We start from the raw sequence: 113848 nt of genomic DNA, 5'->3' as shown, positions 1-113848 counted from the left end.
GCCGTTGAACTGGATTGCGAATATAGTTGGTGGTTACATCTTTGGGATTGGCATGGTACTGGCTGGAGGTTGCGCTTCTGGTGTGACTTACCGAGTAGGAGAAGGTATGACAACTGCTTGGTTGGCTGCTCTTGCTTTTGGTCTGACAGCCCAGGCGACCAGCGGTGGAGTACTCTCTGGCTGGATGAAATGGTTGAACAAGTACAACATCACAGTTGCATCCAATAGCTCAGTGTATGTGTCGAAGACAGGACCAACTTTGGCAACGATCTTCAACGTAAATCCATGGATAATCACCTTGATCTTTGTCGTATTGCTCTTGTGGTACGCATTTGGCACGAAAACGAGTCAGCGTGAAACGAAGATCAACTGGATTGTCGCGGCTGTATTGATAGCCATACTGCAACCGATAGCTTGGTGGGCAAGTGCGGCGAGCGGTAGAAACTACGGACTGGGCATCACAGGTGGCTGGACCAATATTCTCTCTGTGTACACAGGCAACAAGCCATTGAACTGGATTGGTGCAGAGGTGCTCGGTATAATCTTAGGTGCGATGTTTATAGCAATTGTTGGCAAAGAATTCAAGCTTCGCATGCCCAAGAAACCATCCACATACCTTCAAGTTTTAGTTGGCGGTGTCTTGATGGGCTTTGGGGCTGCGACTGCTGGTGGGTGCAACATTGGACATTTCTTGACCGGTGTGCCAACTTTGGCTATCTCTTCAATAGTAACCTCAATCTTTTTCTTGCTTGGCAACTGGACTATGGCATGGTTGCTCTTTGGTAGGGAGAGATGATGAATGAAGATAACAATACAGGTTATGGTACCACCCTACACCTACGAAGATCTTGACACCGCAATGAAGATAGCTGAGGCGGCAGTTGAGAGAGGTCATGAGGTAAATCTTTTTCTCTTCGCTGATTCAGTTCTTTGCGTGAACAAGAATGTGAAACCCATAAGAATTGATAGAAATATTCCGCAGAAGCTCAAGCAGATGATCGAGCAGGGAAAACTGAGAGTTGACATATGTGGTATCTGTATGGATTACAGAGGGATCACCACAGATATGATCATCGAAGGTTCAAAACCCAGCGGATTACCAGAACTGGCAGCTTTGTTCGCCAGCAGTGATAGGTTCATAAACCTAATGGCTTGAGGTGGTGGTTGTGAAAAAATTACTCTTTGTAGCTTATCAATCACCAGTTGGGAGTATATGGGTGAATGAAGTTTTTAGAACTGCTTTTGGCATGTACGGTGAAGATTTAGAACCAGCAGTACTCTTGCTCGATGAAGCATGTGTTGCACTGTCCAAGAACACCAAACCAGAGATGTTGGGCTTGCTCCCACTTTCAATATGCCACAGATACATAAAGAACTACGGAACAGAGGTCTATGTCGTAAAAGAAGATTTGGAGAATTTCAAGGTAAGAGAGTTGGATGAAAACTTTTCGGCAACGATTATCGACAAGGGAAGTCTTCCAGAGTTTTTCCATCAATTCGATCACGTTGTTTTCATGTGAGAGGGTGGTAAGATGGCGCTTATCTTAATCAAATATGGTCCAAACAATCCTGCCGAACGGATCAAACTGTACGCAGCCACAGATGAAGACGATGTTGTACTGATACAGAATGGTGTATACTGGGCTTTGGAAGATTTCAAAAGTCATACAAAAGCCAGTGTGTTTGCAATAAAGGACGACTTTTTGTCACGTGGTTACAGTGAGTCTGATTCTAAGGTTCCTCTGATTGACTATGGAAGATTCGTGGAGTTAGTGGAAAAACATCCTAAGTCCATTGGCTGAAGTCGAATGATCATTTTCCAAACGCGGGTCATTCGACCCGCGTTTTTGATGAGGTGATCTGGTTGAGTGGTGGAAGTAAGATGGTCGAACTCTTGAAGGTTTTGGCAAATCAAAGAAGGCTGGAGATACTCATGTTGCTCACTGAAGAATGCATGACTACTAAAGAGGTGGCTGAAAAACTGAAAATAGATCTTTCCACTGCCTTCAGGTATTTAAATCAAATGGTGAAATATGGCTTACTGAAGGTAGTTCGAAGCAAAGAGGGTGATCGTTATGATATTGCTTCAGAGCACGTTTTCCACATCCTTCAAGAAATATCTATGCATGTCCTTGGATCTGTGAAATCCTACGATGGCTCAATGGTTTACTATGTTATAGACGCTAAGGAAGTCCCAAAGCCACAACTGATCTTGGATATGCGTGGAGAGATATGCCCCATTCCAGAACTTCAAACAAGGAAAAAGCTGCAAGAAATGAATTCAAACGATATTCTGATGGTGATTGTGGATTACCCTATTTCAAAAGAGAGAATCTTGAGCTACTGCCAAAGATCTGGTTACAAAGCCTGGGTATTAGTACAAGGCGTAGAGACAACGATATGCATACAGAAACCTTAGAGATATGTGGCAATCTTTGACGTTTGTGGAAAAAACTTCTTTCTCATGAACCTTCCTTTTCTTCCAACCTTTCAGGATTCGTCACACTGAATGAGTCAACAATCACGGAAATGTCGCTATACTATTCTTGGCTTAGTTATAATGCATTCGAAGCTCCTTGAGAATCTCTTGAAGATGGCATATAAAGACTTTGTGCATTGCAGAGCCCAAATGATTGGGTTTTGGTCTGCCCAATAAGTTTTGGTACAGTTTCTGTGTTGAAAGGGTGATCAAGAAATGAAGGTGATGATTGTTCAGCCCATTCACGAAAATGGTGTGAAGGTTCTCAAAGAGGCAGGTTTTGAGGTAGTTTATGCATCAAGTTCAGATCCTCAGATCGTTGCACAAGAGATCAAAGAGATCGATGGTGTGATAGTTCGCACCTCCCCTTTCACAGCCCATATAATACAAAATGCTCCCAAACTCAGAGTGATCGCAAGACATGGTGTTGGCGTAGACAACGTTGATCTGGAAGAAGCTTCAAAGCGCGGTATATACGTTGTGAACACTCCAAATGCAAATGCCCTTTCTGTTGCTGAAGGTACTATCATGTTCATACTTGCACTCGCCAAGAGACTCAAGGATATGGATCGTGCTACCAGAGAAGGTAATTTCAAGATCAGAGATGAATTCTCCACTATTGATATCGATGGGAAGGTGTTGGGAGTAGTTGGCTTGGGCAGTATAGGCTCCTTGGTTGCAAAGAAGTGTCAAGCGGCATTTTCGATGAGGATTATTGCATATGATCCTTATGTGAGTAAGCAAAAGGCTCAAGATCTGAGTGTCGAGTTGGTCTCGCTCGAAGAGTTGCTTGAAAGATCTGATTTTGTATCGATACACGTGCCACTTACAAGCCAAACCAGGAATTTGATAGGTGAGGCACAGTTGCGAATGATGAAACAGACGGCTTTTATCATAAACATGTCCCGAGGTCCTGTGTGGGACGAAATGGCTGTCTTGAAGGCGTTGAACCAAGGGTGGATCAAAGGTGCAGCAACCGATGTTTTTGTGGATGAACCTCCTCCTTCAGATCATCCATTCTTCAACTGTGAAAAGATTCTTTTGACTCCACACAACTCAGCACTCACTCAAGAGTGTGTGATTCGAATGGCTGAAGGCGCAGCTCAAGGAGTAATAGAGGTACTGACTGGCAGAGAACCTCAATTTCCAGTCAACATAGAGTTGTTGAAAAAATATGGCAAGATTTGATCAAATGAAAAAAGTTTAGGGGGTGAGGTCGTGAGAAAGAACAAAACAAAGCAACTGCTGAAGGAAGGCAAACATGCAGTAGGTATCATGGTGAGTGAGATAAGAACTCCCAGTATTGCACAGATCTTTGCCACGGCTGGTTTTGATTTTTTCGTCATAGATACTGAACATTCTTCCTTTTCGCTTGAAACGGTACAAGACATGGTATGGGCGGCCAGGGCGGGTGATATAACACCTATCGTGCGTGTACCAACAAGGTATGGCCATCACAATCTCTCAAGACCTCTTGATTGCGGTGCAGAAGGGTTACTGATACCACAAGTTCAAACCAAGGAGGAAGTTGAGCAGATAATTAAAGCAACCAAGTTCTACCCCCTTGGTGAGCGAGGTATTGCAATTAGAAGAACTCACACGGGTTTTGCCGACATGAAGCCCGATGAATTTGTAAAGTGGATGAATGATGAGACGTTGATAATCTTACAGATAGAGAGCAAAGAAGCAGTAGACAACCTTGAAGAGTTGATAATGCCTGGTGTTGATGCATGTTTAATAGGACCAAACGATCTATCCCAAAGTCTTGGAATACCAGGTAAAACCAAGGACCCGTTGGTCCAACAGCACATAGAAAGATTTGTGGAAAAGTGTCTGAGGTTGAACATACCCTCTGGGATTCACTTGCGGGATGTCCAATCGATAGAGCCTTGGATAAGAAAAGGCATGCAGCTGTTGGTATGTTCAACTGACATAGGCTTGCTGGTTGAAGGTGGAAGAAAGATAGTACAAGATATAAAAACAATCTGTGAAGGGAGGTAAAAGATGTATCCTTGGCACGACTGTTTTCACATGGGTTTGATTCACTTCATGGCTTATCCAGATGCGAAGAGCGAAGAGGAAATACTTTCCACGGTGAAAAAGGTTCTCACAGATGAGTTTTTCCAAGCCATTGAGATTAGTGCACTTGTTGAACGACCAATACTTGAGAAGATTGGAAAGATGTGCGAGATCTCGAAGGTGGAACTTCTACTCGCCGCACAACCTTTGGTCCTGACGAAAAAACTGAATCTTAATTCAGTTGATGAATCAGAAAGAAAACAGGCTGTTGAAGAGATCAAAACTGTCATCGACAACGCTTATTCTGTGGGGGCAAAAGCCGTCGCCTTCTTGAGCGGCAGAATGCCGCAGGAAAATGAACTTGAGGTTGCAAAGGCACAGCTTGTCAAGTCTTTGAGGGAATTGTGCAGTTATTCTCAAGAACATGGTGAAAGAGAAGGCAGAATAGTTGCAGTGAACTTGGAGGTCTTCGACTGGTCTGTCGACAAAAAGGCACTTGTTGGTCCAGCATCTGTGGCATTTGAAATCGCTTCAAATGTGAGGACCTTTCATCAAAACTTTGGCTTGACTGTTGATCTTTCTCACCAGCCTTTGCTTTTTGAAGATTCTTTTTATACAGTTCAGCTGCTTGCACCCTTCATAACACATGTTCACATAGGAAATGCCGTGCTCAAGAAGGATCATCCAGCTCACGGTGATCTGCACCCGAGGTTTGGTATCTCCGATGGGGCTAATGATGTGAACGAAGTATTCTACTTTCTCAAATCACTGAAAAAGGTTGGCTACTTCGATAAGAAGGTTGCAACAGAGAGGCCTGTGATCTCTTTCGAAGTCAAGCCTATGGTTGGTGAAGATCCCGACCTTGTAGTAGCGAATGCGAAAAGAACATTCCTGAGTGCATATGCGAGGTTGATACAATAGTTCCACAGATTGAAGGAGGAGGTAGATCGATGAAAAAGCCCAAGGTTTTTGTGACGAGGCTCATACCAGAGGATGGTTTAAAACTTTTGAAAGAATACTGTGAAGTAGAAGTGAGTGACTATGACGGGGTCATACCGCGTGAACTATTACTCAAGAAGGTGAAAGGTGTCGATGGTATCTTATCACTTCTCACAGACATTATCGACAAAGAGATCATGGATTCTGCAGGACCACAACTGAAAGTGATCTCCAACTACGCTGTTGGTTACAACAACATAGATGTTGAAGAGGCAACCAGAAGAGGCATCATGGTGACCAATACACCAGGTGTTTTGACAGAGACAACGGCAGATCTTGCCTGGGCTTTGATGATGGCTATCGCAAGAAGAATAGTTGAAGGTGATAGATTCGTGAGAGATGGAAAGTTTCGTGGTTGGGAACCAATGCTCCTCTTAGGCACAGATCTGTATGGAGCCACTCTTGGTATAGTTGGTTTTGGAAGAATAGGTCAAGCGATGGCTCGTCGTGCCTTAGGGTTCAACATGAGAGTTCTTTATTACAGCAGAAAGAGAGTTTCAGAAGAACTTGAAAGAGAGCTTAATGCAACCTTTGTAGATCTTGAAACGTTGCTCAAAGAATCAGATTTTGTAACGCTTCATGTACCACTCACAAGAGAGACACACCATCTGATAGGAGAAAAAGAATTGAAGATGATGAAAAAAGAATCGTACCTTATAAACACTGCGCGCGGTCCTGTGGTGGATGAAAAAGCCCTTGTAAAAGCGCTCAAAGAGAACTGGATCAGAGGAGCTGCACTCGATGTTTTTGAAAATGAGCCACAGGTTGAGCCAGAGCTTCTCGAATTGGACAACGTTGTATTAGCACCGCATCTTGGTTCAGCTTCTTATGCTACAAGAACGAGAATGTCTGTCATGGTGGTAGAGAATTTGCTGAAGGCTTTAAAAGAAGAGATTCCACCCAACTTGGTGAACACAGAAGTGTTGAAAAAGAAAGGGTGAGAACAGTCTCACCCTTTTTTCGCACATCACACAGTTGGTGTACTCACATCTGAATGATGTAAATTCTGTGAATGAGCGCATTGCTGTATTTGTATTCGTGTATCTTCTGTATTTTTCTGCCTTTTGGTAATGAAAGATCGATTTGCACATCCTTTTCCTCAAGGTTGACGACGTGGATCTTTAAAAGATCTCCTTCTTCGTAAGATGTAACTACGACGAAGCCGTCAGAATCGATTTTCCAGTCTTGGTATCTTTGAACTATCTCTATCAGTTCTTTGGCATCGAATGGATGCGTGAAGTTATAGCAGTAGTTCAAGTAGTTGAAGAACAGAAAACCGTTTTTCTTGAGTCGTTCTCTGTATTCCAAATTGTTGAAATACAAAGAGAAGTTTAGCAACGATAGGTCTTGTTCTAATGCCAGAAGTTGGTCTGGTTTTTGCTGTGATGAGACAAGATTATACAGTTCTCTCCAGATGACCTTTTGTCCTTCGATTGGGGTGTAACCAAGAAAGATCTTATCTTTCTCGAAATTAGCGATTTTCTCTATCTCTCCTCTTTCAAATATAGGCGGCACAATTAAAAGATCTATTTCATCAAAATCGTCATACACGACTTTGTAGTCGATCTTAGAGCGAACCAGCTCATGCTGCGCCGCAAAAAAAGGCAGAGCAGTCTTTTCCCAGTAAAAGGTTAGTGAATCATATGGATGAAAGATGCCTATTCTCGTTGCACGTTTTCCATATATCTTATGAACAACGCCGTCCTTACCTTTGAACCAGTTGTGATAGTCCTTGATTTGAAGACGAATATCTTCAAATTGATCGTCTGTCAAGAGTGTCCATTTGCCATTGTGAAAGTATTCGGTGCCTTTGAGCACATAGACCGAGTCGTTTGAATAAGCCTCAGCCATCGCCTGAAGGTATATTCTTGTGGAATAGGCAGGATCATCCCCGATGCCGAACATATAAGGTACACTCGTCACAGGTTTGCCTTTACAATACGCATGAGCTATTCTGTAAGTCATCGTGTTGAAGATCTGTATTCCTTGAAATTTCCTTGGTATCTGGTGGTTCTCGATCATGACGAGATCTTGTACTCTGAAGGCTTCTCTTAGATCGATGCCTGCCATGATAGATAGTTTGCTTATTCCAGCTTCAAAAGAGTTTGAAGATATTAGGATATCAGGATTGAGTCTCTTAGCTATTTGAGAAAGTTCTGCCACTGTGTCCCATATGATCTTCCTTCTCCAGGTCAGATAGAGCTTTGATTCCAAAGACTCGCTCAGAAATTTTGGAATTTCGTTCACTTCAAAACCTTGTTCTTGTGCATATTCCTTGAAAAGTTTTTGGCATCTATCACAGTAACACGGACGAAAACCGAACCAAGAGCCAAAGATGTTGTCGAAGAATACACCATCAGCTTTAGCGTTGACTATTCCTGCAACTATCTCTTTGAGATGTTCTTTCCAGTCTTCGTCGGTCGGACAGACAAGGTATCTACCTGAATAGTAGTTGATCTTTTCACCGTATGGGTCTAGGGCATACCAGCGCTTGGTTCTATAAGTTCCCGAAAAAACGTTGTTTGAGAACTGAACATACCCAAAGACTTTAACCCCTTCTTGATGATATTCCTCAACAGTTTTCTTGAAATACTCATAATCTTCCTTTTCTATCTCTGGAGGAAAGCCCCAATTGTAAGTACAGTACGCCCAATTGTAGCCCATCTCACCCAGCCTAAATGCTCCTTTTCTCAAGCCTCCTTCCATGTGTACTTGTTCGTCTATTGGTGTACCAGGGAACTTAACTTTGTTGATTCTTATAGTCCCTGGGCCTGCCCACATGTAAACAGGGTAGTGATTCCATTTTTCTACCATGATCACACCTCCAAGTTTTATTGAGCGTAGATTTCTCTTATAACGAATGCGGCGAAAGAACTCCAAGCTTGGTTTAATCCACCTCTGTGATAAGCAGGTGAGTAGTATTCAACCAAGTTCACCCAACCCTTTTCAAGAGAGTATTCCCACCATTTGAGCAAACCGTAAGCTGGGTCAAGCCCGCTCTTGAACCTTGCAAGCGCATAAGCAGAACTCATATAAGGCCAGCAACTTCCATTGTGGTATCTGTATGAAAATGCACTTTTGCCAAATAGGTGAGAACGTTTTTTGAACAGAGGCCAGACATTCATCACACCCCAGTCACCGTATGGTTGCTGCATGTTGTTTCTTGATTCCAAGAGTTCTTCCATCTTTGAGAGCATCGACAAGGCTTTGTCTTTTTCTGCGATTTCATAAAGTATTGCCACGACTGTATCTAAACTTAGATGATCTTCAGTGTAACTGCCAACGAAATCATAAAAATACCCCTTCTCAGGATTGAAAAGTCTTTCATTGAATGATTTTTTCATCACCTGATACTCTTCCAAAAGATCCTTTCTATCTACCTTGGCAAGCTGAAACAATCTGTGCGCCTCTCTAAACGCTGCTATCTGCAGAGCCAAGTCGTAGGTTACTAAACCATTTCTGAAGACATTGTCTTGCCAATCTTTCGGATCAAAAGGTTTAAGCGGCAAACCATTCTCGCTTTTTTGGTAATTTCGAATCTGTTGAACTATCAGATCTACTTTTTCCAAGATAGTCTCCTTGCCAACAACCTCAAAAAGTACCGTGTTATCACCGGTCAGATCTATGTATTTGCTGATCAACAGCACGAAGAGTGGTCCTGAGTCATGGTGGTCTGACCACCAGTCGTTTTCATATCTGACGAACTGCTTAATCTGATGATTCTGCTGGATAAACTGCCTCAGCAAAGATCTTTCATCACTATCTAAGAACATTACGGCACTTGGACAGCCGTCCTTATGCACACCTTGTGAAAGGGCTATTATCTGATCTCTAACCATCTTTGGCTCTACCTTCAGAAGGGTTAATGACGTCCAGAAACCATCTCTGAAATATGTTCTTCTTGGGAAACTGTAGTTATTCCCTGCCGAGAGACATTGTGCTGTCTTAAAATCCTTCCAAGAAGAAAGAGCCGTATGTATTGAGAACAAATAGAGCGATCTTTCCAGATCGTTCAGGTTGCTGGGGCAGTTCTGGAGCAGTCTTTCTACATAGAGACGATTTTCGACTTCCTCCGAAAGATCATCTCTTTCCTGCTTAGAACGGAAAGCAATTTCGATACTCTGTGATCCTTCATCTTCAATCACAATCTCAAAAGATCTGTTCTGTGAAGGCTTTAACTGAACCAATCTACCTTTCAGAATTTTGATACGCAAAACATCTGAGAAAACTATTGAGTTCTGGGTACACGAAATCTGCAAAGGCTGTTGAATTTCCACACAGTCAGCAAATGGTACTTTGAACAACCTTACTAAGGGCACTTTGAAGTTGAGCACAACTCTCTTTAGACCATCTATTTTCCAGAGAATCGATCTTATCTTATCGGCTGTGAAGAACTGCCAAGAAAGATCTTTGCTCTTGAATTTGCAACCATTTTGCCAAAGACAGCAGAATTCCGGTTGATCTAAATTTGTTTTGGTGAATTCTATCAGTAAGCCTTCCTTCGAAGAAAAAAGTTTCTCAGGTTTTCCATACTTCAGCACAAGCGTATGCTCAACATTGGAAAGAAGAAAATCTTCCACCGCTGTGTCATAAAAGACAGTGTTGAGATCTATTTTGTAATTCAAAGCGACTCACCTCATTTGATAGCTCCAGTTGTTATACCCTTGACAAAGTATTTCTGCAGCGACAAGAACACTATCAGCACTGGCAACATCGAGATCGTTGTCATAGCCAAGAGTGGTCCCCACTGGACTATATGCTCACCAGCATACATTCCAAGAGCCAGTTGGATTGTGTACAGCTTTGGAGAACCAACAACGATGAGAGGCCACAGAAAGTCGTTCCATCGCCACGTGAACGAGAGAACAGAAATAGCCGCCAGCAGTGGTGTTGAGAGTGGTAAAACAATCCTGAAGAAGATCTTCCACTCACCAGCGCCATCTATTCTCGCGCTCTCGAGCAATTCGTCTGGAATCGCAGAATGAATGTATCGCTGTGCAAGAAATATGCCAGTTGGTGTTGCTGCAGGAGGAATGATCAATCCCCAAAGTGTGTTGATCATGCCAATCTTAGATAAAACCAGATAGACAGGAACCATTATGACCTGAAGTGGAATCATGAGCATAGAGAGCGTGAAATTTGAGACAAAGTTCCTGTAGCGAAATTGGTACTTCGCCAATGCGTAACCACCCATTAGGCTTATCAATACAGTCAAAGCGGTTGCAGAAATCGATATTAGAAAAGAGTTTCTGATGAACAAAGAGATAGGAGTCTTTGAAAATACTAATTGATAATTGATCGAAGTGAGTTTAGTTATCAGTCTTGGAGGCCATGCAAAGAGGTCTGTTTCTTCTTTAAAACTCGAGAAGACTGTCCAGAGGATCGGTAAGACATAAAAAAACGCAAACAGATAGGCAAAGAGATTCACAATCACTATCAGTAATCTTCTTTTTCTTTTCATTTCTCTTCCTCCAAGATCCTGAACTGTAGTAAAGACAAACTTATCAAGATGAAAAACAATATTACGGACATAGCCGAAGCCATCCCAAGCCTTCTTTCCATAAATGCAGCGTGATATATTCTCTGAGCAATCATCGTTGTCGCAGTTCCAGGACCACCAGCGGTGAAAACGTATATTATCTCGAAATTCCTCATAGTCATGATTGTTGACAGTACCACAACGAGCACCGAGGTCGGCTTGAGCAATGGAAAGATGATCTTCCAAAATCTCACCCAACGATTGGCACCGTCCAAAGCTGCGGCTTCGTAAACCTCGTTCGGAATAGTAGTCAGTGCAGCGTTGAACATCACCATGAAATATCCAGCAACATTCCAAATAGTCACCATTGTGACACTGATGAACGCCAGCTTTTTGTCTATCAGCCAGGGCACAGGGTTTTGCCCAAATTTCATCAACAGTGTATTTATCAATCCAGCATCATAATCGAGAAACCATTTCCAAGATATCCCAATGATGGAAGGTGATAAGAGCCATGGCCAGTAGAAGAGAGCACGTAGGAATGGTTTGCCATAAAAGAAGTCTGATGTCGTCATGACCGAAAGTCCAAGCGAGCACAGAAAGACCAAGGGAACTACCGTAACAGTGTAAATAAGTGTTCTGAGCAGTGCGCGGACAAAATCACTCGATGGTTGCAGTAAATTTTTGAAATTCGCTACACCGATGAATCTGCCAGAGAAGGTCAGCATATCTGAATCTGTGAAAGAAAAGTAAAAACTGCTCAATGCCGGTGTGACTATGAATATGCAGAAGATCAACAGATTTGGTAAAAGAAATAACCACGCCATTAATTGTTTTTTCAAAAGCATTCCCCCAGTTTTGGCAAACCGGGAGGAAGACCTCCCGGCAGACTCTCATTTACTCTTGGCTGCTTCTTCTCTGAGAAACTTTGCGAGTTCTCTGAATGCCTGAGCTGGTGTCTTTTCTTTTGCTACAGCAGATTTTATGGCATCAGTTATGACTGAACGATTCTTTTGTACTATCGCAGCGGTGTCGGGATCGTACCAATCAGCAACTAAACTTCCCCTGCCAGATTCGTTAAGATCTTTCATCACAATGGCATAGATTTCGTTTATCACAGGATCTGTTATTACAACTTTATCAGCTAAGTCTTTCCTGTCTGGTATAAGGAAAAGTTTTCCTGCAAATTCAGCCAAGTTTTCTTGGTTTGTCAAAAAGAGTGCAAGCTTTGCGCCTTTCTCTGTGAATGGTACGATGTACTTTCCACCAGTCATGACCGCTCGCTGACGTTTGTAGGGCCACATGATTGCGCCCCAATCAAATTTGAGCTGTTCTCTGAACTGTGCGAGCATCCAAATTCCAGAGACATACATCGCTGCCATACCATTTTGGAAATACTTAGCTGGGGCATCGCCGGTAAGCCAGACAGCTTTCGGCATGAGGTCTTCGTCGTGCAGTTTGACGAAAAATTCGAGTGCTTCGATTGATTCAGTTGAATCGATCGTTATTTCCTTACCGTTTGGATCCCAAATTCCTCCACCGAAGACGTACAGCAAGTTTGAGAATCTGTACGGACTGAAATCATAAACAAGGGCATACCTTGCGGCACCGCTCTGCTTGATCTTCTTCATAGCAGCGTACCACTCATCGATAGTCCACGGTTTGTCTTTTGGTGGTTCGATACCTGCTTTCTTGAATATCTCTTTGTTGTAGAAGATTGCGTGTGCATCGGATGTGTAAGGGATTCCAACAACCTTCCCCAATTTCTCGTAAATCTTCTTGAACGCAGGTTTGTAGAAAGAGACGTTGTCCAGCCATTCCTCGAATTTCATGCCTGTGTACTTTTCAATCAGTGGTTTTAGATCGACGGCATACTCGACCCATGGGAGAATATCGGTTTCTCTTGCAACGTCTGGTGGTGAGCCAGCCTTAGCCATAGCCGCGAGCTTGGGTTTGTACTCCAAATAGTAGGGAAGGTTAAGTACAACGACCTTTTCACCCTCGGTTTTCTCAAATTTTGCAATCTGTGACTGCATGATGTCGAAGTCTGGTCCGTCTGTGAACCACATGAGAACGACATCAGCCATGACAAATACCGTTGCCAAAACCAGTAACGCAACAAGAACCTTCTTCATGAAACCACCTCCTCGCAGGGATTTAGATGTTCATTATCCTCTTCTGAACCAAGAAGACTCCACCTAAGGCAACGTCAAACTCTTCAATTGTGCCGTTCCTTAGCTGCAGATTTTCGTAAAACTCAGCTGGTAGCATCCTTTGAAGCTCTGGAAGAATAAAGTGTGAGAGTTCTTTGAAACATCTTTGACCGATTCTTCCTTTGATTATCACCATCTGTGGATCAAACATGAGTATTGCATTACTCATTGCGGCAGACAGATGCAACAAAGCCCGCTTGATTTTTGTGCTGCGTGGTTTTTCTTCGTGCAGGCTACGTAAGATCTCATTAAACACTCCTACATCTGAGGTTTTCAAGTATTTGCTCAGTGCGTGTCCAGATAATTTCCTAGCTAAATGACCAAACTGTGGTTCTTCAGAGAGATCGTCTTTTGTGAGATCAACGTCTGTTACATTCCAACCAAATTCTCCTGCTTTGCCAAAGTGTCCTTGAAAAGGTTGATCATCGATTATCAGGGCTGAACCAAGACCACTGTCTATGAAGATAAAAAGAATATCAGTGAACCCCTTAGCCGCACCAACTGTGTGTTCAGCCAATGCAGCCAATTTTACCCTGTTAGCCACACAAACTGGTATATTGAGATCTTTCTCAAGTGTCGTTTTCAGGTCGAAATTCTTCATTTCAAAGGCAGGAGCTGCTCTCACTAAGTCTGTGCTTGGATCGACCATTCCAGAAATACCAACACCAACACCGAGTATCTTCTGTCTGGGAACGGACGATTTTGCTATCAGATCTTGAATCTTTTCACAACACCAGGTGGCTATTTCAAGTGGTTTTCGTATCAACGGAGTCTTTTCTCTGAAAGACAACATTACTTTGCCAGTGAGATCGGTGACGATGGCTTCCAAGTAGTTCTCTTCGAGTTCTACACCGACACAGTACCATCTGTCTGGAATAAATTGCAGTTTGATTCTTGGTCTACCAAACTTTGATTTGGAAATACCCATCTGTTGAACTAGTCCTTTTTTTATCAACTGTGAAACAGTCTGACTGACAACTGGTTTGCTCAGACCTAAGCTTTTGGATATTTCAAGTCTTGATATTTCTTTTGAATCACGGATGATCTTCAAGACCCTTGACTCAAGATTTGATAACATATGTCCCCCCCGATTTAGTTATCAAAGGCTAACTAATATTATGTTTTTACGGTATCTTTTGTCAAATGTTAACGATAGTTACAATGATTTGCGAACTAATTCTTGGCTTTTCACATCAGGTTTTTTTCAGTGATAACAGTCAAAAAAGACCATGAACCATAGTTATTGGTCAAAAACAGGCATTTTCTTCCTCTTGGGTTTATGTGTAATACTTTAAGGGATCAAGATGAAAGGAGGCGTTTTCATGATAGATTTCTCACTGATTAAAAAGCTTTACGAACCCAAGCCCGTAGGTGAACTGAAGTCGAAGCAAGTTGTTAAGCGTCATCCGGCAAATCCCATACTGACTTACAAGAATCTTGGTTATTCATCTGTGCTGGTTTTCAATCCAGGTGTATGTGAGTTCAACGGTGAGTACCTGATGGTCTTCCGCAACGATTACGGTTCTTTCGAAGAACAGAGATTGGAAGGTACAAACCTCGGGATGGCACGGAGTAAAGATGGTGTCCATTGGACGGTAGAAGCTTCACCACTGAACTTTGAGATCGGTCTAAACGATTTCATAAGAATGTACGATCCGAGACTGACCGTGATAGATGGAACCATCTACATGTCCTTTGCAGTTGACACATGGCATGGAATCAGGGCTGGTATAGCAACTACAAAAGATTTCAAGAATTTTGAGATACTTTCACTATCCACGCCTGACAACAGAAATCTTGTGCTTTTTCCTGAAAAAATAAACGGTTTTTATGTGCGCCTTGAGAGACCTTTTCCAGTATATGGAAGGCTTGGTTTGGAGAGATTCGATATCTGGATAAGTTCTTCGCCTGATCTTAAGCATTGGGGAGATAGCAAACTGCTTTTGGCTGTCGAAGATGTTCCCTTTGCCAATTTAAAGATAGGACCTGGTGTACCACCAATCAAGACTGATGCGGGTTGGTTGGTCATCTTTCATGCTGTTGATATCGATCCGTCCAGGGGGAAGAATGGATGGGAGGAAAAGTGGACAAAGCGTTACACCGCGGGGGTCATGCTGCTGGACTTAGAAGATCCTTCACGAGTCATAGGAATCTGCCAAGACCCGATCTTGGTACCTGAAGTAGAGTATGAAGTGAAAGGCGGTTTTAGAAATAACGTTGTCTTTCCAACCGGAGCAGTTGTGAAAGAAGATGAGTTGTTCATTTACTATGGTGCTGCCGATACCGTCATCTGTCTCGCGACAGCGAAGATTGAGGAATTAATAAAGCTTTGCAGATGAACGATCTTTTTTGGAATAAGCGCTCATTAGATCACTAAGTATTCAGGGCGAAAACAAAGTTGAAAGCCTGTGTTTCGTTAAAGGCATTGATTCATGGCTCGTCCGGTGTACTGAACATATCGCAGAGCTCATAAAACACCTTTGCACAAAAGTCGGCGTAACTTGGCAGACTCTTGTCTGATCAACGTGCCATAACATCTGTTCTTTGCACAGATGATTAACTCGTTCAAGTGGGTTTCTGCAAGAAACCTTTTGAGAACGCACAGCTAAGAACAAAGGGAAACTTACAGCACTGTGAACGAAAACTGCGTCAACGGTATTCAGGAAGATGTTAGACACGGTAACGTGCAAAGCTCATTACTCGCCGCTTTCTATTCCTGAAGTGCTTCAAGATTAAATTGCTTCTTGTCCAGATCAACGTCGAATCTGAAGTTGCCCGTTTTAGTTCCATAAATCTCGATGGAATACTTTGCTGCCTCAGAGATGATTTCTTTTAATCGTGCCTTTCCACCTGTGAGCCTGAATGTCTGCATGAAGATTTTCTTACCTTCTTCATCGATCAAGGATAGATCATCACTCACAAAGATCATGTTGTCTAAAAGTCCACAGGTATAGGCGTAGATCTTTCTTTCCTCTGAACTTAGCTCTGTTTGAAGATTTCTCAGCAGCAGACAATCTGGATCGTTCAACCAAAGCTTTTTGTGCATGAAGTATCTTGTTATAGCGTTTCTCAGTGCCCATTTTGCCGCTGGTCCTCCTGTGTCTGGCAAGTCGTTGCCCCAGTAAGGCGCAGTGTCTGGTCCAATTCTCATTCCATCAACATAGCCAGCTGCAGGTAAGAGTGGCGAGCCGCAACCAAGTATGAAACTGTCCCTTACAGCCTTTCTGATGATTTGCATACCCTCTCTGAAGGCTTGTACTGGTGTGACTGGTTTTTCTCGCATACCAGGTAATGCGCCCGCGAAAAGAAAGTCAATTTTGAAATACCTGTAGCCCATTCTGTAAAGTGTTGAAAAAGTTTCAAAAAGCCATTGTTTGACCTCGTTATTTGACAAGTCAAGGGCATAGATTGATTTATTCCAGTTCTTGTAAGCCATCTTTGGACAAGAGTTCTCTTTTACCACCCAGTCTTTGTGAGAATTGAACAACTTACTTTGTTCAGAGAGGCTAAACGGTGCAGTCCAGACACCTGGTTTAAAGCCGTGATCTTTTATTCTTTGAGCCATTTCTTCGAGTGAAGGAAAACCACTTTTCGATTCGAGCCAATCTCCAATGTCCTGTTCATAGCCATCGTCTATCTGGAAAACATCAAATGGATAATACTGTGCGAGTGAAAGGTTTTTCAGCAGTTCCTGCCAAGAAAGATTTAGAAAGTACTGATACCAACTGCACCATCCAATTGGATTGTGTTTACGAATCTGAACGTTGTTTTCCTGCGAAATCAACGTTGCATATTCTTCCAGCGCTTGAAAGATATCCTTTCTCTCGAAGACAGCCAGAGGTTCAAGTGGTACGTAATCGGTGAAAGTCAGATCAGAGAAATCAAGTGCCGCTGAAACTGTACCGTCTTTGATCGTGAAAAATGGATGAGCGATCTTTGAAGTCAGAAAGCCGTATAGCCTTTCCTGAGTGGCAACGAAGTAGTCACTGACCAGAATGTTTTCTTTTATTAATTCTGGATGCAACGATGCACTGTATTGCCATTCTGGGTTCAAAGGTGGTACTTTGTACGAAGAGTTATCTACAACTGCGCATGGACCCCAAGATTGCCAATTGTTGACTAAAACGATGCCAGGTGAAGTTGCCTTGTAAATCTCGAGGATTCTCGGTCTTCCTTTGACGAAACCGTTTATCATCCAACCAAAGCTTGTTTTCCTGATCTCTAATCTGAGTGTGAAATCTTTTTGATCCTGAACAAAGGTACCCTCCTTAAGTTTTCCCGATAAGAGTTCCAAGCTCATCTCTCCCTCAGATAGATAGTTTTCCCTCAGCTTTGAAGTAGATACAGATCTTCGATATCTTTCTCTTTAACCTATCTTCAATATAGCATCTTTGTTGTTTGATCGTGCAGCTGAAATTGTCTGTGCATATGATGGTTTTTCTTTTTTTCAGCCGTGCTATCGACAGTTAATTGAATTTGAAAAATGCTTATGAATTAACCAAAGACAGTTCTGACGATTTATTTTTCTGAATTGCTCTTTATGTAGTCTACGATCTGGTCTAAATACCCAAAAGCTACAGCTACATAGGTGTCTGCTGCACCGTAGTAGATGACAATTCTCTTGGTTTGCTCTTCATAAAGGGTTGCACACGGGAAGACCACGTTCGGTACAAAGCCGCACACCTCGTAATTCTCTTCGGGTGTGAGCAAGTAATACTTGCATCGGTATAAAACCTTGCTTGGATCTTCTAAATCAAGTATTGCCCCACCAAAGCTGTAAACATAGCCGTTGCATGTCAAAGTTACCCCATGGTAGATCAAGAGCCATCCTTCATCTGTCTCAATTGGTACTGGACCTGCACCGATTTTCAAGTTTTCCCACCAATTGTGGTTACTCCTTGCCATTACAAATCTGTGGTTTCCCCAATGCACAAGGTCAAAACTTTCACTCAAGAAGATGTCTCCAAACGGAGTATGACCATTGTCACTGGGTCTGTTCAGCATCACGTATTTACCCTTTATCTTCCTTGGAAAAAGCACACCGTTTCTGTTGAATGGAACAAAAGCATTTGGAAGCCTCACAAAAGTCTTGAAGTCTTTTGTAAAACCGATACCAATCGTAGGACCATGATCATCTGTGCAAAAGGTTATGTAATATGCGTCATCTATTCTCACAAGCCTTGGATCATAGGCATAGTTGACTGGGAAAGGCTTGCTGTCTAAATCTATCCATTTGATTTCTTCTTCCTCTATTTTCCAGTTGATGCCATCTTCACTCCAACCAAGGTGCAGAAATGGTTTTGTGTTCTTGTGATCAACTCTGAAGATTCCAACAAAACCATTCTCAAAAACAGCAACAGCTGAATTGAAAACACGAGCTCCTTTCTTTATTGGGTTTCTCTTGATTATTGGGTTGTTCTCATACCTCCAGATTACGCTTTCACAATCTTTTGGCTTTTCTTGCCAAGGTAAGCTAATCATCTAACTCCCCCTTTTTGCCCAAGATTATACGTCTATTTTCAAAAGTGATATGTCATATGTCTACTATATCCCTCAGTCACGGAAAAACAGCATGCTGACATCCCTTTCAGAGAGGACCTTCTTTCGGACGAGAGTATTGATATTCGTAAGGCGGAACAAGACTCTGCAGTTGCCATCCCTTTCAGAGAGGACCTTCTTTCGGACTGATTTACCATGAAGAACTTCAAGAATTTGTTGAGATATAGTTGCCATCCCTTTCAGAGAGGACCTTCTTTCGGACGAAGAAGGGGGAGGAGCTAAGTTCCACCTCCCCCTGTTGCCATCCCTTTCAGAGAGGACCTTCTTTCGGACAGAAGAAGCATTGGAGACTGGAAAGACAATAGAAACAGCAGTTGCCATCCCTTTCAGAGAGGACCTTCTTTCGGACTATGCAACTTTCTCGCTTTTGGTTACTCAAGTATGCGTTGCCATCCCTTTCAGAGAGGACCTTCTTTCGGACTTCATCGACAGATTCATCTTTATAACGGCAACCAACTCATGTTGCCATCCCTTTCAGAGAGGACCTTCTTTCGGACCACCTTCCGGCGGCCGTCAAGGGGGCAAGGGGTCGTAAGAGTTGCCATCCCTTTCAGAGAGGACCTTCTTTCGGACTGAAGAAACACATATAGCGGGGAGCAATCCCCGCTTTAACTGTTGCCATCCCTTTCAGAGAGGACCTTCTTTCGGACTCAAGGTGGTGGGGAGGTCCTGGTGAAGGACCCACCACCAGTTGCCATCCCTTTCAGAGAGGACCTTCTTTCGGACGTGAAAGATCTCTTCCTGCTAGCGTATGGTCCGAGAGCTTATGAGGTTGCCATCCCTTTCAGAGAGGACCTTCTTTCGGACTGGCGGGAGGAGGGGAGGTAATTATAAAAGACCCCCCTCCCGTTGCCATCCCTTTCAGAGAGGACCTTCTTTCGGACGGCCCAAGGTGAGGTCATAATCAAAGACCCACCAAAACCCGCGTTGCCATCCCTTTCAGAGAGGACCTTCTTTCGGACTTATAACAGATGCGGAAGTGTTAGTTTCCTTCGTACAAGAAGTTGCCATCCCTTTCAGAGAGGACCTTCTTTCGGACCATTCAATATGAGATCGTGCACGACGGTCGCCGTCCCCCTGTTGCCATCCCTTTCAGAGAGGACCTTCTTTCGGACAAAAAGGGGGGAGGAGCTAAGTTCCACCTCCCCCCCTTTGTTGCCATCCCTTTCAGAGAGGACCTTCTTTCGGACATCGTATTTCAAATCATGACCAGACTAGAAGAAGGCGTTGCCATCCCTTTCAGAGAGGACCTTCTTTCGGACAAAGATGGGCAAGGTGCCGGGACACAAGCAGAGCAAAAAGTTGCCATCCCTTTCAGAGAGGACCTTCTTTCGGACTGCGCCAGGGGAGACAGGAAACCGGGTTCGGGGCTCACCCGTTGCCATCCCTTTCAGAGAGGACCTTCTTTCGGACCGGAAGCCGCCGAGAAGCTTTTTGATCTTGCCTATGGTCCACGTTGCCATCCCTTTCAGAGAGGACCTTCTTTCGGACTGAGAGTATATAAATGGAGTCGCATATAAGTAAGTAAGAAGTTGCCATCCCTTTCAGAGAGGACCTTCTTTCGGACTATGGAGTCTCAGCCACCTACTTTTCTCCGGTGGACACATTGTTGCCATCCCTTTCAGAGAGGACCTTCTTTCGGACACTCAACAACCATAAGAGTCAAAGCAGTGAACCTCGACGAACGTTGCCATCCCTTTCAGAGAGGACCTTCTTTCGGACGTCCATGATGGTCGCCGCCCCCTGGCGTTGATCTTTCAAGTTGCCATCCCTTTCAGAGAGGACCTTCTTTCGGACCACAGATTGTACACAATGCGCAATGTTTCTTTAACCGGCGGTTGCCATCCCTTTCAGAGAGGACCTTCTTTCGGACGTGCCAACAATCGAGAACCTTGCACATTTCATGTATGTAAGTTGCCATCCCTTTCAGAGAGGACCTTCTTTCGGACCCAATGGAAAATGTGGAAGGAAAAACGAAATCTGGGAGTTGCCATCCCTTTCAGAGAGGACCTTCTTTCGGACTTGAACACATTCGCGGACAGATAAAAGACTACCGCTTTAGAGTTGCCATCCCTTTCAGAGAGGACCTTCTTTCGGACATCGAAAAAATTAACAGGTTACAGACGGAAGAGATGCAGGTTGCCATCCCTTTCAGAGAGGACCTTCTTTCGGACATGACGGCCGCCGTCCACTTGCCGTCTTGCTGATAATTGGTTGCCATCCCTTTCAGAGAGGACCTTCTTTCGGACTCAAAGACCCCCCACCCCTCAGGGAGCGGCGACCGCAGGAGTTGCCATCCCTTTCAGAGAGGACCTTCTTTCGGACAGAAGGGGTCCAAGTGACCCCTTCTCCTGTTTTCCCTCGTGTTGCCATCCCTTTCAGAGAGGACCTTCTTTCGGACTTAGGATAATGAAGTGGACGTTAAATAAGTGAAAAAAAAGTTGCCATCCCTTTCAGAGAGGACCTTCTTTCGGACTGATGCCTCAAGAGGGGAGTTACAGATGTAAGAGAATAAGTTGCCATCCCTTTCAGAGAGGACCTTCTTTCGGACTTAAATTAAACCGACACGATATCTTAATCGTGGCCCAATAGTTGCCATCCCTTTCAGAGAGGACCTTCTTTCGGACTTAAGGGGGAGTTGACCAAGGGGGGTGAGGTCCTTATAAAGTTGCCATCCCTTTCAGAGAGGACCTTCTTTCGGACCACTGATGAGAATAGTTTACGACACTAGTGTAACTATACTGTGTTGCCATCCCTTTCAGAGAGGACCTTCTTTCGGACATGAGATTGTAGTTTTGCCTCCTTCCCGGAACTGGAGACCGTTGCCATCCCTTTCAGAGAGGACCTTCTTTCGGACTTTTTGGAAAAAACTTGATTTTTGATGTACCGTCAACAGATGTTGCCATCCCTTTCAGAGAGGACCTTCTTTCGGACTTGCGGACATCGTAAGCTATGCGTCATTCGTATGGGCGGAAGTTGCCATCCCTTTCAGAGAGGACCTTCTTTCGGACTCGAGAGTACCGATTTTTGGTGTGAATTGTGGAACAAAAAGTTGCCATCCCTTTCAGAGAGGACCTTCTTTCGGACACGTCTTCGACCCCGACACGGGGGTTGAGGACTTCATAGGGTTGCCATCCCTTTCAGAGAGGACCTTCTTTCGGACACGTCTTCGACCCCGACACGGGGGTTGAGGACTTCATAGGGTTGCCATCCCTTTCAGAGAGGACCTTCTTTCGGACTTACTGCACGAAAAAGAGAGATTCAAAAACTGCTGCAGGAGTTGCCATCCCTTTCAGAGAGGACCTTCTTTCGGACCGTGTCACCCCGATGACAGGGAATTTTCCGCCGATTGGTTGCCATCCCTTTCAGAGAGGACCTTCTTTCGGACCCTTACATTTTGAATATATGATAGATAAGATGCCAAATATGTATAATATTCTGTGTCTAGTGTTAACAAAGTGAGTGCGAGGCTAACATGGGGGCAATTTGGTTAAGTTTATTCAGTATTGATGCGTATTCAGGATCTGTTGACGGAAACCCGCACAAATACGCAACTGATACTTTTTGAGGGAGATATGGAACTTTTCGGACTACAATATTAACATGTCAATGACCTGAAGGTAAAGATGTAACAATCCGTCGGTTTAATGAATCTTCCAAGTCATGTCTGTGTTGTTTATGAAATGCTTGTATTTATGTGTGTATTGCGTCGTTAGTCTCTCGTGTGACTATGTTCATAACTTGTGAATATTGCTAAGAAGAATTGCAATTAATATCCCATCACGATCTATTGCTGAAAGAGTTTGTGTTTCACGTCTGAAAAGCTTTTAGTTTATATTCTTGTAGTTCGACTCTAAAACTGCGTAGCTTAGGATCTTAGATTAATGCTGAGCGTTACAAAACAGTTACTTTGGTTTGGTGCTGTTCTATTCGTGTTCAAGCTCATCAAAATTATAGCACATAAACTGACTCTTCGAAATGTTAAGTAGATGAGCTATTGTTGATCATCTTGAAAGTACGGTATATACAATTTCCATTCGACTGGCAGCAGTGACACCTTATCTGTTATATACAACGGATAAGGTAATTTGAGATTGCTGAAAGGTGTTGGATGAAAAAGTCTGGTGGACAAATAGATTTGTTTTGCTATTTGTTCATCGGTCAATTTCGTTCTGTTCTTGATTATATTTAGCTCAACACCTTTTTGTAAGTTGTAGGTCTCTGTGAAGTAGAGAAATCTGTCTTTTTGAAGTTTTATCAAGATGCCCTTTAGGTTCTCTTCAGAGTTTATATTTGAATTCTTGTTTACTTCGATAATTACATAATCTAATCCAGTGATGTCCAGATAGTTTGTGAGCAAGCCTATCTCTTCTAAGAAAACACCATCTCGCATTAGATAAACGTAGTCTGGATTCCTACCATGTTTGGCATTATAGCGATCAACAGATTTGGCAAAAGCTGTTTGTAGTGTGTCAAGATTGAGTTTTTCATTCAACGGCAGGTCTTGTTTTTGAAAGATATAGATGACCTTTCCATAAGAATCAACCGCGGCTAAGGCAAGATTTGATTTTCTTTTTTGATGATCGTGGCTCAAATCAAAGCCTATGTACAATGTGTTCTTCATAATATCCATCAGTTCATACGGTTGTGCTTCTTTGCTGAAATTGAGCATTTTGTAAGCAAAGCTTTTGATGATATACCTTAAACCGTCTGTACTTGTCAGTTTAGGTTTCAATATCGGCATTGGTGTAAGGCTTCTGGGCACTTTTTCCAGGAGGGGCTGTAGGGTGTTTTGTCTTCCTTGAAGCAGTATTATCGCAAAGCCATTTCCACAACTGGACAGATAGTCGCTCTTTTCTATATTGAATGACTGATCATAATAGAAGATTGCTTTGGAACTCTGAGGATCTCTCAAATAATCTATTTTTTTGATGCCGAGATCTGAGAGATCTTTGTAATACTGAGATTGAGAGGATGCAAAGATTCTTTTCAAGGGTTCCTCGATTTGCTCGTTTTTGTATATATCTGGAAAAACGAAGGTCACCTTAAGATTTTCTGGATTTTTGATGGGCTTCAAGTTGAAGATCTCTTTTATCGATGTTGATCTTCCTTCTTTAAATCTGTAGAATACCACTACTCTTTCAAAGTTGCTGGGGTGAATTTCGTAAGATTCTTCAAGATTAGCTATTTTAGCGAGAAAGTTTAGGTTGTGTGGTATTCTGCCATAGAGTGTCTTGAGATTGCTGGTATAAATGTTGTAGAGTTCTTTTGAGAATCCCAAGTTCTCAGCATCTTTCGAAGTGAAGTTGAAATAGTAGTTTTCTGGAAAAGAGACGCGCTTTTGGTGGCTTTTATCTACGGAGATAACGAGATTGTCCTTTTCACAAGATATGCAAGGAAAGCTTCTGCCAGATTTCACGTTCAAAACAAACGCAGATTTCACATTTGATTCCAAGGCAGGTTTTGTAGAAAGAAAAACAAATCTTGGAAGTATAGACAAATAGTGTTTTTCGTCAAATTTGTAGATCTTCAGTTGGTAAGATTCATAACAACACACTTCTTTGTTAGTCTGTAAAGGTTTCTTTGTTCTGATATCTATGAAAAGATTTTCTCTTGATACCACAAAGTTGTTATCTTTGAAGAGTTTTCTAATGAAGGTGTAGAGTACTTTTGTGAACAATTTCTCGTCACCTTCCACTACTTCTTCGCTTTTTTTGTATGACTCCACCTGTGCTGGTGTTAGTGTAATGTCCACGACAGGAAGTTCTACCCAGACGAGGTCGCTTGAATGAATGAATCTGATGTTGTTGACCCGTGAAAGATTTTGGGCAAAGATCTCTGGTTCTGTCTGTGGGTTGAAATAGTAGATTCTTTTAACCTTAACTGGCACTGTGATCTGGTGAAGATTGAGTTTCATCGTATTCCCCCTCAGATAATTATTATGTTTCCTTCGTAGTAATGACCTTTGTCCATCCCAATCGTAATTATCGAGTTGCGCAGGTCTTTAGCTATTGGGTAGATTCTGACTGTGTCTTCATCGGTCTTTATACGTTTTTTTATTCCTTTGATCATTTGGTTAAGCTGTGATTCGTTCAATTCGACCTCAAAGACGCTGTACTGAACTCTGATTCCATAGCTTTCCAAGTAATCTGAAAGATGATTCCGCCTTTTGTCATCAACTACATCGTAACTAACAACGTAGAACAATCAGATCACTTCCTGTAGAAGGGAATGTAATCTGGGTCGTCGCCAAGTACTACTCTTGCGTAATGTCTTGCCTGTTTCTCGAATATAGTTCTTGTGTAGTTTTCTTCGTCGTCCAAGTGATATTTCATTTTTACACTCAGCCTTTCTTCAAATCTGTTTATGAATCTTTTTAACGCTTCTTTCGAGAAGTAGATGATCCCTTCTTCCACTTTCTCGAAGTCGTTGGGGGTAAATTCATTTTTGTTTATCAAGTTGATCACAAAAGAATCGACAATGATGTTCCTGAATTCTTCAGTCAAATCAAAGAGTAAGGATTTTTTTGAGACGTCTATTGTGTGAAGGTTTCCAAGGTATGGATCCAGCCCAACAGCGTTCATTGCGGCTTCGATTTCGTTGTAAAGCAAACTGTAACCGAGTGAAAGCATCGCATTGACAGGGTCTTTTGGTGGATGAGCAATTCTTTTTTCGAAATTGAATTCTTCACTCTTGAAGAGCTTACTGAAGGCTTGGAAGTAGAACTTTGAGCCGATGCCTTCAAATCCCATTATTTCTTCTACAGAATTCGCAGCTGCAACCTTTTCTTGAGTCTTTCTGATAGCTGCCATCTCTTCGCTCAGCAAACCTTTTGGTAGATTCTTGCTTCTGCTTACAAGATAGTCGTAGTAGTTCCTCAATTTACCGATCACTATTGAACGAGCCATCCTTATCTTAAAAGATTCATCGGTAGAACGTTCGTATTGTTTCAACCTCAGCATCACATTTCTGTATTCATTTGTGTACAATTTCCCTCTATACTTTCCATACTGAGTCATGAAGACCACTTCGATTTTGTTGTCCAGAAAATAGTTCAAGATCTGAGGAGTCAGAGAGATATTTCCCATGAGATTGACTTTCTCTATCTTCTTCAAAGGCACTTCGCTTAGGATCTTGCCATCTTTGGTTATATTCAACTTTCCCAACTCTTTAGAGAGTACAGCACCTTGTTCGGTAACGTAGAGTATCATGAAGATCACCCTAAATTATTATTTGTATCTCACCGTCTTTGTTTTTTCGAATTACGACATTTTCAATGAAAATCTCTTCTTCACTCATCTTCTGGGCAAGCAGATTTTTCAGGTTCCTTATGTAATATTCCAGCTCGTTCTTCTCTTTTGTTTTGTCGATGATCTTTCTTACAAGGTCTCGTATGTCGATCTTTGAAAGCAACAAGAAGTCGCAGTTTGTTACCAAACAAAGAGGTGTGTTCAGATTGGTGGTAAATCTACAATTACACTGATCGACACTCAAAGGCAGAGACTTCGAGAGTATGAATCTTTTGATTTCTTCACAGGTTAATGGTACTGTGCCGACGCGATTCAAAACTGAGTAAATGCGACTGAAAGAGTAGTTGATAGTTTTTTTCAAAAGGTCTGCCAAAAACTGTTGTGAATTGTCCAGTGGTCCACAACTGGCTATCAAAAGGTATTCTTCATCTTCTGTTATGTAGGCTACTCTTTCAATCTTCTGAGCTATTTGTTTCAGTGGATAACATGCTTGCAAGAGGTTTCTGAACAAGCTGGAATCAACCTCAGTTTTGATCTGCTGCCTGACCAGTTTTTTGACATTCCCAGTTGCTTTCGGCTTTGATGGTTTTGGTTGCTGTTCTCTGTGTTGGTCTGAAAGTTCTCTGTGGAGCTTTTCAAATTCATCTGAGTCATTCGGCTCTATTTTGAGCAAGAAATCGTATTGATTCTCGACTGGTTCAAAATCTTCACCCACAAATACACATCTGTTAAGCGTCTTTCTGTGTACCCCCAGAGGCAGTTTGATGAGATTTCCAAGCCCACCTCCATGGTCTGCCTGTTTTGGAAATACTTCAACAGATATTTTTTCACTCAATTCAAGCTCGTCAACTACCTTCTTTAGTATGTATCTGACTTTGTAGGCTTGAAGCCATCTATTGAAGAATATCCAGACGTGAAAACCTTTGTTTCCACTGAACTCAACATAGTATTTGATGTTTTCTAACCTTAATCTTTCACACAGTTCAACCGTTTTTTCTTTACAGAGCTTGAAGATGCTCTGCCAATCTTCATGCAAAGCATCTTTTTTGAGATCAACGTCAAACGCAGCAAATTTCAGACAGTTGTCCGATCTGAGCACGTAGACACCCAGGGTCTTTTCGCCATTCAGATGTTCCAGAACATCCTTTTCAGTCATGGGACGTCTTACTGGATAGTACCCCTCGTCGCTCTGAACAGCAAAGACGTCTTCTCTGCCGGTGAAGAGATTCATGAATTGTTTCACAACAGCTGAGTCGATCTGCAATGTTTTCGTAGTTTTTTTGAGTTCTCTTGCCTTCTCATCGTTGCCAATCTTTTCGTAGAGCTCGGCTGCTTGGTTTTGCTGATCAAGAGCTTCACAGATCTGGGCAACTTTGTTGTAAAAATCGTTCCTTTTAGTCTTGTCTGCCAAGAGCTGAAATATCTCTTTTGCTTTCTCGTAGTGCTGGAACTCGAGTAGGAGATTTGCATACCTTTCCAAAGAGCCATCTTCAACCGACAGTTGATCGTAAGCCCTTTCATAGTATTCAAGAGCTTTCGCAAACTCGAAGTTCTCCTCAGCCTTCAGAGCAAGTTCTTTAAAGTCCACACGCTCACCCTTGCAGAGGAATTCTTTCAACCTGTCCAAGTCCCATCGTAGTTTTGTAACCAACTCCTGCGTACAGCGAAAAATCGCCAAGAACGTTCGCAATCTTTACGAGCTCTTTGTCGTCTTCAGGCACTTTGAATGTCACATCGCCTATGAAGCCTTCGATGTAGAAATCTCTCAAGGTGATTCGTCTCGACTGAGTCTTTTTTTCAAAGATGGTGATATGATTGAATTTCGGCTCAACAGCCTGATCTATTTTGTGTGACTCAGAGTATCTGTTGAACTTCTTCAAAAGACTGTTGAAAACCTTCTGAGGTATTGGAAATCTGCAGAAGCTATCGCCTGCTTTGAAGAGTGTTGGAGTGTGAAACCTTAGTTTTATCAAGTTTTCGGTGTAGTCTTTGCTGAACAACTCTTCGGCAGAGGTGTGCGAAGCCCATTTACTCTTGCTTTGGTCAAAAAGTACTTCTTCTATCTCATAGTATATGTTTCCAATTTTCATCGGCTCTTTGATAGCATTCTTTTCAAGCAAACTGGCGATCATGGCATTGAACACCTCTTCGTCGAGGATCGTTAGTCTTATAAAGTAGTAGTTCTGGCTTCGAATGGCTATCGGTTTTTCGTAATTGGTGCCAAGAAATGATGAAACGGTGAAACTCTTTTCTTTTTGCTCGTTGTGGAGGTTCTTTGCCAAAGTCTCGTCGGTTTTCCTGATCAAACCAAGAAAGAGACTGTGAATTTTCTGACCCGGGTAGAAATCATAAACTCCATCTTTGGAAGCCTTCAGTTTCACGACTACACTGTAAAACACAATCATCACCTCTGAATGCTGCGCAGTTTTTTCTTAGATAGTAAGTAAGAGAAAATGTACAATGAAAGGAATACTAAGCCCAATATAAAGGTTATAACAAACTGCTGATTTCTGATTGCTTCGCCGAAGTAAAAGCTCAGCACAATGTAGCACAGAGCGTAGAGTACATCGCCCATGACCAAGATCGGTAGATAGTTTTTCCATGGTATGTTGTTGTAACCTATTGCCACTGGTACGTATTTTCCGACTATAGGAATAAACTTGCTGAACAAGATTATCCATCTTCCAGGTATCAGCGCACTGTCTATTAGTTTTTGAGCGTAATGAGTTATCCTGCTGTGTGTTTTTGTATTTGGTAAGAGAGATTTTCTTGGAACCGTTAAGGTTTTCAATATGTATTTTCCAAGGAATAATGTCAAGAAGTCGCTGGTTAAAAGCGCAAGCATTGCGGCAATAAAGACCGTCAAGAGATCTTCCTTTTCTGTTCTCAGTGAGATCACCACCACAATGAGTGGCAGAGGCACTCCTACGTGGTCTAAAAGTGTGCCGAAGAAGGTCAAAGCAAATCTCATCATGCATCATTCCTCACTCAGCAACAGTTAGTGAAACAGCTCAGCAAAGCGCACGCAGTGGCTGCAGCGGCAGTTTTTACAGTCTCGGTTTTGTTTATGTACGTGTTTCCAACCAGCCAGTGTTTCCTTCTCTCGACAAGCATCGGATTTTGTGGATCTATCCTTTCCAGTTCATCCCAAATTAGCTGGGCACGTTCTTTTTTTCCAGAGAGTTCTAAGGAGATAGCGTATGCAGCAAGGTAATTCGGTATTTTGCCAGCGCGCTCTATGAGCAAAGAGAAGTATCTCGACGCGCGATCGAATTGTTTGGCTTCGAAAAGAAGATTGGCTATGGTTTCTAGAGCAGCATCTTCAAGCGGCAGCTTCAAACTTTCAATGGCTGAAATCTCGTTTAGGAAGTTTGTCATATTGCCCATTTTGTAATAAGCTATAGCGTTGAAAACATAGATTTCAGAGCAAAATGGGTACTTCCTTTTTGCTTCTTCGCAAAGAGAACTGGCTCTTTTCCAGTCTTGGACTTCAAGATATTTGCCGATGCTGTTCAGTAGGAATGTAAGATCATTATCTGCTGACGGTTTTGAGCTGAACATCGAGTCGTACTGTGCTCTTTTTTCTGGGTCAGAGAGTACTTCGTACGCCTCGTTGATTTGCTTTAACTTTTCTTCTGCAAGTTCTCTGGCAGCACCAACGAATTTGTCAGGATGGTACCTTCTCACAGCTTCCCTGTAGGCTTTCTTGATCTCTTCTTGTGTGGCGTTTTTCTTCACACCCAGTATGTCGTAATAACTGTCTTTCACACCATTTTTCCTCCTTCAATGTTAGGAATTTTCTGTAGAGAGAATTTCTAATGATGCTCTCTATCAGCTCAGAAGTGTATAAACCTTTTGAAAGTCTTAAGAGTTCTTCGAGGTATTGAATTAATGTGTGTTCTACTATCAGCGGGATCTCTTCAGTCTTAAAGAAGAAAAGAGGGTTTTTTCTGTGATTCTTGAGATCTGAGAAGTAATCTTCAAAGGCATCGAGTAGGTACTGAACGCATATCATGTTTCTAACTATCTTGCCAGTGTGCTCGCTGTTAAAAAGTTCACAAGAGATCTGTTCCAACGCATCTGCAAGTTTTTCAATCTGCCAAAAAGAGTTTTCACTCTCCAGAATCTTAAAAGTATTGCGAAGGTGAGACGGAAAATCTGTAACTTGCTCAGACAACCTTTCAAAGTTGGCTGTTAGAGACTTCTTGAAAAACTTTGTCAAGAAGTAGACTTTTGGATTCTTTTTGTCAACTGCACCATCGATGAGCGAAAGGTTGATGGCGAAGATATTCAGATCTGCTATTTTATCGAACAATTCGCTTTGTACAATATCAACGGTCTTCACAGAGAAAGGGTTCATACATTTGTGTTTGATAGAGTCTAATGGTTTGTTGATGAGATAGAGACTTAAAAATGCGGAGTCAAAGAGATTAACCAAAATAGCCCTGTGTCCATAGATTTCTTTTAGACTTTTACAGACACTACAGTAAGCTTTCTTGAAAGTATCACATGACTGCAGAGAGAGTGAATCTGCAGGTCTGAAGTAGCCAAACGTTTTAAATGCCCCCTTTGTCTTTAGATTCTAAAGATACCACATAATAGTTAATAATAATCGTAGTCATCGTATTCATAATCATCGTAATCATCATCTTCACCAATTTCTTCATGCCAATAGAAATACCACCCACATTCTGGACAGATTTTGCATTTGTCTGAAAGAATTTTTCCGCACCTTGGACATCTCTTTTTGTAAAAGATCCATCCGCAAGAACATCTACCGACATTGTCCCTGTGCTCTGTACCACATCTTGGGCATTCCTTCCAGCCACTGATCACAGAACCGCCTCCCGAGTGAGTGAGCTAATACTATGAATCTTATTCAGTTGTCAAATGAAGCAATCGCTTACTGTTCCAGTGTGAATATCTCTACATCTCCAAAACCATACTTCCTGTTATTACCTATGCCTGAATATCTTGAAAAATTCACCATAGCCGATGCGTCTTTGTTGAGCGCTTTGAGTGTTATGAAGGTGTATGGTCCAGCGACCTTAACTGAGTCAAATAGAAAGATGGGTTGGATCTTCAAACCCAAAAACATACCAAAGTCATGTATCAGTTGTCTGAAAGATATCTCGTCTGCGTCTTTGATCTTCAAAACATAGGTCGCGGGTCTTTTAAAAAGCTGCTTTGTGGTAACCATTTCTACAAAAGCTTTATCTTGCTTGACAACGGTCTTGACCTTTGTCGGAAGGTTCAGAACCAGAAACCTGAAGAGAGCGGGTAGTGGGGTTGACAATACCATGCAAGTTCCATGTCTTGTGTTAAATGGTCCCACTACCCGTAGGGTGCCGTCTGGTGCGCTGAGCAAAAACTGATAAACTGCTTCATCAAGGTCTTTAATGATCTTTAGGATATACTGCCATCTTTCTTCGTGATCGGTATAAGACTGATTTGTGTATACCGGGAATCTTCCGATCATCAGACCACCTTGAAAGAAAACCACCCAAATGGAGAATAAGGTTTGTTCGGTTCTTGTCCCAACAAGCAGCGTCTTGACAAAGGTGCTATGTCATTGCCGTGTGGTTTGATAAGGTTTCTCACCTTGATTCTCAGGTCCTGATCCAGAAGAATGAACAAACTGCTCGCTTTCAAGCCTCCACCGTAGCCTATATGAATCTTGTTGGGCTCGCTTTTGATTTTCTTCAGCAACTCCATGTACTTTGTGTTTTCATTACACAGGTCTTTTAATTCGTCTTCCAGAACGTCTTGGTACATCTCTCTGACACAGTTTAGTATCTCTTCGACCGAGCGTGGAAGATTTCTGTATTGCTTTGATAACTCTTTTTGCATTTTCTCTAACATCTCAAGGTCGAAGCTGATCTCTGTCTCAAACTCAGTACTGGGAGGTATGACTTCTATCAGGAACGGTTGTCTACGTTGATCAAATTTGAGGGTGCCGTTGACGATTTTAAAGATTCCAATCTTCACCAAGCAGGTGGTTGCTTTTGACAGCGTTGAGTCTGTAACGCTGATATACCTACCAAAATCTGTGCAAATCTCGTTGCTGGAAAGCCTAAGAGTGCTGTCAACATAATTGGTGACTACAGCCATATCTTGTTTTCTGCTCGCAGTTTTGAGAGCGTCTCGCACTTTTTGTCTAAAGAGATCTTTGTTCTGTTTCATTATGTGGTACTGTATCGCTTTTCTTATGGCTCCCTTTATCGAACTGCCTGGCAGGTACAGATCGCCCGATGGATGTCTGATCAACGAGATTATCTCGCCAGAAATCTGGTCTACATATTTTTTTAGTTCGTAAAAAAGATCTTCTTGGCTCAATACTCTTTGAGGATCTCTGATGGTTTGATTGGCGACTTTCATAATAGCTTCTGTCATTCTGAGTTGTGGGTAATTATGGAGCATTCTGAAAAAAGCCATTTCCCTCATCCTGTAGTGTGAAGAGTTCATTGAAACGATCTGGCAGGCTGGGTACTTCTCACCTGAGCCGATGACAACAGGTGTAAGGGAAAAGAGTTTAATCTTTAAGGTTTGTCTCATATGAATCACCACCAAATCTAAGCAAAATTGGTGAGGTCTGGACGAAATAATCTTCTATCTTAACAGCCCCACGACCCGAGATTGGAAATTCAAAGGTACTGCCCTCAGCCAGATAACTCAGATCGACCTTTGGTTTTACCACATCTTTCCTGAAACCTCTTTTCCTTAGAATCTTGTAGTAACCTGTGTCAAGTCTTGAAATCTCTTCATAGCTCGGGATGCTCAACGATAGAGTCATATGGTACTTGCCGTTTTGATTGAAAAGTTGAGGTAGATCAAGAAGATGAAAATCGAAGAGCCCAAAGCCGTAAGTGTTGTCACCACCAAGACCGCTGTCACCGAGTAACTTCAATGAACTTAGCAAGAGATCTTGAAATTCGTTATCGAACTCAACAACTATGCATGGAGTGAAAGTCTCTTTCACAAAGGATGCCTCGACGAAGTAAAACATCGAGCTATTTGTGATCCTGTCGAGACTGTTTCTGGAAACCTTTGTTGTCTGGATCGGCTGTTCTGCAACAACGGCTTCTTCGATTTGATTTTGCATGAGCTTTGACAGATAGACGTACGACGACTTCTTGATCTTTTTCGGTTCTTTCACCTTTTGAGCATCGAACAACAAAGGTTTTGGCACTACATAGTCGTTGTCTTTCTTGAAAAGCAGAGACGATGTTCTGAAAGTCTTGGCAAAAGATTCAGCTCGTTGATTATTAACTTTGAAAGCCCAGTAAACGATGGCACCATAAATCGTATCAGAGTGGATTGTGGAGAGGGAGGAATCGGACTCATCCCCCCTTCCAACTCTAAAACCTCCTTTGAAGTCAAGGAGGACAAGTTTTTTCACGACGATCACCCTTTCACTTGCGACAAGATCTGCCTGAGTTCAGAGATGGTTTTCTCCTTCAGTTCGGTTGCCTTCGCTTCTTTCAGCTCGGTGTAATGTTCCGCTGGCTTAATGATGAATTGTTCTATTTGAAATTGCACCTTCCCGTACCCTCTTGAACCACTCGAACCTATGTATTCATCTTCTACCAGTTCGAGCAAAGTTACTATGTTCTGAAGGTCTTTGGAAACGTGGTCTTTGTTCTCTGCTGTATAGATGATTTCGAACGAAAACTCGGTACCAGCAGGAACCCTTTCGTTGCTCCTGGGGCTCGCATGGCAGGTGACCCTGTCCAGACCATTTTCCATTTTCCACTCTGCATACGGCACATCTGTTTCCATGTTTTCTAATCTCATCTTTGATTCTTCTGTGAGATGAGCATCTCTTACGATGATCCTTGAGGGTATGTTCTGTCTTTCTTCACCATTTTGTGACTTGGTTGACGAACCGAAAAGACGGCAGATCTCGCAATCTCTGTTGGTGCACTCGTGACGTCTCACAGCGTTCCTGCCTGATCCAAAAGATTGCAGAGGTGCTTTCTTTATTCTCTCGAGCAAAGATCTCATCTTTCCCTTCAGTGAGCTTCCCGGTATGTATGGTTCACCTGTGAGAGGGTTTCTGATGATTGGGTTGTCTATTCCTCCTATGGATATTCCAAGGTCTGTACCACCTATTCTTGTACCTGTTTTCAAAATAATCTTTCCTGTTAAGATGTACTTCGCCAGAATTGGTCTTGTTTCGATTTCATTCATCATCTTGAACCTCCTCTCTGAGATTGGCTTTCAGAGAACCTGCGGTAGGCAACAATAGAATCGTAGAACTTCTTAAAGATTTCAAAGTCCTTTTGATCTTGGATTCTGTCGATAGCTATTCCAAGTATCTCTTGCAGTTTTGCTATTTCCCGTTGCCTGCCAGCTTGGTAAGCAAGGTAAGCCTTCACAAATACTATCTCGTCCTTGATTTCCTTTCCGAACTTCGCATTATCCCTCAGGTAGACAGGTTTGTTCATCAAGTATTTGTGCCATATTTTTGAAATGTGTCCATGGAATTTTCTAAGCTGGGTCGTGTTGACATTCAGTTCCTTTGCAGCATTTTCTGAGAATTCGATCATCTTAGCCATATCCCAATCTGAAAGTTTCTTAAGGTTTTTGATTTCATTTAAATCTATCATCTTACTCCCCCTTTCTTGCTTTAAGATCGATCAACTGAATCATTGAGTTCAGAGCAGGGATTTCTTTTTCTCTGATGTGTTTAACAAATTCTTTGTCCTTTTCATCCTCACGTGCCTCGATGTATGCAAGAAAAGCTCTGTTCAAAGGCGAATCTTCCAAAGAGAGTTCCAGCATCTTTCTGATTACACTTCTGTCAACGGATTTTGCGAGAGTCAACAGTTTCTCATAGACTGGATATGTTCTTTTCATGAAATCAGTCCAGGTGATTGCTTGAGCTCTGTGAAATCTCGTTCTGTTTTCTTCTTGATACCTGCTGATGCCGTGGTAGAAGACTATTCGGTTCTTTCCGGGTTGGTCTTTTCCTATCTTTTCAGCCTCCTCAGCCATTTCTTTCATCTTGCTAGCACTCTCTTTTTCATCGCACAGAACGAAGGATGCTGTGTAAGACAAATTGGGATTCTTCGATGTGAATTGCTCGAACTCAGCTCTCATCTGATAGGCGAATTCCAAAACATCTTCCCAACCACCAACGATGAATAGATCGTCTCCACCTGAATAGATCACAGCGATGTTCTTTCCCTTAACCAGCTCTTTGATCTTGTGTTTGAAGAAGTACGTCAGAAGTCTTGACAGGGTGCTCATTCTCGAAAGGGTTCTCAGATCTAAGCCGTTGCGGAAGATCGCTCCAAGTCCATCCAAATCAGCTTGAAAACAAGCAAGTTTTTTGCCGGCAGATTCTTTTGCGAGTTCTTCAAATTCCTCATGTTTTGCGTACGTTACTGTATCAATGAAGATCAGCTCTCTGTCTTCTGAAAGGCGATCTTTACCGATTCTTGAAACGTCCAACACATAGTTCTTACCACTCAAAGGTTGATTAGTGAAGCTGTATCTTTTGTTCAGTATTTCGAAATCGCCTTGAGGGTCTTCTGAGAAGTACTTAGCTTGCATCACTTGCTTTCCCAACTCATACATCTGCTTGCAAAAATCACACGCTAAAGCTGGCTCATTTTCTCTAATCGAGTGTAGTTCGGTCGCCCTTCTGCCACAGACTTTGCATGTTTGCAGATTTCTCACGCTCTTGATATTTCCTAAGTCGAAGATCTCTTCCAGTTCTTCTACTGAATACATTCGCAGTTTCTTGCGTCTCATCTTGTCGTTGAGTTTTTCGAAGATTTCAGAAGGATTTTCGATATCCTTCACAGCCATCGATTGTGATTCAATGATTAATTTCATGTCCGGTGATCTTTCCAAGAGCCACTGGTTGACTTCTCTCTGAACCTCTGCGATCTTTTCGATGTTTTGACGTGTGTTGGATATCACCAGATAGAAGTGTCCTCCACCTACGAAATGCACATTTGTCCGGTAAAATCCTGTTCTTGTGAGTATCTTGTCTACTATCACTTCTTGAAGCAACTCGATGAAAACGCTTCGTCCTCTGAAAGATCGGAGGGCTCCCTTAGATGAGACACGTGAAATGAAGTTCTGAATGCCAGAGACATCTCCTTCAACGAGCAAGAGAACATCATTTTTTTCCTGCAGTTTCTTCAAATCTTCATAAGTATTAATCTCGATACCATTTGCTTGAACGTAGTCATACAAGGATAGGGCTATCATTGCAGTGACCTTCAAATGATCGTACAGAGAGATGTCCATTATGCCGCTCTTTTGGGTGGATTGTGGGATGAATGATAGATACTTGTACAAGAGAAATCTCAGATTTTCAACGGTCAATGGCAAGTGCTCAGCTTCTTTGACAAAACCTTCGTAAAGTTTCCTGAACTCTGATGATTCAGCAACAAACTCGTCAACGGGGTGATCGACATCTCCGACCGCAGAGGGTTTGAAATATCCTCTTTTGGGAGGATTCTTGTCACACCCCACCCTTGCCAGGATGTTCTCCAAGCATCTTTTTTCTTCAAAACCTTCCTCTTGAGTTGTTTGTCTTTCGGAACTTGCTATGTTGTCGGCAAGACATACATACCAGGTGAGCGGTTCTGCTTTATCTATATCTTTCTCGTGGTGATGATAAATCATGTCTTGGTAGGGTGCAAAGATCTTCTTTCCATCGACTTCCACCTGGTTTATGAAGATACTACCAGCAAGGGTGTGTGGTTGAGTTTTGTCCGCAAGTTCAGCCCTCCTGACGAGCTTCCCTATATCGTGTACCAAGGCACCGATTGCGAGAAATTCCCGCTTGTCTGTCACTGCTTCACCTCCTTTCATCAAGAATTTTCTGTATTTTCTGCTTAACGCATTCGAGGAATCTGTGACTCTTGCAGGTTGTTTGAACGATGAAGAATCCTGTTCCTGCTTTACTACTCAGTGCAATCTTTAGATGATCGCCTTCAATCCAAACTGTTCTCGAACTGCCACCTTCGATCTCAGAGCTACCGGTTGAGCTCACAAGATTGACCCATGGAAGCTGGGCTATCTCTTCAATGATCTTTTCGGTTTTCTGCCTAACCTTCATTGCATGACCGCCGGAGCCTGCTATTTTCTCAGAAGACGATTTATTTGTTTTGTAGTCTGGGTCTTCGATGGTTGAGCAGTCCCAATCAACACTTTCTAAGTAAATCTGTCCAAGGGGATTGAGCGCTAAGTATCTTTCGTTATCAATCTCTACTCTGTCAATGAAGATCTTCAGTTCGTTGGGCACCTCTGCCCAGCTGTGGTAGGAGAACTTCTTGAGGAAGTAATCTTCTTTGATTGTTTCAAGGTATTCGAGCGCCGCAAAGATCTTTGAATGATTTTTGTAGGTCTTTGAATCAAAACTCACAGGGAGTGGTAACAGCTGGATAATTTCGTCAAAACCTTCAAACAAGTAATAAACTGGGAGATTCAGAACCTGTCCCAGCAGTGTGGCATAAGCTATGGTTGCTTTGTATCCACCAGTTGCATTGATAACAGCTCTATTGGCGTTTTCTCTTGCGCAGTTCGCCATTTCTCTGACAAGGTTTCTCAGTCCTTGGGTTCTGAATTCGTATCGGTTTTTGTCGTTCAGTTTTTCTATTTTTATCACCTTTGCGCTCTTGAAATCCATATCGTTTTGATTTTCCAGAAAAAACTCTTTGAGAATGTTTCCTACCATCTCACCTTGAGGTGTGTCAGATACAAGGAGAAAGATCTTTTGGCGCGCATCGAGGTAACCCTTTTCTAACAAACTCGCCACCGAATTGATCTCAGCACCCCATTGCTTTTCCTTTGGATTTTTGATGTTTTTAATAACGCGAGTGACTTCGGCAAGGTTTCCCAATTGATATTCGCTAAAAACCTTTTTGAGTTCATCGGATGCATCATTTCTGTTAGCGTTGGTTATCAAACTGGCACCCACCGTACATATGAGTGTGTCCTTGTAACTCACTCTTTGTCCCCCCAATCTCAGATTTCTTTGACCGTCGTTACTTCGTTATTTAATGACTGACTTAGATGGCTGTTTATGACAGTTGGCACAGAGCTACAGATGTTCAGTTCGAAAAAGAATACTAATTCTCTTGATCTGTCAATTTGATCTCTATCACTCCTTCCGACAAGTATGAAATGAGGTTGGGTAAGTTTCTGATCAACAACCCATCGTTCAGCTTCCCTCGAAAGATCAACTCATCAAAAAGGTATATCTCACCACTTCTGCTTTTGTATTCATCGGGAAAGAACAACCTCATTCCCAGCTCGTCTTGCACAACGATAAGATCACCAACCCTTGAAGTTTTCATTCCAGTTGCAGCAACCGCTTTGGTCTGAATTAATTGGCGAAATTTCTCAATGACTTGATGTGGCGGGTAAATTATCTTTTCATCTTCATTCATCAACTGGAGTAGCAATCTTACACTTTTCTCTTCCAGGTTGAAGAATTCTCTATGAATTCGTCCATAGTGCAAATTCTTCAACTTCTCTACCGTGTCTCTTATCTGTTGTGGGTGCTTGACGGGCTTCAGTGCTTTGAAAAATCTCTTTGCAACTGGTTCTTCTATTTCAAAAACAAGGTGCGTCAGCTTGGTTTCTTCGAACAGATCGTTCACTTTCAAAATCGGCGCTTCGAGAGAGGCTAAAGGAAGGAAGGTCGTTAGGTAGGCGAATTTGATCATTTCGTCTTTGTCAAGAATCACACCGTAGAATGGTAGCCAGTTGGTATAGATAACGAAGACCGTGCCCACGCCCAATTCAGATTCGAGCTCTACCTTGTTTGGAATAACAGAAGTAATATCTTTTATCGATTCTTTGTAAAGTAAAAGGAATCTTTCCAGCAAAGACATCTTCTTAACCTCCAGAGATCTGAAGCTTTGTATCTTTCTCTACTGTTAGAGACTGTTTTTTTCGCAAATCTCTGACAGGAATTTCAAAAGAACCTTACCCATTGTCTTTTCTTCGACAGAGTACTTTTCAGCGAAATCTTTTAAGAACTTTCTTGTTCTTTCGATTATTTTGTACTTGTAAGAATCAGACCAACTTGGATCATCGTATTTCTCTTCATTCATAAAAGTTCTTGAGACCAAGAAACATACGTATCTTTTAAAATCCGTCTTTTTCTTGGCGCAATACTTCAAAAGTTCTTCGTAAGAGTCTTCGGCAAGCACGTCACTGTAGGCATCTTCAGTTTCGCATGGAATGATTTCTATGAAATCATCATCGTCTTCTTGCCGATCTAAGCTTCTGTTGAGTGATTCAACCCTATTTCGTCTTTCACATTTGATTTGGTCTTTAAGAAAGTTTGTTACAGATCGTCGCAGGTAAGCATCAAGCTGAAGAATTTGATCGCCCTTTTGAACGAGAATCTGGCAGATTCTTGGAAATTTTTTTACGAGGAAATCGTGCAGGAAATCTTCTGCCAGAGAGGGGGAAATCTTTTTGGTTACAGATAATGTGCGTAATTGGTGTTTGAAAAGATTCAGAAGATATCTGTAAAACTTGCTCGATATATTGTTGGTTTCTTGAAATTTGATACATTCGCTCTTCACAAACATTGGTATCAAAACGCCCCCACAGCCAGAGCTCTGAAAAAAATTCGTCGTAGAACTATCAGATTCCCAAAGATTATCTTAGCACATCTTTTTGTGTTTTAGTATTATAGTATTAGTTACTTGTTGAAAGAACAAAACTCTTTGTTTTGTTAGTACTTTCAGCGATAAAATATGCTGGGGGTTATTCTTTGAAGTTTTCAGGATTGTTAAAACAAAATCAGGAATTCTTCGTCTGTGCCTTAAGGGAAGATGCATTGACCCTCGACGAGGCGATCGAGACACTTGCAGATGTCTGTAAAGACAGAGGTGAAGAGTACTCTGTCATCATCTATGAAATACTTTTGAGGGCAAGAAGGAGCAACTACAAAAATCATGAAAAACTCGCAGAGTTGTTTGACAAAGATGCAGAACTGGCTTTTGATCTTCTCAATGAAAGTTATACTTCGTTTGATTTTCCGGTGATCTCAAAGAATGGTGCGAGAATAGCACGTGGTTTAGTATTCAATACGCGCAGAACTTTCACAAATATATGCGCCGCTGAGCAGCACATTGAGAAGCTTTCTTATATGCTTGGTAAGACCTTTTCGGTGGTCTTTGACACTGACATTGTCGATGAATCTTTTATCTTGTCTTTGTACGTTGCTTTGGTTGCTGAAAGAGTTAATCCAAAGATGATATTCACAGGAAGTCTTTATGAAGACTTCACGATAAAGTCTGTTGAAAACTACGAAGAGAAAGAAAGACTTGCAAGGAAACTGGGTAAGGTACTCATCAGCTCTCACGAAGTTTCCGATGCCAGAGAGCTTAAAAGATATCTAACCTCGAAGAAGCACGATGTAGCGTTCTTGGTCTCTTATTCAAATAAGACCAGCAGAAACTACTTGGAGGAATCTTACCACAGACTCAAGGAAAAGATTGAATCTGTGGTAAATGAAAGGTTATTCCAAAAACTCTCAAAGGTGTCTTTGGTGTATAGTTCACCAACTCTCAGAGACTGTGATTTCCAAAGAGAAGTTGTCAAGTTATCAAAGATGCTCAGCAGAATCATCTCTACAGGAGCAACACCACATCTTTCTATTATTGGTCCATCATCGCTGGCGATGGGTATTGGTGCAGCCTTTGGGGCACAAAACTCGATAGTCTTGTATCATTATCAATCGAATGAATACCACAGGGTGATAGACTTGAGAGCTAATGCGAGGAGTATTAAGAAATTAATGAAAATGAGCGATTTGGAAAAAACAGATGTTGAGGAAACAGGAGATGGCAGAGATTGTGCCTTCGTAATTCATTTTGCGTCACACAGTCCCTTTTCAGATGTAGGTATCTATCTGAAAAAGAGGAAAATAGATGCGAAAATAGTGAAGATATTTCACAAAGAGCTTGGAGGAATAAAGGTCTCTGATTGGTCACAGGAAGTTGCTGAGCTGATGACGATAATTCAGTCTGTAAGGGATAAGGCACATTTTGAACGGTTACACTTCTTTCTAAGCCTCCCCGTACCGATAGCCTTTGCCCTGGGCATGGCACTCGGTCCATTTGTGAATGCATCGATCTATCAATACACTACTGGAAAGAAACTGCCGTACTTTGAAGCAGTCAGATTAGAAGATCTGCGCACTTGATGGTCAACCGATCTCTTGGCTCACCAGATGATTGTAAAGCGTTACAAAGACCTCATGATCAAAGGTACTTTCAAAAGAATTAGGGACAGATTCTATGCCAACTGTCAGAAATTCGATCGGTTCACAGTCATAAGTCATAGATTGATTTGTATGGCTCAGTGGTCTTAAACTCTGCACCACACGCGCGAACTGGAAGTACAAAGAACTGTCTACGATGTGAATTGAGTAATGAATCTATTCATGTACATTCGAATCGCAGTGTTTGCACAGATCACCATTAAAACTTGCATAAAGAGCCCCGCACTTAGAGCATTCTCATCTTTTGATGGCAATCTCATTCAGTGAAGTTCATCTTCAAATGCCAAATATTACCTGGAAAAGCAGGGTATTTCGACGAAAGGGGGTTTTAAATGCTGAAAAATGTTGAGAACCTGACAGCAGATGAGTTCAAGTGGCTTCACGACAATGATTTTTTTACACTTTTTAACGGACGCAAAATGAAAAATGATCACAGTGTTTTGAGTTGGAGGATCGACATTGAAGGCGTGGGACGTTTTTTAGGCAGAAGATACAAATCTGTTATCGACGTAGACAAAATCGAGATCAATCGAGACTTGAGAATGGTGAGCTACGAAGGATGGCTTTCAGTGAAAGATCTTCTTTTCAAGAAAAAGTTGATAGTTCGTTGCTCTGGTTTCGCAAATTCAGTTTTTCATCTGTATGAGGTTATTACTAATCACACGGAGGACGAACTTTATCAGTTGATGAATATGACTGCACCAGGAAAGGTGTTGAAGGTGGAATTGATGGAACAAACGATCGATGATCTTGCTGAAGAATTGGCAGAAAGTGGGTTGATGGGAGGTGAGCTGAATAATGAGAAGTGAATTCTTCAAATTGGTTAGTATGTATGCAGATTCGATTCAGAACGCTGTCCAGTCGGTCAACCTGATGATCGGTATTCTGCAGAAAGCAACTGAGAATCTTGAAACAGCATCCAGTGTTCAAGAGACAAAAGAGTTTTCAGATATTATCTATGAGCTGCACTTCAAAGGTTCAGAGCTTTTCAAACAATCAGATGAACTGCTGACAGCACTCTTGGCTATGTACTTGAGACTTTCTCAGATTCCAGCCAAGGAGAACCGACAATCAGCTTGATAAAGATTTGATACAACAGAGCCTTTGGTTTAGTAAAGTCAGATGAGACAGAGTACTTCACAGCTTCACAGAGCAGTCAGATTTGGGCTGGGCAGAGCAATCTGTCCAGCCTTTTTTGGTGTATATTCTTCTTGCTGGTCGATCAAAGGTTCAAGGTCGCTTGGAGGGATTAGATGAAGAGGTTGGCAGTCGTAGGTTTTGGTGCCGCTGCGATAGGTTTTCTGGAAGGTCTAATAGAGACAGGTAGGATTAAAGATTACTCTGTAAGCATCTTTGAGAAGGGTAAAGACCACATGCACAACACGATTTCCGGTGTGAGAATGGACGGCAAGATCTTCATATCAAAAGGCATGGGCGGTGAGATCGATGTTCCCATTGACGTGCAGCAGAAGGTGGTGGAATTCTACCTGACTCATTCGGGCTACAGACCAACCTTGCATGATAGGTCAAATGTGATTGAGTATCTTAAATCTTTCGAAAAAGACGGTAAGAAGATTGAATTTGGAGAATCTTTCGCTGATGAAGAAAGTTATAGATTGTTTTATCATCATGGTTTTGAGCCTGTGAAGGCATACTTTTTTCACTTAGGTACAGATGTACTGAAACAGACAAACAACAACTTGTTTCAGTACTTTTCTTCTTTCAAGAACATCGAGTTTCGTTTCAACACTGCTGTGCAGGAAATAGAAATTGGTCAAAGGTTCAAAGTCTTTACCGACGAAGGTGAAGAGTTTTTTGATGAACTGGTTGTTGCAGTGGGAAGAAGTGGGCACAGGTTGATGGACAAGATCAAGGAGAGATACCCACATCTTGTGAAAGAGAACTATTACGTTGATATAGGTGTCAGATATGAGCTACCAGATCATGTCATGGAGAAGCTTTTTGAGATGTATGAGGTCAAGGTCAGGTACAAAGCCAGCACTGGTTACATGTGCAGGTTGTTCTGTCAGAATCCCTCTGGTAAGGTAACCTTGGAAAGGTACGAAGATTTCACGACGGTCAACGGCTATTCAGACACACACCACAAGACAGAAAACACAAATTTTGCTGTATTGGTCACCACAAGGTTCACAGAACCTTTTAAAGATCCAACAGGTTATGGGAAAAACCTTGCAAAACTTGCAAACATCCTTGCTGGAGATGACAGAAAGGTTTTGCTTCAGACTTATGGAGATTTCAAAGACTACAGGAGAACAAAAAGATTGGGTAGAGTTTCGCCCACCCTCGATGAAAGCAGTTTCATTTTAGGGGATGCGAATTTGGTCTTTCCTTCAAAGATCAGAGAATCTCTGGTGGATTTCATAGAAAACTTAAACAAGGTTATAAACGGTGTGGCGTACTTTGATAATCTACTGTATGCAGTCGAGGTAAAGTTTTACTCTAACAAATTCAGTAACGATGTGATCAAAAACTTACATGTCATAGGAGATTGTTCTGGCTGGACAAGGTCGATTCAATATGCTACATCGATGGGCTACATGAGGGCAAGAGCTTGAGAAATTGAATGCTTTGCCCTCATGTAGCATCTTCATCTTAGATGATTACTCTCAAAAGCTTAGGCCTACCTCTGTGAGCACCTTTGTCAGAGAATCTTTGAACTTCTCTGCTTCATCCTTTTCCAAAAATCTGAGTGGTGATCTGCAAGAACCTGTTTTCACGCCGCGCCAACTGAGTGCCATCTTGAGCATAGGAATGCTTGCACCATCTCCCAGAGCAAGCGAAAGTTTGGTCAGTTTTTTCTGTGTTTCTTTTGCACCTGCAATATCACCCGAGGTAAATTGTGTGTAGAGTTTTACAAAGAATTCGGGAAAGACTGCCGCAGGTCCAGATACACACCCCTTTGCACCCATCTGAAGGACTGTCAAGAAGGCTCTATCGCAGCCTACGACTACGTCGAAGTCGGCAGGACTGTCGTTGATCAAAGAAAGAATGTGAAGCAAATCTCCACTGCTGTCTTTTATTCCCACAAAGTTTGGGTTTCTCTTATGAATTTCTTCGGCGATCTTTGGTGTGATCCAATTTCCAGTCAAGCCGGGTATGTTGTACAGATATATGGGCAGACCATCTACCCTCTTTGATGTCTGAAGGAAGAACTCCACGATCTCTTGAGGGCGGTATTTGTAGTAAAATGGTGAAACTATTGCTGCCCCATCTGCCCCAACTGCCTTTGCGTGCACAAGAAGCTCAGAGACTTCTTCGACTCTCAAAGCACCGCAGTGGGCGATCAGTGTGACCCTCTTCTGTACGGCTTTTACAAAACTTTCCAGTGCCTTTTTTCTCTCTTCTAATGTTAGAAGCAAGCCTTCTCCTGTTGTGCCGAGTACAAAGATGCCATGAACACCTTTTTCGACTAAGAAATCAACGTACTCTTTGATCGCTTGGTTATCCACCAGTGTACCATCCTTGGAAAGTGGAGTTAAAGCCGCTACCGTTACACCTGAAAGTCTCTTCATGATGAACCTCCTTTATATCTTTCCGATCTTTTTTAAGACGGTTTTTATCATATTCAATTCCTCTTCTGTGGCTGGAAGAAGAGGCATTCTTGGTGTGGATGTTGGCAAGCCAGTCAGTACTTCAAAGGCAGCTTTGATCATCGGCGTTGGATTTATTCGATTTTTCAAGCCGCGAAAAGCCACAAAGACGTTGAAGAGTTTTTGGTAGATTTCTTTTGCTTCATCGATCCTGTTCTTCAAAAATGACTCTATCATATCTCTCATCAAATCACCGATTATGTGTGAACCACCACTTACAACCCCCACACCACCTTGTAAGAGTACCTGAAGGACCATGGTGTCATCACCAGAGTATACTGGTAGTTTCCCCTTGGTTGCTCTTGCATACTCAGTTGCTTGAAGTGGGTTTATACCAGCTTCGTCCTTTATAGCAAAGATTTTTTCGATTTCTGAAAGCTTTGCGAGTGTCTGTGGCTCGATGTTCACACCGGTGAAGAGAGGTATGTTGTAGACCATCACGGGCAAAGAAGTGCTCTGTGCAATCTGTTTGAAGTGTTCAAAGATTCCTTCCTGCTCGGGCTTGCAATAGTAAGGTGCAACAACCATGACCGCATCGTAGCCGAGTTTTTCAGCCATCTTTGTATACTCTATTACTTCTTTAACATAGACTGCTCCCACTCCAGCAATCAATGAAATCTTGTTGCCTAACTCCTCCTTGATCTGTTCAAAGAGTTTGACTCGTTCTTTGAAGCTGAGTGTGTAAAACTCACCTGTAGTACCAGCTATTATCAAGGAATCACAGAGCTTTTTTTCAACCAAGTAACGGGCAACCATCTTTGCTGTTTTGTAGTCCACAGATTGATCGATTTTCTTGAAGGGTGTTATCATTGGGACCAGAATTCTGCCAAACTTAGTGAAATCTTTCATCTTTCGATCACTCCTCTCATCCTTTATAGCCAAAGAGGCGCGGCAAGAACAAAGAGATCTCTGGAAAGTATGTCACGAGTACAAGACACAAGACCTCTATTGGTATCCAAAATTTGAACATTTCTTTGAAGACCTCTTTGACTGGCACACCACCGATTGCACTGGTGATGAACCCAGTTTGAGCATAAGGAGGTGTATCGAGACCAATCATTATGTTGAGGACACTCATAACACCAAAGTGTACTAAGTCTATACCTGCTGCTTTAACAAGTGGCAGCAGCATAGGTATTACAACCAAGATCGTGACCGAGGCATCAATGAACATACCGAGCACAAAGTAAAGAACATTTATGCTTGCAAGGAGCAGGATGCGGTTGGAAACGAGTCCTGTTCCGGTGAAGAATTCTGTGAGTGCCACAGCGACCTTTTCTCTCGTCACTATGTAGCTTACGATTTGTGCAGCAGCTACCATGATGCTTATGTAACCTACATCTTGAGCTGATTTAACGAGTATCTTGTAGAGCTTTTTCAGTCCGAGTGTCTTGTAGATCAAAAAACTCACGATGATGGAGTATACCACTACAACTGCAGCTGCTTCAGTTGGAGTATAGATGCCTGTGTACAAGCCCACCAAGAGAATGACAGGGGCAAGTAATGCAGGCAGTGCGCTCAAAAAGGACTTTGACAGAACTCGAAGTGAGACTTTATCACCAACGGGGTACTTTCTCACCACCGATAGTACATAGACCATGAGCATTTCCAATCCTGCAAGCAGTAATCCAGGTAAGAAACCTGCCAAGAAAAGATAGCCGAGCGAAGCGCCAGACAACATCGAGTACAGCACCATAGGTATACTCGGCGGTATGATGGGTCCAATCGTTGCAGAGGCGGCTGTCACTGCACAAGAAAATGGACCATCGTAACCGGCGTCTTTCATGGCTTTTATCTCTATATTTCCAAGACCTGCAACATCTGCAAGTTGCGAGCCACTCATTCCTGCAAAGATGATGCTTGCAACTATGTTTGCATAACCTAATGAACCACGGACTCTGCCGAAGGATTTTCGAACGAAATCGAAGAGTCTGGTTGTAATCTCAGTGTCGTTCATAATATTTGCAGCAAGGACAAAGAGAGGAACGGCTATCAGAATAGTTTGGTTTGAAAGATTTATCACCAACATGTCCAGGAGATTTGCTAAACTCAAACCCTTGACAATGAAGTAGACGATACCACCTGCGAGCATGCCAAAGGCAATCGGATAGCCAAATGCGAAGGTCGAAGCAAAGATTATCAGAAAGACCATCAATGCCATTTTGATTCCTCCGTCTTTTCTGTTCTCTTCTCAATCAGCTTGCGAAGGTTCTTGTAGACGGATGATACATTCTGCATCGTGATCAGGACCATCATTATGGGCAAGCAGATCACCAGATAGGTCCAGGGTATACCCAGAACTTCTGATCTTATGATTTTGTACCACAGTGATTGCTTGACAACAGGAAAAAGTGAGATCAGCAAGAGAATACTGAAGAAACTATCGAAGATTATGTCGATAATACACTTGGCTTTCTGTGAGAATTTATTGTAAATAACATCGAATTTGATGTGGTTTTTATACTTGTTTGCAAGAGCTGCTCCAAGCAAGACAGTCCAAACAAAGCTGTACGAAGAGATCTCAAACAGCTCTGGTGAAGGATGTTTGAAACCATATCTCAAGATGACTTGCAGAAACATGCTTGAAGTGAGAACAAACATACTCATTGCTGGAATGTGTATTTGAAGTACATCTGAGAAGATCTTAAGAACGCGTTTCATGAGAACACCCCTTAGAACTCCGCCAGGCTTGGAGCCTGGCGGGGAAAATCACATTCCTTGGATCTTCTCGTACATCTTTTCGCCCCAAAGTTTATCAAATTCAGGTTGACTGTAGAACTGTTTTGCGTTGTTCATGAATGCTGCCTTGTCTGGGACTACAATCTCCATCTTGTATTCGTCAACGAATTGTTTGAGGAGTTTGGCTTCTTGCTCCAGAACGGTGTAATTCATGAACGTTCTTGCGACTTCCATTGCCTTCTTGATGTAGACTCTGTACTCTTCAGGCATGCTCTGCCAGAGTTTTTCGTTTATCACTGGGCAGATCATTCCTATTTGGTGGTCTGTCAAAACGATGTACTTTGTGACTTCTACAAACTTTGCAGAAAGATCAGTTGGCAGAGGATTGTCTTGACCATCGATCGTTCCGGTTTTCAGAGCCAGATAAACTTCACCGAACGCCATGGGTGTTGGGTTGGCTCCGAGTGCCTTACCCATGTCAAGGAATGTCTTGTTGTTTGGCATTCTGAGCTTCACGCCTTTGAGCTGTTCTGGTTTCTTCACTGGACCGACCTTTTCTACCAAGTTCAGCTCACGTGTGCCGAGATACCAAACATCGAGTACTCTCAAGCCTGTCTTAGCCGCCAACTTGTCGAACATATCTTGAACCATCTTACTGCTCATCACGCGATACATGTGGTCCAGATCTTTGAAGACATATGCGGCTTCAAAGACTCCGAATTCTGGCATTGCACCAAGGTCTGCAAACCAAGAAGGTGAACCATCGCCAGCCATTTCGAGATCTCCACGCATTACAGCCAGCAACCCGGTTTTCTGATCTCCTAACTGTCCAGAATGGTATACCTCGACTTTGATTGCGCCAGAGCTGAGCTCCTCGACTATCTCGGCGAATTTCTGCATTGCAAGAACTTGTGGTTGCGCTGGAGCTGCCACCGTGTTAAACCTTAGGGTGTACTTTGGAGTTGCCATGACAAATTGAATGGCAAGTAGGAAAATCAAAACAAAGAGTAACCTTCTCACACCAATCCCTCCTTCCCACGTTAAGCATGGACAACATGCTGGATCTTACAAAGTCTGCAGAACTCTACCAATTCGTTCACATAATCTCCATAAACTCCATGAATGTGGTTTGATCCATATGTTGCCAGAAATTCGTCAACAGAGACGTGCAGACGTGCAAAAGCATGTGGCCATTCGATCTGTGTGTTTGCAGCCTTTTGTTCGTTCTTTTCTTCGCCAAAATCGAGAAATTCACCTTTGATGATCGTCATAACATATTCACCGTTCTTGCGTGTGAGACGAGCCAATGTAACCTCACCAGGTGCTGCGATGTGCCTCACAGAAGCTCCTCCAGCTGGAAAGTAGAAGCTTTCTGGATAGAGTTCCACCTTTGCCAGATTCACTGCCGGATCGTAGGATTTCGCCGCAAAGAAGGTTGCGTGTTCACCAGAGTTGCACAGGTCGAAAAATCCATCTTCAAAGTCATAATGCCTCACGTCTGCGAACAGAACAGGTTGGTTGGAAATGAGTTTTAGTATCTGCATAGTTAGAGCACCGTCTGAGTCTGCCTCAGTTGCACACACAGTTGGTTCCTTTGGACCATCGAAGTCATATGGATCGTTCATAATGGCTTCTGTGAGATCCATTGTCACAAAGTGCTCTGTCAGTTCTGGTTGTGCTTTGATGCCAATGAAATCCAGTTCGAGTTCTTGGCACATCTTTTTAACCGCGTAATAGCTTTTGATCTGGAGCTCTAATTTTTCTGGTGTGAGTTGTTTACCATCGTAATGAATCTTCTTCACCATTTTTTCAAGCCATTCTCTTGCATCTTTTGCTTTTTCATCTGGAACATCCTTGCTCTTCTCAATGATCTCTAATTGATCTATGTGTTCTATGTCTATACCAAAGAGTTTGTTCCACAGATCAACGTTAGGCACCGCGGTGTACATTCCCATCGATCGGCCACCGAAAAGACCGTATCTCTGTCCCCTTAGAAGATTCTTAGCAGTCGCCGCACGGACAAAGGATAGAATCTTCTTCAGCACTAAAGGATCTCTGACATCTCCCCAAACTCTGTGAGTTTGAGTACCGTCTTGGTCGAGTGCGCCAGCAGCGGCGAGCATTCCCACCATTCCAGGATATTTCGGATTGATGTTTCCAAAGAGCAAGAATGGTCCTGGGGCAAACTTGCTCGCGATAACACTGAAGTGTGGAAATGCCCAAACTGCATAGTTGAAAATCGTCATCTGGACGCCTTTGTTTCGCAAGTAAACAGCTTCTTCTTTGGCGATTGATGGCTTGTGAATTATCCGATTTGCTGTGATGACCTCTATCTCTCCAGTAGATTCGAGTGCATCTGCAAGGGTTCTTTCAAAGCTCTTGTTTATCTCTACGAGTTCTTTGTTCACATACTCTCTGCCGTCCGAAAAGGTGAGAATGCCGACCTTTCTTTTCAACAGTAACACCTCCTTCTTAGAACAGCAACGCATTCGTTTGCGTGATCCAAAATTAGCATAACTCTTGAAATATAAAAAAGCAAGCCAAGAAATTTGGCGCAAGAGTGAGAAATCAAGAGATTTGAGATGTTATTTGCCGAAAATGGACTCAATGGGAGAGATATCGAGATTGAGCGGTTCTGGAAATGGGGTAGAATAAAAACGAGAAGGTTGCTGCTTGCAAGATTTCCATGAAACAGAGGTGTGACGATTGAAGATAAAGATCAAAGATATCGCCAAAGTTATTGGTGTGAATGCCTCGACAGTTTCAAGGGCTTTGAACGGAAAGCCTGGGGTGAGCGAGCAACTAAGGGAAAGGATAATAAAAACAGCCCAGCATATGGGTTATTCACCCGACATGGCTGCCATGGGCTTGAAAAAGGGGAAAACTAAGATAGTGGGAGTCTTGATACCAGATATAGCCAACCCTTTTTTTGCGCAAATCGTTCGAGCGATGGAAAAGGTTCTCAATCCTGTTGGTTATCATTTGCTTTTGTGCTCAACCGATGAAAACCCTCAACACGAAACAGATAATCTGAAGACGCTCGTCAGTCAAAGAGTTGAAGGCATCTTAGCTGCACCTGTTGATTCTGGGGGTAACAAATCGCTGTATTCGAAGATACTCGAAAGCAAGATACCACTTGTCTTTTTCGATAGATTGGTACCAGATGTAGAGACAAGTTACGTGATTACAGACAACGAATCTGGCGTGAGAGATCTTGTAGAGTACCTTTACAGATGTGGACACAAAACTTTGGGAATTGTCACGCTTCGTGAAAGGTCTTTCACGGGCAGAATGAGACTCACAGGCGCTCTGAAAGCCTCTTCAGAGCTTGGCATTGTGGTGAGAGAAAAATGGATCGTCGATGGTAGGTCGACTCAAGAAGGTGGTTACGAAGCTGCAAGAAAGCTCTTTGCGATGGAGGAGAAGCCAACAGCTTTGATCGTTGGGAACAATTTGATGATGCTCGGTGTTTTGAAGGCAGTGAAGGACTTTGGATTGAAAGTGCCAAGAGATCTTTCTGTTGTATCTTTTGACGACTCATACTGGAACCAGATCTTTGATCCTCCAATCACCTGTGTAGCGCAAGAACCTGAACAGATGGGTTTGATCGCAGCGACTTTGTTGCTTGACAAGATAATGCACGGTGGGAAGATCAGTAAGACCGTTCTGAAAGCTCATTTTGTTGAGAGACAGTCGGTGGCAAAAATATGAGGGGCTTTAATGCCCCTCTTTGAAGATTATTCCATATTCGTCTGCATCTACGAGGATCTTGGTGTTTTCTTTAAACTCTCCTGATATGATTTTGTCTGCTAATGGAGCTTCTATTTCGTTTTCTATAACTCGTTTCAATGGTCTTGCACCCATTGCTGGTATGTAGCCACGTCTGGCAAGGTAGTCTTTTGCTTGTTCGGTGATCTCGATCCTTCTCTTTTGATCTTGAATTCTCTGCGAGACTTTTTCGAGTTGTAGTTCAACGATCTGTTTCATGTGTTCGATTGAGAGCGGCTTGAAAATGATTGCCGCATCGATCCTGTTTATGAATTCGGGCTTAAAGTACTTTTTCATCTCTTCTTCGATGAGCCCAGTTAAGTCTGTCAAGCCTTCTTCGAGTGCGTCGAGTATTTGCTCACTTGCGATATTGCTTGTCATTATTATGATGGTGTTTTTGAAATCGACTGTGTTACCCTTGCCGTCTGTTAATCTGCCATCATCAAAGACTTGAAGCAGTACATTGAAAACCTCTTGGTGAGCCTTTTCTATTTCGTCGAGCAGTACAACGCTGTATGGTCTTCTTCTCACCTGTTCTGTGAGTTGTCCGCCCTCTTCGTAGCCCACGTAACCTGGTGGAGCACCTATCAATCTGCTTACGGTGTGTTTCTCGGTATATTCGCTCATATCGATTCTTATTAGGGCGTCCTCACTACCAAAGAGAACTTCAGCGAGAGCTTTAGCTAATTCTGTTTTTCCAACACCAGTCGGACCCAAGAACAAGAAGACGCCGTTTGGTCTTTTTGGATCCTTCAAACCTGCCCTTGCCTTTCTTATGGTCTGTGATACTATTTTCACAGCATCCTCTTGATCGATGATTCTCTTGTGGAGTAGTTGTTCAAGGTTCATAAGTTTTTCCCTTTCAGATTCAAGCATTCTCGAAACAGGAATACCCGTCCAAAGTTCGACGATCTTTGCTATCTCGTTCTCATTGACGACCTTACCATCACCCTGTAGACGGAGCCCAGAGGCAGCCTCGTCTATCAGATCGATTGCCTTGTCAGGCAGAAATCTGTCTGTTATGTACCTTGCACTCAATTTGGCGGCGGCGACAAGGGCATCATCTGTGATTTGAACGTTGTGGTGCTTTTCGAACTCCTTCTTGATGCCACGGAGTATCTCTATGGTGTCCTCAACTGAAGGTTCAGGAACTAAGATCGGTTGAAATCTTCGAGCGAGCGCCTTGTCTTTTTCAACGTATTTTCTGTATTCATTAAGGGTTGTAGCACCTATAACCTGCATTTCGCCACGTGCAAGTTCTGGTTTGAGTAGGTTTGCAGCATCAACGGCTCCTTCTGCTGCGCCTGCTCCCACCACAGTGTGGAGCTCATCGATGAAAAGTATGTACTGACCTACATTTTTCCTCAAAGCATCTATTAACTTTTTCATCCTTTCTTCGAACTCTCCTCTGAATTTCGTGCCTGCGATGATCCTTCCCATGTCAAGCTTGAGAATCTTTTTGTTCTTCAGGAAAGGAGGTACTTCTTGAGCAACGATTTTTTGTGCAAGTCCCTCAACAATAGCAGTTTTACCAACGCCAGGATCACCGATCAAAACAGGATTGTTTTTAAACTTTCTGCCCAAGATCTGAACAGTTCTGAGAATTTCTTTTTCACGGCCAATTACTGGTAGCAATTTTCCATCCTTTGCCAGCTTCGTGAGATCTTCGGTGAATTTGAAAAGCACATCCACATTTTCATCTTCAGCGGTTTTACCGCTGGTTCGCAGTTCCCTAATGGCTTCATAGACTTTGTCTGGTGTAACTCCATGTCTTGAAAGAAGTCTATAGGTCATCGAACTTGGAGCGAGAATCATTCCAAGCAACAAATGATCTGTGCCAACCTTCTCATCTCCCATTCTTCTTGCCTCTTTACGAGCTTCTTCAAGAACATATCTCGCATCTGGTGTTATGTAAACTTGTGCAAGTGAACCAGGTTGTGTAATGTTTCTATCCCTGACACCATATCTACTGACGAAGGAAGAGGTTTCATCCCTCAGAGTGTCTATACTCACACCTATTTTTCTCAGAATATCCACCGCGGCGTTCTCTCCGTCTTCAAGTATTGCCAGCAGGATGTGTTCAGATGACATTTGATTCTGTGAAAACCTACTGAGTATATCTTGAACGGAGGCAAGCACGCGCTGAGCACTCTCTGTGTAGTCTTTGAAATCGATCATTGTATCACCTCCCAAATTAAAGGGGCGGTTGCCCGCCCCGAGTTTCATTCAACTTTTACATCTACAACCTTGGCTTTCTTGTCTTCTTTCTTTGGTAAAGTTATTGTCAAGACACCATCTTCGTATTTTGCTTTGACTTTGTCGGCTTCGACATACTCGGGCAACGACAGAGTTCTTTCGAATTTACCGTAACACCTTTCCACAACTTTGTAGTTTCTGTTTTCCTTTTCTCGCTCAAGCTTCTTCTCTCCGCTGATTCTTAAGAGACCATCTTCGACCTTTACTTCGAAGTCTTTTTTGTCCATTCCTGGGACTTCTACCTCGATGACTACGGAATCATTTGTCTCGTAGACATCGATATCTGGTAGGTATGAATAGACTGTACTTTTACGAGTCACAGGAGTGAAGAAGTCTTCAAAGATTCTGTCGATCTCACGTTGAAGCTCTCTGAATGGTTTCATGAAATCCTCACGCCTTTCGAGCAACATGAAGACCCCTCCTCTCAAAAGTTTTTATTGTGAACTAGATTGTTCTTTTCTGACATTCTCGTACATGTACTGACCTATTTTCATGCTCTCCTTCTGCAAATCGTCGAAGAGCATTTTTACTCTGGCAATGTCGTCTTTGTTTATGGCTTCTCTGAGATCTTTGACAAGTTCCTCCAGTTTAGATTTGAGATCGCTTGGCAATTTTTCTCCATGTTCCTTCAAATGTTTGCTGACACTGTAAGCCAAATCGTCTGCTTTGTTCTTTAGTTCGACCTCTTCACGTTTTCTCCTGTCTTGCTCTTCGTACTTTTGTGCTTCTTCCATCATCTTTTTGATATCGTCTTCTCTGAGTTTGTGCCTACCAGTCACAACCATTGATTGTTCTTTGTTAGATGCCAGATCTTTTGCTGAAACGTTGACTATTCCATCACTGTCTATGTCGAAGGTTACCTCTATTTGTGGCACACCTCTGGGTGCCGGTGGTATGTCCACCAATCTGAAGCTGCCAAGGAATATGTTGTCTCTTGCCATCGTTCGTTCGCCTTGGTAGACTCTGACTTCAACCTCTGTTTGGTAATCCTCTGCAGTTGTGAAAACTTTGCTTTTCTTGACTGGTATTGTTGTGTTTCTGGGTATGATAGGTTCCATCAAGCCACCTTTGACTTCGATACCGAGTGTGAGTGGCGTGACGTCTACCAGAACTATGTCCTTTTCCTTTGCCTCTCCACCAAGGATTGCCGCTTGAATCGCCGCACCGATTGCAACTGCTTCATCTGGATTGACACTCTTATTTGGTTCTTTACCAAAGATATCTTGTATGATCTTGTGAACCATTGGAGATCGAGTCATGCCACCGACCAAAATGACTTCATCTATGTCTTTCGGTGAGAGCTTTGCGTCACTCAGTGCTTTTTCTACAGGTCCTTTGGTCATGTCGAAGAGATCTTTTACCAGAGACTCATAGAGAGATCTTGTAAGCCTCATCTCAAGGTGCAATGGACCTGATGAAGTCGCAGTTATGTAAGGAAGACTAATATCAGTTTCAAGCTTACTCGAAAGCTCTATTTTCGCTTTTTCAGCTGCGTCTCTGAGCCTTTGGAGTGCTTGTCTGTCTTCTCTGAGATCTACCCCGTGTTGTTTTTTGAATTCCTCTGCCATCCAGTCAACAATTCTTTGGTCGAAGTCGTCTCCTCCAAGGTGGTTGTTTCCAGAGGTCGCTACCACCTGAATCACACCTTCGCCTATTTCGAGGATGGAGACATCAAAGGTACCGCCACCGAGATCGTAGACCAAGACTTTTTGTTCTTTCTTCTTGTCAAGACCGTATGCGAGTGCGGCTGCAGTGGGTTCGTTTATGATTCTGAGTACGTCGAAGCCGGCGATCTGACCAGCTTCTTTGGTTGCCTGTCTCTGAGCGTCATTGAAATATGCAGGACAAGTGATGACAGCCTTCTTGATCTTTCCATTTAGATATTGTTCGGCATCCTTTTTCATCTTTTGCAGAATGTATGCGCTTATCTGTTGAGGAGTGTATTGCTTGTCGTCGATCTTGACTTTGTAATCACTACCCATCTTTCTCTTTATAGACTTGACTGTTCTCTCAGAATTGAGAATCATCTGCCTTTTGGCTGGTTCACCCACGATTATTTCACCAGCTTTGGTGAAGGCAACTATTGAAGGAGTTAGTCTTGATCCTTCAGCGTTGGGTATAACCTCGATCGAACCATCTGGTTTCATCCATGCTATTACCGAGTTTGTTGTACCCAAATCGATACCAACAACGTATTCTCTTTCACTCATCGTTTCACCTCCCAAGAGTTTCCAATTTCATTATATGCACTCCCAAACGGTTTGTCAAGGGATGCTGTGATATTTTGATGAGTGAGATAACTCTTGGTGTAACGCACTATAAGGATGCTAAATACCATAGTTATTAAATCGTATAGCAATCGTTACTTATGATTGCTACCAAGGTGGTTTGAAAGATCTGTGCCTGCAGCTGGTATAATTTATAAAAAGTGATAACTGAGAAAGATCGAACTTGTGCCATTTTCGTGAAATCGACAGCTAAGTGTATTTCAAGTGAGTGAAGAATCCATTGTGGATAAAGCAGAGTGGTTTTGATCTCTAACCAAGGGGGTGTTGCAATGAAGATCACATGGTTTGGCCATGCGTGTTTCTTGATCGAGAGTTCGCAGCTTCGAATCCTCACCGATCCTTTCGACAGTTCTGTTGGATACAAGGTGCCCAATGTGATGGTAGATCTGATCACCGAAAGTCACCAACATTTCGACCATAACGCACATCACTTGATAAAGGGAAAATTCGAAGTAATCAAAGAAGCAGGTTTTCATGAATTCAGAGGTGCCAAAATTACTGGGATTAAGACCTTTCACGACTCTGAGTCTGGTGTCAAGAGGGGACAGAACATCGTTTTTGTCTTTGAAATTGAAGGTTTTAGATTAGTGCACCTCGGTGATCTCGGCCACGTTCTAAGCCAACCGCAGGTTGATCAACTCAAGCCTGTAGATGTGCTGTTTTTACCAGTCGGTGGAAGCTTTACCATAGACCCCAACGAAGCCAAAAAGGTGCTCGATCAGCTTCAACCACATGTGGCGATACCGATGCATTTCAAGACTAGATACATAAAATTCGATATCGCACCGGTTGAAGAATTTACGAAATTGTGCGAGAATGTAAAGTATATAGGCAGCAATCTCTTGGAGTTTGGTGCACAAATCAGAGAACAGGATAGAACGATCTATGTATTGAGTATCTGAAGGGAGGCATTCGGTGCAACTGAAGACGCTTTTCGACGAAAAAGCTGTGCGCGAGAGGATCAAGCAAATGGCGAAAGAGATCGAGTCATATTATAAAGATAAGACAGAATCTCTCAACGCGATTTGTGTTCTCAAGGGGTCGGTACATTTTTTCAGTGAACTCGTTCTGAACATTGGTATGGATGTCAATTACTCATTTGTGCATGTTTCAAGTTATGCGGGAACGGAGTCAACCGGCAGGATAAGGGTCAAATCCTGGGTTGATGAAACGCTCCAAGGCAAGTATGTTCTTGTTGTAGAGGATATCGTCGATACCGGAAATACGCTCCGATATATACTATCTTATTTGAAAAAATACAAGCCGGCAGATTTGAAGATCGCAGCTTTGATAGAAAAGCAAAAGTACCAACACGGTATACCAATTGACTTCGTAGGCTTCAAGGTGAAGGACGTTTTCTTAGTCGGTTATGGTCTTGATTTTGAAGAAAAATACAGAAATCTGCCATACATTGGTTATATCGAATGAGAAAAGGCTCATTGATAGTTGCAAGCTTAGTGATCTTGGTAATTGTTTTCACCATACTCTTCTCACTTCAGAGGCTTATTGACATGAGAGTCTCTGGTTTTGTCTCACTTTAGAAGGAGAGCATCGTCGACAATGCGTCCACTTCTCGTTGAAGAATTTCTAAATCTCCTTCAAGAAGACCTGCGCAAAGTGATTGCTAAACAGATGAAGAAAAGTGAATTGATTGAAAATATGCAGGAAAGATATGAACAAATAGCCGATCCCATTCTGCAGGAAGTCGAGGTTTCAGAAAGACTGAAACAACTTTCGGAGTACATCGAAGCCATTGATAGCCTCGATGAAGAAAGAACGCTGAAAAGATTGAAAAACTGCTTTGGTATGATAGAACGCTTTCAGGAACAGTATCTGGTCTCAAAGCCAGAATGCTTTGAAGCGAAGCAACCAGAGCGTGAAATAAAGTATGCAAAGGGTGTTGGACCGAGGCGTGAGGCAACCCTGAAAAAGCTTGGCCTTTCTACACTCGGAGATTTGATCTTTTATTTTCCTCGTGACTATGAAGACAGAAGGCGTGTAGTTCCAATAGTTGAAATTCGTCCTGAAGAAAAAATCACTACCTATGGGAAGTTGCTGAGTGTTGAGACCAAGAGAATTAGTTCTGTAACGATCACTGCTGCCGTGCTCAGCGATGGTGTCAACCAGATTCTTTTAAAGTGGTTCAATCAGGAATTCCTTCAAAAGATTCTGCAAACAATGAAGAATAAAATGGTTTACGTGACAGGAACTGCAAAACATGGTCAGTTTGGCACAACTGAGATTCTCAACCCAGAGGTTGAACTGTACGATAGTTCTCCAGCACTTGAGATTCTGCCAGTCTACCCATTGACAGAAGGAATTAGTCAGAAGGAACTGCGTAAGATCGTCCGGGAGAATCTTTCATGTGTCTGTCATTTTCAAGACGAATTACCCACAGAATTGATGGAACGGAGAAAACTGTTCAGCATTTCCACAGCACTTCAAGGAATGCACTTTCCAAAGAGTATCTACCAACTGAAGAAGTCAATCGAAAGACTTGCATACGAAGAACTCTTCTTGATGCAACTCGCTCTATTGATGTCAAGAAAGTCATTTGAGCAAATAGGAGGCATCCCGAAGAAGATCGAAGGAATACTCGCTCAGAGGTTTCTGGAAAACTTACCCTTCAAGTTAACGAACTCTCAAACTCTTGCCCATCAGCAAATAAGACAAGATATGGTGAGTAGCAAACCTATGAGCAGACTTCTTCAGGGCGATGTTGGTTCTGGAAAGACTGTTGTTTCACAGCTGGCTATAATCGATAACTTCGAAGCGGGATTTCAATCTGCCGTAATGGCTCCAACCTCAATTCTTGCAATACAGCACTACAGGAGAATGGCCCCAGCCTTTGAGGATCTTGGAATGAGAACTGCTCTTCTCTTGGGTGAAACATCTTCAAAAGAGAAAGATAGAATAAAACACCTTCTTTCAACAGGAGAGATTTCTGTTGTGGTTGGAACACACACACTCATTCAAGAAGATGTTAACTTCTCGAATCTTGGACTCGTGGTGATAGACGAACAGCACAGATTTGGTGTCAAGCAAAGAGAGGCGCTTGTCAGTAAAGGCAAGGCACTTGATACACTCGTCATGACAGCGACACCAATTCCAAGGACCTTGGCACTGACCATCTACGGCGATTTGGACATAACAGTTATAGACGAAATGCCCCCAGGAAGAAAGGAAGTCAAAACAATTCTTGCTTCTGTTTCCAAGATCGATCAAGTTCACGATTTCATCAGAAAGGAACTGAAAGAAGGTGGACAGGTATTTGTCGTTTATCCACTGATCGAGGAATCAGACAAAGTCCAGGCGAAGGCAGCAACTCAGATGTATGAACATCTTTCTGAGGAGGTTTTCAAAGATTTCAGGGTTGGTTTGCTCCATGGCAGAATGAGTCAGCAAGAGAAAGATAAGGTTATGGAGAGTTTTGCACAGGGTGAATACGATGTGTTGGTTTCAACAACCGTTATAGAGGTGGGTATAGACATTCCAAGGGCTACGGTGATGTTAATAGAGAATCCCGAGCGATTTGGTTTGGCACAGCTTCATCAGCTGAGAGGAAGAGTGGGACGGGGGGAAAGACAAGGTTATTGTTTTCTGGTGGTAGGGAATGTAGCAGAGGATGCTCTCGAAAGACTCAGGTATTTTTCTATGACTAAGAACGGTTTTGAAGTTGCGGAGTACGATATGAAAATACGTGGGCCAGGAGAGTTTCTTGGATTGAAACAACACGGGTTACCAGAGCTACGTGTTGCCGATCTTGTGAGAGATAAAGATCTTTTGTTCAAGGCACGTGCGGATGCCGAAAGGTTCATTTCAGAGTCAAAGGGGCATCCCATATTTGAAAAGGTTCACAGGATATATGGAGATAGGTTGAAATTGGTAAAGGTTGGATAGTTGGTGGGTGCGGCAGGAATCGAACCTGCGGCCTCTTCCTCGTGAGGGAAGCGCTCTCCCCCTGAGCTACGCACCCATACATGGTAAAATTCTATCACTGTGGGGAATTTTTTGCAACATCTCTTGAGGTGATAATGTGTGAAGGTGCTGTTGTACGCCGAAGCTACGAGATTGATATCAAAATCCGGTATTGGTACAGCTTATAGGCACCAGATCGAGGCCCTCAGCAGAGTAGGAGTAGATTTCACTCAAGATTGGGAGGACGTGTACGATATAGCCCATGTCAACACAGTTGGACCAGGTGCCAAAAATGTGGTAAGACACTGCAAGAATAAGGGAATACCAGTTATATGGCACGTTCACACAACTCCAGAGGACATAAAAAACAGTTTTGTCTTCAGCAATTTTTACGCAAAATTGTCACGTAGATCACTCACGAGAAAATACGCGCAGGCGGATCATCTGATCTTTCCCACTCAATACACTGAAAGTGTGATAAGAAGGCACGGTGTAAAGGTACCAGGCACCGTCATATCAAATGGTGTAGACACTCAAATATTCAGGCAAAACCTTTGTAAAGCGCGAGAATTCAGAGAAAGATTTTCATTGAATGGTCCAATAGTGCTTGGGGTTGGTTTTCCTTTTAAGAGAAAAGGAATACAGGATTTTGTAGAAGTTGCCAGTAAGATGAAAGATGTCACCTTTATTTGGTTCGGTGCGAAAATTTTGGCTTTACTTCCTAAGGATATACGCAGAATACTGAGAGATCCTCCACAGAACATGATCTTCCCAGGTTTTATTCCGCAAGAAGAGCTAATCGGGGCATATTCTGCCGCAGACATCTTTTTCTTTCCAAGCTATGAAGAGAACGAGGGAATAGTTGTTCTTGAGGCGCTTTCCTGTGAATGTCCTGTGGTTGTTCGAGATATACCTGTCTACAAAGGTTGGTTGGAAAACGGTGTGAACTGTTTGAAGGGTCGTTCAAACGATGAATTTGAACAGATTATAAGAACTCTTCTGAAAGATAGAGATCTGTCAGAGAAAATAGCGACAAATGGTAGAATGGTGGCACTTGAAAGAGATCTTTCTGTCATTGGTGACTCACTTCTGAAGACATACGAGGCTGTTTTGGGACGGTGTAGAAGTTGAAAAAGACACTTATCAGATCGCTTTTGATCATTGCCATTAGCATTTTGATCATAATACTGATAGCCGGTTTTACAGACATCTCCCAAACAATTAAGGTTTTGAAGAGAGTTTCGGTAACTTGGCTGATCCTTTCTTCTCTTCTACTGATAGGTGATTGGTTTGTGGAGTCTCTTACAGTGAAGGTCTTCGCAGTTTCATATAGAACAAAAGTGAGTCTAAGGTATCTTTTCAAATCGACTCTAATCGGTAGTTTCTTCTCAGCGATCACACCTTTTTCTACGGGCGGTCAGCCGGCGCAGATTGCCTTCATGAACAAACGAGGCGTGGAATACGGTGAAGCAACAGCACTTTTTGTATCACGGTTCATTGTCTATCAAGTGGTCATAACCTGTTTGGGTGTCCTCGGTGTTTATGGTGCTCACGACATACTTTCGAAAAATATAACCAAATTCGCATTTTTAGCCTTTTTTGGTTTCATTTTGAACGGAGCGGTACTCTTTTTTCTTCTGATCTTTTCGATCAACAGACCCTTGGTTGAGTGGTTGGTAAAGTCTCTCATAAAACCCTTGAGCTTCCTGAAGATCGTCAAGAATCAGGCAGAGGTCGTTGAAAGGACTCTGCGACAAATAGAACTGTTTCACGCTTGTATGGTGAAATCCATGAGCAACTTGGCACTTCTGTCTGTCGCCTTTTTGACGACTTTCCTTCAAATGCTGTTGCGAATATCGATGACGTATTTCGTTGCAAGATCTGTCCATGTAGAATGTTCATATGTGAGTACAGTTTTATTTCAGATGGTACTCTTTTTGGTTGTGTCTTTGGTTCCTACACCGGGTGCGATGGGAGCTTCAGAGAGTGGGTATGTTCTTTTTTACAGCTTTCTCTTTGGGCCGAATACCGTTGCAACCTTGCTTTTGTGGAGGTTCTTCACATATTATGCGAATATAATCGTTGGTGGTTTGACGACTGCTCATGAATTGGGTTTGATGAGTAGATTTGACAGACGATGAACTTTTTGAAAAACAGTGGTATAATGTAAAGTACAGGTGAAGCGAATATTTCAAGGGAGTGGTAAGCTTGGAAAGGGTGATCATCTTGGAAGTGCAAGAACGTGAAATCGAGATCACGACGGACACACCTTTTGTAATAATGTTGAGAGATTTGATGTACGAAGGTGACTGGCAGTCAATGAAACAAGATTTTGGCAATAAGAATTCCATCGCCAAGATTATAGAGGATTGCAAGTATATAGAAAGTCATGTGACACTTCTGAATGAAACCGTTTATGAGCCGATTTGTTTTGAGGAACTGCTCGAGTGGTTAGAAGAAAAGAATATTTCGGCGAGGAATTTCGTTCATGCTTCTTTGAGTGGTTTGTATGATCTTGCGCTCGATTATGCCGATAAAGATCTTCACGATGTGGCTTTCAAGATAATAAAGTACATATTGGAAATCGACAAGAACTATGCTCCTGCGTATGAATTACTCGGTTCGTTGCTACTCGAAAAAGGTGAGTTCGAACAGGGTATAAAGTATTTAGATAAAGCCATAGAGATAGATCCTTGGCTCGTGGAGGCATACTCATCTCTTGGAGAGGCTTACTACAACCTTGGAGAGTACTTGAAGGCAGCTTCTTATTGGGAGAGAGAGATAGAGTATGCACCGGACAACAAGTTCACTTACTTCATGCTTGCAGAAGCTTATAGAAAAGCCAATCTTTACGATAAGGTGTGCGATATTCTTGAGCGATTCTTGAAGATCGATCCTAAGAGTATCCTTGCGATTTATGAATTAGCAGAGGCTTACAAAATGGCTGGAAAGATGCAGCAGTTCAAGGAAATGGAAGAAAGAATACTAAAGATGAGACCTGTCTATGCAAACGATGTGGAAGTGTGGAGCCGCGTTCAGCTCAGACATGGTAACTATTCTGCAGTAGAAGAAGTAGTCAGTCAGATGCTTGAAGACACTAAGACAAAAGCCCACTTAAAGCTGCTACTCTTTTTGGCGTGTGTGAAGCAGGGAAAGGTAGAACGTGCCAAACAATTGATACAAGAGATGAAGGATCAGAATCTGTGGTATCTATATGGCAAAAAAGAGTTGTTCTCTGAGTTTTTGACCGAGGAGGAGATGCGCTCTTGTGGCATTTCTTGAGCTTTTTGTTTGGCGTTGTGATCGGGAGTTTCTTGAATGTAGTGATATATAGATTGCCGAGAAAGAATCTGAATATTGTGAAACCAGCTTATTCCATTTGTCCAAATTGTGGACAGAGAATAGAATGGTATGACAATGTACCCATTATCAGCTACATACTGTTAGCTGGAAAGTGCAGAAAGTGTAAGGCTAAGATCAGTCCAAGGTATCCAATTGTGGAACTTGTGAACGGTTTTTGCTATATGCTCAATTCTTACAGAAGTTCACATTTCATAGAGTTCTTGGCTCTGTCATTGCTGATTTCTTGTTCCCTGATCATTGCTTTCATAGATCTTGAATTCATGCTGATACCAGATACAACGATGATTCTTGTCGCACTGGCAAGTTTTGTCTTGTGGTTCTTGAGCGGGGCGAACCTTTTCAATTTGATCGGTGTCGCTGCTGTGACAGCACTTCTTTTGATCCTGATGATTGCCTACAAAGGTGGTATGGGTGGAGGAGATGTGATCTTAATGGCAGCACTGAGTCTGAGCCTTGGAATTGTCGGATCATTTTACACACTGATCTTTGCCTCTGTGAGTGCAATTCTTTATGCCCTAATAAAGAGTAGAGGAAAACTATCTATGAAGCAGAAGATACCATTTGGTACCTTTCTCGCACCAGCTGGTTATGTGATGATCTTTATTCAGAAATACGTATCGATGTGGTAGAAGTGAAAGCTGTATTTTTTGCTTTTCTATTATTGGCTGTTCTGTGTTTATATTTGTTTTTTCCGTTGAGGTATTATTCAGTTGTAAAGGAAAACTGCGGGTCTATGGACCCTCTTTTGGTTATGTCATTGATAAAAGTGGAGAGCAACTTCAAAGAAGATGCCGTCTCCCGAGCAGGAGCAGTTGGTCTGATGCAATTGATGCCAAAAACAGCTGCATGGATTTGTGAGAGGGCTGGTATATCGGGAGAAATAGATATAACCTCCCCAGTTGACAACATAGTGATTGGCATCGAGTACTTGCGTTATTTGATAAATTTGTACGATGGAAACATAGATTTGGCTTTAAGAGCATACAATGCAGGACCGGCGAGGGTAGACTCACAAAACGTCATCGCCAAGGAGTATCTTTTGAAGATCAAATCGTATTACAGAATCTACAGACTCTTGTATTTCTGGGTGAGGTGAGAGTTTGAAGGTTGTTACGGTACAAGAGATGCGCGAGATAGATAAAGTGTGTTCGGAACAATTCGGTATTCAATCTTCTCTGTTGATGGAACGAGCGGGCTTGTCTGTTGTACTTGCGATCGAGCAGAATTTTGGCGACATCACCAACCAATCTTTCCTCGTGCTGTGCGGGCAGGGTAACAATGGTGGAGACGGTTTTGTCGTAGCCCGAGATTTGCTTGAATACACAGACTATGTGACCACAGTTTTTGTAGGAGACGAAGAAAAGCTCTCGCCTGAGTCTGTTGAGAATCTGAAAAGGTTGAAGGCACTGGGAGCTGATGTTAGAAGGATTGCAAAAGACATCAACCCTGATGAACTTGCAGAATTGTTGAAAAAAAGTGATATCGTGGTAGATGCTCTGTTGGGTATTGGAGTGAGGGGAGAGGTTCGAGAGCCGATATCGCAGATCATAAAGCTTGTCAATCTGTACTCAAAGTATGTTGTTTCTGTTGACGTGCCCTCTGGTATTGAGACTGATACTGGTTCTGTACTCGGTATAGCTGTGCAGGCTGACATGACTGTGACCTTTGGTCTTCCTAAGGTTTGCCACCTTCTGTATCCCGGTAGGGAGTTGTGTGGGAAACTCAAGGTAGCGAGTATAGGAATACCGAGGTTCTTGAGAGAGTCTGAACAGATCAAGAGACAGATAATTACAAAACAACTGGTTAGATCACTCTTGCCAAGACGACTCAGAGACTCACACAAAGGGAGTTATGGGAAGGTTCTCGTGGTGGCTGGTTCTATCGATTATCCTGGTGCTGCTGTTCTGACGAGTACGGCGGCTTTGAGAGTGGGGTGTGGATATCTTCAACTTCTGAGTAGTCCTTCAGCTTGTGCGATTGCAGTTACACGAGAACCAGGTATCGTGGCAAGGGCGATCAACCATGAGCACTTCACAGGAGAAGACACAGAACTGGCACTCGAGATGGCACAGGACGCCGACGCAGTTGTCATAGGCCCAGGTATGACTTGTAACGAAGATACGATAGAGTTCTTCGAGAAATTTATCGTGAATCTCAGGAAACCTGTAATCATCGATGCCGATGGATTGAACTGTTTAGCCCGAAAACCTCAGATTTTGGATAAGATCATCGCACCTGTTGTTCTGACGCCACACCCTGGTGAGTTTGCTAGACTGCTCCACAGAGAGATTAATGAAGTAAAGTACAACTACGTGCTTGCTGAAGAGTTTTCACGTAAATACAATGTGGTCGTTGTTTTGAAAGGGGCAACTACTCTGGTGGCATCTGTGAACGGTACATTTTTCAATTTGACTGGGAATTCATCTTTGGCTAAGGCGGGAACAGGAGATGTGCTCTCAGGTATGATAGCCGGTCTGGTGGGACAAGGAATGGATGTAAAGGACGCATCAGTGAGTGCAGTTTACTTGCATGGAGTTGCCGCAGAGCATTATAATTCAAGGGAGGGTACAATGCTCACGAGTGAATTACTAAATCTAATTCCTTCTGCCATAAAGGAGGTGGAAAGTTGAACGACGTAGTTGAGAGGGTGGTGAGGGATTTAATAAGAAACAATCAACTCTCCAGAGCAAGGGCTGTCTTGAGCCTTTTCCAAGATGAGTATCCACATCTGCTCCTTGAACTCGAAGCAGCGTCTGGAAACTGGAGAATGGTGCCAAAGATCTACGAAAGGTTGTCTGGTGAACGCAAAGAAGAGTACAAGACCCTCTACAAGACAGCTGTTGAAAGGGTAAAAGCAGACTATGTTGACGATGTGAAAGAAGCCTTTGAAGAGATTTCCAAGAACAACTTCGAAGGTGGAATGGCAATTCTTGAAAGTGTTTCAAAAGCGTATCCTGAACTTTCTGAAGCTATTGCCTTGAAACTCGAGCTCGCACGACGCAAGAAGGATAAGGCAAGGGCAAAGATCTACGAAGAAGCGCTCAAAAAGATCGATGCTTCTCACCCACTTTTGGTTACAAAACCAGAAAAGGTATCAAAGTCTACAAACACTGATATCGTCTTATTAGTTGGTATTCTCGCCACACTTGTATTAGCACTCGTTGGGGTTTTTCTGAGTCTTTCTCAGTCGAGCAGGATGTCGGGTATGAATACAGAGATAGTGCAACTGAAAGATCAGTTCGTCAAGCTTGATTCATCTGTTGCCGAGATCAAAAACTCTCTTTTGAATTTTGAGAGAATATTTGTTTTGGAAGAAAAGATTGACAGAAATTCCCAGCAAATCTCCAACTCGGCTGAGAGAATTTTAGAAGTGATTCAATCTATGAAATTCGCCAACTCCGAAGAACTGAAGGCACTCAAGGAGGAACTAACTAAACTCTTGGCTGCCAGCGTGAGTAAGCAGCAAAGACTGAATCTTGTGCTGTCAAAGGATTTGGACGCAGAACTCAGTAAGTCACTTTGGCTGTTTGGATACAGATTGTACAAAGCGGGTTACTACCAAGATGCCTATACCATTTTGAACAACGTCTCGAGTATTCTCAGTGGTACTGGTTTGTACTTTGAAGATGATGCCTACTATTACATGGCATTATCTGTTTATGAAGCTGGTGACATAGCAACAGCCAAAGAAGCTTTTAGAGCGTTTCTGAGCATTTATCCAAACAGTGAATATGCACCACACGCAAGGTATTTTCTGACAAAAGTAAATGGGAGATGAAAGATGAACTGTGATTTTCTTTCGTACTTCATAAAGCCTCAACAGTATTCGATGCCTCTGAACTGGCATGAGATTTTCCAGACAAAAGGAAAACTCGCCGTTGAGATTGGTTTTGGTAGCGGCGAGTTTCTTGTTTCTCTTGCGAAGCAGCAGAAAGATTACAACTTCATTGGATTTGAGACATCGATCACATCTCTTGTGAGAGCTCAGAAAAAGATACACAGTGAATCTCTAAGGAATATAAGAGTTGTACTTGCCGATGGCAGATTTGGTTTGAGGGAATTCTTCACTGATAATTCTGTTGATCAAGTGTACACAAATTTTCCTTGCCCGTGGCCCAAAAAATCACACAGAGACAAGAGATTCACGAACCAAGGCTTTGCAGAAACCTTATCTGCAGTCTTGACTCTCGGTGGGACCTTTCAACTTGTCACAGACGTACAGTGGTACGCAGAAGAAATGAGAGATGTTCTGCTCTCTACAGGATCTTTTGAATTGCTTCAGTTCAATGAGAACAGCGAGATTGTTGTTGGTACGAGATATGAGAGAAAGTGGCTTTCTGAAGGTAGAAAGACGTACACCTTATTTGTGAATAAGGTTGCTCACAAAACTGTTGAAAGATTCACTTGGGAGGATGATCCAATGCCTCACGTTCATTTGAACAGGGCAGATGCGGATAAACTCGTGACGTTGGCAGGAGTGGTTTTCAAACACAATAAAGGAGTTTTTGTAGTGAAGAGAGTCTACAAATGTGATGAAGGAGAGTATCTTCTGAGAATGGTATCGAACGAAGATGGTTTTCAACAGAGATATTTCATAAGTGTCGAGAGAGAAAAAGATGGCTGGCTTGTGAAACTCGATCCTGATGCTCTTGCTTACCGAACACCAGTGGTGAAATTCTCTGTCCGGAAAATAGCAGAGGTGATAGGTTCTTGAGATTTTCTGTGCTGGGTGCAGGCAGTTGGGGAACCGTCTTTGCGAAATTGTTAGTTGAGAATGGTCATGAAGTTTTGCTGTGGGCAAGAAGAGAGGAGCTTGCAGAAGATATAAACAAGAATCATGAGAACACAGAATATCTTCCAGGTCTGAAGTTACCCCAAAGTCTTATTGCAACGTCGAGAATTTCTGAAGTTGAAGGTTTTTCTGAAAACTTCGTAATAGCGGTTCCTGTTAAATATATTGAAGGAGTCCTTGAGAAATTCAGCAAGAAACCGAAAACTGTCGTAAATCTTTCGAAGGGTATAGACAGCAAGCAGAGGTCAGTTAGCTCGATAGTTTGTTCGCGTTGGCAAGACATTGAATATTCAGTGCTCTCAGGACCATGTCATGCTCTCGAGGTTGCAGTAAGGCTCCCTACATCTGTGGTAATTGCCTGTGAGAATCAACAGCTGGCAAGAGAACTTCAAGTAGCTTTCAGTAACGAATATTTTAGAGTATACACATGTGAAGATGTTTTGGGAGTTGAGATAAGTGGAGCTGTGAAAAATGTTATAGCGATAGCAGCTGGAGTCATCGACGGGCTTGGGCGTTGGCACAATGCTAAGGCTGCCTTGATAACTCGGGGCTTACACGAGATAGGCAGATTTGGATTGGCTTTAGGTTGCAAAAGTCCGCTGACCTTTATGGGTCTTGCTGGTATGGGTGACTTGATTGTAACCTGCACCAGTACTCATAGCAGAAACAGACATGTTGGTGAAATGGTTGCTAAGGGAGTGAAGTTGGTAGATGTTCTAAAAGACATGAAGATGGTTGCTGAAGGTGTACACACAGTTAAACCTCTTCTTGAAATTGCAGAGTCATTGAAAATCGACATGCCCATATGTCGGCAAGTTTATGAAGTTCTTTTCGCAGGCAAAGATCCACAGCAGGCTATCACTGAACTGATGACAAGACCATTGAAGATGGAAATAGAATTCAAATAGATTGATTCGAAACGCGATCTGTCAGGTACTTAACGAGTTGATCAATTTGGTTTTTCACGATGATATTCCCACTGTTGAGTAGTTCCTCTACCTTCTGCAATGTGTGTGAGACAGTTGGATGGGATCTGTTAAAGAGTTCGGCAATTTGCCTGAGTGAAAGCCCAAAATGATTCTTTGCGACAAACATTCCCACCTGTCTTGCGTTGAGAACTATTTGCTTCTTACTCTTGCCGACTATCTCCTCTGGGGTTACACCAAAAAATTTGCACAAAGTGATTATCAGTTTTTGCTGGGGTAATTCCTTCGGCGCTTGAACTGCGGCAATGGAAAGAAGCTCTGCTGCCTTTTGCACATCAATGATATCATTAGAAATCTGTTGATACATTATGATTTTTACAAGTGCGCCGCGTAATCTTCTCAGATTGTCTGAAAAGTTGGTTGCCACTAACCTTAAAACATCTTCTTGTAAATGTGCACCTTCAAGTTGTACCATCTTACTGGCGATCTTGAAACAAGTTTCTTCGTCGGGTTTCTCTATTTTTGCAACAACACCCATCTGAAATCGCGATACAAGTCTGTCTTGAAACTTCTCGAGTTGTTGCGGATCGCGATCAGAGCATACTACTACTTGTTTTCCAGCATTGTAGAGTTCGTTGAAGGTGTGAAACAATTCGGTCTGAATACCAGATTTTCCGATCAGGAACTGAACATCATCGAGCAAGAGCACATCGATTTTGTTCCTGAATCTTTCTCTGAACTCCTGCACCTGGTTTTTCTTTATTGAATCCACGAGTTCGTTTAGGAATCTTTCACTTGTGAGGTATATCACTCTCAAATCAGGTTGATTTCTGAACAAGTAGTGACCAATTGCCTGTACCAAGTGAGTTTTGCCCAGTCCAACACCGCCGTACAAGAAGAATGGGTTGTATTTACCAGGATTTTTGGCTATTTCAAGTGAAGTACTGTACGCAAACATGTTGTTGGGTCCAACGATAAAGTTGTCAAAAGTGAGAATAGGGTTCAGTGGGGTCAATACCAAAGGCCTTTTCTTCACCAAAGGTTCATTTTCGTCTGATTCTTCCTGTGGTTGAGTTGGGGCATAATCTATTTGAAAGCTCATCTGCCTTTCGAAAACTTCCTTCAAAGTTTTAGATATCAAGGCACCGTACTTTTTCTCCAGCCAGTCCCTGATGAAGAGATTCCCAACCTGGAACACCACATGATCTGTCTTGATCTCTTTAACATCGAAGGTTCCAAACCAACTTTCCCACACTCTTCGGTTCAATTTTGATTTTAAGGATTCGATAATTTTCTCTCTCATAAAGAATGCTCCCCACGAAGTTAAACGATGATATCAGGTAGGTACAGATATTATTATGTACCCTTTGGTGGGTTACTTCAAGGAACAGAATTGTTTATGTTCTAAAAACTTTCCACTTTGGTTGAGAATATCAGATGGGATGAGAAAAAGAGGCGGTTGCCCGCCTCTTTGTTACTCCTCAATTGCGATTGCGCCTGTCGGACAGCTGTCAGCTGCGTCCTTAGCACAATCAAGTTCAGTTTCAGGCTGCAAAACCTTTGCCTTTCCGTCATCTCCAAGTTTGAAAACATCAGGGCACAGACTTTCACAAACTCCACAACCGATGCATGCTGCTTCATCAACTCTGACCTTCATTCGTACACCTCCTCTGGATATTGGGACGCCAACCCGAATCTATTATACACTTGCTTGACCTTTTCTCGTTCTCTGAAATGAATGAGATTCTATCTCAAATAGAATCAAAGTTCCTGTCTCTATGCGGCCTAAAGTTGTGTATCAGTGAATTGTTGTTGGCTCAAATCGGTACGACTATGTTATCTTCTGCTATCATCAACAGCAGATCATTCCTTAGAGTGTTCTTTACTCAATGGATATAAGTCAAGTGATTAGACCATAGCATGAAAGAATTAATTGTGCCTTACGGCCCATCTTAGTGATGTTTTTGTCTTTGTGAGATGTGGTAAACTTAAACGAGGAGGTGTAACTGTGAGAAGATTGGTTTTTGTGTTGCTTTTTGTACCTATTTTCGGATTAGCGGCGACGCCTACTGAAAGACTGACTGGAGCTCTATCCATACTCAAAGAACTTTCAAATATACCTGACAGTGGTGCCTTTGTTGAACTTCTTCGCCAATCTGAAGGCATCGCCATATACCCATCACTGATAAAGGTTGGATTGGTGATCGGTGGTCAGTATGGAGAAGGTTTGGTTTTCAAAAGAGATACCCCCACAGCCAAGTGGTATGGACCTGTGTTTGTCAAGTTGACTGGTCTTAGTCTGGGTGCTCAGATTGGTATTCAGAATGTTGGCTTGGTGTTGGTGCTCATGAATGAAGACGCTGTCAAGAGTTTTACCTCGAGCAATGTAACATTAGGTGGTAACATAAGCGTTGCCGCAGGTCCAATGGGAAGATCTCTTTCAGCAGACACGGATTACAAACTCCAAGCAGCTATATACTCGTACTCTGTCAGTAAGGGATTTTTCGCTGGGTTGTCTTTGCAAGGATCGGTTGTTCAAGTAGATGAAGATGCAAACAAGCAGTTTTACGGTTCATCTGTATCTGCTTTAGATCTCTTGAAAGCAGAACCAAAGTCAAAAGAAGTTGTTGATCTTGTGAATTACTTGAACAGTTTGATATACCTGCAACCGGCTATGTGAGGTCTAATCTTTACCACTCATTAAGTGAAAGAAATTTGAACTCTCTGTGGGGGCACTTTAAGTGTTCAAGCTTGTCAGTGAATATGAGCCAACAGGTGATCAACCACAAGCTATAGAGAATTTGGTAGAAGGTATAAACAAGGGTTACAGATTCCAAACATTGGTTGGCGTGACTGGTAGCGGTAAGACTTTCACGATGGCGAATGTGATCTCTCGTCTGAACAGACCTGCTCTTGTCATATCTCCGAACAAGACTCTTGCAGCACAACTGTATGGAGAATTCAAAGGCTTCTTTCCACACAACAAGGTTGAATATTTCATAAGCTACTACGACTATTATCAACCAGAGGCTTATGTTCCAACAAGAGATCTTTACATAGAAAAAAATGCGGATATAAACGATGTACTCGTTAGAATGAGAATGTCTGCATTGAAATCAGTTCGAACAAGGCGGGATGTAGTTGTAGTCGCTAGTGTCTCAAGCATATACGCTTCGGGAGATCCCACGGATTTCGACAAGATGAACATCCAACTTCATGTAGGACAAAAGATCTCACCACAGGCGATCGCACAAAGACTGGCGAGAATAGGTTATGCCAGAAGCAGTGAGATAACAGTCAAGGGTTGTTTCAGAATAAGTGGCGATGTGTTAGAGATATATCCAACTTACCAAGATGAAGGTATAAGAGTTGAGTTCTTCGGTACAACTATAGAGAAGATAGAATCTTTTGACAAACTCAACCGTTCACTTATCGAGGAGCTTTCAAAGATAACAGTTTATCCAGCAGTTGAGTTCATCACAACCGAGGAAAAAGTTAAGAAAGCAGTTGAATCGATCAAAGTCGAGCTTGAGGAAAGACTTAGAGAGCTTAAGAATCAAGGAAAACTCTTAGAAGCTCAAAGGTTAGAGCAGCGGACAATGCATGATATAGAGCTACTCTCCACGCTTGGGTTCTGCCCCGGTATAGAGAATTATTCAAGACACTTCGACGGAAGACTGCCTGGAGAACCACCTTATACCCTATTGGATTATTTCGACAAAGATTTCATAGTTTTTCTTGACGAATCTCACATAGCAGTTCCTCAACTCAGAGCGATGTGGCGCGGAGAGTTTTCGAGGAAGAAAAACTTGGTTGATTATGGCTTCAGACTCCCATCAGCTTATGACAATCGGCCATTGACCTTCGAGGAGTTCCTGAAAAAGGTCTCGCAAATTGTATTTGTTTCCGCAACGCCGGGACCTTTCGAATATCAAGTGAGTGAACAGATTGTCGAGCAGATAATTCGTCCCACTGGGCTCGTTGATCCTGAAGTTGAGGTTCGTCCAACTAAGTATCAGATAGACGATCTGGTAAATGAAATAAGAGAGATTGTTGAAAGAAAAGAAAGAGCGCTTGTGACAGTATTGACAAAGAAGACAGCCGAAAGATTGAGTGAATATCTCACTGAGCTCGGTATAAGATCTCTGTACATTCACTCTGAGCTTGATGCGATAGAAAGGATAGAGGTTCTCAAAAAACTGCGTCGAGGTGATGTTGACGTTGTGGTGGGTATAAATTTGCTGAGAGAAGGGCTTGATCTTCCAGAGGTATCCTTGGTTGCCATACTGGATTCAGATAAAGAAGGTTTTCTCAGATCAGAGACCACGTTGATACAAATCATTGGAAGAGTTGCAAGAAACTTGAATGGAAAGGTCCTGATGTACGCCGATAAGGTCACCCCAGCGATGCAGAGAGCAATTGATGAGACAAATCGAAGGAGAAAAATACAGATAGAGTACAATCAAAAACATGGTATAACTCCAAGAACGATAGTCAAACCACTTCAGATAGAGATATTTGAAAAATTCATTCAGCAACCAGAGCAGGTTGATTACACAGAGTTGGCTAAGGATCTCACAAAAGAAGAGTATCTGAGCTTATTGGAAGAAGAGATGTACAGAGCTGCAAGTGAACTTCGATATGAAGATGCGGCAAAATTGAGAGATGAGATCTTCAGACTCAGAGAGGAGTTGAGAGAATGAAAATCATATGCGAGGCTGCAAAGAGGGCTGGTGACTTCGCAAGAGATAGATTCGACAAAGAACACACAGTTGATTACAAGAGTAGGGTGTCAGATGTAGTTACAGAAGTAGATCTTGCCTGTCAAGAGATTATCGTAGACACCATTTCGAAATATCTGCCAGAGGCGATGTTTGTACTCGAGGAAGGTAGTGAGAGCGCAAAAGTTCCTGATGCTGAGTGTATATTCGTGGTTGATCCAATAGACGGAACTTTGAATTACAGTCATGCACTTGCTTACTTTGCAGTCAGTATCGCCAGGGTAGATTACAGAGAAATAACTGAGGCAGCTGTTTATTTGCCTATGAGCAACGAGTTGTTCTACGCGAAGAAGGGCTTAGGAGCTTTTCTCAACGGTGAACAGATTTTCAATCGAAAGAGCCCGCCGTTGGAAAAAGCCTTTTTGGTGACTGGTTGGCCCTATGATGAATCCCTTTTCAACTGGACTTATATGGCTATAGAAAGACTGGCACGAAAGACCCAAGAGATAAGAATACTTGGTTCTTCGGCAGCCGAACTCTGTCATTTGGCTTGTGGGAAGTTTGATGGGTACTGGGAGGTTGGGCTCAAACCTTGGGACACAGCCGGAGGGGTCCTTGTAGCGAAAGAGGCAGGTATCGTGGTCAGTGGAATTCAAGGAGACTATAATTTTGAATCTGGTGAAGTTTTGGCTGCTGTTCCTTCTATACACGAAAGGCTGAGAGAGATACTTAGAGAGGCCAAAAGATGAGACCATTGATCATCGTTGAAGGTACTGTTGGCGCGGGTAAGACTACTTTGATAAACCGTTTGGCTGAAAGATTGTCGCTTGAGCCTCTCTATGAATTGACTGATCAAAAGTTGGTGCAAATACTCGAAAAATTCTACGCAGATCCGACTAAGTGGGGGTTTCAGTTACAGATATACTTTTTGACAAAGAGATTAGAACAGATGAAAATCGGCTGTGAAAAGCAAAATGTAGTAATGGATCGTTCGATCTTCTGCGATCACATCTTCCCAACTGTTCTGTTCAAAAGAGGTGAGATGACAGAACTCGAATATCTGATTTACAAAGAACTGTACGATCAGTTGATCGATCTGTCATCACCACCTCAACTGATGATTTACTTAAAATGCAGTACACAGACTGCTGTAGAAAGAATAAAAAAACGAGGTAGACTTTGGGAACTTCAGATCGATCAAGAATACTGGGAAAGACTCAATCAAGAGTATGAAGATTTCTTTTCAAATTACAATCTTTCCTCTCTTTTGATAATCAATTCAGACTCGGTAGACCAAAATTTCGAGGGAGTTGATTCGTTGATCCGGCAGATTTTAGAAGACTCACAAAAGGCCGTTTACGAATACGATGGTAGATCGTTGAAAAGGAGTGTTAGATGTGCTTGAAATCGTCGTCGAAGGTACCGTGGGGGCTGGCAAGACAACTTTGGTGGAAATTCTGGAAAAGGAAAGAGGTATGAAGGGTTTCTACGAGATGGGCGATGAACTTGCAGATCAAATACTCGAGAGATATTACAAGGACAAGCACAGATGGTGTTTGACGATGGAGCTTTATTTTCTGCACAAACGTTTCTTACAGGTCCGAGAGGCAAGTCAGACAGATAGAGCCGTTATGGACCGTTCTATGACAGGCGATTTTGTGTTCGTAAAAATGCAGAAACAGTTTGGTTTTTTACAACCGATCGAATACTCTGTCTATGAGAATTTCTACAAAACGATGGTTCAAATATTACCATTGCCGAAGTTACTGGTTTATATAAAATGTTCTGTGGAAACGGCGCTTCGAAGAATCGAGAAAAGAGGTAGAGTTTACGAGGTTTCTGTTGAAAGATCTTATTGGGAACAACTCAACTATTACTACGATATGACATTTCTCGATGGTTCCAATCACAATATACTCGTTGTAGACGGAGATCAGATAGATTTTGTCGAAAATGACTCACACCGTGCCCTTGTTCTCAACGCAATTGATAGATGCATGAACTCTAATGGGATCTATATTTTAGATGAAACTGGTCTGAGATATCAAGTGAACTGGTATAATAATAACGCGTAGATTCTTTGATGAGGTGTGGTTCACGTGGAAAAATGGCTGAGAATAGGAGAGGCTTTGAAACAGGCAAGAGAGTCGAAGAAGGTCAGCGTAAGCGAGGTCGCTCAAAATACGGGGATACCAGAGTGGAAAATCAGATTAATTGAAGATGGGCAGTTTGACAGAGTAGATGCACCATTCTATGTTAGAAATTACATAAAAGCCTATGCAGAGTTTTTGGGGTTGGATCCATCGGAGTTGTTAGGCCAATTCGAGCAGAAGACTACCGAAGTTGAGACGAAAACTAAAAGGGTCTTGATCAATGGTTCTTTGATGACTCTTCTGCTTTTGGTGATCTTTGTAGCAGCATCAGTTTTTTTCGCATACTCAGCTTGGCGGTTTTTCACAGTTCTGGGCACTCCAAAGGTTCAATTTATGAATCAATCGGATCGACCGATATACTTCAATGAGACCTCTCTTGGACCTGGTGAGAGTGTGGTCTTGCAGACAGGACAGCGTTATAGGGTTGCTGGTAATACAGGTGTATGTGCAGTCCGATCGACTGGAAAAGAATGGAAGATTCGAGTTGAGAACTTCGAGGTGGTTGTGTGGGGGAAATAAAGAGAGTGGAACTGGTTAACTTAGTGATCTTTGCCTTCTCACAATACCTCGATTACTGGCTTTCTGAGATAGTTCCAAAGCTGGAAAAACTTTTTGGAAAGATCGATTACATATCAAAAGAGTTGCCTTTCAGTGTTTATACGTCGTATTACGATCGTGAAATGGGTTCTGATTTGAGAGGTAAACTCTTGAGTTTCGAAAATCTGATTCACCCATCGTTGTTAGCTGATGTGAAGCTCTTGACAAATCAGTTAGAAGAAAGTTATGCCGTAGAAGGCAAGAGAAAATTCAATTTGGACCCGGGATATGTTCATCACTCTAATTTTGTCTTGGCCTCTACGAAGTCTTGGGGGAATCGTGTTTATCTAAGAAACGGAATCTACGCAGAAGTGACTTTACTCTATCTGTCTGGTGAGTTTAGGCACTGGGAATTCACTTACCCAAATTACAGAAATGAAGAGTACAAGAAAGAATTAGCACAGGTTCGAGAGTTGTATTTGAGAAAACGGAGAAATCTTCTAAAGGGTGAGAATTTCGATGAGAATAGGTTTGAAAATACTGGGTTGTCCAAAGAACGAGGCCGACTGCGATGTCCTGGAGGCGATCTTAAGGAGTAGAGGACATCAGATCGTAAGAAACGTCGATCAGGCAGAAGTAGTGATAATAGATACATGTGGCTTCATAGAGTCGGCTAAGAGGGAATCGATAGACGAAATCATAGATTTCGTTAACTATAAGAAGGACCACAGCTTCTTCTTGTGTGTGAAGGGATGTCTTGTTCAAAGATATGGAGACATTTTGCGCTCAGAGATACCAGAAGTCGATGCCTGGTATGGTGTTTTGTCTCCCCTACAAATTGCTGAAGCGATCGAAAAAAGAGTACGTTTCCTTATCGCAGAACCTCAAACAGTTTATGGTGAAAGTATCAGAAGCTGCAGAGGATCATTCGCTTATGTTAAGATAGCTGATGGATGTAATAGGAGTTGCACCTTCTGTGCTATTCCTTCCTTCAAAGGCAAATTCAGAAGTAGAAATGTTGAAGTGATAGAAACAGAGGTAAGAAACCTTGTCCACAACGGTGTCAGGGAGATCATTTTAGTTGCTCAAGATACAACTGCATACGGTTTGGACCTCTATGGTAAACCTTCATTACCTTACCTACTCGAGAAACTCAGTTCGATCGAAGGAGAGTTCCGCGTCAGGGTGATGTACTTGCACCCTGATCACATCGATGATGGGATCGTACAAGCGATCCTTTCTCTTGAGAAAATCTTGCCCTATTTCGATATGCCAGTACAACACGGTAGTGACGAGATTCTCAAGCGAATGGGGAGAATCAGAACTAGTGATGAGCTTCTTGAACTGATAGGAAAAATAAAACAGGCAAATGCCGATGCAGCTATTAGAACGAGTGTCATAGTAGGCTTTCCCGGCGAGACAGATGAAGACTTTGAAAGACTGTTGTCTTTCCTCAAAAAGGCAAGATTCGATCGAGTAGGCTCATTCATCTATTCAGATGAAGAAGGTACGGCTGCAAGCTTGATTGAACAGAAGGTGCCTGTCGAAGTTGCAACTGAACGATATGAAGAACTTTTAATCCTCCAGGGTCAGATTGCTTATGAAAGCCTCAGCAGGCTCATAGGACGTACATTGAATGTTCTTGTAGAAGGTTCGCAGAGAAATAAATACATCGGACGTAGTCACTTTGATGCACCAGAGATCGACGGCAACGTTTTCATAAAGAAAACTCAAAAGATATCACTTCCAGCTTACCACAAGGTGAAGATAACAAATGTCTCTGAGTATGATATGGAAGGGGTGTTGGAATGAATTTGCCCAATGCGTTGACTCTCTCAAGAGTTGTTTTAACTGTACCCATATTTGCTTTATTAGTTTACGAAAAATGGCAATGGGCTCTTACTCTGTTCGTGATAGGTGCACTGACAGATTACTTTGATGGTTTTTTTGCCAGAAGGCTGAATCAAGTTACCAAGAGCGGTAAGGTTCTTGACCAAATCGCGGATAAAGTTTTCGTGAATTCCATATTGGTTGCGTTGATACCACAGATACCTGCGTGGTTAGTGGCTCTTATCATATCAAGAGATAGTGTAGTTAGTGCTGTGAGGATTTTAGCAGCGAGTGGTGGCATCGTTGTTCAGGCTAATATTTGGGGTAAAGTCAAAACAGTTCTTCAGATGACTTTGATCATCTTTCTCTTTTTCGAGAATGCTCTTGGCGTTAAGATTTCATTTATTGAGGCAACATTTGTCTATCTTTGTGCCTTCTTTACCCTGAGTTCTGCGATGATCTATATCTTTCAGAACAAAAAGGCATTGGGGGGATGAACGTTGAGAACTTTTATTGCGATCGACGTCAACGATTCTGTGAGGGAAGTAGCACAAAAATCTGTAGATAAGCTCATGAAAAGGGGATTTAGAGCGAATTGGGTGAGCAGGGAGAATGTTCACCTAACCTTGTTTTTCCTTGGAGAAGTCTCTCGAAAGCAGATTGATGAAGTAGCTGAACATTTGTGTCACAGAGTCAGGGGTTTCCCATCCTTTTCTTTCACAGTTGAGAAGCTCGGATATTTCGCCAAGGCAAATCAACCAAGAGTAATCTGGCTTGGTGTGAAATCAAACCAGAATCTTCAGAAACTGTATGAAGAAATGAAGGCAGAGCTGCTAAAGCACAACTTTTCTTTTGAAGAAAGATTCTCACCGCACATAACGATTGGTAGGGTTAAAGATTTTCCAAATGCCTGGCAGGCTTTGACCGAAGATATTACCTTTGAACCAATAGTTGTTGCGGTCGATCGATTCAGCATTTATTCGTCTCAATTGTTACCGACCGGACCCATCTACAAGCGAGTTTATGAGTGCAGATTTGAAGGAGGATTGGTCAAACATGAATGAAAAGGAGCAAAAGGCAAAAGCCGAAGTTCTTGAAAAGGCTATCAAGAAAATTGAGAGTAGTTTTGGAAAAGGGTCGATAATGATACTCGGTGAAGAAGGTCAAGTTACGCCTGTTGAAGTTGTACCGACCGGTTCTCTCTCTTTGGATATAGCAACTGGCGTCGGAGGTTATCCAAGAGGTAGAATCGTTGAGATCTATGGGCCAGAAGCCAGTGGTAAGACAACTATCGCACTGCACGCTATTGCCGAAGTTCAGAAAAGAGGCGGCATAGCAGCCATTGTCGATGCAGAACACGCTCTCGATCCCGTCTATGCAAGAGCGCTCGGAGTCGATTTGAAGACCCTTCTGATATCCCAACCGGATTACGGAGAACAAGCTTTGGAGATAGTCGATGAACTCGTTAGGAGCAACGCGGTTGATCTTGTAGTTGTCGATTCTGTCGCGGCTTTGGTACCGAGAGTCGAAATAGAGGGAAGCATGGGAGACATGCAAGTTGGGCTTCAGGCAAGACTCATGTCTCAGGCTCTCAGAAAGATAGCAGGTAATGTCAATAGGTCTAAATCGATCGTAATATTCACAAACCAGATAAGAATGAAAATCGGTGTAATGTTCGGCAGTCCTGAAACAACGACCGGTGGGTTGGCTCTCAAGTTCTATGCAACTATGAGGATAGAAGTGCGTAGGGGTGAGGTCATCAAAGAAGGTAACGACATCGTTGGGAACACTGTAACAGCAAAGGTTGTTAAAAACAAGGTTGCGCCACCTTTCAAAAAAGCTGAATTTGACATAGTTTATGGCAAGGGGATCGTCAAGGAGAACGAACTCTTCAACGTGGGACTCGCTGAGGGTCTTATACAGAGGAAGGGTAGCTGGTTCTTCTACGTTGGTGAAGACGGGAAAGAGTATTCGCTCGGACAAGGAAAGGGAAACGTTGTGACTTATTTTGTTGAGAATCCTCAGATAGCAGGAGAGATTGAAACAAAGATAAGACAGAAATACAATCTACCGGTGGAGGTAAGCAATGGAAAACAGGGTGAATGAAGAACAAGAAGCAATTAGTTACGCAAAAAAGTTGTTGAAGTTCAGAGCAAGATCGAAAGGAGAACTTCAGACAAGATTGATCGAAAAGGGTTTTTCACAGACTGTGGTTGACAAGGTGGTGAATGACTTAGAAAGAACAGGCGTGATCGATGATGAAAAATTCGCCTATTTGTTCGCTTACGACATGTTGGTTGTACACGGTTATGGACCCTTTCGGATAAAAGCGAAACTTCGCCAGCTTGGAGTCGGTGAATACATTATAGATCGTGTGATTGATAGAGTCCTGAACCAAGTTGATTTGGTTGAAGTCATGAAAAAGGTTGTTCGACTGCACAAGGTTGATCGAGAAAAAGGAAAGGAATTTCTTTACAGAAGAGGTTTTTCTTCTGAATTAGTGAAGTTACTTGACATAGAAGGAGGTGCTGAAAAGTGATAGTCGTAATAGTCTCTGTTGCTGCAGCTGCTCTGTTTGTTGGTGTGGGTTTAGGGTATTTTGTTGGTAAGTCGCGAATAGAAGAACGAAATAGAAAAGCCCAACAAGATGCTCAGACTATTCTGAAAAAGGCAGAACAAGAAGCTCAGGAAATAAAGAAAAAGGCAATAATCGAGGCAAGAGAAGAAGCTCATCGAATCAAAGAAGAGCTGGAGAGCGAAAGAAAAAGACGTGAGGCAGAACTCAGATCGATCGAGGAAAGGATTCTAAAACGGGAAGAAATACTCACAAAACGAGAGGAAATGGCGGACAGAAAGGAAGCAACAATTGAACAACTCAGATTACAGTTAGAAATGTCGAAGAAAAAGATCGAGCAGCGTGAAAAAGAACTTGACGAACGTTTCAACAAACTTGCAGGTATGACCGTCGAAGAAGCGAGACAAATTGTACTTGACGAAGCAAGACAGAAATACGAACATGACCTGGCTATACTCTACAAACAGATCAAAGATAGTTACGAGGAAGAAGCAGAAAAAGAAGCAAAAAGGATTATAGCAATAGCTGTGCAACGATATGCACCGGAGTACGTCGGTGAGATCACTGTGTCAACTGTGAGCTTGCCTTCCGATGACATGAAGGGAAGAATCATAGGAAGAGAAGGGAGAAATATCAGGACCTTTGAGAAGATTACAGGGGTTGATTTGATAATCGACGATACTCCAGAAGTAGTCGTTTTGTCGAGTTTCAATCCGATTAGGCGAGAAATAGCGAAGTTGACCCTTGAGAAACTCGTCGCTGACGGAAGAATTCATCCCGCGAGAATCGAGGAAGTCTACGAAAAATCAAAGCAGGAAGTTGAAAAACTGATAAGAGAAGCCGGCCAACAAGCGACCTTTGTTACGGGTATAACTGGTCTACACCCAGAACTTGTAAAGTTGCTTGGAAAACTCAGGTTCAGAACGAGCTATGGCCAGAATGTGCTTGATCATTCTGTAGAAGTTGCACAACTGGCTGGACTCATGGCAGAGGAACTTGGCCTCGATGTTGACAAGACTCGACGTGGTGGGTTGTTGCACGATATAGGTAAGGCTCTCGACCACGAAGTCGAAGGTTCACATACTGAAATAGGAGCAGAAATCGCAAAGAGATATGGAGAATCTGATCAAATAATTAACATGATAATGAGTCACCACGGTGAACAAGAACCGGTCTGTCCAGAGTCTGTTCTTATTGCAGCGGCCGATGCACTTTCCGCAGCAAGGCCCGGTGCAAGGAGAGAAAGTCTCGAAACCTATATACGAAGACTCGTCAAGATGGAAAGAATCGCAATGAGCTTTAAGAATGTCGAAAAAGCTTATGCAATACAGGCTGGTAGAGAGGTAAGAGTAATCGTTGAACCGGAGAAAATAGACGATGCAGAAGCAGACAGAATAGCCTACGAAATTGCCAAAAAGATTGAAGAGGAGATGGAATATCCAGGTGTTTTAAAGGTTGTCGTGATAAGAGAGAAACGTTCTGTTGCGTACGCGAAGTAAACAAAGAGGGACACAAGTCCCTCTTTTATTTTATGGAATCAACTACTTCTCTAAAAGCTCTTGCCACAGTGTAGACATCCTCTCTCGAGATATCTTTGTGTGTCACGAAACGGTAAACGCCATCGAAGGGTGGATTAATCTTTATGCCTTTGTTGAGCAACTGCTTGACGAAGATTTCAGGTGGAATTAGATCGAAAGTGAAGAAAACCATGTTGATATCGAGTTGATCTTCAAAGATCTTGACGTGTGGTATTTCGCTCAAAAGTTTGGCAAGCAACTTTGCATTCTCATGATCTTCTAAAAGTCTATCGATCATTTCGGTGAGAGCGACTATACCAGCAGCTGCTAATATACCGACCTGCCTCATGCCTCCACCCATGAGCTTTCTTCCTTTTCGGGCTCGTTCAATGAACTCTTTTGTTCCGGCGAGTATAGATCCGACAGGAGCTGCTAAACCTTTAGATAGACAGAACATCACAGAATCTGCTGTCGCGGATATCTCTTTTGCATCAACCTTCAATGCGATTGCGGCGTTGAAGATTCTTGCTCCATCCAGGTGTACGGGTATCCTGTGTTGATCTGCCAACGATTTAACCTTCTTCAAATATTCAAGAGGCACGACTTTACCGCTCGAGTGTGCATTCTCCATGCATATGAGTCCCGTTCTGGGACTGTGAATGTCTTGATCTCTGATGGCTTTCTCTATTTTTTCGATCGATGGCATACCGTATGAATCATCGATGATGTGAAGTTGAACATTCGATATCACAGCAGGTGCACCGACCTCATGCACGAAGATGTGATTTGACGATGGCACTATCACCTCGTCGCCTCTAAGGGTGTGTGTGAAAATGGCAAGCTGATTTCCAAAGGTTCCTGAAGGAACAAAAAGAGCTGCTTGTTTGCCAACCATTTGTGCTGCAAGCTCTTCGAGTTTGTTAACAGTTGGGTCATCTTGATAGACATCGTCACCCACTTCTGCTTCGTACATTGCCTTCCTCATTCTTTCGGTTGGTGTTGTGACAGTATCACTTCGGATATCAATTATTCTCATTTTTGATTCCTCCTCATGAAAAGATTCTACCATTGACGAGAATGGGATAAATTTTGTGCCTCTTGAAAGATATGCTATAATGTTTTTCGGTGTGGTAACAATATTAACAAGTATGAGATTTCTTTCACACACAAGGGGGTGTTCTTATGAAGTGGGTACTACCTTTATTACTGGTTGTAACTACAGTCTTAGCTGCTGAACCGATTGTGATAGGCGTTTACGAACCGATGACGGGACCATACGCTGCGGGCGGACAGATGACCATGGAAGGTGTCTACCTTGCTCACGAGCAAGTTAAAGAGGTACTTGGAAGGCCAATTCAGCTTGTTCTTGTGGATAACAAAAGTGACAAAGTAGAAGCTTCTAATGCTGTGGCACGATTGATCGAATATCACAAAGCGGTGGCAATCATAGGCAGTTATGGAAGTGCTGTGGCAATACCGGGAAGTGAGGTTGCGAACAAACTTGGTGTGCCCATGGTCGGATGTTCGCCAACGAACCCGCTCGTTACTTTGGGGAAACCCTACGCTTTCAGAGTGTGTTTTATTGACCCCTTCCAGGGTACTGTCATGGCGCAATTTGCTGTTGAGAAACTTGGAGCGAAGACTGCTGTCGTGATTCAAGATATTGCCTCAGACTATTCAGTTGGTCTGTCACATTACTTTCAGGAGGCTTTCAAGAAGTTGACTAAAAACAACAAAGCAGTCTTGGGTGTGATTTCCTATCAGACTGGTGACCAGGATTTCACTGCACAACTCACCTTTGCAAACAGTAAGAATCCAGATGTGATTTTCATACCTGCTGCAGCATATGGTGAAGCAGCTCTCATCATAAAACAGGCACGTGAACTGGGAATGAAACAGATCTTTTTGGGCGGCGACACGTGGGAAGCACCTGAATTCCTCGAGGTTGGCGGCAAGGCAGTCGAAGGTAGTTATTTCAGCACACACTTTGATACCGAAGCCACAACGACCCCAAAGGCAGCAGAATTCATCAAAGCGTTCAGAGAAAAATACGGTAAAGATCCAAGTGCATTCGCTGCACTGGGATATGATGCGTACATCCTAGTCGTTGATGCGATCAGAAGGGCTGGTTCAGCTGATCCAAAAGCAATACGAGATGCGCTTGCCTCAACAAAGAATTTCGAAGGCGCAACAGGTTACATTACACTCGATCAGAACGGAGATGCAATCAAAGATGCAGTCATAAGAGTTGTGAAAGAAGGAAAGTTTATGTATGTAACAACTGTTAGACCAACGGAATGAACGACGCGCAGGCTTCAAGCCTGCGCATTCTTCTGGAGGTGTTTCAATGACTTGGATTCTGTTCCTACAACATTTGGCAAATGGAGTTGCGCTTGGATTTGTTTTTGGACTTGTGGCGATTGGGTACACACTTGTGTATGGCGTGGTAAAATTGGTCAACTTCGCTCACGGCGATATATTCATGATGGCAGCATTTTTCGTCTACTACGGAATAATTCTGTTTTCGCTTCCATGGTGGTTATCATTTCTTTTTGCGATATTTCTCACAGCACTTCTTGGGATGTCAATTGAAAAGATCGCTTACAAGCCGTTGAGAAATGCACCCAGAATTTCTTCTCTTTGCTCAGCCATAGGTATGTCCTTCTTGCTTGAGAACTTTGCGACTGTGGTTTTTGGTGGTAGGCAAAAACCATTCTACCAACCAGAGGTTTTGAACAAAACCTTGAATATGGGTGGAGTTAGGGTTCAACTTGTAACGATAATTACTGTCGTTGTGTCAGTAGCAGCCCTTTTGTTTCTGAATTATTTGGTCTACAAGACGAAAACAGGACTCGCAATGAGAGCTCTTGCTCATGATTTCGATACAGCGAGACTTATGGGAATAAATGTAGATAGAACCATAACCTTTACCTTCGCTGTAGGTTCAAGCCTTGCAGCTATCAGTGCCATATTTTGGGCTCTACGTTATCCACAGATATGGCCTTTCATGGGGGTCTTTCCTGGTTGGCGTGCTTTCACAGCTGCGATAATAGGTGGTATTGGGAGCATCAAAGGAGCAATGATTGGCGGTTTCTTGATTGGTATGATTTCAATTCTGTTGGTTGCTTTTCTGCCTGATCTGGCAGGATATCGAGATGCTTTCATCTTCATCATGCTGGTTCTCGTTTTACTCTTCAAACCAACTGGTCTGTTCGGCGAAGCTTAGGAGGAGTAAGCGTGTACAGGCAAAGATCATTTTGGTTAACAGTGGTTGTGATTATAGTGTTCTTTGTCTTCATTCACTATGCACAACAGAATTTTGATGCGTACATAATTCGAATCATGAATGTTGCAGCTATATATGTAATTCTCGGTGTGAGTCTTAACTTGATAAACGGGTTTACCGGGCAATTCTCCTTAGGACATGCTGGATTCATGGCTATAGGTGCTTATGCATCTGCTTTGCTTTACATGTCACCTGAGCTGAAAGCGATGAATTTTTTCATAAAGCCTTTGATATGGCCTTTAAATCAGGTTCAGATTCCGTTTTTTCCGGCATTACTGGTAGGAGGTTTACTCGCTGCTGGTGCTGGTTTTCTCGTTGGCGCACCATGTATGAGGGTGAAAGGTGACTATCTCGCGATAGTCACTTATGGTTTTTCAGAGATAATTAGAGTTCTTTTCAACAATTTGCAGAGTATAACGAATGGCCCATTAGGTCTTAAGGGTTTACCAACTCATACCAATCTGTGGTGGAGTTGGGGATGGGCTGTGTTCACGGTGTTCTTTGTAAAAAGGTTGATCGATTCGAGTTACGGCAGAGCGTTGAAAGCGATAAGGGATAACGAAGAAGCAGCAGAGGCGATGGGCGTAAACTTGTTTTACCATAAGACTCTCGCTTTCGTCGTTGGGGCGTTTTTTGCAGGTATCGCAGGTGGCCTACTTGGTAGTCTCGTGATGACTATCGATCCGAATGCTTTCAACATAATGTTGACCTTTCAGATAGTGCTGATCGTTCTCTTAGGCGGGCTCGGTAGCGTAACGGGAACAGTGATTTCCGGCGTCCTAATAGCCGTTTTAATGGAGTGGCTAAGAGTTGTAGAAACACCAATGAAGATCTTTGGAGTAACAATTCCTGGCATTTCTGGCATGAGGATGTTGATTTTCTCTGTCATGCTAATGGTATCAGTTCTCTTTTTCAGACACGGAATACTGGGTGACAGAGAGTTCTCTTGGGAGGCTCTCATTTCGATCTTCAAAAGGCATCCATCGAAACAAGGAGGATAAATAATGCCAATCTTGAAATTGGATGGAGTGGTCAAGAGGTTTGGGGGCTTAATAGCTGTTAATAACGTTTCCATGGAACTTGAGCAAGGAGAGCTGGCAGGTCTCATAGGTCCCAACGGAGCAGGTAAGACAACAGTTTTCAATGTCATAACTGGTGTTTACCGTGCGGATGCGGGAAAGATAAGCTTCATGGGTGTGGATATAACCGAGAGAAAGCCACATGAAACTGCTGCTCTTGGAATAGCGAGAACTTTTCAGAATATCAAACTGTTTCAGAGAATGAATGTGCTCGATAATGTTCGTGTAGCTTGTCATTATCGATTGAAAGCATCTGTCTTCTCGGCTGTTTTTGATTTACCAAGGTATGTGAAACAAGAGCGAGAAATGACGAAAGAGGCACTTGATCTCCTTGAAGCTGTTGGGTTGAAAAGACTTGCAAATGAAAGTGCAGGTTCACTTCCTTATGGACATCAGAGAAAACTTGAAATAGCCAGAGCTTTGGCAACAAAACCAAAACTTCTGTTGCTCGATGAACCAGCAGCGGGAATGAACCCGGAAGAAACAGCTGAACTGATGAAGTTTATAAAGAGAATTCGCGATGAATTTGGTTTAACTGTACTTTTGATCGAACACGATATGAAGGTTGTGATGGGAATATGTGAGAGAATAACTGTTTTGGATCATGGTTGTGTGATTGCGCGTGGTTCACCCACTGAGATTCAGAGCAACCCCGAGGTGATAAAAGCTTATTTAGGAAGTGGTGTCTATGCTCGAAGTTCGTGATTTGCATGTTAATTACGGAGCTATAAGAGCATTGAAAGGTATTTCTTTCAAGGTGGAAAAAGGAACGATTGTGACTTTGATTGGTTCAAACGGTGCAGGAAAGACAACCACTTTGAAGGCAATATGTGGTCTTGTCAAGGCAAGGGCTGGGAATATTTTTTTGAATGGTGAAAATATTACGAACAAGCCGACCAATGAGATTGTGTCGAGAAAGACTGCAATGGTTCCCGAGGGCAGAAGAATTTTCCCAAATCTGACAGTCTATGAGAATTTGTTGGTTGGAGCGTATCAAAGAAATGATAAAAGCGGAATAAAGAAAGATATGGAATGGATTTTTTCTCTTTTTCCCGTTTTGAAAGAGCGCATGAATCAAAAAGGGGGCACTCTGTCTGGTGGAGAGCAGCAGATGCTTGCGATAGGTAGGGCTCTGATGAGTCAACCAGAGTTGCTGATGCTCGATGAGCCTTCTTTGGGACTTGCTCCTATAATAGTTGAGGAACTCTTTGAGATCATTCAGAAAATCCACAATGAAGGTAAGACGATTCTTCTCATTGAACAGAATGCTTATGCGGCACTGAGCATAGCAGAATATGGCTATGTATTAGAAACAGGACGAATAGTTCTACAGGGCACTGGTAAAGAATTGCTCACAAATGAAGAAGTGAAGCGTGCTTACTTGGGTGGTTGAGGAACCCTTCTGCGAGGTGGTTGTAACCTTTTCGTAACTTGACATGGTCATTGACAGGTGGTACTATGATACCTGGTCGCTCGTGAGAGAGCAGTTAGAAGAAGCAGGGTCTTGGAAAATGAATAGAAGGATAAAGAGTCTGAATAAGACTCAGAGTGTTTTGTCCTCGGGTCATTGAAATATGGATAGCAGTCCCGCAAATTCCAAAGTCAGGAATCATAACCTTCTAATTTTTTGTGGAGGGTTTGATCCTGGCTCAGGGTGAACGCTGGCGGCGTGCTTAACACATGCAAGTCGAGCGGGTACTCGCAAGAGTACCAGCGGCGCACGGGTGAGTAATACGTAGGTAACCTACCCTTCAGAGGGGAATAACTGGGGGAAACTCCAGCTAATGCCCCATACGATCCAACGACAGAAGTCGTTGGATGAAAGGAGCGTTTGCTTCGCTGAAGGAGGGGCCTGCGTCCCATCAGGTAGTTGGTGAGGTAACGGCTCACCAAGCCTACGACGGGTAGCCGACCTGAGAGGGTGGCCGGCCACAAGGGCACTGAGACACGGGCCCTACTCCTACGGGAGGCAGCAGTGGGGAATTTTGGACAATGGGCGAAAGCCTGATCCAGCAACGCCGCGTGGGGGACGAAGCCCTTCGGGGTGTAAACCCCTGTTGTGAGGGACGAATAAGACCTGGAGGAAATGTCAGGTCGATGACGGTACCTCACGAGAAAGCCCCGGCTAACTACGTGCCAGCAGCCGCGGTAATACGTAGGGGGCGAGCGTTACCCGGATTCACTGGGCGTAAAGGGGGCGTAGGCGACTTGGTGTGTCGCGTGTGAAATCCCATGGCTCAACCACGGAATTGCGCGCGAAACTACTGAGTTTGGGGCCGGTAGAGGGAGATGGAACTGCTGGTGTAGGGGTGAAATCCGTAGATATCAGCAGGAACGCCGGTGGGGAAGCCGGTCTCCTGGGCCGTGCCCGACGCTGAGGCCCGAAAGCTAGGGGAGCAAACCGGATTAGATACCCGGGTAGTCCTAGCCGTAAACGATGCTCACTAGGTGTGGGGGAGTCATTCCTCCGTGCTGCAGTTAACGCGTTAAGTGAGCCGCCTGGGGAGTACGCCCGCAAGGGTGAAACTCAAAGGAATTGGCGGGACCCCGCACAAGCGGTGGAGCGTGTGGTTTAATTGGATGCTAAGCCAAGAACCTTACCAGGGCTTGACATGCAGGTGGTACCGACCCGAAAGGGGAGGGACCCTTTCCTTTTGGAAAGGGAGCTTGCACAGGTGGTGCACGGCCGTCGTCAGCTCGTGCCGTGAGGTGTTGGGTTAAGTCCCGCAACGAGCGCAACCCCTGCCCTTAGTTGCCAGCGGTTCGGCCGGGCACTCTAAGGGGACCGCCGGCGACGAGCCGGAGGAAGGAGGGGACGACGTCAGGTACTCGTGCCCTTTATGCCCTGGGCTACACACGCGCTACAATGGGTGGTACAATGGGTTGCTACTCCGCGAGGGGGAGCTAATCCCAAAAACCACCCCCAGTTCAGATCGCAGGCTGCAACCCGCCTGCGTGAAGCCGGAATCGCTAGTAATCGCGGATCAGCCACGCCGCGGTGAATACGTTCCCGGGGTTTGCACACACCGCCCGTCAAGCCACCCGAGTCGGGGGCACCTGAAGATGCTTATCCTAACCCGAAAGGGAGGGAAGGCATTGAAGGTGAATCTGGCGAGGGGGGCTAAGTCGTAACAAGGTAGCCGTACTGGAAGGTGCGGCTGGATCACCTCCTTTCTAGGGAGAGAAAAGTCGGGACTGCTATCCATTTTTGAATGACTTGAGCGGGCTCGTAGCTCAGTTGGTGAGAGCGCACGCCTGATAAGCGTGAGGTCGGAGGTTCGACTCCTCCCGAGCCCACCATGGGCGGGGACGTAGCTCAGCTGGGAGAGCGCCTGCTTTGCAAGCAGGAAGTCAGGGGTTCGAATCCCCTCGTCTCCACCAATGGAAGGGTCATTGAAAACTGCATAGGAAGCGTAGGTCAAGGTACTAAGGGCATGCGGTGGATGCCTTGGCGATGGAAGGCGATGAAGGGCGTGGTAAGCTGCGATAAGCCTCGGGGAGCCGCAAACAGGCGTTGATCCGGGGATTCCCGAATGGGGAAACCTGGCTGGTCGTAAGATCAGCCGCCGTAAGGCGCGAACCGGGGGAAGTGAAACATCTCAGTACCCCGAGGAAGAGAAATCAAACGAGATTCCCTGAGTAGAGGCGATCGAAAGGGGAAGAGCCTAAACCAGTATGATGTTCAAGCCCGTGGGCGTTGTCATACTGGGGTTGTGGGACACAACATGGTGTGGCTACGGACGCACCGAGGAGTTACAAATCTTCTCTCTAGTCGAAGTGCTTGGGATGGCACGCCATAGAGGGTGAAAGCCCCGTAGACAAAAGGGAGAAGACTCCTTGTTGTGTTCCCGAGTACCGCGGGACTCGTGGAATCCTGCGGGAATCTGGGGGGACCACCCTCCAAGGCTAAATACTCTCCATCGTCCGATAGTGCACGAGTACCGTGAGGGAAAGGTGAAAAGAACCCCGGGAGGGGAGTGAAATAGAACCTGAAACCGCATGTCTACACTAAGTCGGAGCCCGCAAGGGTGACGGCGTGCCTTTTGATTAATGAGTCCGCGAGTTGTCGTCAGTGGCGAGGTTAAGCCGATTGAGGCGTAGCCGTAGCGAAAGCGAGTCCGAATAGGGCGCAAGTCACTGGCGGCAGACCCGAAGCCGGGTGAGCTACCCCTGGGCAGGATGAAAGTGGGCTAAACCCCACTGGAGGTCCGAACCGATGGATAGTGAAAAATCCTCGGATGACCTGGGGGTAGGAGTGAAAAGCTAACCGAACTCGGTGATAGCTGGTTCTCCCCGAAACGCATTGAGGTGCGGCCTCGAGTGGTCTGTACAGGGGGTAGAGCACTGATAGGGCTAGGGGGGTAACCTCCGAACCCTGTCAAACTCCGAATCCCTGTACATAAAGCTCGGGAGGAAGTCTGTGGGGGATAAGCTCCATGGACAAAAGGGAAACAGCCCAGACCATCGGCTAAGGGCCCGGAGAGATGGCTAAGTGGGAAAGGATGTGGTATACCATAGACAACTGGGAGGTTGGCTTAGAAGCAGCCATCCTTTAAAGAGTGCGTAACAGCTCACCAGTCGAGGTGTACTGCGCCAAAGATGTAACGGGGCTCAAGCCATCCCCCGAAGCCATGGGTCTGTACCGATAGGTACAGGCGGTAGGGGAGCTTTCCGCTTTAGGGTGAAGGTAGACCCGCGAGGGCTACTGGACGAGGCGGAAGTGAGAATGCGGACATGAGTATGCGAGAGGAGAGTGAGAATCTCTCCCCCCGAATGCCCAAGGGTACCTGGGGAAGGGTCGTCCTCCCAGGGTTAGTCGGTACCCTAAGGTGAACCCGAAAGGGGTAGCCGAAGGGAAGCTGGTTAATATTCCAGCACCATCTGTAATCGAGGTACGAGGGGTGACGCAGAAGGGTAAATGCCGAGGGTAAGTGGCATTCCCTTCCAAGCGGTTAGGCGTTGAGGGCAGTAGGTAAATCCGCTGCCTGAGCTGAGCCGTGATGGGAAGGACCCGTAAGGGTCCAACGGCATCGACCCCACGCTGCCAAGAAAAACCTCGCGTGCCGTTTGAGATTGCAGGTGCCCGTTCCGTAAACCGACACAGGTGGGCAAGCTGAGAAAGCTAAGGGGAGCGGGACAACCCTCGCCAAGGAACTCGGCAAATTAACCCCGTAACTTCGGGAGAAGGGGTGCCGCAGTAGGGTGAACTCAGGGGAAGGGGCAACCTGGAAACTGAGGGAGCCTGAAGCGGTCGCAGTGACATGGCCCTAGCGACTGTTTACCAAAAACACAGGCCTCTGCAAACTCGTAAAGAGGATGTATAGGGGCTGACGCCTGCCCAGTGCCGGAAGGTTAAGGGGAGGGGTGAGGCCGTAAGGCGTAGCTCCAAACCGAAGCCCCGGTAAACGGCGGCCGTAACTATAACGGTCCTAAGGTAGCTGTGCTGCCTGCCTGCAGGGTAACCTGCAGGGCAATACCCGGCTGTATGCGGGAAACCCCTTAGAGTTCTTCCTACTTGAAGAAAATTGGTTCTTCAAGTAAAAATGGAAGAAATTGGGCAATCCGCAGGAAACCCGAAAAGGGAATCCTCAGAGACTGTACGCCGGGCATCCAGCTTCTCATGGAGGTGCAGCGTTATGAAACTCCATCCAGAGTGGGTTGTTGGATTCGTAGACGGTGAAGGATGTTTCTACGTTGGTGTGAACAAGAATAAAACTATGAGTGTGGGATATCAAGTGCTGCCTGAGTTTAGGATTGTTCAGCATCAACGTGACATTCAAATCCTGTACGCACTGAAGCATTTCTTTGAATGTGGTACTGTGAGAAAGAATCACGAAGACCGGTACGAGTTGAGGATAAGAAAATTCGAGTGCCTGAAGAAATGCGTCGAATTCTTTCAGAAATACCCACTCAAAACGAAAAAGAACGTTGATTTCAAGAAATTCAGTAAGATCATCAAAATGATGGATGAAGGAAAGCACCTCACAAGAGAAGGTATAGTACAGATCATTCAGATAGCTCTGGAAATGAACACAGGAAAGCACGAGCAACTGAAGACAATCTTGAAAGAGTTAAGTGAGGATGCTGGATGAAGATACAGTCCACCCTTGGTTTGAAAAACCAAGATAAAGGTGAGCGAAATACCTTGCCAGGTAAGTTCTGGCCTGCATGAATGGCGTAACGACTGGGGCACTGTCTCGGCGGGGGACCCGGTGAAATTTCAACGGGGGTGAAGATGCCCTCAACCTACGGCTAGACGGAAAGACCCCGTGGAGCTTTACTGTAGCCTGGTATTGGATTTTGACACATCGTGTACAGGATAGGTGGGAGGCTGTGAACCCGGCTCGTCAGGGTCGGGGGAGCCGTCAGTGGGATACCACCCTCGGTGTGTCGAAATTCTAACCTGAACCTGTGAAGAGCAGGTTGGGAACAGTGCCAGGTGGGCAGTTTGACTGGGGCGGTCGCCTCCTAAAGTGTAACGGAGGCGCGCGAAGGTCGGCTCAGGTGGGTTGGAAATCCACCGACGAGTGCAAGGGCATAAGCCGGCCTGACTGTGAGACCGACGGGTCGAGCAGAGACGAAAGTCGGTCCTAGTGACCCGACGACTTCCGAGTGGAAGGGTCGTCGACAACGGACAAAAGTTACCCCGGGGATAACAGGCTAGTCTCGCCCGAGAGTTCACATCGACGGCGAGGATCGGCACCTCGATGTCGGCTCATCCCATCCTGGGGCTGAAGCAGGTCCCAAGGGTTAGGCTGTCCGCCTATTAAAGGGGTACGTGAGCTGGGTTCAGACCGTCGTAAGACAGGTCGGTCCCTATCGGCCGTAGGCGTAGGAGGTTTGCGGGAGGTCTCCCCTTGTACGAGAGGACCGGGGAGAGTGGGCCTCTGGTGTACCGGCTGTCCTGCCAGGGGCATACGCCGGGTAGCTATGCCCATGAGTGATAACCGCTGAAAGCATCTAAGCGGGAAGCACGTCCCAAGATTAGACCTCCCATCCCGTCAAGGGAGTAAGGCCGGTCCGAGAACAGGACCTTGATAGGCTGGTGGTGTAAGCACCGTAAGGTGTTGAGCCAACCGGTACTAATAGGCCGAGGCCTTGACCTTGTAGCTTCCTATGCAGTTTCCAGTGAACCTTCAAGTTTCCTCGGGTGCCGATACCAGAGCGGGAAACACCCGGTCCCATTCCGAACCCGGCCGTTAAGCCGTTCTGGGCCGATGGTAGTATGGAGGCGACTCCATGTGAGAGTAGGTAGTGCCCGGGGATTCAAAGGGGAAGCGAGAGCTTCCCCTTTTGTTTTTTTTCATAGAAATGGTTTCTTATGCTTTAGGGACGAAGCTTATTCTTCCCAAAGTTTTCTTATCTGATCTGAATACCTTGAGAAGATTTCGAGCAGCTCAGGGGCAAAGTGTTTTGGTAACGATTTGTGCTTCTATGGGTATCTGGTTGCCTTTCAAACCAAAGGGGTATCCTGAACCATCGTACCTCTCGTGATGGTACAGAACTATGTTTCGTGCGATCTCAAGTTTCTTGTCATTTCCAATAATTTCGGATCCCCAAAGAACGTGTTTCCTCACAAGCTCAAATTCTTCTTGAGTCAGCCTTCCTGGTTTGTTCAGTATTCCTGTTGGTACTTTGATCTTTCCTATGTCATGGAGTGGTGCGTAGAGTTCTATTTGCTTAACAAGATCTTTGGGTAGATTGAACTTCTCTGCTAAGAACTTCGACAGTTTACTCACTCTTTGTATGTGCTTACCTGTTGGTTCGTCAAAGTTTTCAATAACCATACCGAGCCTCTCGGAAAGAGTTTTGTAAGCAAGAATTACTTCCTCCTCTTTCAGCTTCAATCTCTTATATGAATCTTCAAGTTCTTGCTGTGAAGCTTCGAGTTGTTCATAACTTGCCTTCAGTTCTTGCATCTGCGACTCTATGATTGTCACCATGTCAGAAAGCTCGCCTGCGAGCATCCTCGTCTCGTAAATGGAACACGATACCTTCTCGATCTCGAAGGGCTTCCCAGATAGATAGCTTCTCAGACTCTCGACGATTTTCTCCACAGGATCTATCACGATTTTATTCAAAGTACTCTTCATTCTTTTAACAGCCAAGAAATTCACAATCAGCACGGCCAGTAAGACACTCGAAGAGGGTATCAACGAAATCGCAATTTGTGCAAGAAGCGAACTTTCAATAACAACATAAGTATCACCAGTGGAAGGTTTTGCAATATACCGATTTAAACCGATCACAACAATCAGAACTTCTTTTGCCTTTGATGATGAGGGAGTAAAAGTAGCTTTGATTGTTCCTCTCTTCGCCAATATCTGTCCTGTTCTATCGATAATGTAAGAACGATCAGAAAGAAGATTTTCAGCTATCTTGCTGACAATAAGATCCAACACGAGTACACCGAGTAAATTTTCTCGTTCATCGTATACCGCCTTTGCAACGGCCATAGTGGGTTCATTGAGTATGCGGTGCGTAAAAGGCTTTACGAAGACGTAGTTTTGTGGATCTTGTAAAGCCGTCTGGTACCAGGGTCTTTTTCTTGGATCGTAATCTTGCCCATAATCATAGTCTGGGTAAGAGATCATCTTTCCATCGTTACTTCCGAAAGCTGGATATGCAACGAATGGATGGTAATTTTCGTAGATCTTCTTCGTCAAGTTCCTCACAGATTCTTCATCCTTGAAGGGCTCTGTCTGTGCAGACAAAACGATCAACAATTTCCCAAAAGAATCCAGTGTGTTTGTCCAGTTTCGGTCAAGCTGAGTTATGCGTACCAGTTCTTGAGCTTCGAAAATGCGAAAGACGAAGAAGAACACAGTTAAGAACAAGATGAACGAGATAACCAGTGTGAGCAAGAAAGTATTTCTAAGGATATGATTTTCAAGAAAATCGTTGAGTTTTGGCAATTTCATAACTTTTCCAGTTGGTTTGGAGCTTGCTCTTCTATCTTTGAGCACCTATGACTTTCCCTCCAGATAGTTACTCGTCTGGTCGTTTTAAACTGGCTAAACGTATTGTATCATCGCGAATCTTAAGTGTATGTATATGTGCGGTTGTGTTACTGTGAAGGTATTAGACTGACTGAGGAACCTTGTCTGAAGAATTCAGATTCACCTTTCGAATGCTCCCATTTTCAAGCGTAGATTTCATTCTCTATGTAGCCTATCTTTTCGATTTCCACTCTGACTACATCACCTGGCTTGAGCAGCTTTGGCGGTTTGAAGCCCATTCCCACTCCAGAAGGCGTTCCAGTAGCCAATATGTCTCCTGGCTCAAGCGTCATTCCCTGAGAGAGAATGTTTATCAGTCTTTCTATGTGAAAGATCATGTATCTTGTGTTTGAGTTTTGCCTGAGTTCTCCGTTGACCCAAGATTGAATTTCGAGTTCGACAGGATAGCCTATTTCATCTTTGGTTACGATCCATGGTCCCATTGGACAAAAGCCATCCAAACTCTTTCCTTTGAACCACTGAACATGATTCTTTTGAAGATCTCTTGCTGTAAGATCGTTCAGTATCGTGTAACCAAAGACGTGTTCAAGGGCTTTCTCTTCAGGTATGTTTATGCCTCTTTTTCCAATTATTACTGCTAACTCTGCTTCATAATCTACTTCAGATGTGACTTGTGGATGCAAATATACCTTTGAGTAAGGTCCTGTTACTGTGTTGGTCGCTTTGGTAAAGAAGTGTGGATGTGAGATCTCTGTATGTGTAGAATGACCAACCTTTGCCATCTCAGAAACGTGATCTTGATAGTTCTTTCCCACACAGAATACATTTCTCACAGGTTTGGGTATAGGTGCTGTGATGTGAAGGTTTTCAAGTTTTAACCACTTTTCATTTACCTTTGGTCGAGGTAAGGATGTGATTTCATCGTGGTACAATCTGATGAATTCCAATAATGTTTTTGGAGAATTTTCACCCAACCAAAGTTCGGAGGGGCAAAGCAGACCAGTTTTTGGTTCCACAACTCCCCAACCTTGTTTACCATCGAACTCAAAAGTCGCCAGATACACGCATCGTCACTCTCCTCAGCAATCTATTTTGAAAATTATATCAATTCCTTTGCGCAGGCGAAAGCAGAGAATTTTTTCGAAGCCTTCAATAGAACACAGGAGTTGGAAGTATCACTACGGTCTTCAAGCAAAGAATAAGAAATGATTCAAAGTTGAACTTTGACGGCGCTCGCACTCTCTTATGTTTAGACACAAATAAAAGTGCTGGTATTAGTTCCTTGCAGAGATGGTGAAACAAAATGACCCAGATTCATCAAAGAACGAAGTTGCGCGTGAGCGAAGCACAGAGATATTAGCTTTCCAAACAGACGCAAACGGTGTTCATTCGCTCATGGACTGTTCGCTCTATCATCACATATCATACATTATAAAAACTCTAAACGGTGTAAGTACGAGAAAGGTGTCTTTCAGTCTTTTCGGACTGCCAAGAATGGACGAAATATATGAAACAAGAGGGCAAGACTTGATGGGCTTGTGGGAAGCTGTGAAGAAGATGTTAAAACGTTATTGGCGTTGAATTCAAATGAATCAGAGTGTGATTTCGTTTTGCTGTTGATCTCGCCGAGAGCTGTGCAGATAAAAGGCTGCACTGAAAGGCTTTTGAGACGCAGTTGGTCTTGGACTATTTTGTCAGCGGTAGAATTTTCCGTGGAGGGGAGTTGATGTTCTTCACCAGGGAGAGAAAGAAGCATCCTTGCAGGATAGATGTAGATCGTGTGGCGTTGTTAGTAATCGATGCACAGAGGTATTTCTGTGATCCTCAAAGCGAGGCTTATTTGCACGGAGTTGAGAATGCACTTCAGAAGGTTAACAGTCTCTTGAAAGTTTTCGAGGAAAGATCACTACCGATTTTTTGCACTGTTCATAAAGGCAACAGTGATGCGATGAAGCGATGGTGGGGAAATTCTGTAGAAGGAAAGCAAATCCAGTTATCGATAAAGCCAGTTCAAGCACAGGTCATATACAAAGACTCGTACGACGCTTTCCATATGACAGAACTTGAGGAATCTCTTAAGAAAAAGCAGGTGAACCAGTTGGTTGTCTGTGGCGTAATGACTCATCTGTGTGTTGAAACGACTGTGCGAAGTGCCTTTGTGAAAGGGTATGAACTCATTGTTGTAGAGGATGCTTGTTGGGACAAAGACGATTTTTATCATTTTTCTTCGTTGAAGAGCATGGCACATGGTTTTGCTATCATATCCTCAGCAGGTGAGATAGAATGCATGTTGGGATCGTAGGAGCTGGTCCGGCTGGTGTTTCGGCTGCTGTTTTTCTCAAGCGTTGTGGTGCAAGGGTTACGATTTTCGAAAAGAATTCCGTAGGTGGGCTCATTACAAACGCTTGGAGAATTGAAAACGTGCCGTTCATGACTGCGTGCGGCGGTGAAAAGGTTGCTGAAAGGCTGAAGCAGGCTTTGCATGAACATTCAATAGATTTTCATCATGAGAAGGTTGCAACTGTTTGTGACCACAGGATTGTAACTAATCAAAGGGAATATTTTTTCGATAAGATCATCGTAGCGAGCGGTACATTACCAAAGAGACTCTTAAATCTCGAAGTCAGTAACAATGTTGTGTGCGAGTATAGATATCTTCCCAGGACTATTGAATCATTAGCAATTCTTGGTGCAGGTGATGCAGCTTTTGATGGAGCGCTGAAAGCCTTTGAAAATGGCATAAAGTCAGTTCACATATTCAATAGAACCGATAAGATAAAAGCAGTAAAGAGACTCAGAGATCTGGTTGAGCGATCAAATGTTGTTTATCATCCTGTAGAACCTATTGTTGGTGCAATTCAAAGTGACAAACTTGTCTTGAGAACATCTAAATCAGAGTATGCCTTTGATGCTTTGTTGATATGCATAGGAAGAATACCGAATCTGTCTTTCGTGAGAGAGGGTGACAGCATACACATAGTTGGAGACGCTCGAGGCTGTCACAGGCAAATGAGCATCGCTGTAGGACAAGCTATAGAGACAGCGATGAAGATATTAGAGGGGTGAAAGGATGAGAATAATTGCCAAGTACGGCAGAGATGATATAGCCACTGTTTATGTGGGCGAAACCTCGAAGGGAAGTATTGTAGAGTTTGTCCAGTCTGTTCAACCAGCCGTTCCGAGAGAAGAAAAATGGGTTCTGATCATCTCTACGCTGAAAGGTTGTCCTGTGGGATGTCTGATGTGTGATGCCGCAGGCTATTACAAAGGGAAACTAACAAGTGATGAAATGCTTGAGCAGATAGACTTCCTTGTAGAAAATTACTTTCCAGATCGAATTGTGAAAGTCAAGAAATTCAAAATACAATTTGCAAGAGTCGGCGAACCCGCGTTCAATAAAGATGTTTTAGTTGTGCTTGAGAAGACTTCCAGTTATGAAAATCTGATACCATCAATATCGACTGTAGCACCATGTGGGTGTGATGAGTTTTTTGAGCAGTTGCTGAAGATAAAGCAAAAGTATTACGAAGGAAGATTTCAGCTTCAATTTTCCATACATTCCACAGATGAAGATCAGCGTAACAAGATCATTCCAATAAAAAAGTGGCCGCTCAAGCAGATATCAGCCTATGGTGAAAGGTTTGTAGAACTGTTTGACAGAAAGATAACATTGAATTTTGCACTCTCAAGCAAGGCAAAGGTGAGTGCAAAGAAGATTGCTGACATCTTCTCTGCGAGCAAGTTTTTGATAAAGATCACGCCTGTGAACCCTACATACAGTGCATCAATCAACAACTTTGAATCCGATGTAGATCTTTCAAGCGGTTATCCAGTTACCCATAGAGCATTTGTTGACGATTTGAGAAAATTTGGTTTTGAAGTCATTCTGAGTGTTGGTGAACTCGAAGAGAACAGGATAGGTAGCAACTGTGGTCAGTACGTAATGAAACACATCTATAATTCTGCGAAGATGAGTCAAGCGTACACATATGTGTCAAAAATCGAGAAATCATAATTTTATGTTTATTCATAGGATAAAATGCTGTTGGTGAATCAAAAGAAAAGGATGTGATGGCGTATGATCAGTGTCAAAAGAACGAACACCAATTGTGTGAAGTACGATCTAATTATGAGCAAGTACGGTCAGGATGTTATTCCAGCGTGGATTGCCGACATGGACTTTCAGAGTGCACCAACGATAATTGAAGCATTTGAGAAGCGAATTCAGCATGGTGTCTTTGGTTATACCTTTCGTTCTCGTGCTTACTACGATGCGATTGTTGATTGGTACAGGCGTAGATACAGTTGCGAGATAAAGCCTGAATGGATTGTCGATGGTCCAGGTGTTGTCCCAATGATCGCCGTTTTGGTGAATGTCCTCACTGAACCAGGTGATAAGATAGTAATTCAACCACCAGTGTACCCGCCATTCTTTCATGTGATCGAAAAGAACAACAGAGTTGTCTGTGAAAATAGGCTAATAAAAACAGCAAAAGGCTATGAGATGGATTTCGATGGTTTGGTAAAGCTCATAGATGGCAGAACCAAGTTGCTGATACTATCAAACCCGCACAACCCCGTTGGAAGGGTTTGGACTAAAGAAGAACTTGAGAAACTTTACAACCTGGCATCGTCTCGGGATATCATAATCGTGAGTGATGAGATACACGCGGATATCGTCTATAGTCCTTATAGTTTTACGTCTGTTTTGAAGGTTGGAAGATCGAAGGCAATTGTTCTAAACTCACCTGGGAAAACTTTCAATATACCAGGACTTACGAATTCCTACGGTGTTATACCAGACGGTGAGATCAGAAAGTTGTACAATTCCTTTGTCGAAAGGCTTGAACTCACGACAGGCAACGTTTTTGGATTGGAAGGTTTATTAGCAGCGTATAAGCACGGCGAGGATTGGTTGAACAATTTGATCAAATGCTTGCAAGACAACCGAGATTTTGCTTATCAGTACATCACCAAGGAAATGCCGTTGATAGAAGTAGAGTTGCCGGAGGCAACTTTTCTTATGTGGTTAGACTGTTCGAAGCTGAAGTTACAAGATCCACAGAGATTCTTCCTTGAAAAGGCACGAGTTTATCTAAATCCTGGTTCTGATTTTGGTGATCCTAACTCCGTTAGACTGAACATCGCTTGTGATAGAGAATTACTGATACAAGTGCTGCAGAGAATGAAGGCGGCGTACGATTCACTCAATCTGAACAAAGACTCTGCGCCGACTGCAAAGTGCTTGTGAGTGCAATTAGGTTAAGGTGAACTTCTAACTGTCTTTTGTAACAATATGATGGCGCAACTATGTTTTCTTCAATCATAGATAAGTTTACTTATGCAGGCGTGTTATCATAAAATCAACGCCGGCGGATGACCGCCACAGTTTAGGAGGAATCAGCATGTTCAAAGGAACAGTTAAGTGGTTCGATTCAAAGAAAGGCTACGGTTTTATCACCAAGGAAGGTGGAGAGGACGTATTTGTACACTTCTCTGCGATCAAGTCTGATGGTTTTAAGACACTCAAAGAAGGTCAAAAGGTCCAATTCGAAGTTCAGCAGGGAAGCAAAGGACCTCAGGCAGTCAACGTAGTTCCAGTAAACTGAGTCGAACACAATTGAAACGGAGCCAGAAGGCTCCGTTTTTTATTTGTCATTTACAAAAGTGTGGCAATCATCAGCGCTTTTATAGTGTGTTTTCTGTTTTCAGCTTCATCCCAAACGCGGCTTTGTTTTCCTTCAATTACCTCGAATGTTACCTCTTGTCCTTTGACAGCTGGCAGACAGTGCAAGAAGATAGTTTCTCTCTTGCCAGTACTTTTCATAATCGCATCGTTCACTTGGTAGGGTCTGAGGAGTCTTTCGCGTTCTTGTTGTTTACTTTCTTCGCCCATCGATGCCCACACATCTGTGTATATGACGTCTGCTCCCTCCACTGCCTTTTGTGGGTCCTCTATTATCTCTATTTTGGCTTGCGTTTCTGAGGCAACTTCAAGACAGGTCCTCAAAAGGCTTTCCTCTGGTTTGAGTTCCTTGGGAGAAGATATCACATAGTGCATACCCATCTTTGCACATCCTATCATGAGTGAATTCGCCATGTTGTTTCGTCCATCGCCCATGAAGACCAGTTTTACACCTCTCAGTCTTCCAAAAGTTTCCTGGACCGTCATCAAATCAGCAAGTACTTGTGTTGGGTGATATACATCTGTTAGTCCATTGTAAACGGGTACTCCGGAATACTTTGCCAAGGCTTCGACTGTTTCTTGCTTGTATCCGCGAAACATTATCGCGTCAACCATTCTGCCAAGGACCCTTGCTGTGTCCTCTATAGATTCCTTTGCACCAAGTTGAATGTCCTGGATTGACAAAAAGATTGGGTGACCTCCTTCTTCGGCAAAGGCTGTTTCAAAAGCCAATCTCGTTCTGGTGGAACGCTTTTCGAAGATCATAGCCAATGTTTTGCCAGCAAATCTTCTGTGGATTACCTTTGCTCTGCTCTCTCGTTTTACCTGTGCCGAGAGATCCAACAGAAAGCTGATCTCTTCCGGTGAGTACTCGAGCAAGGTTAGTAGTGATCTTCCGGTGATGTTTACTGCCATCTTATACCCTCCTCACTCATAAAATGTTGTTATCTCATTCAGTGGTTTTCTGGGGCGATCCTTTCTTGGCTCAGCTGCATAGCCAAGTGGAATCATGGCAACACATCTGTGTCCTGCTGGCAACTGGAGAATCTCTGCAGCCTTCTTTTCGTCAAAAGCCCCTACCCAGCATGTGTCAAGCCCAAAGTTCCTGGCAATCAGAATAATGTGCGTAACCAATGCCGCCGTGTCTTGAATGCAGTAAAGAGTTCTGCCTCTTTCACCATACCTTGAAGCACTTTCCTCAGGAACTGCAACTATACAGATGACCCAGGGAGCCTCCATGAGAAAAAACTGTCCACCTGCTGCGTCGCTCAGGTGTTTTCGCAGTGTAGGATTGTGCACAGCATGTATCCGCCATGGTTGCTTGTTCCCTGCGCTTGGAGCATTCAAGGCTAACTGCAGGATTTGCTGGACAGTCTCCTTTGGGACATCCGTAGGTTCATAGTGTCTTATGCTTCTTCTTGTTTTGATCGCCTCGAGTAATTCCAAGGACCTCACCCCCTCAGATTTTGATTATTTCATCAACCCTTGGACCAGTAGAGATATAACTGAATTTGATCTCAAGTTCCTTCTCGATTCTGGCGACAAATCTCTCAAACTCTGGTGAATGCAGTGATTTCCAGCCATCGAACAGCTCGTAGACAGGTTCAATTTCGTCGATATTTGAGAGATTGTTTATTTCTCCTAAGGTTCTGCCGTTGATTTTGTATGCAACACAGACAGGTACTTTCTCATACGCCGTTAGAACATCTGCCTTTGTCATTATCAAAGAGCTGCAACCGGAAGATTCAATCGCATATCTCAGAAGTACGAGGTCTAACCAACCACACCTTCTGGGTCTTCCTGTTGTAGCGCCGTACTCTCCTCCGAGTTTACGCAGTTTTTCTTGTTCTTCACCTTTGAGTTCTGTTGGAAAAGGTCCTTCTCCAACCCTCGTTGTGTAAGCTTTCATAACGCCATAGATCTGATCCACCTTAACTGGCCAAGAAAACCCTGCTTGAACACCCGTGCTCGAGCAGTTGGTAGATGTCACGTATGGATACGTTCCTACATCGACGTCTAAGAGAACCCCCTGCGTACCCTCAAAAAGAAGATTCTTGTCCCTCAGGACCTTCACTGCTTCGATGCTGTCTATCATAAGGTCACGAACAAGGTCATACTTAGTGAGCATTTCGTTCAAGATTTCTTCGCAGTCGATGGAGATTTTCCATATCCTTGCCAACTCTTGAAGAAGATCTTTTGCCCTCTGAGGGTTCTCAAGATCTTGAAATCTCAGACCACATCTAAGGGCGCGATTTGCATAGGACAAGCCTATGCCCCTCCTGGTTGTACCTATTGCGCTCAAACGAGCTTTGTCGAGTGCTTCGTCTAATTGTTTATAAAAAGGCACCACTACGTGGGCTTGCTTTGATATTCTGAGTAATCTCCGTGCGTACGGCAGGTACTGATCGATCTGCTCAATCTCCTGAAGTAATACATCTAAATCTACCACGACACCGGGACCTATGTACATCATTCTTTGCCTTTTGAGATCTGCAGATGGCAACAGATGGTGTACGATTTTGAAATCACCATAGTCTACCGTGTGTCCAGCATTGCTTCCACCTGAATACCTCACCACGCAATCATAATCTCTTGAAAGATAAGTGACAACCTTTCCTTTGCCTTCGTCACCCCATTGAAGCCCAACCACAGTAGCTTTCATAAGACACACTCTCCTTGAAATCTCTCGTAGATTTCATCGACATATTTCAAATAATAACTTGGTTCAAAGATGGAATTAATTTCCTCGTCTTGCAAAAGATTCACATTTTTCTTCACCAGATCTTTCAGATGTTCATTGGTTTGCCAACACTTTAATGATAGTGATTGAACCAGATCATAAGCCTCATTGCGGGTTAACCCTTTGTCTATCAAAGCGAGCATCAGCCTTTGAGAATACACAAGACCGTTGGTTATTTCGAGATTTTTTTGCATTCTCTCCTTGTACACGACTAAATTCTCGAGCAAATACTTCGATTTCACCAACATATAGTGGAGTGTTTGGGTAGCATCTGGCAAGATGTATCTTTCTGCTGAAGAGTGAGAGATGTCTCTCTCGTGCCACAAGGTGATATTCTCAAGAGCAACAGACACGAAAGATCTCATGACTCTTGAAAGACCACACAATCTTTCACACAGTATAGGATTTTGTTTGTGAGGCATCGCACTGGAACCTTTCTGCCCTTCTTTAAAAGGCTCCTGAGCTTCAAGTACCTCTGTTTTCTGAAGATGTCTGATCTCGGTTGCAATTCTTTCAATTCCTGCAGCGACTAAGGCTAAATTCATTATCAAGTAAGCATGGTGGTCTCTGTTGACTATTTGACTTGACACTGGTGCTGGTTTCAGCCCAAGTTTACTGAGTGCGAGTTCTTCGACCTTTGGTGGCACATTTGCGTAGTTTCCCACAGCTCCACTTATCTTGCCAAAGGATATCTGCTCTCTTGAAAAGGTGAGTCTTTCGTAATTTCTCTTCATCTCAGCGTACCAGTTCAAAACCTTCAAACCAAAGGTTGTTGGTTCAGCGTGAACTCCGTGTGTTCTGCCAATGGTTACGGTGTACTTGTGTTCAACGGCAACTTTCCACAAGATTCTTAGCAGTTCTTTCATCTGACTCAGAAGAATGTCACAAGCCTTCACAAGGGTGAGCGAAAGTGCTGTATCTATGATGTCGGAAGATGTCAGTCCATAGTGAAAGAATCTGGCTTCTTCCGCCATGTTTTTTGTTGCCATCTTCACAAAGGCTATGACTTCATGATCTGTTTGCTTTTCCAGTTCCCTGAACAGATTTAAGTCTATTTTCGCATTCTCTTTTGCTTTTCTTGTGATGCCCTGTGGAATCACGCCAATCTCTTCGTAAGCCTGCATAACGGCAAGCTCAACTTCGAGCCATCTTTCAAGTGTTGTTCTTTGGTCCCACAGTTCTTTCATCGGTGAGAGTGCATACCTTTCCACCACAGGACTTCCTCCTTTCGAAGAGATCGCGCAAGCCGATCAAGAATGCAGCCAAGAAGATAATCCAGGCTTTGTCCTTCATTTTCAGTTTTGCAACCTCGACAAGCCCCAATCCTGTACAACTCCAAAAGGCTGCCCAAAGAAGATACCACAGTTTTGAGTTGTATGCTACATCGTAGAGGACACACAAGAGCAAGGCAATGTAGAAAAAGAGTGTCTGGATCGGCTGAATGCCTCTCAGTCTTGGTATAATCATTGCTGCAATCGTCATGATCAAGGTGACAGTATGGAGCGTGTCTGTCTTTCTTGCCTTTTTCAGAAGAAAATACAAACCTGTGGGCAATGCAAAGATTGCGAAGGTTATCAAATCAGTTGTTGTAGTTTTCAGAAAATACAAGAATACCAGAGCTGCAAAAATGAACATGAGTTTTGCCATACTATCACATCTTCTCTGGAGCCGTTACTCCAAGCAATTTCAAGCCTTTTCGCAGCACTATCATCACTGCGTATGAGAGATTCAGGCGAGCGTTTGAAAGCTCGGGGTTCTTCGGGTCTACCACCAAGCACTTCGTGTAGAAGCTGTGAAAATCGTAAGCCAATTGTTCGAGATACTGCGTCAATTTGCTCGGCGCAAGTGTTCGAATGACATCTCTCAATGCCTCTTCAAAGCCATCTATCCTCTTGATCAAATTGAGTTCACTCTCTTCGCTCAGGAGATCTAAATTCTCACCTTTTCTGAAGTTGATCGATTTGATTTTGGCTTGTTCCACAAGACTGCAGATTCGAGCGTGGGCATACTGAACGTAGTACACTGGGTTGTCAGAAGACTTCTCTTTTGCGAGGTTCAAATCAAAGATCATGTGTGTATTGGGATCGATCATGGCAAAGAAATATCTTGTCGCATCTGTGCCGACTTCTTCTCTGAGCTCTTGGAGTGTGACGAACTCACCAGCCCTTGTTGACATCCTCACTATCTCTTCGCCTCTTTTGAGTGTCACAAATTGATGCAGTATGATGTTCAGAAAGCCATCTTCTATGCCAAGGGCTCTCATGGCTGCAACCATTCTTGGAATGTGACCATGATGGTCACTGCCCCAGATGTCGTAGACCTTGCAAAAACCTCGCCTGTATTTGTTGTAATGGTACGCAATATCTGTCAGGAAGTAGGTCAAAGTTCCATCTTTCTTTATGAGCACTTTGTCCTCTTCATCCACGAATTTCGATACTCTGAACCACAGTGCGCCATCTTTCCAGTAAGTGCAGTCTTGATCTTCCAATATCTTGAGTACTTCATTTACTGTGCCATCTTTTACAAGCGATTTTTCAGAAAAGTACACATCGAATTTACAGCCGAGTGCAGATAGATCTTGATTCATATCTTGCAAAATACTTTCAACGGCGCAGCGTTCAAAAAACTCCGCTGTTTGCTCATCCCATTTTTCTTTGTATTTATCCTTGTGTTCTTCAACAACTTTTTTGGCAATATCTACCAAATATTCTCCACGATAGCCATCTTCTGGTATATCGAGACCGTTGACTCCAAGGATCTGATTGTATCTGACCCACAAAGATCTTGCAAGTAGTTTGATCTGCCTGCCCGCATCGTTTATGTACATCTCTCGTGTCACCGAGTAGCCAAGTTCCGAGAATATATTCGAAAGTACATCGCCTATGACCAGCTGCCTACCGTGTCCGACGGTGAATGGACCAGTTGGATTTGCACTACCATATTCAAGCTGGATTCTCTCTGAGCCAATCTTGGTCAGTGGGTATTCGTCGAGTTCTATTATTCGAGAAAGAACGTTCAAGAATGCTGACTTCTTTAGAAAGAAATTTATGAAGCCAGGTTTTGCAATCTGAATCGACTCAAACAAATCACTTTCCTTGAGCAGTTCACAAATTTGCTCGCCCAACTGCATGGGCGCTTTCTTAGCATATCTTGCACCGACCAAGGCGGCATTGGTGGCAAAATCTCCAAATCCTTCTGGAGCAACATCGACTTCAAAGTTATAAATTCGTCCTACAACTTTTTCAATTACAGTACTGAGTTCTTTCTTTATGAGTTCTTTCAGCAACCAGATCACCTCACAACGTCTTGTTTCTGTTCATCTTGTTTGTGACGCTTGTTATTATCTCAAGGTCACTACCAGGATTATCAATTATCACTGCGTAGAAGAGCTCTGCCTTTCTCTGAAAACCATACCGTTTCTTTCCATTGACCTTTTCCACCACGGGTCTCCACGAACCACAGTTGATATAAAACTTGTTCTGACCATCGTGCGGGATTACCCTCAAGCAGTTGTGATGTATGTGACCAAAGATCACACCATTCACATTCTCTATTTCTGGTGTTTGATCACTGTAACCGAGTAGGTCCGCGGTGGTGAGTTTTTTCTTTCCCTTGAGCAATTGTTTTGCTGTCTTATAAAGATAATCTGTTCTTCTGAAGTTTCTGATCTTCATGGTCATCCTGACGAGTATTGAACCAAGACTCATTCCTCCCATTTTGTTGAGAAAGAGCCTTGAGAAACAGTGCATCACTGGGAAGTTCTTTTTCATCCAGAACTTCGCTTCAGATGTTCTCATCATTTGCAAAAACGTGCTTATCCACAATTCGAGAATATCGACTCCCAAATCGTAGACTTCTACAGCTCTCTCGAACCAATGAAAAACATCTAAAGCTGGTCTCACATTATCGTAGTCGCGGATTACTTCAAAGGGCGCCATTGACTGAATATATTCATCAAAATAGAACATCATGTAACGTGCTATGTAGTCTCCGAGTGGCGGCACAAGACTTTGGTTTTTCCTGTCGTAGCCGAATTTGTTTATTATGTCAAACTGATTGCCATGAATTGCCAAGATCCCAGCATCTGGATTGTAGTAATACGGAACTATTTGAACATTGAGCAGTTCGGCGAGCCTTTCTTGAATGGATTTGTTAGATAACAAGTAATAGTCGTGGTTTCCAACAACATAGAAGATCTTGTGGTTTCTGGCAAAGTGCCTGAAGGCATCGAAGACGATCGGATGTCTCTTGGCGATAGCATCTACAACACAGCCGTCCAACTTCTTGGTCAGGTCTTCAAATGGTATCAATCCCATGTCTTTGACAGCACGGCTTTCTATCAGTTCAAAACCGTCGCCTACTATAACGATTTCGGCATCTTGGTACTGTGCGAAATCGTTTATCAGATTAGAGAGTTCGACGTCGAACTCAAAGTCATCTTTCGCTGAACCATCGCCAATGTGCAGATCGCTCAGAAAAACTCTTTTCACATCTCTTACCCCGCACAATAGATTTCGATTGTGAAAAAGCTTTGTCCAACCCTTGATTATACACCGAGTATGAAAATTCGAGATTTCAACAAAGGTGAATCGATTTGAACAAACGGCTTGAAGCTGGTGTGAGTGTGAGTAAAACATTCAAATTTTGTCAAGCTTGCAGAAGATATGAAGCGAAGAAATGAAAGTAGGGGCAAATGCCCCTACTCAGCTTCTAAATCTTGCGAGTGCTTCTACTAATCTTCTTGACATTTCTTTCAGCTGTTCGCTCGCGTTACTAACCTTGCTCGTTCCATCAGCCTGTTCTTTGACGAGCTGAAGCATTTCTTCAACTTGCTGAACGATACTCGTCACTGACTTTGTAGCGTTGTCCATAGCGCTTGCCATTTCTTGAGTAGCTGCACTCTGTTCTTGAGCACTCGCGGCGGTTGATTCAACCATGCTCCCCATTGACTCAACTTCAGCGAGGATGTCCTTGAGACGTTTTCCAACAACAGAAGCCTGTTCATTTGCTTCTTCTACTACCTTTGCAGTTTGATTGGTTTGTTCATCTGCATCCTTTGCACTTTGTTGAATCTTTCGCAATATACTTGCTATATTTTCAGTCGCTGACTTGCTCTGCTCTGCGAGTTTTCGAATCTCGTCGGCAACAACCGCAAATCCTCGCCCCGCCTCGCCCGCTCTTGCTGCTTCAATGGCTGCATTGAGTGCGAGCAGATTTGTCTGCTCGGCAATTGAGTTAATCGTTTCAACTATGACCGCAATGTTCTTTGCGTCTTCTGTTAAGCCACCGACAGTCTTCGTGGTTATATCTGCTCTTTCTTTTGCTCTGGTGACTATTTCCACAATTTTTTCGATTGCCTTTTCTCCTTCCTTGGCTGCATTTGAAACCTTTTCTGCTCTTTCGCTCAACTGCTGGGTGGATTTCGAAACATTCTGTGCACTGGCTGCGACTTCCTCGACTCCTGAACTGACCTGCTGTATGGAAGCCGATGCATTCTGTATGTTTTTGTTTATCTCTTCTGCTCGTGAAGAGAGATTCTTGGCTATCTCACTGCTTTGTTCTGCAATTTGCCCAAGTTCGACTGAAAAGTTGCTGATCATTTCTGCAGAATCTTTCACAGATTTCATCGAATCTCTCAGGGAAATTGCCATGTTGCTGAGAGCTTTTGCCATGTTGGCTGTTTCATCCTTGCCTTTTGCCTGAAATTGTGTTGTGAGATCTCCACTGCCAAACTGTTCCACGCCCTTTGCAAGTGCCTTGATAGGTTTTGAAATAGTGTTGCCAACGATGAAAGAAACCAATACGACAATACCTATTATCACAGCTATCACGACGATCATAATTCTCAAAAGCATGTTTGCGCGCGCCATGAGATCGGATTCTGGAATTGACATACCCAATGTCCAGCCGGGGCTTGCAGTGATCGGTGTGAAAAAGACAAAAGCTTTGGTCTTATCGGGCATAGTTATTAAGCCAGAACCTGTTTGGTTTTGAACCATCTTTTTACCAAGTTCATCTAAGCCCACATAACCTTGTTGTGAGCTGGTGAGCACATTCAGTTTGAGTACTACATCTTTATTTGGATGTGCAAGGACAAGACCAGTTCCATCAACGATCCAGCCATACCCAACTTCTCCCATTTGTATCTGCGATGTCATTTCGCTGAGCTTGTCCAATGAGATTGTGCCACCAAAGACACCCGCAACGTTTCCATAGCTGTCAACAACCTTGTGTGCTATCATGAAAACATTTTTCTTCACCAGCGACGACTGGTGAATATCCCCAATGAAAGTCGTTTGGTTTTGTCCCACTATTTTTTTAAAAAACTCCCTGTTTGACGCCTCCAACGAGACTATACTCGCGCTGTCTGTTTCCCACATTTGCCCCTTGTAATCACAGACAAAGTACGTTTCGAAGACTTCCTTTCTGTCTTTAAGTTTTTCTGAAAGCTGCTGGGCTACCCAATAAGTAGCTGTCACCAAGAAATCCATCGTACTGCTCTGTGCGATCGCCTTCAATTCAAGGGATCGACCGTTGAGCCATTCGCTCACCATCGCAGCGTTGCCACGAACTACTTCTGCACTCAGTTCTTTTGTCAAAGGCAAGACTGTATTCTGTGTTTGAAAATAAATGAAGATTCCTAAAATAACAAGAAGTGTTATGGTGCTTGTAAGAAACCAAAACAAGATTCTTGATCTTATAGATTTCATCTAATATCCCTCCTCCAAAAGGGAAACTGTTTAATTCACTATACAATTATACCATGTCACAATAGCACGATTATTGCTAAAAGTTCAAGATTCTGTTCTGAAGTATTTTCGATTGAGTGGTTTTCTCCAGAGTTCGTCAAGCAGATATCACCTGCTTGTACAGTTATTCGAGTTCCATTGTCGTTGAAAATCCCTTCGCCTGAAAGAACATAGAAGATTTCAAACTCATTCTCATGCTTGTGCAGACCAATTGAGGATCCAGGTTTGACAGTCAGTTTTGCGAAAAGCCTTGCCTTTCCCAAGAGAGATTCTTTCTCGAGCAAGTGTAATATCTGAACCTCCCCATCACCACCACGCATCTTTGTGATGTTCTCTCTACGCATCGAATTAGGCTTGATGACCATTTTTTCACCCCCAGATCTTCTTGGTGATTAAAAACACAGCTACGACAAGATCAATTGATCCTTTGATTTGATTATATTACACCACTTACGAGAAAACCTTTTGTCGAATTCGCGTAAGTGTTCTAAGCGATATTTATCCGACAAATTGATAGATTTGTGAGAGGAACTTGAAAATGGATTTGCACTGTGGTATCATACATAATGCAATGGCGGTGTAGCTCAGATGGTCAGAGCGAGTGATTCATAATCACTATGTCGTGGGTTCGAGTCCCACCGCCGCCACCAAAATAATTCGATTTGACTGAGGCACAAAAGTGCTTTTTTTCTTTTGTTATTCTCTGTTTTCGAGGAGAGAGAATATACGTTTGCAGAATTCAGAGACTGACCACGCCGCATCAAAATTGCACTGGCGACAGAATCAGTTGTCGTTAATAAATAAAAAAGGGCAGGTACACCTGCCCTTCTCTAAACGGTGAATATTTTTCTAATATCTTCATCTGGTGTGCTTATCAATCTGACGTCATAATTCTTTACCAAGAGGTCGGTTAATTCTTTATTGAGCCATGCGGGTAGAATCGGACCAATGAAAATGCCTTTGATTCCAAGTGCCAATAGTGTCCAGAAGATAGCAACTGCCTTTTGTTCCATCCACGTGAGAACGATCGACAAGGGAAGCTCGCTCACAGGAAGATTGAAAAGCTCTGACAATGCCAACGCAATTTCCACAGCAACAATTGTGTCATTACACTGACCAACATCTATCAATCTCGGTATACCATCTATATCACCCAACTGCAGATCGTTTATTCTGAACTTGCCGCACGCCAATGTTATGACAACAGTTTCTCTTGGTAATTTCTCGACAAACTGGCGGTAATATTCGTTTTTCTTGAGCGGGACATCGCACCCGCCGACTACCAGAAACCGTTTGATTTTTCCAGCTTCAACAAGCTCTTTTATCTTGCTTGCCAGTGATTTTATGGCGCTTGTGGAGTACCCTGTAGTAAGTCTATACTTTCCAGGTTGTTCTGGTAACTTTGGCAAGGTTCTTGCTTTTTCTATGACCTGAGAATAATCGTAGCCGTCTATGTGCTTGACTCCAGGAAGCCGTGCTATCGATGTTGTGAAGATACGATCTTTGTAAGATGGGCTTGGTATCAAGACACAGTTGGATGTGCCAAGTATAGCTGCGGGAAGTTTCTCGAAGAGCTTCCTTTGATCGTGCCAAGCTCCACCCAAGTTGCCTACCAGATTCTTGTACTTTCTAAGCTTTGGATAGCCGTGTGCAGGCAACATCTCTGAGTGTGTGTAGACATAGACATCACTACCCTCAACTTGCTTGAGCAGTTCTTCGAGGGCTTTCAGGTTATGACCAGTTACAATTATGCCGTGCCCTTCCTTTGTACCAGTTTCGACCTGAACTGGTGTCGGTTCACCATAAGTATTTATGTGCGCCCTTTTTAGTAACTGCATGACCTTCAAGTTCATCAAACCTGCTTCGAGTGCCAAGTTTATAAAATCATCATTGTCAAAGTTTACATTCGTGAGAGTCGAATAAAGACCCTTTGACAGGTAAGCAGCAATTTCCTCATCGACGTAACCAAGTTCCTTGGCGTGATAATAGTACGCAGATATGCCTTTGAGTATGTAGATCAGATTATCTTGAAGTCTGTTCAGAGTCGGAGTTTTTCCACAAACGCCACTCACCGTACATGCTTCGCCATTTGCTACTTGAGAACACTGATAACAGAACATGTTAAACATCATTTCAACCTCCTTTGTTGTGAGATTTTTCACTTTTATTCTACGATTGATGTCCTGGAGAGTCTGTAACCTATGTTACGATATAAAAGGAGGCAAAGTTTTTCCATTGGAGAGATTCGTTGAAATTCTAAGTGGGTTTGAAGTTTTTGAAGGTGTAAGCAAAAGTCTTCTGAAAGACTTGTTGAGCTTTGCCAGAGTGGAAAGGTATCAGCCGAAGGAGTTGGTTAGGGTACGTTCACAAGATTGTGATGAGCTGCTTTTTCTTGTAGAAGGTGAAGCGATAGGATTGTTCGTTAATTCTGATGGACAGGTTTTGCAAATAGATCATATGTTTGCACCAAAGTTGCTCGCCTCTGCAGTCATTTTCTCGACTCTCTCCAAGTACCCTGTTGATGTCGAAACAGTTAAGGAGAGCACTTTTTTGTCTATCGATAAAGACACTTTCATTGCATTCTTGATGAAAGATGAGCATCTTTTGAGAAACTATCTTAGGTACGTTAGTGATGCATTCTTGTTTATAACCGACAGATTCTACGAGGTAGTTATGAAAAATCTTGTTCAGAAGGTATGCTCTTATCTTTTGAAGCTGATGAAAGAGCAAGGAAAAACCGAAATAACTATGGATAAAACGAAAGAGGAACTTGCCAGAGAGTTTGCAGTAACACGTCCTGCACTTTCTCGCGTCTTCTTAGAGCTTCAGAAGTTGGGAATAATACAGATGGATGGCAAAAAGGTAATCATAAGAAACTACAGATACATGAAGGACTATGTTGAATTTCACTGAATTACTGCTTGTGTTGTCCGCCAATTTTTTCTTGAAAGATACCTCTTCAAATATGAAAGGGGCATAAAGCCCCTTTCATCTCAATCTTGTTTTTGAAAACATAAAAGAGTATTTAAAGATTTCCTCAGGTCTTGAACTTTCTCACTTGTTCTACCAAACTCTCTGCTATAGATGAAAGTTCTTCTGAAGCACTGCTCACATTTTGACTTGAGTCTGCTTGTTGTTTCACAGCCAC

General features: G+C 43.2%; 102 protein-coding genes, 4 tRNA genes, 3 rRNA genes, 1 pseudogene and 1 CRISPR repeat array. Of the genes and pseudogenes, 58 read left to right on the top strand and 52 right to left on the bottom strand.

From position 1 onward, the window contains the following. The 9 genes from ACSFC1_RS11060 to gyaR all read left to right on the top strand — a co-directional run. The coding region (locus ACSFC1_RS11060) for a YeeE/YedE family protein (RefSeq protein WP_435566256.1) at nucleotides 1-796 on the top strand (796 nt) is incomplete at its 5' end. 3 nt (nucleotides 797-799) lie between these two features. Further along, nucleotides 800-1156, top strand: a complete 357-nt coding sequence (locus tag ACSFC1_RS11055) for a DsrE/DsrF/TusD sulfur relay family protein (RefSeq protein ID WP_435566254.1) — start codon at nucleotides 800-802, stop codon at nucleotides 1154-1156. Nucleotides 1157-1166: 10 nt separating this feature from the next. After that, nucleotides 1167-1520, top strand: coding sequence for an intracellular sulfur oxidation protein (locus tag ACSFC1_RS11050; protein ID WP_435566253.1), 354 nt, complete (start codon nucleotides 1167-1169; stop codon nucleotides 1518-1520). A gap of 12 nt (nucleotides 1521-1532) precedes the next feature. Continuing rightward, nucleotides 1533-1802: a sulfurtransferase complex subunit TusB gene (gene tusB, locus ACSFC1_RS11045; RefSeq protein WP_435566251.1), complete on the top strand. Its 270-nt coding sequence runs from the start codon at nucleotides 1533-1535 to the stop codon at nucleotides 1800-1802. Between the two features lie 80 nt (nucleotides 1803-1882). Then, entirely contained in the window at nucleotides 1883-2419 is a 537-nt protein-coding gene (locus tag ACSFC1_RS11040) for a sulfurtransferase TusA family protein (RefSeq protein ID WP_435566250.1), read from the top strand. Between the two features lie 276 nt (nucleotides 2420-2695). Next, complete coding sequence (locus tag ACSFC1_RS11035; protein WP_435566248.1) at nucleotides 2696-3667, top strand: hydroxyacid dehydrogenase; 972 nt, start codon at nucleotides 2696-2698, stop codon at nucleotides 3665-3667. A 30-nt stretch (nucleotides 3668-3697) separates the two neighbouring features. Further along, nucleotides 3698-4480 carry an HpcH/HpaI aldolase family protein gene (locus ACSFC1_RS11030; protein ID WP_435566247.1) on the top strand — a complete coding sequence of 261 codons (783 nt, stop codon included), beginning with the start codon at nucleotides 3698-3700 and terminating at the stop codon, nucleotides 4478-4480. A gap of 3 nt (nucleotides 4481-4483) precedes the next feature. Further along, on the top strand, nucleotides 4484-5419 hold the full coding sequence (locus ACSFC1_RS11025; RefSeq protein WP_435566245.1) for a sugar phosphate isomerase/epimerase family protein: 936 nt from the start codon (nucleotides 4484-4486) through the stop codon (nucleotides 5417-5419). A gap of 29 nt (nucleotides 5420-5448) precedes the next feature. Further along, complete coding sequence (gyaR, locus tag ACSFC1_RS11020) at nucleotides 5449-6438, top strand: glyoxylate reductase (RefSeq protein ID WP_435566244.1); 990 nt, start codon at nucleotides 5449-5451, stop codon at nucleotides 6436-6438. A gap of 43 nt (nucleotides 6439-6481) precedes the next feature. On the opposite strand, the gene ACSFC1_RS11015 is transcribed toward gyaR, so the two are convergent. The 6 genes from ACSFC1_RS11015 to ACSFC1_RS10990 are packed head-to-tail and all read right to left on the bottom strand — an operon-like array spanning nucleotide 6482 to nucleotide 14267. Then, nucleotides 6482-8311: a DUF6259 domain-containing protein gene (locus tag ACSFC1_RS11015; protein ID WP_435566242.1), complete on the bottom strand. Its 1830-nt coding sequence runs from the start codon at nucleotides 8309-8311 to the stop codon at nucleotides 6482-6484. Nucleotides 8312-8328: 17 nt separating this feature from the next. Next, nucleotides 8329-10122 carry an amylo-alpha-1,6-glucosidase gene (locus tag ACSFC1_RS11010; protein ID WP_435566241.1) on the bottom strand — a complete coding sequence of 598 codons (1794 nt, stop codon included), beginning with the start codon at nucleotides 10120-10122 and terminating at the stop codon, nucleotides 8329-8331. Nucleotides 10123-10133: 11 nt separating this feature from the next. Continuing rightward, nucleotides 10134-10958: a carbohydrate ABC transporter permease gene (locus tag ACSFC1_RS11005; protein ID WP_435566239.1), complete on the bottom strand. Its 825-nt coding sequence runs from the start codon at nucleotides 10956-10958 to the stop codon at nucleotides 10134-10136. Beyond that, nucleotides 10955-11818, bottom strand: coding sequence for a carbohydrate ABC transporter permease (locus ACSFC1_RS11000; RefSeq protein ID WP_435566238.1), 864 nt, complete (start codon nucleotides 11816-11818; stop codon nucleotides 10955-10957). The genes ACSFC1_RS11005 and ACSFC1_RS11000 overlap by 4 nt, the downstream gene beginning before the upstream one ends. Before the next feature lie 51 nt (nucleotides 11819-11869). Beyond that, nucleotides 11870-13111 (bottom strand): ABC transporter substrate-binding protein, encoded by a 1242-nt coding sequence (locus tag ACSFC1_RS10995; protein WP_435566237.1) that lies wholly within the window; start codon nucleotides 13109-13111, stop codon nucleotides 11870-11872. 22 nt (nucleotides 13112-13133) lie between these two features. After that, the gene (locus ACSFC1_RS10990) at nucleotides 13134-14267 is read right to left on the bottom strand and encodes an ROK family transcriptional regulator (RefSeq protein WP_435566236.1); all 1134 of its coding nucleotides are present in this window, start codon (nucleotides 14265-14267) and stop codon (nucleotides 13134-13136) included. Nucleotides 14268-14511: 244 nt separating this feature from the next. Between ACSFC1_RS10990 and ACSFC1_RS10985 the strand changes: the two genes are divergently transcribed. Then, a complete protein-coding gene (locus tag ACSFC1_RS10985; RefSeq protein ID WP_435566235.1) occupies nucleotides 14512-15528 on the top strand; it encodes a glycoside hydrolase family 130 protein in 1017 nt (338 codons plus the stop codon). A gap of 371 nt (nucleotides 15529-15899) precedes the next feature. Here the strand turns inward: ACSFC1_RS10985 and ACSFC1_RS10980 are convergent, their stop codons facing one another. From ACSFC1_RS10980 to ACSFC1_RS10885, 20 genes and pseudogenes are all read right to left on the bottom strand, one after another. Continuing rightward, nucleotides 15900-17483 (bottom strand): glycoside hydrolase family 36 protein, encoded by a 1584-nt coding sequence (locus ACSFC1_RS10980; RefSeq protein ID WP_435566233.1) that lies wholly within the window; start codon nucleotides 17481-17483, stop codon nucleotides 15900-15902. A gap of 224 nt (nucleotides 17484-17707) precedes the next feature. Then, entirely contained in the window at nucleotides 17708-18670 is a 963-nt protein-coding gene (locus tag ACSFC1_RS10975) for a glycoside hydrolase family 130 protein (protein WP_435566232.1), read from the bottom strand. A gap of 93 nt (nucleotides 18671-18763) precedes the next feature. Next, nucleotides 18764-22136: direct repeats of the CRISPR family, unit length 36 nt; unit sequence GTTGCCATCCCTTTCAGAGAGGACCTTCTTTCGGAC. A gap of 606 nt (nucleotides 22137-22742) precedes the next feature. Further along, nucleotides 22743-24665: a protein argonaute gene (gene ago / locus ACSFC1_RS10970; protein ID WP_435566231.1), complete on the bottom strand. Its 1923-nt coding sequence runs from the start codon at nucleotides 24663-24665 to the stop codon at nucleotides 22743-22745. Between the two features lie 11 nt (nucleotides 24666-24676). Continuing rightward, on the bottom strand, nucleotides 24677-24955 hold the full coding sequence (gene cas2 / locus ACSFC1_RS10965; protein ID WP_435566230.1) for a CRISPR-associated endonuclease Cas2: 279 nt from the start codon (nucleotides 24953-24955) through the stop codon (nucleotides 24677-24679). Between the two features lie 5 nt (nucleotides 24956-24960). Next, nucleotides 24961-25959, bottom strand: a complete 999-nt coding sequence (gene cas1 / locus ACSFC1_RS10960) for a CRISPR-associated endonuclease Cas1 (RefSeq protein ID WP_435566229.1) — start codon at nucleotides 25957-25959, stop codon at nucleotides 24961-24963. 10 nt (nucleotides 25960-25969) lie between these two features. Continuing rightward, on the bottom strand, nucleotides 25970-27586 hold the full coding sequence (locus tag ACSFC1_RS10955) for a CRISPR-associated primase-polymerase type A1 (RefSeq protein ID WP_435566228.1): 1617 nt from the start codon (nucleotides 27584-27586) through the stop codon (nucleotides 25970-25972). 4 nt (nucleotides 27587-27590) lie between these two features. Further along, entirely contained in the window at nucleotides 27591-28403 is an 813-nt protein-coding gene (cas6, locus tag ACSFC1_RS10950) for a CRISPR-associated endoribonuclease Cas6 (protein WP_435566226.1), read from the bottom strand. Then, nucleotides 28403-28972 (bottom strand): hypothetical protein, encoded by a 570-nt coding sequence (locus ACSFC1_RS10945; RefSeq protein WP_435566225.1) that lies wholly within the window; start codon nucleotides 28970-28972, stop codon nucleotides 28403-28405. Before ACSFC1_RS10945 ends, cas6 begins: the two co-directional genes overlap by 1 nt. A 14-nt stretch (nucleotides 28973-28986) precedes the next feature. Next, entirely contained in the window at nucleotides 28987-29766 is a 780-nt protein-coding gene (locus ACSFC1_RS10940) for a DnaJ domain-containing protein (protein ID WP_435566224.1), read from the bottom strand. Continuing rightward, nucleotides 29666-30538, bottom strand: a pseudogene (locus tag ACSFC1_RS10935) (DUF5685 family protein); the annotation flags it as partial. The gene ACSFC1_RS10940 and the pseudogene ACSFC1_RS10935, both read right to left, overlap by 101 nt. A gap of 62 nt (nucleotides 30539-30600) precedes the next feature. Continuing rightward, entirely contained in the window at nucleotides 30601-30834 is a 234-nt protein-coding gene (locus ACSFC1_RS10930; protein ID WP_435566222.1) for a hypothetical protein, read from the bottom strand. Nucleotides 30835-30901: 67 nt separating this feature from the next. Beyond that, entirely contained in the window at nucleotides 30902-31477 is a 576-nt protein-coding gene (locus ACSFC1_RS10925; RefSeq protein ID WP_435566221.1) for a hypothetical protein, read from the bottom strand. After that, the gene (csm5, locus tag ACSFC1_RS10920) at nucleotides 31477-32553 is read right to left on the bottom strand and encodes a type III-A CRISPR-associated RAMP protein Csm5 (RefSeq protein ID WP_435566220.1); all 1077 of its coding nucleotides are present in this window, start codon (nucleotides 32551-32553) and stop codon (nucleotides 31477-31479) included. The genes ACSFC1_RS10925 and csm5 overlap by 1 nt, the downstream gene beginning before the upstream one ends. Beyond that, on the bottom strand, nucleotides 32531-33397 hold the full coding sequence (gene csm4, locus ACSFC1_RS10915) for a type III-A CRISPR-associated RAMP protein Csm4 (RefSeq protein ID WP_435566218.1): 867 nt from the start codon (nucleotides 33395-33397) through the stop codon (nucleotides 32531-32533). The genes csm5 and csm4 overlap by 23 nt, the downstream gene beginning before the upstream one ends. Before the next feature lie 5 nt (nucleotides 33398-33402). Next, nucleotides 33403-34188 carry a type III-A CRISPR-associated RAMP protein Csm3 gene (gene csm3, locus ACSFC1_RS10910; protein WP_435566217.1) on the bottom strand — a complete coding sequence of 262 codons (786 nt, stop codon included), beginning with the start codon at nucleotides 34186-34188 and terminating at the stop codon, nucleotides 33403-33405. Beyond that, the gene (csm2, locus tag ACSFC1_RS10905) at nucleotides 34188-34607 is read right to left on the bottom strand and encodes a type III-A CRISPR-associated protein Csm2 (RefSeq protein WP_435566216.1); all 420 of its coding nucleotides are present in this window, start codon (nucleotides 34605-34607) and stop codon (nucleotides 34188-34190) included. Before csm2 ends, csm3 begins: the two co-directional genes overlap by 1 nt. 1 nt (nucleotide 34608) lies before the next feature. Beyond that, entirely contained in the window at nucleotides 34609-36813 is a 2205-nt protein-coding gene (gene cas10, locus ACSFC1_RS10900; protein ID WP_435566215.1) for a type III-A CRISPR-associated protein Cas10/Csm1, read from the bottom strand. A gap of 4 nt (nucleotides 36814-36817) precedes the next feature. Beyond that, complete coding sequence (locus ACSFC1_RS10895; protein ID WP_435566213.1) at nucleotides 36818-37969, bottom strand: putative CRISPR-associated protein; 1152 nt, start codon at nucleotides 37967-37969, stop codon at nucleotides 36818-36820. Nucleotides 37970-38090: 121 nt separating this feature from the next. Further along, nucleotides 38091-38858 (bottom strand): hypothetical protein, encoded by a 768-nt coding sequence (locus ACSFC1_RS10890; RefSeq protein WP_435566212.1) that lies wholly within the window; start codon nucleotides 38856-38858, stop codon nucleotides 38091-38093. A gap of 45 nt (nucleotides 38859-38903) precedes the next feature. Further along, nucleotides 38904-39575 (bottom strand): hypothetical protein, encoded by a 672-nt coding sequence (locus tag ACSFC1_RS10885; RefSeq protein WP_435566211.1) that lies wholly within the window; start codon nucleotides 39573-39575, stop codon nucleotides 38904-38906. A 176-nt stretch (nucleotides 39576-39751) separates the two neighbouring features. On the opposite strand from ACSFC1_RS10885, the gene ACSFC1_RS10880 reads away from it, so the two are divergent. Then, nucleotides 39752-41188 (top strand): SAVED domain-containing protein, encoded by a 1437-nt coding sequence (locus tag ACSFC1_RS10880; RefSeq protein ID WP_435566210.1) that lies wholly within the window; start codon nucleotides 39752-39754, stop codon nucleotides 41186-41188. A gap of 3 nt (nucleotides 41189-41191) precedes the next feature. Here the strand turns inward: ACSFC1_RS10880 and ACSFC1_RS10875 are convergent, their stop codons facing one another. Continuing rightward, nucleotides 41192-41389 (bottom strand): hypothetical protein, encoded by a 198-nt coding sequence (locus tag ACSFC1_RS10875; protein WP_435566209.1) that lies wholly within the window; start codon nucleotides 41387-41389, stop codon nucleotides 41192-41194. Nucleotides 41390-41598: 209 nt separating this feature from the next. Here ACSFC1_RS10875 and ACSFC1_RS10870 point away from each other — a divergent pair, with 209 nt between their 5' ends. From ACSFC1_RS10870 to ACSFC1_RS10860, 3 genes are all read left to right on the top strand, one after another. Then, nucleotides 41599-42075, top strand: a complete 477-nt coding sequence (locus ACSFC1_RS10870) for a hypothetical protein (protein ID WP_435566208.1) — start codon at nucleotides 41599-41601, stop codon at nucleotides 42073-42075. Then, nucleotides 42065-42346 carry a hypothetical protein gene (locus ACSFC1_RS10865; RefSeq protein ID WP_435566206.1) on the top strand — a complete coding sequence of 94 codons (282 nt, stop codon included), beginning with the start codon at nucleotides 42065-42067 and terminating at the stop codon, nucleotides 42344-42346. Before ACSFC1_RS10870 ends, ACSFC1_RS10865 begins: the two co-directional genes overlap by 11 nt. 173 nt (nucleotides 42347-42519) lie before the next feature. Further along, nucleotides 42520-43842 (top strand): NAD(P)/FAD-dependent oxidoreductase, encoded by a 1323-nt coding sequence (locus ACSFC1_RS10860; protein WP_435566205.1) that lies wholly within the window; start codon nucleotides 42520-42522, stop codon nucleotides 43840-43842. 51 nt (nucleotides 43843-43893) lie between these two features. Here the strand turns inward: ACSFC1_RS10860 and ACSFC1_RS10855 are convergent, their stop codons facing one another. The 6 genes from ACSFC1_RS10855 to ACSFC1_RS10830 are packed head-to-tail and all read right to left on the bottom strand — an operon-like array spanning nucleotide 43894 to nucleotide 50021. Further along, nucleotides 43894-44799: a dihydrodipicolinate synthase family protein gene (locus ACSFC1_RS10855; protein ID WP_435566204.1), complete on the bottom strand. Its 906-nt coding sequence runs from the start codon at nucleotides 44797-44799 to the stop codon at nucleotides 43894-43896. Nucleotides 44800-44811: 12 nt separating this feature from the next. Further along, nucleotides 44812-45726 carry a 4-hydroxy-tetrahydrodipicolinate synthase gene (dapA, locus tag ACSFC1_RS10850; protein WP_435566203.1) on the bottom strand — a complete coding sequence of 305 codons (915 nt, stop codon included), beginning with the start codon at nucleotides 45724-45726 and terminating at the stop codon, nucleotides 44812-44814. Nucleotides 45727-45742: 16 nt separating this feature from the next. Then, the gene (locus tag ACSFC1_RS10845; RefSeq protein ID WP_435566202.1) at nucleotides 45743-47038 is read right to left on the bottom strand and encodes a TRAP transporter large permease; all 1296 of its coding nucleotides are present in this window, start codon (nucleotides 47036-47038) and stop codon (nucleotides 45743-45745) included. Beyond that, nucleotides 47029-47538, bottom strand: coding sequence for a TRAP transporter small permease (locus ACSFC1_RS10840; protein ID WP_435566201.1), 510 nt, complete (start codon nucleotides 47536-47538; stop codon nucleotides 47029-47031). The genes ACSFC1_RS10845 and ACSFC1_RS10840 overlap by 10 nt, the downstream gene beginning before the upstream one ends. Nucleotides 47539-47586: 48 nt before the next feature. Beyond that, nucleotides 47587-48576 (bottom strand): sialic acid TRAP transporter substrate-binding protein SiaP, encoded by a 990-nt coding sequence (locus ACSFC1_RS10835; RefSeq protein ID WP_435566199.1) that lies wholly within the window; start codon nucleotides 48574-48576, stop codon nucleotides 47587-47589. Between the two features lie 20 nt (nucleotides 48577-48596). Beyond that, a complete protein-coding gene (locus tag ACSFC1_RS10830) occupies nucleotides 48597-50021 on the bottom strand; it encodes an L-fucose/L-arabinose isomerase family protein (RefSeq protein WP_435566198.1) in 1425 nt (474 codons plus the stop codon). A gap of 241 nt (nucleotides 50022-50262) precedes the next feature. Here ACSFC1_RS10830 and ACSFC1_RS10825 point away from each other — a divergent pair, with 241 nt between their 5' ends. Then, nucleotides 50263-51267: a LacI family DNA-binding transcriptional regulator gene (locus ACSFC1_RS10825; protein WP_435566197.1), complete on the top strand. Its 1005-nt coding sequence runs from the start codon at nucleotides 50263-50265 to the stop codon at nucleotides 51265-51267. 6 nt (nucleotides 51268-51273) lie between these two features. Here ACSFC1_RS10825 and ACSFC1_RS10820 read toward each other — a convergent pair whose 3' ends face one another. Genes ACSFC1_RS10820 through dnaK form a run of 3 tightly spaced genes read right to left on the bottom strand, consistent with a single transcriptional unit; the run spans nucleotide 51274 to nucleotide 55790 of the window. Next, on the bottom strand, nucleotides 51274-53502 hold the full coding sequence (locus ACSFC1_RS10820; protein ID WP_435566195.1) for an ATP-dependent Clp protease ATP-binding subunit: 2229 nt from the start codon (nucleotides 53500-53502) through the stop codon (nucleotides 51274-51276). Nucleotides 53503-53546: 44 nt separating this feature from the next. Further along, the gene (locus ACSFC1_RS10815) at nucleotides 53547-53990 is read right to left on the bottom strand and encodes an Hsp20/alpha crystallin family protein (protein ID WP_435566194.1); all 444 of its coding nucleotides are present in this window, start codon (nucleotides 53988-53990) and stop codon (nucleotides 53547-53549) included. Nucleotides 53991-54014: 24 nt separating this feature from the next. Next, nucleotides 54015-55790 carry a molecular chaperone DnaK gene (gene dnaK / locus ACSFC1_RS10810; protein ID WP_435566193.1) on the bottom strand — a complete coding sequence of 592 codons (1776 nt, stop codon included), beginning with the start codon at nucleotides 55788-55790 and terminating at the stop codon, nucleotides 54015-54017. 347 nt (nucleotides 55791-56137) lie between these two features. On the opposite strand from dnaK, the gene ACSFC1_RS10805 reads away from it, so the two are divergent. From ACSFC1_RS10805 to recG, 3 genes are all read left to right on the top strand, one after another. Next, nucleotides 56138-56770, top strand: coding sequence for an MBL fold metallo-hydrolase (locus tag ACSFC1_RS10805; RefSeq protein WP_435566192.1), 633 nt, complete (start codon nucleotides 56138-56140; stop codon nucleotides 56768-56770). Between the two features lie 13 nt (nucleotides 56771-56783). Next, entirely contained in the window at nucleotides 56784-57296 is a 513-nt protein-coding gene (gene hpt, locus ACSFC1_RS10800; RefSeq protein WP_435566190.1) for a hypoxanthine phosphoribosyltransferase, read from the top strand. Nucleotides 57297-57428: 132 nt separating this feature from the next. Beyond that, the gene (recG, locus tag ACSFC1_RS10795) at nucleotides 57429-59768 is read left to right on the top strand and encodes an ATP-dependent DNA helicase RecG (RefSeq protein WP_435566189.1); all 2340 of its coding nucleotides are present in this window, start codon (nucleotides 57429-57431) and stop codon (nucleotides 59766-59768) included. A 1-nt stretch (nucleotide 59769) separates the two neighbouring features. On the opposite strand, the gene ACSFC1_RS10790 is transcribed toward recG, so the two are convergent. Further along, nucleotides 59770-59844: transfer RNA gene (locus ACSFC1_RS10790), tRNA-Val, on the bottom strand. Between the two features lie 62 nt (nucleotides 59845-59906). Between ACSFC1_RS10790 and ACSFC1_RS10785 the strand changes: the two genes are divergently transcribed. The 9 genes from ACSFC1_RS10785 to ACSFC1_RS10745 all read left to right on the top strand — a co-directional run bounded on the left by ACSFC1_RS10785 (nucleotide 59907) and on the right by ACSFC1_RS10745 (nucleotide 68849). After that, nucleotides 59907-60917 carry a glycosyltransferase family 4 protein gene (locus tag ACSFC1_RS10785; RefSeq protein ID WP_435566188.1) on the top strand — a complete coding sequence of 337 codons (1011 nt, stop codon included), beginning with the start codon at nucleotides 59907-59909 and terminating at the stop codon, nucleotides 60915-60917. Next, the gene (locus tag ACSFC1_RS10780) at nucleotides 60914-61927 is read left to right on the top strand and encodes a lysylphosphatidylglycerol synthase transmembrane domain-containing protein (RefSeq protein WP_435566187.1); all 1014 of its coding nucleotides are present in this window, start codon (nucleotides 60914-60916) and stop codon (nucleotides 61925-61927) included. Before ACSFC1_RS10785 ends, ACSFC1_RS10780 begins: the two co-directional genes overlap by 4 nt. 58 nt (nucleotides 61928-61985) lie before the next feature. Continuing rightward, the gene (locus tag ACSFC1_RS10775; protein ID WP_435566186.1) at nucleotides 61986-63068 is read left to right on the top strand and encodes a tetratricopeptide repeat protein; all 1083 of its coding nucleotides are present in this window, start codon (nucleotides 61986-61988) and stop codon (nucleotides 63066-63068) included. Continuing rightward, the gene (locus ACSFC1_RS10770; RefSeq protein WP_435566185.1) at nucleotides 63053-63778 is read left to right on the top strand and encodes a prepilin peptidase; all 726 of its coding nucleotides are present in this window, start codon (nucleotides 63053-63055) and stop codon (nucleotides 63776-63778) included. Before ACSFC1_RS10775 ends, ACSFC1_RS10770 begins: the two co-directional genes overlap by 16 nt. A 104-nt stretch (nucleotides 63779-63882) precedes the next feature. Next, nucleotides 63883-64245 carry a lytic transglycosylase domain-containing protein gene (locus ACSFC1_RS10765; protein WP_435566184.1) on the top strand — a complete coding sequence of 121 codons (363 nt, stop codon included), beginning with the start codon at nucleotides 63883-63885 and terminating at the stop codon, nucleotides 64243-64245. A gap of 4 nt (nucleotides 64246-64249) precedes the next feature. Beyond that, nucleotides 64250-65779, top strand: coding sequence for an NAD(P)H-hydrate dehydratase (locus ACSFC1_RS10760; protein ID WP_435566183.1), 1530 nt, complete (start codon nucleotides 64250-64252; stop codon nucleotides 65777-65779). Further along, nucleotides 65776-66927, top strand: a complete 1152-nt coding sequence (locus tag ACSFC1_RS10755; RefSeq protein WP_435566182.1) for a tetratricopeptide repeat protein — start codon at nucleotides 65776-65778, stop codon at nucleotides 66925-66927. The genes ACSFC1_RS10760 and ACSFC1_RS10755 overlap by 4 nt, the downstream gene beginning before the upstream one ends. Nucleotides 66928-66930: 3 nt before the next feature. After that, nucleotides 66931-67863, top strand: coding sequence for a tRNA (guanosine(46)-N7)-methyltransferase TrmB (gene trmB, locus ACSFC1_RS10750; RefSeq protein WP_435566181.1), 933 nt, complete (start codon nucleotides 66931-66933; stop codon nucleotides 67861-67863). Then, nucleotides 67860-68849 (top strand): NAD(P)H-dependent glycerol-3-phosphate dehydrogenase, encoded by a 990-nt coding sequence (locus tag ACSFC1_RS10745; protein ID WP_435566180.1) that lies wholly within the window; start codon nucleotides 67860-67862, stop codon nucleotides 68847-68849. Before trmB ends, ACSFC1_RS10745 begins: the two co-directional genes overlap by 4 nt. Here ACSFC1_RS10745 and dnaA read toward each other — a convergent pair. Then, entirely contained in the window at nucleotides 68842-70170 is a 1329-nt protein-coding gene (dnaA, locus tag ACSFC1_RS10740; RefSeq protein WP_435566179.1) for a chromosomal replication initiator protein DnaA, read from the bottom strand. The genes ACSFC1_RS10745 and dnaA overlap by 8 nt on opposite strands. Before the next feature lie 171 nt (nucleotides 70171-70341). Further along, a complete protein-coding gene (locus ACSFC1_RS10735) occupies nucleotides 70342-70524 on the bottom strand; it encodes a ferredoxin (RefSeq protein WP_435566178.1) in 183 nt (60 codons plus the stop codon). A 351-nt stretch (nucleotides 70525-70875) separates the two neighbouring features. Between ACSFC1_RS10735 and ACSFC1_RS10730 the strand changes: the two genes are divergently transcribed. From ACSFC1_RS10730 to rny, 13 genes are all read left to right on the top strand, one after another. Then, on the top strand, nucleotides 70876-71547 hold the full coding sequence (locus tag ACSFC1_RS10730) for a lipid-binding SYLF domain-containing protein (protein WP_435566177.1): 672 nt from the start codon (nucleotides 70876-70878) through the stop codon (nucleotides 71545-71547). Nucleotides 71548-71608: 61 nt separating this feature from the next. Beyond that, nucleotides 71609-73570 (top strand): excinuclease ABC subunit UvrB, encoded by a 1962-nt coding sequence (gene uvrB / locus ACSFC1_RS10725; protein ID WP_435566176.1) that lies wholly within the window; start codon nucleotides 71609-71611, stop codon nucleotides 73568-73570. Next, entirely contained in the window at nucleotides 73567-74337 is a 771-nt protein-coding gene (locus ACSFC1_RS10720; protein ID WP_435566175.1) for an inositol monophosphatase family protein, read from the top strand. Before uvrB ends, ACSFC1_RS10720 begins: the two co-directional genes overlap by 4 nt. Beyond that, complete coding sequence (locus tag ACSFC1_RS10715; RefSeq protein ID WP_435566174.1) at nucleotides 74334-74993, top strand: deoxynucleoside kinase; 660 nt, start codon at nucleotides 74334-74336, stop codon at nucleotides 74991-74993. Before ACSFC1_RS10720 ends, ACSFC1_RS10715 begins: the two co-directional genes overlap by 4 nt. Beyond that, complete coding sequence (locus ACSFC1_RS10710) at nucleotides 74986-75663, top strand: deoxynucleoside kinase (RefSeq protein ID WP_435566173.1); 678 nt, start codon at nucleotides 74986-74988, stop codon at nucleotides 75661-75663. Before ACSFC1_RS10715 ends, ACSFC1_RS10710 begins: the two co-directional genes overlap by 8 nt. A gap of 24 nt (nucleotides 75664-75687) precedes the next feature. Further along, complete coding sequence (locus tag ACSFC1_RS10705) at nucleotides 75688-76260, top strand: helix-turn-helix domain-containing protein (RefSeq protein WP_435566172.1); 573 nt, start codon at nucleotides 75688-75690, stop codon at nucleotides 76258-76260. Then, the gene (locus tag ACSFC1_RS10700; protein WP_435566171.1) at nucleotides 76248-76877 is read left to right on the top strand and encodes a DUF4416 family protein; all 630 of its coding nucleotides are present in this window, start codon (nucleotides 76248-76250) and stop codon (nucleotides 76875-76877) included. The genes ACSFC1_RS10705 and ACSFC1_RS10700 overlap by 13 nt, the downstream gene beginning before the upstream one ends. Next, nucleotides 76798-78090 (top strand): 30S ribosomal protein S12 methylthiotransferase RimO, encoded by a 1293-nt coding sequence (gene rimO, locus ACSFC1_RS10695; protein ID WP_435566170.1) that lies wholly within the window; start codon nucleotides 76798-76800, stop codon nucleotides 78088-78090. The genes ACSFC1_RS10700 and rimO overlap by 80 nt, the downstream gene beginning before the upstream one ends. Further along, nucleotides 78087-78605 (top strand): CDP-diacylglycerol--glycerol-3-phosphate 3-phosphatidyltransferase, encoded by a 519-nt coding sequence (gene pgsA / locus ACSFC1_RS10690; protein WP_435566169.1) that lies wholly within the window; start codon nucleotides 78087-78089, stop codon nucleotides 78603-78605. Before rimO ends, pgsA begins: the two co-directional genes overlap by 4 nt. A gap of 3 nt (nucleotides 78606-78608) precedes the next feature. Continuing rightward, a complete protein-coding gene (gene thpR / locus ACSFC1_RS10685; RefSeq protein WP_435566168.1) occupies nucleotides 78609-79172 on the top strand; it encodes an RNA 2',3'-cyclic phosphodiesterase in 564 nt (187 codons plus the stop codon). After that, nucleotides 79165-80214, top strand: a complete 1050-nt coding sequence (gene recA / locus ACSFC1_RS10680; RefSeq protein WP_435566167.1) for a recombinase RecA — start codon at nucleotides 79165-79167, stop codon at nucleotides 80212-80214. Before thpR ends, recA begins: the two co-directional genes overlap by 8 nt. After that, the gene (locus tag ACSFC1_RS10675; RefSeq protein WP_435566166.1) at nucleotides 80195-80647 is read left to right on the top strand and encodes a regulatory protein RecX; all 453 of its coding nucleotides are present in this window, start codon (nucleotides 80195-80197) and stop codon (nucleotides 80645-80647) included. Before recA ends, ACSFC1_RS10675 begins: the two co-directional genes overlap by 20 nt. Further along, on the top strand, nucleotides 80644-82182 hold the full coding sequence (gene rny, locus ACSFC1_RS10670) for a ribonuclease Y (protein ID WP_435566165.1): 1539 nt from the start codon (nucleotides 80644-80646) through the stop codon (nucleotides 82180-82182). The genes ACSFC1_RS10675 and rny overlap by 4 nt, the downstream gene beginning before the upstream one ends. Nucleotides 82183-82207: 25 nt before the next feature. On the opposite strand, the gene ltaE is transcribed toward rny, so the two are convergent. Further along, nucleotides 82208-83236, bottom strand: coding sequence for a low-specificity L-threonine aldolase (gene ltaE, locus ACSFC1_RS10665; protein ID WP_435566164.1), 1029 nt, complete (start codon nucleotides 83234-83236; stop codon nucleotides 82208-82210). A 146-nt stretch (nucleotides 83237-83382) separates the two neighbouring features. Between ltaE and ACSFC1_RS10660 the strand changes: the two genes are divergently transcribed. From ACSFC1_RS10660 to rrf, 10 genes are all read left to right on the top strand, one after another. Beyond that, on the top strand, nucleotides 83383-84501 hold the full coding sequence (locus ACSFC1_RS10660) for an ABC transporter substrate-binding protein (protein ID WP_435566163.1): 1119 nt from the start codon (nucleotides 83383-83385) through the stop codon (nucleotides 84499-84501). A gap of 46 nt (nucleotides 84502-84547) precedes the next feature. Then, entirely contained in the window at nucleotides 84548-85426 is an 879-nt protein-coding gene (locus tag ACSFC1_RS10655) for a branched-chain amino acid ABC transporter permease (RefSeq protein WP_435566162.1), read from the top strand. Nucleotides 85427-85437: 11 nt separating this feature from the next. After that, nucleotides 85438-86487, top strand: a complete 1050-nt coding sequence (locus tag ACSFC1_RS10650; protein ID WP_435566161.1) for a branched-chain amino acid ABC transporter permease — start codon at nucleotides 85438-85440, stop codon at nucleotides 86485-86487. A gap of 3 nt (nucleotides 86488-86490) precedes the next feature. Beyond that, nucleotides 86491-87270 (top strand): ABC transporter ATP-binding protein, encoded by a 780-nt coding sequence (locus tag ACSFC1_RS10645; RefSeq protein ID WP_435566160.1) that lies wholly within the window; start codon nucleotides 86491-86493, stop codon nucleotides 87268-87270. Beyond that, nucleotides 87254-87958, top strand: coding sequence for an ABC transporter ATP-binding protein (locus ACSFC1_RS10640; protein WP_435566159.1), 705 nt, complete (start codon nucleotides 87254-87256; stop codon nucleotides 87956-87958). The genes ACSFC1_RS10645 and ACSFC1_RS10640 overlap by 17 nt, the downstream gene beginning before the upstream one ends. A gap of 233 nt (nucleotides 87959-88191) precedes the next feature. Continuing rightward, nucleotides 88192-89739: ribosomal RNA gene (locus ACSFC1_RS10635) — 16S ribosomal RNA — on the top strand. Nucleotides 89740-89788: 49 nt separating this feature from the next. Next, nucleotides 89789-89865, top strand: a tRNA-Ile gene (locus ACSFC1_RS10630). A gap of 5 nt (nucleotides 89866-89870) precedes the next feature. Continuing rightward, nucleotides 89871-89946, top strand: a tRNA-Ala gene (locus ACSFC1_RS10625). 35 nt (nucleotides 89947-89981) lie between these two features. Further along, nucleotides 89982-93671 (top strand): 23S ribosomal RNA (locus ACSFC1_RS10620). Nucleotides 93672-93711: 40 nt separating this feature from the next. After that, a 5S ribosomal RNA gene (gene rrf, locus ACSFC1_RS10615) occupies nucleotides 93712-93828 on the top strand. The 16S, 23S and 5S rRNA genes sit together here with 2 tRNA genes alongside, the layout of an rRNA operon. Nucleotides 93829-93962: 134 nt before the next feature. Here rrf and ACSFC1_RS10610 read toward each other — a convergent pair. Further along, nucleotides 93963-95531: an HD domain-containing phosphohydrolase gene (locus ACSFC1_RS10610; RefSeq protein ID WP_435566158.1), complete on the bottom strand. Its 1569-nt coding sequence runs from the start codon at nucleotides 95529-95531 to the stop codon at nucleotides 93963-93965. 176 nt (nucleotides 95532-95707) lie between these two features. Continuing rightward, a complete protein-coding gene (locus ACSFC1_RS10605) occupies nucleotides 95708-96589 on the bottom strand; it encodes a fumarylacetoacetate hydrolase family protein (protein ID WP_435566157.1) in 882 nt (293 codons plus the stop codon). Nucleotides 96590-96818: 229 nt separating this feature from the next. Here ACSFC1_RS10605 and ACSFC1_RS10600 point away from each other — a divergent pair, with 229 nt between their 5' ends. From ACSFC1_RS10600 to ACSFC1_RS10575, 6 genes are all read left to right on the top strand, one after another. Then, on the top strand, nucleotides 96819-97106 hold the full coding sequence (locus ACSFC1_RS10600; protein WP_435566156.1) for a hypothetical protein: 288 nt from the start codon (nucleotides 96819-96821) through the stop codon (nucleotides 97104-97106). Nucleotides 97107-97251: 145 nt separating this feature from the next. After that, nucleotides 97252-97827 (top strand): isochorismatase family cysteine hydrolase, encoded by a 576-nt coding sequence (locus ACSFC1_RS10595; RefSeq protein WP_435566155.1) that lies wholly within the window; start codon nucleotides 97252-97254, stop codon nucleotides 97825-97827. Next, the gene (locus tag ACSFC1_RS10590; RefSeq protein ID WP_435566154.1) at nucleotides 97809-98591 is read left to right on the top strand and encodes an NAD(P)/FAD-dependent oxidoreductase; all 783 of its coding nucleotides are present in this window, start codon (nucleotides 97809-97811) and stop codon (nucleotides 98589-98591) included. Before ACSFC1_RS10595 ends, ACSFC1_RS10590 begins: the two co-directional genes overlap by 19 nt. Before the next feature lie 4 nt (nucleotides 98592-98595). Then, the gene (locus tag ACSFC1_RS10585; protein ID WP_435566153.1) at nucleotides 98596-99540 is read left to right on the top strand and encodes a radical SAM protein; all 945 of its coding nucleotides are present in this window, start codon (nucleotides 98596-98598) and stop codon (nucleotides 99538-99540) included. Nucleotides 99541-99603: 63 nt separating this feature from the next. After that, the gene (locus tag ACSFC1_RS10580) at nucleotides 99604-100776 is read left to right on the top strand and encodes a MalY/PatB family protein (RefSeq protein ID WP_435566152.1); all 1173 of its coding nucleotides are present in this window, start codon (nucleotides 99604-99606) and stop codon (nucleotides 100774-100776) included. A gap of 154 nt (nucleotides 100777-100930) precedes the next feature. Continuing rightward, the gene (locus tag ACSFC1_RS10575) at nucleotides 100931-101134 is read left to right on the top strand and encodes a cold-shock protein (protein ID WP_435566151.1); all 204 of its coding nucleotides are present in this window, start codon (nucleotides 100931-100933) and stop codon (nucleotides 101132-101134) included. Between the two features lie 50 nt (nucleotides 101135-101184). Here the strand turns inward: ACSFC1_RS10575 and argF are convergent, their stop codons facing one another. The 9 genes from argF to ACSFC1_RS10530 all read right to left on the bottom strand — a co-directional run bounded on the left by argF (nucleotide 101185) and on the right by ACSFC1_RS10530 (nucleotide 111065). Then, on the bottom strand, nucleotides 101185-102126 hold the full coding sequence (gene argF, locus ACSFC1_RS10570) for an ornithine carbamoyltransferase (RefSeq protein WP_435566150.1): 942 nt from the start codon (nucleotides 102124-102126) through the stop codon (nucleotides 101185-101187). Between the two features lie 12 nt (nucleotides 102127-102138). Further along, on the bottom strand, nucleotides 102139-102666 hold the full coding sequence (locus ACSFC1_RS10565) for a nitroreductase family protein (protein WP_435566149.1): 528 nt from the start codon (nucleotides 102664-102666) through the stop codon (nucleotides 102139-102141). Nucleotides 102667-102670: 4 nt separating this feature from the next. Next, nucleotides 102671-103873: an adenylosuccinate synthase gene (locus tag ACSFC1_RS10560; protein WP_435566148.1), complete on the bottom strand. Its 1203-nt coding sequence runs from the start codon at nucleotides 103871-103873 to the stop codon at nucleotides 102671-102673. Beyond that, nucleotides 103870-105165 (bottom strand): adenylosuccinate lyase, encoded by a 1296-nt coding sequence (gene purB / locus ACSFC1_RS10555; protein WP_435566147.1) that lies wholly within the window; start codon nucleotides 105163-105165, stop codon nucleotides 103870-103872. Before purB ends, ACSFC1_RS10560 begins: the two co-directional genes overlap by 4 nt. Further along, nucleotides 105104-105598: a hypothetical protein gene (locus tag ACSFC1_RS10550; RefSeq protein WP_435566146.1), complete on the bottom strand. Its 495-nt coding sequence runs from the start codon at nucleotides 105596-105598 to the stop codon at nucleotides 105104-105106. Before ACSFC1_RS10550 ends, purB begins: the two co-directional genes overlap by 62 nt. A 4-nt stretch (nucleotides 105599-105602) precedes the next feature. Next, nucleotides 105603-107237: an arginine--tRNA ligase gene (gene argS / locus ACSFC1_RS10545; protein WP_435566145.1), complete on the bottom strand. Its 1635-nt coding sequence runs from the start codon at nucleotides 107235-107237 to the stop codon at nucleotides 105603-105605. Nucleotides 107238-107247: 10 nt separating this feature from the next. After that, on the bottom strand, nucleotides 107248-108441 hold the full coding sequence (locus tag ACSFC1_RS10540; protein WP_435566144.1) for a UDP-2,3-diacylglucosamine hydrolase: 1194 nt from the start codon (nucleotides 108439-108441) through the stop codon (nucleotides 107248-107250). A gap of 213 nt (nucleotides 108442-108654) precedes the next feature. Continuing rightward, a complete protein-coding gene (locus ACSFC1_RS10535) occupies nucleotides 108655-110661 on the bottom strand; it encodes a methyl-accepting chemotaxis protein (protein ID WP_435566143.1) in 2007 nt (668 codons plus the stop codon). 56 nt (nucleotides 110662-110717) lie between these two features. Continuing rightward, on the bottom strand, nucleotides 110718-111065 hold the full coding sequence (locus tag ACSFC1_RS10530) for a cupin domain-containing protein (RefSeq protein ID WP_435566142.1): 348 nt from the start codon (nucleotides 111063-111065) through the stop codon (nucleotides 110718-110720). 208 nt (nucleotides 111066-111273) lie between these two features. Between ACSFC1_RS10530 and ACSFC1_RS10525 the strand changes: the two genes are divergently transcribed. Further along, nucleotides 111274-111350: transfer RNA gene (locus ACSFC1_RS10525), tRNA-Met, on the top strand. A gap of 180 nt (nucleotides 111351-111530) precedes the next feature. Here the strand turns inward: ACSFC1_RS10525 and hcp are convergent. Then, the gene (gene hcp / locus ACSFC1_RS10520; RefSeq protein ID WP_435566141.1) at nucleotides 111531-112832 is read right to left on the bottom strand and encodes a hydroxylamine reductase; all 1302 of its coding nucleotides are present in this window, start codon (nucleotides 112830-112832) and stop codon (nucleotides 111531-111533) included. A gap of 103 nt (nucleotides 112833-112935) precedes the next feature. Here hcp and ACSFC1_RS10515 point away from each other — a divergent pair, with 103 nt between their 5' ends. Continuing rightward, nucleotides 112936-113613, top strand: a complete 678-nt coding sequence (locus ACSFC1_RS10515) for a Crp/Fnr family transcriptional regulator (RefSeq protein ID WP_435566140.1) — start codon at nucleotides 112936-112938, stop codon at nucleotides 113611-113613. Nucleotides 113614-113848 lie beyond the last annotated feature (235 nt).

The organism is Pseudothermotoga sp. U03pept, assembly GCF_051235805.1.
Lineage (GTDB): Bacteria > Thermotogota > Thermotogae > Thermotogales > DSM-5069 > Pseudothermotoga_B.
The sequence above is the reverse complement of the archived record's forward strand: the minus strand, read 5'-3'. Positions and strand labels throughout refer to the sequence as shown.

What these genes read in the sequence shown, in the direction of transcription:
- ACSFC1_RS10890 (WP_435566212.1), bottom strand. Translation starts at nt 38,858, where the DNA reads ATGTCTTTGCTGGAAAGATTCCTTTTACTTTACAAAGAATCGATAAAA.
- ACSFC1_RS10535 (WP_435566143.1), bottom strand. Translation starts at nt 110,661, where the DNA reads ATGAAATCTATAAGATCAAGAATCTTGTTTTGGTTTCTTACAAGCACC.
- ACSFC1_RS10715 (WP_435566174.1), top strand. Translation starts at nt 74,334, where the DNA reads ATGAGACCATTGATCATCGTTGAAGGTACTGTTGGCGCGGGTAAGACT.
- ACSFC1_RS10720 (WP_435566175.1), top strand. Translation starts at nt 73,567, where the DNA reads ATGAAAATCATATGCGAGGCTGCAAAGAGGGCTGGTGACTTCGCAAGA.
- ACSFC1_RS10660 (WP_435566163.1), top strand. Translation starts at nt 83,383, where the DNA reads ATGAAGTGGGTACTACCTTTATTACTGGTTGTAACTACAGTCTTAGCT.
- cas6 (WP_435566226.1), bottom strand. Translation starts at nt 28,403, where the DNA reads ATGATTGTGTTTTACAGTGTAGTCGTGAAACTGAAGGCTTCCAAAGAT.
- ACSFC1_RS10975 (WP_435566232.1), bottom strand. Translation starts at nt 18,670, where the DNA reads ATGATTAGCTTACCTTGGCAAGAAAAGCCAAAAGATTGTGAAAGCGTA.
- ACSFC1_RS10765 (WP_435566184.1), top strand. Translation starts at nt 63,883, where the DNA reads ATGGACCCTCTTTTGGTTATGTCATTGATAAAAGTGGAGAGCAACTTC.
- csm5 (WP_435566220.1), bottom strand. Translation starts at nt 32,553, where the DNA reads ATGAGACAAACCTTAAAGATTAAACTCTTTTCCCTTACACCTGTTGTC.
- ago (WP_435566231.1), bottom strand. Translation starts at nt 24,665, where the DNA reads ATGAAACTCAATCTTCACCAGATCACAGTGCCAGTTAAGGTTAAAAGA.
- ACSFC1_RS11005 (WP_435566239.1), bottom strand. Translation starts at nt 10,958, where the DNA reads ATGAAAAGAAAAAGAAGATTACTGATAGTGATTGTGAATCTCTTTGCC.
- ACSFC1_RS11035 (WP_435566248.1), top strand. Translation starts at nt 2,696, where the DNA reads ATGAAGGTGATGATTGTTCAGCCCATTCACGAAAATGGTGTGAAGGTT.
- tusB (WP_435566251.1), top strand. Translation starts at nt 1,533, where the DNA reads ATGGCGCTTATCTTAATCAAATATGGTCCAAACAATCCTGCCGAACGG.
- ACSFC1_RS10640 (WP_435566159.1), top strand. Translation starts at nt 87,254, where the DNA reads ATGCTCGAAGTTCGTGATTTGCATGTTAATTACGGAGCTATAAGAGCA.
- ACSFC1_RS10845 (WP_435566202.1), bottom strand. Translation starts at nt 47,038, where the DNA reads ATGGCATTGATGGTCTTTCTGATAATCTTTGCTTCGACCTTCGCATTT.
- trmB (WP_435566181.1), top strand. Translation starts at nt 66,931, where the DNA reads ATGAACTGTGATTTTCTTTCGTACTTCATAAAGCCTCAACAGTATTCG.
- ACSFC1_RS10820 (WP_435566195.1), bottom strand. Translation starts at nt 53,502, where the DNA reads ATGATCGATTTCAAAGACTACACAGAGAGTGCTCAGCGCGTGCTTGCC.
- ACSFC1_RS10675 (WP_435566166.1), top strand. Translation starts at nt 80,195, where the DNA reads ATGGAAAACAGGGTGAATGAAGAACAAGAAGCAATTAGTTACGCAAAA.
- ACSFC1_RS11040 (WP_435566250.1), top strand. Translation starts at nt 1,883, where the DNA reads ATGGTCGAACTCTTGAAGGTTTTGGCAAATCAAAGAAGGCTGGAGATA.
- hcp (WP_435566141.1), bottom strand. Translation starts at nt 112,832, where the DNA reads ATGATGTTTAACATGTTCTGTTATCAGTGTTCTCAAGTAGCAAATGGC.
- ltaE (WP_435566164.1), bottom strand. Translation starts at nt 83,236, where the DNA reads ATGAGAATAATTGATATCCGAAGTGATACTGTCACAACACCAACCGAA.
- rimO (WP_435566170.1), top strand. Translation starts at nt 76,798, where the DNA reads ATGAGAATAGGTTTGAAAATACTGGGTTGTCCAAAGAACGAGGCCGAC.
- ACSFC1_RS10655 (WP_435566162.1), top strand. Translation starts at nt 84,548, where the DNA reads ATGACTTGGATTCTGTTCCTACAACATTTGGCAAATGGAGTTGCGCTT.
- ACSFC1_RS10990 (WP_435566236.1), bottom strand. Translation starts at nt 14,267, where the DNA reads ATGTTATCAAATCTTGAGTCAAGGGTCTTGAAGATCATCCGTGATTCA.
- dapA (WP_435566203.1), bottom strand. Translation starts at nt 45,726, where the DNA reads ATGAAAGATTTCACTAAGTTTGGCAGAATTCTGGTCCCAATGATAACA.
- ACSFC1_RS10530 (WP_435566142.1), bottom strand. Translation starts at nt 111,065, where the DNA reads ATGGTCATCAAGCCTAATTCGATGCGTAGAGAGAACATCACAAAGATG.
- ACSFC1_RS10595 (WP_435566155.1), top strand. Translation starts at nt 97,252, where the DNA reads ATGTTCTTCACCAGGGAGAGAAAGAAGCATCCTTGCAGGATAGATGTA.
- ACSFC1_RS10645 (WP_435566160.1), top strand. Translation starts at nt 86,491, where the DNA reads ATGCCAATCTTGAAATTGGATGGAGTGGTCAAGAGGTTTGGGGGCTTA.
- ACSFC1_RS10805 (WP_435566192.1), top strand. Translation starts at nt 56,138, where the DNA reads ATGAAGATCACATGGTTTGGCCATGCGTGTTTCTTGATCGAGAGTTCG.
- ACSFC1_RS10945 (WP_435566225.1), bottom strand. Translation starts at nt 28,972, where the DNA reads ATGATGAGATTTGCTTTGACCTTCTTCGGCACACTTTTAGACCACGTA.
- dnaA (WP_435566179.1), bottom strand. Translation starts at nt 70,170, where the DNA reads ATGAGAGAGAAAATTATCGAATCCTTAAAATCAAAATTGAACCGAAGA.
- ACSFC1_RS10860 (WP_435566205.1), top strand. Translation starts at nt 42,520, where the DNA reads ATGAAGAGGTTGGCAGTCGTAGGTTTTGGTGCCGCTGCGATAGGTTTT.
- cas1 (WP_435566229.1), bottom strand. Translation starts at nt 25,959, where the DNA reads ATGATACTCTACGTTACCGAACAAGGTGCTGTACTCTCTAAAGAGTTG.
- recG (WP_435566189.1), top strand. Translation starts at nt 57,429, where the DNA reads ATGCGTCCACTTCTCGTTGAAGAATTTCTAAATCTCCTTCAAGAAGAC.
- ACSFC1_RS10840 (WP_435566201.1), bottom strand. Translation starts at nt 47,538, where the DNA reads ATGAAACGCGTTCTTAAGATCTTCTCAGATGTACTTCAAATACACATT.
- dnaK (WP_435566193.1), bottom strand. Translation starts at nt 55,790, where the DNA reads ATGAGTGAAAGAGAATACGTTGTTGGTATCGATTTGGGTACAACAAAC.
- ACSFC1_RS10925 (WP_435566221.1), bottom strand. Translation starts at nt 31,477, where the DNA reads ATGATCGGAAGATTCCCGGTATACACAAATCAGTCTTATACCGATCAC.
- ACSFC1_RS10560 (WP_435566148.1), bottom strand. Translation starts at nt 103,873, where the DNA reads ATGAAAGCTACTGTGGTTGGGCTTCAATGGGGTGACGAAGGCAAAGGA.
- pgsA (WP_435566169.1), top strand. Translation starts at nt 78,087, where the DNA reads ATGAATTTGCCCAATGCGTTGACTCTCTCAAGAGTTGTTTTAACTGTA.
- ACSFC1_RS10575 (WP_435566151.1), top strand. Translation starts at nt 100,931, where the DNA reads ATGTTCAAAGGAACAGTTAAGTGGTTCGATTCAAAGAAAGGCTACGGT.
- ACSFC1_RS11025 (WP_435566245.1), top strand. Translation starts at nt 4,484, where the DNA reads ATGTATCCTTGGCACGACTGTTTTCACATGGGTTTGATTCACTTCATG.
- ACSFC1_RS10855 (WP_435566204.1), bottom strand. Translation starts at nt 44,799, where the DNA reads ATGAAGAGACTTTCAGGTGTAACGGTAGCGGCTTTAACTCCACTTTCC.
- ACSFC1_RS10550 (WP_435566146.1), bottom strand. Translation starts at nt 105,598, where the DNA reads ATGGCAAAACTCATGTTCATTTTTGCAGCTCTGGTATTCTTGTATTTT.
- ACSFC1_RS10870 (WP_435566208.1), top strand. Translation starts at nt 41,599, where the DNA reads ATGCTGAAAAATGTTGAGAACCTGACAGCAGATGAGTTCAAGTGGCTT.
- argF (WP_435566150.1), bottom strand. Translation starts at nt 102,126, where the DNA reads ATGGCAGTAAACATCACCGGAAGATCACTACTAACCTTGCTCGAGTAC.
- ACSFC1_RS10815 (WP_435566194.1), bottom strand. Translation starts at nt 53,990, where the DNA reads ATGTTGCTCGAAAGGCGTGAGGATTTCATGAAACCATTCAGAGAGCTT.
- csm2 (WP_435566216.1), bottom strand. Translation starts at nt 34,607, where the DNA reads ATGATAGATTTAAATGAAATCAAAAACCTTAAGAAACTTTCAGATTGG.
- ACSFC1_RS11055 (WP_435566254.1), top strand. Translation starts at nt 800, where the DNA reads ATGAAGATAACAATACAGGTTATGGTACCACCCTACACCTACGAAGAT.
- ACSFC1_RS10865 (WP_435566206.1), top strand. Translation starts at nt 42,065, where the DNA reads ATGAGAAGTGAATTCTTCAAATTGGTTAGTATGTATGCAGATTCGATT.
- ACSFC1_RS11015 (WP_435566242.1), bottom strand. Translation starts at nt 8,311, where the DNA reads ATGGTAGAAAAATGGAATCACTACCCTGTTTACATGTGGGCAGGCCCA.
- recA (WP_435566167.1), top strand. Translation starts at nt 79,165, where the DNA reads ATGAATGAAAAGGAGCAAAAGGCAAAAGCCGAAGTTCTTGAAAAGGCT.
- ACSFC1_RS10735 (WP_435566178.1), bottom strand. Translation starts at nt 70,524, where the DNA reads ATGAAGGTCAGAGTTGATGAAGCAGCATGCATCGGTTGTGGAGTTTGT.
- gyaR (WP_435566244.1), top strand. Translation starts at nt 5,449, where the DNA reads ATGAAAAAGCCCAAGGTTTTTGTGACGAGGCTCATACCAGAGGATGGT.
- ACSFC1_RS10995 (WP_435566237.1), bottom strand. Translation starts at nt 13,111, where the DNA reads ATGAAGAAGGTTCTTGTTGCGTTACTGGTTTTGGCAACGGTATTTGTC.
- ACSFC1_RS10585 (WP_435566153.1), top strand. Translation starts at nt 98,596, where the DNA reads ATGAGAATAATTGCCAAGTACGGCAGAGATGATATAGCCACTGTTTAT.
- ACSFC1_RS10985 (WP_435566235.1), top strand. Translation starts at nt 14,512, where the DNA reads ATGATAGATTTCTCACTGATTAAAAAGCTTTACGAACCCAAGCCCGTA.
- ACSFC1_RS10580 (WP_435566152.1), top strand. Translation starts at nt 99,604, where the DNA reads ATGATCAGTGTCAAAAGAACGAACACCAATTGTGTGAAGTACGATCTA.
- ACSFC1_RS10590 (WP_435566154.1), top strand. Translation starts at nt 97,809, where the DNA reads ATGCATGTTGGGATCGTAGGAGCTGGTCCGGCTGGTGTTTCGGCTGCT.
- csm3 (WP_435566217.1), bottom strand. Translation starts at nt 34,188, where the DNA reads ATGAATGAAATCGAAACAAGACCAATTCTGGCGAAGTACATCTTAACA.